Origin of the sequence: Bradyrhizobium sp. CCBAU 53351 (genome assembly GCF_015291745.1) — a bacterium.
Lineage (GTDB): Bacteria > Pseudomonadota > Alphaproteobacteria > Rhizobiales > Xanthobacteraceae > Bradyrhizobium.
Genome location: NZ_CP030059.1, coordinates 5601355 through 5715495, shown reverse-complemented (window position 1 = coordinate 5715495; position 114141 = coordinate 5601355). Strand labels below are relative to the sequence as shown.

Sequence of the window (114141 nt, the reverse complement as noted above, 5' to 3'; positions counted from 1 at the left end):
ATCCGGGGGATGGAGTAGGAGGCCTAGACGTCGCCCTTGAAGGCGCGAAAGACAAGATCGACTACGTGCAGGTTCGGCACGAAGAGATGGCAGCCTTCATGGCCTCGGCCCACGCAAAGTTTACCGGGCAGGTTGGCCTCTGCTACGCGACCTCGGGACCCGGCGCAATTCACCTTCTCAACGGTCTATACGACGCCAAGATGGACCACGTTCCCGTGGTTGCGCTCTTTGGGCAGCAGGCGAGAAGCGCAATCGGGGCGAGCTATCAGCAGGAAGTCGATCTGCAGGTGCTGTTTCAGGACGTCGCCGAGTACGTCGCGCAGGCGAGCGTGCCCGAGCAGGTGCGTCATCTAATCGACCGGGCCGTACGCATTGCGCACAACAAGCGCGCCGTTACCTGCGTGATCCTACCGAAAGACGTTCAGGAACTGGATTACCAGGATCCGCCTCTCGCGCATGGCGCGACCCACACGGGTGTCGGATATGCGGAGCCTGCAAGGCGACCGGACGAGGATCTGGTGCGCGCCGCCGCCGAGGTCCTGAACAGCGGCAAGAAAGTCGCGATGCTGGTTGGCGCAGGCGCCTTGAACGCGACCGATGAAGTCATTGCGATGGCCGAACGCCTGCAGGCCGGGGTGGCCAAAGCCCTCCTTGGAAAGGCGGCCGTCCCGGACGAACTCCCCTTTGTAACCGGTTCGATCGGACTGCTCGGCACCAAGCCGAGCTGGGACCTCATGAAAAATTGCGATACCTTCCTGATGGTCGGTTCGGCGTTTCCCTACAGCGAGTTTCTGCCGAAGCCCGGCGCGGCGCGCGGCGTTCAGATCGATATCGACGGCGCCAGGTTGAGCCTGCGTTACCCCATGGAAGTCAACATCGTCGGGGACAGCTCTTTGGCGTTGCAGGCGCTGCTGCCGCATCTTCAGCAGAAGCAAAGGTCATCTTGGCGAGGTGACATCGAGCAAGGCGTGCAGGAATGGTGGCAGACGCTTGAAAAGCGCGCCATGGATTCGGCGGAGCCGCTCAATCCGCAACGCGTATTCTGGGAGCTCTCGCCCCGTCTCCCTGAGAACGCGATCATCACCGCGGATTCAGGCTCAGTGGCCAATTGGTATGCGCGCGATCTGAAGATGCGCCGGGGCATGAAAGCTTCGCTCTCCGGAGGTCTGGCTTCCCTGGGTGCCGGAACACCTTACGCCTTGGCAGGGAAGATGGCCTATCCGGACAGGACAGTCATCGCCTGCATGGGCGACGGTGCGATGCAGATGAACGGGCTGAACGTCCTCATCACAATCTCGAAATATTGGCGGGCCTGGTCAAATCCACGCCTGATCGTGCTCGTCCTCAACAACCGCGATCTCAATCAAGTCACGTGGGAGGAGCGGATTCAGCTCGGTGCGGGAAAGACGCTTTCTACCCAGAGCATCCCAGACTTTCCCTACCACCGCTACGCCGAGCTGATCGGCCTCAAGGGCATCTTTGTCGACAATCCGGACCGAGTCGGCGCTGCTTGGGATGAGGCATTATCGGCGGATTGTCCCGTGGTCCTTGAGGCGTACACCGATCCCAACGTTCCACCGCTGCCGCCCCACATCACGCTCAAGGACGCTAAGAATTTCGTCAGTATGCTTCCTTCGGAGCCGGAGCTCGGCAGCGTTCTGAAGAACAGCGCCAAGGTGCTGTTGACGAGCGTAATGCCCGGGAAGGAATGATGGTCGAGATCTCTGTCGAGGCAGTCAAGGCTCGTGCCTTCGAGATTCCAACCGATCGACCGGAGGCCGACGGGACGATGAGTTGGAATTCCACAACTTTGGTTCTGGTCGAAGTCGCGGCCGGCGCCAAGTCCGGGATTGGTTACACGTATTCTGACCACAGCATAGTTGCGCTCATCATGAGCAAGCTCGCCTCGATCGTCTGCGGGATGAATGCCCTCGCGCCCGAAACCGCCTGGATGGCGATGCAGCGCGCGGTTCGCAATCTGGGACGCGAAGGCCTCGCTGCGAATGCTATCTCGGCGGTCGATACGGCTCTCTATGACTTGAAGGCGCGGATCTGGGGTGTGCCCCTGGCTCAGCTGCTCGGAAGCTACCGAAGAAATGTCCCGATCTATGGAAGCGGAGGTTTCACGACTTACTCGGACACCGAATTGGCCGAACAGCTCGGCAAGTGGGTTGCCGACGCTGGGTGCACGAATGTCAAGATGAAAGTGGGCTCGGAGCCGGACCTCGATCCGCATCGCGTGCAAGTGGCAAGCCGCGCGATAGGCGAACGCGCCAATCTCTTCGTCGATGCAAACGGTGCTTACTCGGTGAAACAAGCGCTAGAGCTTGCGGATCTCTTCGAGCCTCACCGTGTCAAATGGTTTGAGGAGCCGGTGTCGTCGGACGACCTCGCGGGCTTGCATGCGGTTCGCGCCCGTGCCCCGGCAGGCATGGAGGTTGCTGCGGGTGAGTACGCTTACACCACAGACTATGTGCGGACGATGCTGGAAGCGTCGGCAGTCGACGTTCAGCAGGCCGATATCACCCGGTGCGGCGGCGTAACCGGGTTTCTGCAAATCGCCTCGCTTTGCGAGGCGCACCATATCGATCTGTCGGGCCATTGCGCGCCGGCTCTGCATCTCCACGCCGCCTGCGCTGTGTCGCGCCTACGGCATCTGGAATGGTTTCACGATCACGTTCGCATCGAACATATGCTTTTCGACGGCGCGCCGAAGCCACGTAATGGTGCGATCCAGCCCGACCTGTCGGTAGCGGGCAACGGCTTGATCTTCAAGGAAACGGATGCTGAGCGCTATGCGATCTAACCAGGTAAGAAAAGAGAAGGCGCGCGAGAGCTTCCAAGCTCCGGCCGTCGAAGCGATGCGGGCAAGACCGCTGCGGTTGTCGGTACCTCGCTCGCTCTCCCGCTCCGCGCAGCGCGAGGCCGAGACCGTTTCGGCAGCCCGGCGTCTGAATCGAGTCGCGGGCATGTTGGCCGCGTCCGTCCTTGCCGACAGCGCTCTCGAGCACTACCGTGGGTCATTCAAGAATAAGGCGATGTTCACCCCGCTGGTCGTTGCCGGGTTGACCTTGGCAATGAGCCTGCACGGCACGGCGGACCGGCGCCCGGTTGCACACAGAGCACGAGACGCGTCGTATCTTTCGGCGGCCGTCACCGGCCTGATTGGAACAGGCTTTCACATCTACAATGTGACGAAAAAAGTCGGCGGCCTGAGCTGGCAGAACGTATTCTACGGTGCTCCCCTCGGCGCGCCGATGGCTATTCTGCTCTCCGGGTTGTTGGGCTTTTGCTCGGAACGTGTACGCGCCAACGGGCGCCGGCGGTCTCGTCGGATCTTCAAGCTTCCCGCGGCTGAGACGGTCGCGACAGTATCAGCGCTGGGCCTCCTTGGAACCTCGGGAGAGGCGGGGTTGCTCCATTTTCGCGGAGCGTTTCACAACCCCTTCATGGCCGCTCCCGTGACCCTCCCGCCGATCGGCGCTGGCTTACTCGCCGGCGCGGTATTGAACGGTGGAAGGCGGATGCGCGGCCTTGCGCGATGGTGGATGCGGCTGCTTGCGTTGATGGGTTTTGCCGGCGTTGGCTTTCACGCCTATGGCGTCTCGCGAAACATGGGCGGCTGGCGCAATTGGAGCCAAAACATCCTCAACGGACCGCCTCTGCCGGCACCCCCAAGCTTCGCTGGGCTCGCAATGGCGGGGCTTGCTGCGCTCGAGTTGATCAGAGAGGCACGAGATGCTTGATCGGAAGGCCGAGCTTCACAATGCCTACCCCGGCTATGACGTGCTTGCGAAATGGCGGAGCCCATCCTGGAATGAGAAGACGCGGGAGGTGATCGCGGCTCGCTTGCAGGTGCCGGACAAGCCGCAATTCCTGACCCTGGTTGAGTTCGAAGTGCTCACCGCAATCGCCGATCGCATCGTGCCGCAACCTGCGTCGAGGTCGCCTGTTCCTGTGGCTGGCCTGCTCGATCAGAAGCTGCGAGCCGGCATCAAGGATGGCTATCGTACCGCGGGCCTGCCGGGCGACGGCGAAGCTTGGCGAAGGGGCCTCGCAGCCCTGAATGCGGAGGCGAGGGTCCTCCACAAGCGTTCCTTCGCAGCAATCGCTGACGCAGATCAAGACGATCTGCTAAGGCGCTGCGAGGCGGGCGAATTGAACGCGCCGGAATGGGCCGGTATGCCGCCGCAGACGTTCTTTAAGCAGCGACTCCTGCGCGACGTCGTCCTCGCCTACTATTCCCATCCGATCGCGTGGAGCGAGGTGGGGTGGGGCGGACCCGCCAGTCCGCGCGGTTACGTGCGCCTCGATTTCAATGATCGCGATCCCTGGGAGGCGGCCGAGGCCAAGCCGGGCCGGGAGGCTAACGCTCTAAGGATCAATCGCAATGTCCGGTGATCCCCGGCATAGTCCCCGCGCCCGCGAGGGCCGCGCACCGGACGTGTTCCGGCCCGGCGGTTGGGTCAGCATGAAGCAATACGCCGATCACGAAATGGTCGACTTCGTGATCGTCGGAACCGGGGCGGGCGGCGCGACGCTCGCCTGCAAACTAGCCGAATACGGCTTCTCTGTGATTGCCCTGGATGCCGGCCCTTACTTCCGGCCGCTTGAGGATTTCGCCTCCGACGAGTCCGAGCAAACCAAGCTTTACTGGACGGACGATCGTATCGTCGATGGCGACAATCCCCTGCAGCTCGGAAGCAACAACAGCGGCAAGGCCGTCGGAGGCTCGACGGTGCATTTCGCAATGGTATCGCTCCGGTTCCGGCCAGAATGGTTCAAAGCCAGGACCAAGCTTGGTTATGGTGCGGACTGGCCCCTCGATTGGCGCGAGATGTGGGCTTACTACACGGAGGTCGAGCAAGCCCTCAAGATCTCCGGCCCTGTCAACTACCCCTGGGGACCGCCGCGTCCGCGCTATCCTTATCGCGCCCATCCGCTCAATGCTGCTGCCCGCGCGCTCGCGCGCGGCTGCGAAGCCCTTGGTATTGGCTGGACCGAGACGCCGCTGGCAACCCTCTCTGCTCCGCGCGGCCTCGCACATCCTTGCGTCTATCGCGGCTTCTGCGTGACCGGTTGCTCGACGAATGCCAAGCAAAGCGCGCTCGTGACATGGATTCCGCGCGCTCTGTCCGCCGGCGCCGAGATCCGGGATCTCGCCATGGTCGGCCGGATCGAGACCGACGCGAATGGTCTCGCCGTCGGCGTTCACTATCACCGCCAGAACGAGTGGCGCTTTCAGAAGGCACGCAACGTGGTGGTGGCCGGCTACGCGATCGAAACACCGAGGCTCCTGCTGAATTCGGCGACCGACAAGTTTCCGGATGGCCTGGCAAACAGGTCCGGACTTGTCGGCAAGAATCTCATGGCACAGGCAAACCAGGCGGTGTGGGGCGAGATGGACGAGGAGGTCCGCTCGTACAAGGGACCTCCGTCCCTCGCCATCACCGAGCACTGGAATTACGAGGATGAGGGCAAGGATTTCTTTGGTGGCTACGCTTACATGAGCCAGGGCCCCCTTCCGCAGCTATGGGCCAACACGCAAGCGACGGCGCATGGTCTGTGGGGGACGCGACTGGTCGAGGCGATGAAGCGTTATAACCACGTCCTGGGCTTGAAGATCGTTGGGGAGATGCTGCCTCAGGAAAGCAACCGCGTCACGTTGGCCGACGAAGTCGATCAATACGGGCTGAGAATTCCGCGCGTGACCTACTCCTGGTGCGACAACGACAAGCGCCTGATCGATCACTCCGTCGCCTTCATGAGCCGGGCTCTGGGCGCGATCGGCGCCAAAGACTTATGGGTGCAGGAGGACGACACCTGTCATCTCAACGGTACGGCCCGGATGGGCGATCGGCCGGACAACAGCGTCGTCAATGCGGACTGCCGCAGCTGGGACATCCCTAATCTCTGGATTTGCGACGGCTCCGTGTTTCCGACCGTGGGCGGCGCGAATCCGTCCCTGACAATTCAGGCGATTGCTTGCCGCACGGCGGATCGAATTCGGGCTCTGTCCCGAGTGGGAGAGATCAGATTGAATTAGGAGGATACCGATGAGGCACAAGCTCCTCAACGACAGCGCGCAGCGAACCTTTGCAGTCATCCTCGACAGCGGCGACGAGGCGATGGAAAGCCTCAAGTCCTTTGCAGCGGCGCAGCGGATCTCCGCAGCCCAAATCACCGGCATCGGAGCCTTCAGCGGGCTTGTGCTGAAATACTTCGATTGGGAGAAAAAGACATACCTCGAGAATCGCGTAGACGAACAGGTGGAGGTCGCTTCGCTCGTCGGCGATATCGCGGTTTCGCCGTCGGGCGAACCTTCCGTGCACGTCCATCTCGTTGTCGGGCGGCGCGACGGCACCGCTCTCGCCGGCCACCTTGGATCGGCTCGGGTGCGCCCCACTCTCGAGGTGATCGTAACCGAAAATCCCGCCCATCTTCAGAAGGCGCACGATCCCGTGACGGGGCTGGCGTTGATCAAGCTGGAGCGATGACAATGCAGAGCATCGGTCGCACAATGTGGGCCATCCCGGAAGGCTATATCCCAAGCGACAGCGTCAGCGACGCGCACGATCTTGTGTCGCATGAGGCGGCGTGCTTCCTGAACACGGGCGATCGCGACGCAGACGTCCGGATTACGTTGTTCTTCGAGAACAGGGCTCCGGTCGGCCCCTACCGGGTGAAGGTGCCGGCCAAGCGCACTCTGCATCTCCGCTTCAATGATCTGACCGACCCCGCTCCGGTTCCGCGCGACACGAGTTACGCTTCAATTATCGAGGCGAGCGAGCCGGTGATCGTTCAGCATACCAGGCTCGACTCGCGCCAGCCAGCAATGGCGCTGCTGTCGACCATTGCCTACCCCGCCGTACCGGAGTGAGGAGATGTCCTAATGAATGGCGAAGCGAGCTTGCATGAGGGGCCGGTCCGTCCCCGTCCGGTTGTCGTGGTCACAGGAGCATCCGCTGGGGTTGGCCGGGCCATCGCCCATCGTTTCGGCCGCGCCGGTTACTCCATCGGTCTGATCGCCCGAGATGCGGAAGCCCTCGAGGATGTGCGGCGCGAGATCGAGGACGTCGGAGGACGGGCGGTTGTGATGCCTCTGGATGTGGCGGATGCCGGCGCCGTCTTTGCGGCCGCGGACCGCATCGCATCGACGCTGGGTCCGATCGACATCTGGATCAACGACGCGATGGTGACGGTGTTCTCTCCGGTTTGGCGCATGACGCCCGATGAATTCCGCCGTGTCACCGAGGTCACCTATCTCGGCTTCGTGCACGGAACGATGGCGGCCCTGCGCCACATGCGGCCCGCGAACAGGGGGACGATCATCCAGATCGGATCGGCGTTGGCCTACCGCGGCATTCCGCTCCAGTCGGCCTATTGTGGGGCCAAGCACGCCATTCGCGGTTTCACGGATTCGCTGCGAAGCGAGCTGAGGCACGAGCAGAGCAGGCTCAATTTGATGATGCTCCAGCTGCCGGCGGTCAACACGCCGCAATTCGATTGGGCGAGGGCGCATATGCCGCGGACGCCGAGGCCGGTGGCCCCCGTGGTCGAGCCCGAGGTCATCGCGAATAAAGTGTACGATGCAGCTCAAAGGCCGGCGAGGGAGCATTGGATCGGTTTCAGCACCCTAAAGGTTATTCTTGGCAATATGATCTTGCCGGGGCTGCTGGATCGCTATCTCGCACGAACCTGTATCAGTGGCCAACAGACGGATCGCCCGATCGATCCAAGTCGGCAGGACAACCTCGAGCAACCCGTACGCGGCCTTCATCGCACCAGGGGGAGCTTCGCTTCAGAGGCGGTCGATAGCGCCTTTGCCGGACCGGCAAGCATGCTGCGGCTTGCTCCGGTCATGGCGCTGTTAGGAACAGCTGCGTTGGCCGTGGCGGCAGGACGCGGCTCTCGAAGCCCGAGAACCGGATATCGTCGACGTCAACGCAACGCTCGACATGGGTGAGAGCTTCCTCGTGCCGACGAAGTTCATCGAGGATTATGGCCTGATCGGAGACGGTCAGACGGCTGCCCTCGTCCATCGCGACGGTTCGATCGAGTGGCTGTGTTGGCCGCGCTTCGATTCGGACGCCTGCCTTGCGGCTTTGCTCGGCACGGACGCGCATGGTTGTTGGAAGCTCGAGCCGGTTGAAGCCGGCACTTCACCGCGTCGCCGCTATCGCACGGATACGCTCATCCTCGAGACCGAGTTTGAACTGTCGACAGGTCGTGTCCGTCTGATCGATTTTATGCCGATTGAGAACAATGCCTCCACCTTGATGCGGATCGTTCAGGGCCTTGCGGGAAAGATCAAGTTGCGCAGCGAGCTGGATCTACGATTCGACTATGGATCCTTGAGACCTGCAGTTGAGATCGATCGACAACAGGCCGTCGCCTTCGTGGGACCGGATCTTGTCGTTCTGCATGCACCGGCACAGCTCTCTCAGCAGGGCTCCTGCATCGTATCGGAAGTGGAGGTGAGTGAAGGGGAGGAGATCGCATTTTGTCTCCGATACGGCAGCGCAACGGGTGCGCCGCCTCCGCCGCTTGCCGCCGCGGCAGCTCTGCGCAAGACGGAGGAATATTGGCTCAATTGGATTGCGAAGTTCTCGATCCAAACGCGGTGGCCCGAGGCCGTGAGGCGCTCCCTTCTGACACTCAAGGCGATGATCTTTCGCGCGACAGGCGGCATGATTGCCGCTCCGACCACGTCGCTCCCCGAGGCCCCGGCCGAGAATCTGAATTGGGACTACCGCTATTGCTGGCTGCGCGATGCGGCGTTCTCGGCGACGGCCCTGCTTGACGCCGGCTATCTCGATGAAGCTAAGGCGTTCCGCGATTGGCTTCTCCGCGCTGCGGGTGGCGAACCTGACAAGATCAGGATCATGTACCGGGTCGACGGCTCGCGTCGCTTGGAGGAATGGACCGCATCCTGGCTGCCGGGGTTCAGAGGCGCGAAGCCGGTGCGAATTGGAAACGCCGCCGCGGCGCAGCGACAGGTCGACATCTACGGCGAACTCCTGGATTGCGTGGCTGCCGCCGCGAAAGCGGGAGTAGCGCCGACCGAACGTGAAGCCGATCTGCTCGCTTCCGTAATCGCTCACGTCGAGCGGGTCTGGAATGAGCCGGGCCAGGGCGTGTGGGAAGTGAGAGGGGAGCCACAGCACTACACCTATTCTAAGGTCTCTGCCTGGGCCGCGGTGGATCGGTTCGTTCGCCGCCGTGATCTTCACCAGACGGCGGACGGCTCGTTCCTTGAGCGGATGACCGGACTGCGGAGCCGAATGCATGGTGAAATATGTGAGAAGGGATTTGCCCCCGGACGGGGGACGTTTGTGGAATACTACGGGTCTGATGGACTGGATCCGAGCTTGCTGAAGCTCCCTTTGGTGGGATTTTTGCCTGTCACGGACGAGCGCGTCGCAAGGACGATCGCCGCGATAGAACGCGAACTGGTCCACGAGGGTTACGTCCATCGTCGGTCGTCAAGCGCAATCCGTCAGGGTGCATTCCTTGCGTGCAGCGGATGGCTTACCGAATGCCAGCTCATGCAGGGAAGACGCGCAGAAGCTGAAAGGACCTTCGAGCATCTCTTGCGAGCCCGCAGTGACTTGGGACTTTTGGCCGAGGAGTTCAACGTCCGGGATCGACGGCTTGCTGGCAATTTTCCCCAGGGATTGAGCCATCTGGCGTTGGTCCGCGCCGCTCTTCGATTCGAGGACAAGGCCTCGAACCGGGGTGATGGACATGGAAAATAGTCGTACATGTTAAAGAGGAACCGCGGCGGTCCGACCGCGTAGTCTCCCCAGAGCCGGGAGCGGTTCCAGTCGGTCCCCGGGATTGCCGAGAAACACCACCAATGCTGGATGGTCAGGCGAAGAGCCCTCTTCCTCTGCGGTCGATTGCCCTTAAAGGCCTCGGGCCGACCGTGGCTGCATCGAACAAGCTGTTGCGTTGCATTCCAAACTCGGAGCTGACTGCGCTTCGCTCGATTGGGACAGACATCGAGCTGAAGCCCCGTCAGGTCCTTCATCATTGGCGGTTGCCGATGGAGCACGTCTATTTCCTCGCAAATGGGCTCGTGTCAGTCTCCGCCAAAGTCGAGTCCAGTCGCTTTGTCGAGGCGTGGTTGGTCGGCTCCGAGGGCATGATCGGGGCCCCTTCCGTGCTGGCGCCGGGCGATCCCACGCCGCCGCACCGCCGCGTCGTTCAGGTGGGCGGGACGGCGCTGCGAATTCCCGTGGCCGCTTTCCACGCAGCCCTTACCGACCTTGTGGTTCTTCGCGGCATGATCCTTCGTTACATCAACCTTGTCTTGTTTCAGACGGCGCAAGTGGGGGCCTGCAATTCGCTCCATTCGGTGAAGCAGCGACTTGCCCGCTGGCTTCTCGTTGCGGCAAACGCGATGGACTCCAGCGAATTGCCGATCACGCATGCCGTCTTAGCTCAATTGCTCGGGATTCGTCGTGCCAGTGTCAGTGAGTGCCTCGAAACATTCGAACAGGCTGGGATCATCCGCAACACACGGGCCGCCATAACTCTGGTCGACCGGGCTCAGCTGGAGCAGCTGGCGTGTTCGTGTTCTGGATTGATACAGCGCGAGTATGATCGGCAGATCGGCCGTTGCCTGAAAGAGTAAAGACCATATTGCTGGTTGGGCCTGACGAACCGCCACGGCAAGGGAGCTGGCTTGATGCCCATTCCTGCCAGCTGACGGCAACCACGACTTCCAAGAGAGAAAAAAGAAGTCTCAAATGGAAGAGCCGGCTTTCCTACCAACCACCGGCCTCAGTGTCGCTTTGCATGTACCGTCTGCGGGTCTCGAACTTGTCAGACGCCTTTCATCAGAACGGTGCGACCCCCTGCAGAACAACAGGAGGCCGCCCATTTTGAGAGAGCCTAGGAGCCCGTGCTACCATTCATAACGGGGCCGAACAACTCCCACGACTTACCATTGAACTTCATGAGTTGAAGTTGCTGAAGGGGGGCGAAATCGGACGCGCTGGTGCTGATTGTTATTCCGGGCAAAAGCAGGCCGGGATCGAAACTCTTGAGATTTGCTGCTTGCTTCATGACGTTCTTACGGGTGAGATCGTCTCCGCACGCCTTGAGCACGTGAACGAGCGTCCGCGACACCGCATATCCAACCGCCGCTCCGGCGTCCGTCTTGTCAGCTTCTGGCATGTACTTGTCGAGAAACGCAGCCCATGCCTTCGAGTCGGGTTGGTTCAACCATTTCGGATCGGTCTCGTCTTTCATGTAGGCCGCCGAAATCAGACCCTTGGCATTCTCCAGACCAGCTGGCTTGAGAACAGAGCCGACGGAGGCGCTCACATTGTTCAGAATAAATAAGGGGTCCCATTTTAGCTGGCGCACCTCTTTGATCGACTGCGCGGCGAATTTGGGTGTTGCGATCACAAAAAGCGTATCTGCACCGCTGGCTTTCAGATTGACGATATGTGACGAAATCGTCGGCTCAGACACCTCGTAGCTGTCCTTCGCAATGATCATGCCTGACTTATTTCCCAAACCGTCGCTTAGCCCCTTCAAGTAGTCCTTGCCGTAGTCATCGTTCTGATAGAGAACGGCGATCTTCGCGCCAGGCTTTTGCTGCATGATGTATCGAGCCTAGATGCGGGCCTCAGTCTGATAGCTCGGCTGCCAACCCATGGTCCAAGGGAAATGCTCAGGATCTGCCCATTTTGTTGCTCCCGTTGCTACGAAGAGTTGCGGATTTTGGTTCATGTAGTGTTGGATTGCGCTGTTCGTCGGCGTACCAAGTGAATTGAAGATCAGCAGTACGCCGTCGCTTTCAACCAGCTTGCGCGCCTGCTCAACCGTCTTTGGTGGGCTGTAGGAGTCGTCGTACGAGATAAAGTCGATTTTTCTGCCATTGATGCCACCCTCGTCGTTCACCTTGCGGAAATAGGCAGCTTCGACACGCCCGATAATTCCATAGGCAGAGGCTGGTCCGCTTTAGGGCATGATGTTGCCTATTTTAATCTCCGCGTCAGTCGCGCCCGTGTCGTAGTTCTTATCAGCCGCCTCGGCGAATCCCATCGAGGCGGCGAGGGAAATGAGCGCAACAAGTGCGCTGAAGCGCTTGGCGGTAGTAATCATCTGTTACACTCCTTTGGATGACCCCTGCATTTTGATGACGCAAGATCGCTAGGCCGCCCGGCAGTCCGACCCGCATGTCGCGAAAGCCAGCTGATTCTGGGCGGCCGCCGAGGCGGATGCTCCCCTACTGTTCGCGGAGATGCTGCTGCGGCGCCCAGTTGCATTGAACGAATTGAAATGGAGGTCGTTTGCTTCTCCAAAGGGAGATGTCGTTATGGTCCCGCACTGGCTCCACGCTCTCGCGCTCGGTTGTTTGGTCCTCGGATTTGCATGCACGATTTTCATCGCGATCGACACAATGCGCCATCCGCAGCGGATGTGGATCATGAATCTTGTCTGGCCGGTCAACGGTCTGTTCGGTACCGTACTGACCTTGTGGCTGTACTACAGGTTTGGGCGCCTCGCGGCACGCGATGCGACCAGGGGCAGCCCATCAAACGGAAAAAAGGCGACCCCGTTTCCAGTCATGGTCGCGAAAGGTGCCATGCACTGTGGAGCCGGATGTGCTCTGGGCGACATTATCGCTGAAAGTCTCGCGCTCGCGTTTCCAGTCATCGCGATTTTGGCTGGTTGGAAAACCCTGTTCTCAGAAAAAATGCTAGCGGTCTGGATCGTAGACTATCTCTTCGCTTTCTTGCTAGGCGTCGCCTTCCAATATTTCACCATCAAACCAATGCGCGACTTGTCGCCGATGGCGGGGATTGCTCAAGCAGTGAAGGCAGACACGTTGTCCCTGACCGCTTGGCAAGTCGGCATGTACGGCTTCATGGCGATTGCGCAGTTCATGATCTTCAGGAATGTCTTCAGTGTAAGGCTGGAGCCGTCAATGCGAGAGTTCTGGTTCATGATGCAGATCGCGATGATCGCGGGATTTCTCACGAGTTATCCTGTGAATTGGTACCTGATAGAAGCCGGCGTCAAGGAGCGAATGTAGGATTGGTGAACTCCGCGCACGTGTTACGGAGCGCAACCGAACTCTTCGCCGAAAGTTCGCCAACCGCTTTCTTGTGGTCTGCCGCAGCATATTCTCGCGATTACATTGGGGCTCCGAAAAATCAGGGCCTTTTTCGATGGCACTAGCTTTCATACGGTCCTTTTAGGCGGGGGTGTGCCAGGTGCTCATCGCTGATGGAAGGTGCAGCGGATACACGGCCTTGGGCTGCTCAGCACTGCCATGCTCGCTGCTATTTTCTTTCGAACGTTCCCGAAGGGCTGCGGAGTGCGCTCGGTATGCGTGAGGTCGAAGATCAGCCGCATATTTTCGGATTGTGGAGCGCCATTGCGGGCTTTCGGGCGTGGCGTCGATGAGGGGAGCGGCGTTTCTTGCTGGAGCATCGCCAGGCGGTGTAGCGAAGAACGCCGTTGGAGCGGGCGCATTGCCGGGGATGGTAGTCAACACGATGCTACATGAATCTGTCCAAGGCGATCCGAAAAGTTACGGGAGTGCCAGTTTGTCGTCCGACTTTTGGGGCCGCCCTAGCGTTCTCCAACACTGCTGGCGCGAGTCGGTGAGGGCATTGACAACATTACGGAAGCGCGGCCGGCCCGACGCACGTCCGCTGGCGTTGAGCGCCGGGCACCTTGTCGCGAGATCGGCGAGTTACCACCGATGATGCGCGCGGATTACACCGTGATGATGATGGCGATGAAATCTTGGAGCCCAGCCGTAGCTGTGACGCCATGGGTGTACGCGCCGGACCGTATATCCCCACGGCCTCGGAGCGGACCAGCCGTAGCTATAACGCCAAGGGCGCGGTCCCCAGGCGTATGGTCGCAGGCCCCAGCCGTATCCGCCCCAGTAAGGCGTATAGGTGTATGCTGGATAGTATCCGCCATATCCGTATGGGTGGTACGCATACCTGTAGCCGTAGTACGGCGGCTCATAATAGTAGGGGCCAGCAATGGCGGAGCTGATTACCGCTCCAGCAAGTAATCCCGCGCCGATCCCCCAGCCGCCACGCCAGCGCACCTGCGAGACATTGTCCTGCACCGCCGACGTGTGCTCCGGCGAGCGTGCCGCTGCCGAGAGCGCTGTCAATGGTGCGGCCTGCGTACCGCAGAGTGGAGAGATCGCGATCAAAACCGGTGAGAGAAAGGGCGAGTGTGAGTCTCCGCATCTGTGGCTCCTGTGATTTCAGAGTGCGGTCTCAACTTCAGCCTTCGATCTTGGTTTCTAGAGTCAAGGGCCGCGGACACTATGTCGCGCCGATCGCCCATGGCAGATTGGGGAGTGTACGACACCGTACCAACTACAATACCGCTCGCACGGTTTGAAGGTGTTCTTGATCAGGTGACCTGCTTACTCTCACGCTCCAAGAAGGCCTCGACATAGATCATGCGGACGGCAACAAGCAAAACGGCCATCAAAGGCGTGGCCACGATCAATCCGATCAGACCAAAAAGCGTCCCCAGAACCGTCTGGGAAAGTATCGTGAGTACCGGCGGAAGAGAGATCGTCCTCTTCTGAATCCAAGGTGCGATGACATTTCCCTCGATGAGCTGGATCGACAAGAACAATAGAGCGACCCATGCCGCTAAGGTAGGAGACCGAGCCAGAGCGACGAGGATCGCCGGTACGGCGCCAGCGAGCGCTCCGATGTAAGGCACGAAGTTCAGCAACCCAGCGAGCAGAGCCAATGAAAGCGCCAGTGGCGAGCCGATAAGGAAAAGACCCAAGCCAAGAAGAAGTCCCACGATCGCCATGTCGATTAATTGCCCGAGAAACCAAAGCCTGAGCGTAGAACCAAGCTCCCGAGCAACTTCCCGGCCGCGAGGCCGCCAAGTGACAGGAAGCAGACGCAACGCGCCTTCAAGGTACAATTGCGGCGATGCAGCCAGGAATATTGCCGTCGCCCCCACAACGACAAGAGTGCCGCCAATACCTAGAACCGAGCCGATGACACCCGGGACGTAGCCAGTCAGGCCGGCTCGCAGAGACTTTCCAGCTATTTGTAGCTGTTGAGCAAAGACCGAGCCCCATGAGCTATCTTCTAGCTCCCTCCATACTCTCTCCAACTGGGTTCTCAGTTGCTGGCCGATTTCGTCGGCTTGAGCGAATATAACGCTACCGCGCCACCAGAGCAGTGCACTGAGAAAGAGACAAGTGATGATAATGACGCAAAGCAGAGAAGTGTAATGATCCAGACGAAATGCGCGCTGCACCGCGTTGCTTGCTCCGCGCAAAACGCAAGCAATGACTACGGCGCTGAACATGAGCAAGAGAATGTCACGGAGCAACCAGATTGACGCGGCGAGAAAGAGGCCGATCGCGCTTACTCGGAGGGTGCGCTCAATATGTCGGACGTGAGCTGTCAATTTGCCTTGCATTGCTCTCCTTCACCGCATTGGTCACGGTCCAAACTCGACTTCTCTCTTGGTGCACAGGCGAGTAGTCGAAATATCCAGGAAAGCCGGCGCCACCCTCAGACTGAGCTGGCTACCGGTCTGGGCGTCGCTAGGCTTCATCATACTACTCCGTGGCTCCCTCACTTGTTCTTGCCGTGACGCAAAACTTGGAGCCCCAGGCCCGGCCGGGGGCCCAACTGAGCGTTGAAATGGCTGATTGGGTCATAAGGAGAACGCATGAGGCGTGTTCTAATCTCAGGCGTTGGGGTCGCAGGGCCGACCCTTGCCTATTGGCTGAGGGAGGCGGGCTTTGAACCAACACTCCTTGAGCGGGCACCTGCTCTGCGCAGCGGGGGCTATGTCATCGACTTCTGGGGGCTGGGCTTCACCATTGCCGAGCGGATGGGATTACTTGCGGAAATCAATCGCGACGGCTACCACGTCCAAGAGTTGAGGATCGTGGATGAAGCCGGCCATCGGCTGGCGGGCTTCCGTGCCGCCGTCTTCGCCGAATTGACAGGCGGACGATACATCACCCTTCAGCGCAGTCGCCTCTCGCATCTGCTGTATGAGCGGATCGACGGCGACGTTGAAGCCATTTTTGGAGACGAGATCACGCTCGTTGAAGAGAAGCTCGATTGCGTCGAGGTCCAGCTGAAGCATGGTGGCAAGCGCAGGTTCGATCTTCTCATTGGCGCCGACGGACTGCATTCGGCAGTGCGCAAGCTCGTCTTTGGACCAGAGAGGAAGTTCGAGCGCTATTTGGGCTATGTGGTGGCGGCCTTTGAGACTCGCGGTTATCGACCGCGCGACGAAGACGTCTATTTGATTCACGGCCAACCGGGACGGATGATCGGTCGCTTTACGCTGCGCGACGATCGAACCCTGTTTCTCCTCGTGTTCGCCGCCGATCGCACCACGTTGCCGGAAGCGCCAGAGGCGCAGAAGATGATCCTGGGAAGAATCTATGGCGAAGATGGCTGGGAGTGCGATCGGATGCTTGCCGAACTCGAGCGCGCCGGCGAGCTCTACTTCGACGCCGTCAGTCAGATACGGATGCCGAATTGGTCACGAGGGCGGGTGGCTCTCATCGGTGATGCAGCCTTCTGCGTATCGCTGCTGGCAGGCCAGGGGTCGGCGTTGGCGATGATTTCAGCCTATGTGTTGGCCGGCGAACTCGCTGCCGCCCGTGACCGATATACCGAGGCGTTTGCTCATTACGAGACCCTGATGCGGGGCTATATCGAACGAAAGCAGCGTAGCGCCCAACGCTTTGCCGGAGCGCTGGCGCCGCGAACGCCCTGGGGGATGATCTTTCGCAACCTCGTGGTCCGGAGTTTCTCCGTACCCGGGTTGGCAAGATTGGCAATCGGAAGAGACATTGCCGACAAGCTGGAACTCCCCAGCTATCGCTGGCCCGAGCACCAGATGCGCGCCCAACACAGAGATCCAACTAACAGCATTTAGAACTACAGCGGCCGCGCTGCGACCGAATTAGCCCGATTGGTCGTGAGGAACCGCTGTTCGGAGCCAGCAGTTGATGACGTTGTATCGTGAGCAATAGGAACGAGAACCCGCGAGCGTGTTCTTGGTCTGGCTGCCAAGACCCGACTGGGCTCTGAACTGATCTGACCTATTCCCTGAACTCAATCTTTCGAAGAAACACGGTACTATAGCGCACCGATCTTCTTTTTACGACAAGCAGCCAGCGTGCACGTTACTGGTTCGCAAGCACTTGGCGACGGGGCGGGGAAGGGAAGACGAGCATGAAGGTCGTGATCGGAATTGTCACGATCGCAGCTGCAGCCGTCTTGATCCTGATCGGACGCGCAAACCGCGCGGGTGGACAGCCGAAGTTTCGAAGCAGCGGTGGTCCTTTATCCGCCGGTCATCCTGTAGTTTCTCGGTCTTGGCCGAGGCGGCTTTGATCTCGAGTTTGCTCGCCGGATAGGCCGCCGATCGCTTGCCGCGCGGTGGCCGGGAGTCTTCTGCTGTTTTCGTACCTGACAATCGTGTTGCCATTGTTTGGTATGCGCTCTCTTGTGTGGAGCGAAGTGCTCCACGATCAAGTTCGGCGGATTCTCGGGAAGCTAACCAAGGTCCTAACTACCAGGAACGATCCCCTCCTCGGCCGGTTGCTCAGCGGCGGACATCGGCATTGCAGAGCGGCATCGATATGTCCGCCTCATCCAATTGGAACGAGCGAACAACCGAGAGGAGGATTTGCACTATGAAAGGTATGAAGAGCAGGTTTTTGGTCACGACAGCGATAGTGCTCGCCAGCATAGGCCTTGCCTCTGCGCAGGGGGTGAGCGGAGGTGGGGCGGGGAGCGGAACGGTTGAAAATGGAATGTCGGATGGCCATTCCGGTGGGACGGGCAGCGGCGCTTCCGGCCGGGAGGGCGTTTCCCACCATGAAGGAATGACACAAGGCCGAGGATCAGAATCTCGCGAGACTGGGCGGGCCGAAGCCCCCTCCAAAGGAAGCAGCGAGGCCAGTCGGGCGCTGAGCCAGCAGTCCGGCTCGCATGAGCAGGGCCACGCCGAAGGCTCGCGGGAGAGCAGCAAAGGGCAGACGGCGGACCGCGACAATACGCGCCACTCAGGGGACTTGAGCAAGGAGCATGAAGACAGCAAGGAGGAGCGGGATAGGAGTAAGGACCGTGCCCAGGCGCACGGCCAAAAGGAGAAGGATCAAGCAGCCGGTCAGACCAAGTCCGATCGTGACAGTCAGCAGCGGGCGGACGACCGTACGCAGGAGAAGGGCAAGAGTGACGCTAAGGCTGATAACAAGACAAACAACCAGCAGAGCGGATCCGGCCAAACTGCACAGGAGCAGAATTCGAGCTCGGGCAGCCAGAACGCGGCACAGGGCGGCAGCGACGCGCAGGGTCAGGCCCAACGGGCCACCGCGAGCACTCAGACCCAGAGTGGCAAGCAGGTGACGGCGGAGCAGCGCACGACGCTGCAACACTCGGTCCTGCAGACCAGCAAGGCTCCGCGCGTCAATGCGAACTCGATCAATTTCCAAGTTCGCACCGGCATCGCAGTTCCGTCCAGCGTGACGATCGCCTCGGTCTCGACCTATCCGGCGCTGATCGATGTTTTCCCCGCATATCGCGACGATAGCTTCTTCGTCGTGGAGGACGAGGTCGTGATTGTTGACCGTGATCGTCGTATCGTCGATGTGGTGCCGGTCGGTCCTAATGCCCGCTTCGCCGGCGGTGCCAGCCATGGTGGAGGCGCGAGCAGCGGCAGCAGCACCGCAACCGCCGTTGACCTCCCGCCCGATGACATCCGCGTCATCCAGCGCGTGTTGATCGACCGCGGCATTCTGCATGGCGAAGCCGACGGCATTTGGGGTCCCGAGACGCGCGAGGCAGTCACCGTCTATCAGCGACAGCATGGAATTGCTGTGACGGGCAACATCGATATGCGTACGGTATCGTCGCTTGGCGTCTCCAGCCGGCTGAGCCAGCAGGCCAGCCAAACCATCCAGTCACAATCCACGTCGGCCGGTACCCAGAGCTCGGCTGCGACGCAGACCCCGACCGGCAATCAGGCCGCCACTGCTCAGACCCAGACAGGTCAACCGTCGAACCAGCAAAATGCCGGCAACGCTCAGAAGACGCAGCCGTCGAACGAGCAGAACGCGGTCGGGCAGGCACCGAGCCAGAATCCCGGCCAGGCGCAGAACCAACCGTCTTTGACGACAGGACAAAGCTCGCCCGGTCAGTCGAATACGACTGGTCAGGCTAATCAGCGGCCGCGGAGCGGAAGCTCGTCGACAGCTAATCAGCCGAGCGCGAACCAAACTGCGCCGGCGAGCAGCTCGACAGACTCGGGTTCGAACAAGAAGTAGGCGGAAAGTACGCGCGGGGCCCCGCTTCGGCTAGGCCCCGCCTGCGTCCGGTAGACTTCCGGATGAGGTGCGCCATGGAATAGGGGAAAGCCGGCATTTCATTTTAAGAATCCGGTCACGAGCTTTCCTCGATCGCCTAGTACCGGAGGCTGAACAGCCGAGATCTTGCGGAACCTCATGCTTTTGAAGTGGAACTGGCCGGTCTCGAAATGGCTGCAGCGGACCCCGCGGCGCGGCGAAGCTCCTCAAGGCTCTTCTTTGAGAGTTCTCAACCTTCTGCTCGCCTCTCCTGGTCAGCTTGAGGTGCACGCGTCGAGTATCCTCGGGATCTGCGACACGGCTGACGCTTCTTCCGCAAGCTCTCGGTGGCCAAGAGCCTCAGAGTGCACGTCGTGCACACGCTGGCACTAGTCAATCTGCCCACCGCGGCGACGCACCCGTGCTAGGCACAAGGGGAAAAGCGCACGCGCGAGATCGGGTTTCGGTGAAGGCAGACACGCTCTCGCTCAACACTTGGCAGGTCGGCATGTACCGACGATCGCGCAGTTTGCGACTTTCCGGCCCATCTTCGGCGTCAAGCTTGGACCGTCAATGCCGAAATTCTGGTTCATGATGCAGATCGCGATGATTGCCAGGTTCTTCACAAGCTATCCGGTGTAACGGGTGACTCGTTGAATCCGGCATGAAGGAGTGAAGAATGAGCGGTGGCGTACAAAGGATGAGTGCTGCAAGGCAAACGTTCCCGAACCTAGACACGGCTTTGGACGTTTCAAAGATCTCAAAGGACCTGTCTCGTATTCTGGCCGTTTCCGACAATCAATTTTCTCTATGAACGGAGTCTCTGATGGCGCCTTCGGTAAGCTACGTCGGGTTGCCGCGCCTCGTCGCGCTGGGGCGCCGCAAAGGGTTTGTCACGGACAAGGACCTGAAAGCGGTTCTGCCTGTTGGGGAGATGACCGAGGAGCAAGTGGCAAGCGTCGTATCGCGCCTGGAGGAGCTCGGGTTACCCGTCGAGCTCGATCCTCCATTTGAACCTGCCCGATCATTGCACGAGCCAATGCCGCCCGATCTTGACAATGCAACGGCATTGGCAAACATGCCTGCTCAAGGTGGTCCTGCGCCGGCCCACCATTCACTTGCCGGAAGTCCAATCGTCCCCGATCTCGCGACTGATTGGCAAGCCAACATTGCCGTAATACTGGCTGGAGCTGTCAGCTGTGGCGCCTTCATGGTCGCGGCTGCAGCCTGGAATTGGTAACGCGAGCGGTGGTTGAGGTCATCCGGCCGCGCGATCTATTGCCGATAGATCTCGGAGCAATGATGACCCGGGCCTGAATTCTATGATGAGGGGGATGCTCGGGCATCTTGCTCGGGGGGAACAGGGCCTTTGGCGGGTTGCTCGCATTCTATAAACCTTAAAGCGACGACAATCGTCTCGACATTATTCGCCCATTTTCACGGATGACCATGTTGATCTCGCTGGCGGATGTTCTGTCTCGGAGTTCGGGATGCTCGCCTAGCCCAAAGCGGCATTCTTCTCGCGCGTTTACCTATTACCGACGAAATGAACTGTTTTCCCGAGTTCCGTACGGGGGCTCGCGCCTCGGTAACGTCGATCAGGTTCTTTCTCGCCAGGCACGCGTCGCACGCTCTGGTTAGACGGATTCGAGGACCGCAAGTCATCTCGGACTATCCGCGACGCTTGTCGGTCTGCGGTCGTCCTCACAAGCCGCCGCAGCAGAAGAGTGTGCGTGATGCTTGTTGCGAGCGCCGTAAGACCGGCAACGACGAGCATCGCAGTTGCCACGCGATCGGCAATGCCAAACATCCAGGGGGATGTGATTGAGCCTGCTGCGAACACAGCGACGATGTACAACTCCCACGTCTCGAAAGCGATGAGGGTCGCAATCGAGGAGACAGCAATAATCGCGCCAAAAACAACCGCGGTCTGGGTAGGCAGATTTGGCACTACGGCCCCAAAGCCGAGAACCCAGGGAGACATAAAGAGTCCCGCGCCTATCAGCAGCGTAGCGATGTCGCAATACGTCCCGAGTCATCTCATTTGGTCCTCCGTCGCTCGGTCCAGGGATTACGATCAGCCAGCTGAGGCGCGGTGTTCTGACGCAGCTCCGGCTGGAGGCCACTGGATCTTGTACAATCTCGCAGTCTCGATCAGGCCAGTTCGAGGCGACTTGAGCGAGCTCCAAGTCTCATCCGTCCCGGATCATTTTGATCAACTCGCAATGCGGCGCGATCGATGAACGCACGGGCAGGACTTTGTACGATAATGTACGCACCCTGTGATTGCTCAGCCACCGAAGCGATCGCGAGCAGGTTTCAGCCGGCGCTCAGCCGCAGGCTGCGTAGCTGGGCGAGAGAGAAGCACGCCGAAAACTGGATGGCAAAAAGGTTATCGGGCAGTTCACGCCGTCTTCTGGGTCCTCCGAACAGGAGCACCCTGGCGTGATCCGCCGACGGTGTTTGGCCGATACACCACTTGCTACAATCGCTTCGTCAAGTGGCGGCGGGGCCGGTGTTTGGGGCCGCATCTAGAAGCGCTTTCCACTGCGCGTGATGCCGCCATTGTCCGCGTGCATCAGCACGGAGCCTGCATCACAAGGAACCAACGTCAATCGATGGGAAGGTCCCGCGGCGGCTTGACGAGCAAAATCCATGCGGTGGTCGATGACAATGGTCTGCCGGTACGGCTGGCGCTGAGCCCCGGTGAAGCCCATGACGTTCGACTCGCCGAAAAAAATTGCTGTTTCTTCTGAAACCCGGGTCAATGCTGCTTGCCGACCTATGACGCCGACTGGATCAGGGAGCTTGCCATGAAGAAGGGCGCATGGGCGAACATGCCGCCGAAAAGCAATCGCCGCGATCCGATCTGCTTCAGCCCCTATGTCTATCGTGCCCGCAACCACGTCGAGACGTTCTTCAACAGGATCAAACACTGTCGTCGTGTGGCGACGCGCTACGATAGGCTCGCCGCCAACTACCTCGCATTCGTTCAATTCGCGTCAATCAGGCTTTGGCTGCGCCTCAATGAATCTGCGCCCTAGTAGCTCCAGCTCGCAATTTGTCCGCCAATTTTGCCGAGCGCTAATTGGCAGTGCCGAAGCTCATTGCTGGAGAGGAGTTGTGGCGACCCGTTCGGACTGAGGCCCGCGGCTGCCGGGCGACATCATCGTTCGGATCGGGCGGAATCGTAACCTCAAAAAGGCTTCATCGTCATATTCTCAGGTGAGGAGCTTGTCCAATGTGATCGGGAAGCGCCGCACGCGTGTACCGGTTGCGTGATAGACCGCATTCGCGATTGCCGCGGAGACGCCGACGACCCCGATCTCGCCGAGGCCCCGAGCTTGTTGATACGCTCGTCTTGCTCCTCCACGCAGATCACGTCGATGTCGTGGATGTCGGCATTCACCGGGATATGGTACTCGGCAATATTGGCGTTCATGATCCGCCCGAAGCGGTGATCCATCACGGTTTCTTCGTGCAGGGCCATTCCTATACCCCAGACCACGCCGCCCATGATTTGGCTACGGCCGGTCTTGGTGTTGAGGATGCGACCGGCGGCGACAGCGTTCACCACCCGCGTGACACGGACGACGCCGAGCTCCTCGTCGACCTTGACCTCGGCGAAGACGGCGGAATGGGTGTTGCGCGCGTGGGCCTTGTCCTCCGGGAAATGGTTGAGCTTTTCCTTCTCGATCCGCTCCAGCGAGCCGGATCGCATTGCGTCGGCGATCGAGACCGTGCGGCCTTCGTCAACGCTATGGGCGATCATGCCCCCACCGAGGACCATATCGGCGGAGTGCAGGCCGGCGAGCGGAGAGCCCGGCATTGCGCCGGCAAGATGCGCGAGCTCCTGGCGAATGTCCTCGGCCGCTGCCAGCACGGCGTGCGCGCTCGATGCAGCCATCCAGGAGCCGCCCTCGACGGGAGCTTGCGGCAGGCTGGAGTCGGCGAGCTTGACCGTGATGTTGTCCATGGGCAGCCCCAGCGAATCGGCAGCCACCTGCGCCACGATGGTGTAGGTGCCGGTGCCGATATCCGAAGCCGCGCAGGATACTCGACCTCGACGTAGGAGTGGCTGATGATCTTCCCATTACGGCTGTAGAGCGCGACGCGACCACGCCGGATCTCCGCGACCATGCGAAAACCATCGAACTTATCCTCGAAGATCCAGTCGGGGTCGTCGAATGGTGAATCGGTCAGCGTGGCCAGCATGGGCCGCAGGCGACGAGGCAGGGTCGATTTTCGGGCCATGGCAGGGGCTCTCTACAGGGCCGGCAAAAGCCGAAACGAGGAGGATGGAAGGCGAACCCGCGCGCTGTCGCCGCCCACACCGGTCCCCCGGCTCGGACCACGCCCAGCACCCCTGATTTGAATGGGGGCCCGTTTCCGCCGACGAGAGCACCTGCCGCTTGAGGCCGGCTCGGAAGCGATCGACAAGGACGCAGGGCGTCCGGAGCCCGTCAGCTCGACGACCGCGGACGGCCCGAGCTCGATCAGGGTCGCGAGCGGCATCCGTTCGAGGTCCAATCCGGCGGTGGTGACGTTCTCGCCGAAGTCGCCCGGGCCGACGTCGAAACCAGCTTCGAGCAGAGACGGGAACAGTTCGGATGGGATCAGGTGAACCTGCCGGAGATTGGGCAAGCGGGGCCGGGGCGTGCCAAATAGCGGTGCCGGACGAACGGGCCGGCGTGGGCGTCGCCTTCGACGCCGTGGCCTTCCACCAGGATTATGCGCTCTTGAGTTGGTTTGCTGAAGTGGTGCCCGTGGTCGGCAGCGACCGCCGCCACCCTTCCCTGCAGCGAGAAAATTTGCTTCTGCTGCATCAGGCGGCGCGGGGGAGCGAGCGCCGCTTCTGGCGAAGGTAACGCGTGATTTCCGCAAGCGTCATCACGTTCAGGACGCGGTCGGCAGGGACACCGCCCTTGCGGGCCATCAGGACGCCCCAGTGCATGTGGTCGAGTTCGGGGATCGAGTGCGCGTCCGGATTGATGCTCATCATGCAACCGAAATCGAGGGCCTCCTTGTGCCAGCGCCAGTCGAGAGGCTGGGATGACTGCCCGCTTTTTGAAGCTTGGTGATGATGTCGGCTATCGCGTCGCCGACCCCCGGGATCTCCGTAAGCCGGTCTTCGGCGATGAGCACTAGGGCCGCCAGGCTGTCGGCGGCCCGAGAGTAGGCTTTCGCCCGGTAGGGATTGCCGCCACGCAAGGCGGTGCGCTGCGCGTACTCTCGCAGAAGACTTGCCACACAGCGCGCGTCGAGCGAAGGCATTCAGCCAGCCTCCCGGTCCGAACTTCGCGGCGCCGCCGGAGTAAGGCGACCGCCGGGGCGGTCGCTTGACTGGCCATCGAGAGAGCTCTCCAGCTTCCGGGCCGCGCGAAAATCCTCGAGGTGCTGCGTGTTCGGGCTGTAAGCCGCCTCCTTCTTGAGGAGATTGTAGATCCGGCCAGCCACCAGTTGCAGATGCTTCATCTTGCCCCGCGGCATGGATCTCGCTTTGCAGAGAGCTCGGACGGCATAGGCGCGAAAGTAGTCAAATGCGTCTGACATGTGTGTAAAACGCAGACGACCACCGTTAGTTCTTCGCCTTCGAAGGTGAAGGGCTGGGTCGGCTGCGTTCGAAGTACTCAGGCATCCGAAGCGACGCCGGACTGGCGCTAGGCTAGAAAGCGGTAATGGAAGTTGGCCCCCCGGTCGTCGGACCACCCCTTCGATGAGTGGAAGCGTACCAAGGCACCGGCTCTGCAGCCGGGGCCCCAATATGCCGATCGTTCCACGAATTCGAGCGTCCTATTTCTATCCGCCAACGTCAGGCGGGAACCCGTGAAGTCGGTTGCGACAAGCATCTGTTCGACGCGTTCCATCACGATCTAAGCCCCTATGTCTCGCCTAGATAATTTGACGGCTTTGGGGCTTCGGTGCGTTAGAATAGGTAAATCCGCGTTCTCCCATGGCGGACCCAAGAGAGCGGGCCGCGCCGCATCCGCGGCTGGCGAGACCATTTTCACGTTTTCGCAGTGCCCGGCTCGGCCATCTTGCGATGCTGCTTGGCCAGCATCTCGTTCGGCGTGACGTTGGCGACCGTGGTCTGGATCTTGTTCTTCAGCCCGGTCACGATGTCGGCCTCCCCACGCAGCATGGCGTCGAAGCCGGCCTTGGCGACGTCGTAGGCGCCGTCTTTCTTCTCGGTGCCGACCTTGGTGTCCATCATGCCGGCGCGGCGGAAGAACTCGGTGTCGGTTGCGCCCGGCATCAGGCAGGTGACGGTGACGCCGCTGTCGCGCAATTCCTCGCGTAGCGCGAACGAGAACGAGTCCAGGAACGCCTTGCTGCCGTTATAGGCCGCCTGGAAGCTGCCCGGCGTGAAGCCGGCGATCGAGCCCGTGATCAGGATGCGGCCGGCATTCCGGCGGAGCATCTCGTTCCCCGCGCGATGGAGCAGATAGAGCGTGCCGGTGATGTTGGTGTCGATTAAGTGCTTCACCCGGGTGAAGTCCTGATCGAGGAACGCCTTGCCGGCCGATTCCGGCATTGGCGAGCAGCGCGTCGATCGGACGGTCGCCGATCGCGGCGCAGAGCTTGTCGACCCCTTCGGTGGTGGACAGATCGGCCTCGACCGGCTCCACGTTGACGCCGAGCCGGCGCAGATCAACGGCCACGCGTTCGACCTGCGGCTCATCCGCGGCGATGACGAGATTGAATCCTGCCTGGGCGCAGCATCGTGCAAGTTCCAGGCCGATGCCCGTGGAGGCCCCGGTGACGACGGCGAGTTTATTAGTGGGCATGGCAGATGTCCTTGAGGTGACATGATAACGCCCAATCACTCCCTGGCCATCTCGTTCCTATCCGGGTGCGCTCGCGAAGAAACGCACGTCGCTTAGCAACCATCGTTGATTTCTCGACTTAAGTGCCCACTGGTTCAGCCGAAAGGACGAAAGATGAAGGCGCTGGTTTGGCACGGCAAGGAGGACATTCGCTGCGACACCGTCACCGACCCTGAGATCCAGGACCCACGCGACGCAATCATCAAAGTCACGAGCTGCGCCATCTGCGGCTCCGACCTGCATCTGTTTCACAACTTCATTCCGGGCATGCTGCCGGGCGACATCATGGGCCACGAGACCATGGGCGAAGTGGTCGAGGTCGGGTCCGGCATCGACGGCAAGCTGAAGAGGGGCGACCGCATCGTCGTGCCCTTCACGATCATCTGCGGCGAATGCGAGCAGTGCAAGCGCGGCAATTTTTCCGTATGTGAGACCACCAACCGCAAGCGCCATCTCGCCGACAAGGTATTCGGGCACGCCACCGCCGGCCTGTTCGGCTACACGCATTTGACCGGCGGCTATCCCGGCGGCCAGGCCGAATATCTGCGCGTGCCCTATGCCGACGCCACCCACATCAAGGTGCCCGCAGGCATCCCCGACGAGCAACTCTTGTTCCTCAGCGACATCTTCCCGACCGGCTGGCAGGCTGCCGCGCAATGCGACATCGAGCCGACCGACACGGTCGCGATCTGGGGCTGCGGCCCGGTTGGCCAGATGGCGATCCGCAGCGCCATCCTGCTCGGCGCCAATCAGGTGATCGCGATCGACTGCCTGCCCGAACGCCTCAGCATGGCGGAAGCCGGCGGCGCCACCACGATCAACTTCGAGACCGAGAGCGTGCTGGAGCGGCTGCAGGAGCTGACCGACGGCAAGGGCCCGGAGAAATGCATCGATTGCGTCGGCATGGAATCGCATGTGATGGCCTCGCTGCCCGACACCCTGCTCGACCGGGCCAAGCAGATGGTGATGGCGGAGAGCGACCGGCCCCACGTGCTGCGCGAGATGATCTATGTCTGCCGTCCCGGCGGCATCATCTCGGTGCCGGGCGTCTACAGCGGAATGTCCGACATGCTGCCAATAGGCGCTTTCATGAACAAGGGCCTGACGATGCGCACCGGGCAGACCCACGTCAACCGCTGGACCGACGATCTGCTTCGCCGCATCGAGGACGGCGAGATCGATCCGTCCTTCGTCATCACCCACACCGTCCCGCTCGAACAGGGACCGGAGATGTATCAGGTGTTTCGCGACAAGCGCGATTCCTGCGTCAAGGTCGTGCTGAAACCCTAAGGGAGCAAGCCTATGTTTCATTTCTCCAACATCGTACGCACCAAGGGCGATCCGAAGATCGTCGAAGGCGGCGCGAGCCTCAAGCAGCCGGTGGACCAGCTCGCCCGGGCGCTCGGCTGGTTCAGCATCGGCCTCGGAGTCGTCGAATTGTTCGCGCCGCGGCGCGTCACGGAAACGCTGGGCATGGAAGGCCATGAGACGCTGGTGCGGTCCTTCGGCATCCGCGAGATCATGGCCGGAATCATGACGCTGTCGGTCGAGAAGAATGCCGGCCTGTGGGCCCGCGTCGGCGGCGACGGCCTCGATGCCGCGGCGCTGCTGTCGGGGCTGACGCCGGACAATCCCAAGAAGGGCAATATCGCACTGGCGCTGCTGATGGTCGGCGGCATCGCCATGCTCGACTACCGGACCGCGCAGGGGACCAAGCCGCGGCGCCCGGCGCGCGATGCACGCCGCAAGCTCTATCCGAACCGCAGCGGTTTCCCCAAGGGCATCGAGAGCGTCCGGACCGGGGCGAGGCAGATCGCGGCTCACGCCGGGCAGAACGAGGTCAAGCAAGGTGATGAGCGTCGAGCCCCCTGACAAAGCAAAGTGGTGGGAATCCGCCGTCATCTACGAGATCGCACTGATCTCCTTCCAGGACTCCAACGGCGACGGCAAGGGCGACCTCGCCGGACTGATGTCGCGCATCGACTATCTAAAATGGCTCGGCGTCGACGCGGTCTGGCTGACGCCGATCTACAAGAGCCCGTTCCGCGACCTCGGCTACGACATTTCCGATTATTGCTCGGTCGATCCTACTTTCGGCAGCCTGGAGGAGTTCGACCAGCTGCTCAAGGCGCTGCACGGCGCAAACATCCGCCTCATCCTCGACCTCGTCCCAAATCACACCGCCAATGATCATTCCTGGTTCGTCGAGAGTTCGAGCTCGCGCCATAGCGCCAAGGCCGCTTGGTACATCTGGGCCGATGCGGCCGAGAATGGCGGGCCGCCCAACAACTGGCTCAGTCGTTTCGGCGGCAGCGGCTGGGAATGGTGCGAGGCGCGGCGGCAATATTATTATCACTCCTTCCTGGTCGAGCAGCCCGACCTGAACTGGCGCAACCCGCAACTGCGCGATGCGATCGCCGACGTTATGCGGTTCTGGCTCGACCGCGGCGTGGACGGCTTTCGCGTCGATGCCAGCGCGGTCCTGATCAAGGACGCGCTCATGCGCGACAATCCGCCGAACCCGCAGGCCGAGGGCAAGCCGCCGCCGCAGCGTCAGACACCCGTCTTCACCGACGACCGGCCGGAGACGATGGATTGCATCGAGTTCATCCGCGAGGTGACCGACACCTATCCGGGGCGCATGCTCTGCGGCGAGGTCCAGGGCAAGACCGACCGCATCGGCCATTTCTACGGCAACGGCAAGCCGCGCCTGCATCTGCCACTCAATTTCGCGCTGCTCGATACGCCCTGGAACGCGCTATCGCTGCAAGCAGCGATCGATGCTTACTTCAACGCGATCCCGGACCATGGCTGGCCGGTCTGGGTGATCGGCGGCCACGACAAGCAGCGGATCGCGAGCAAGATCGGCGAGGCGCAGATGCGCGTGCTGGCGATGCTGCTGATGACACTACGGGGCACGCCGTTCTTTTTCATGGGCGACGAGATCGGCCGCAAGCGCGTTCCGATTCCGTCCGACTGCGTGCGCGACCCCTTCGAGAAGCTCGTGCCCGGATTCGGCCTGTGCCGCGATCCCGAGCGCGCGCCGATGCGCTGGGACGACAATCCCGACGGCGGCTTCACCAATGGCGAGCCGTGGCTGCCGTTGGAGAGTCCGGATGGCGCCGCCAAAGTCGCCGCGTAGCAACGCGACGAGCGTTCGATGCTGGCGCTGTTTCGCGCGCTGACGGTGCTGCGGCGCGAGCACGCGTGCCTGCGCCGGGGCGGTTACGAACCGCTGCGTTCGCAGAACGACGTGCTCGCCTTTGGACGGACCGACGGTGCCGACGGATTCCTGATCGCGCTTAACATCGCTGCCGAACCGCGGAAATACCACTGGCAAGGAAGGGGCCGTCTGATGATGTCGACGCACCTGGACCGACCGCTCGAGCCATTGCCGGATGCATCCATCCTGCTCCGCGGCAATGAAGGCGTGATCATCGCGATTGAAGCGCGGTAACGGCAGGAACCATCCGCGCATCAGCGCGTCTGATCAACGCCTCCGTCACCCCCCTGCCGGAGGCGGACTGCTAAACCGCACCGCCCCGGCGCTCGCCCCCTTCAGGCGCCGGGGTTGGCGGCGCAAGTTTGGAGGCAGGCCATGACCAGGCCGAAGGGCCTTCGGCAGCGCATCGTCGGCAAGACCAGGCAGGCCGTCGGCGAGATCATCGGCGACCAGGATCTCCACGATGACGGCAAGGCGGAAGCCGAGCGTGGCCGCGACGAACAGGACAAGCCGAGCGAACTCAATCCCCTGAAGAAGCTCAAGCAGCTGACGTGAACGCGGAGCCGCGACCGTTGCGGTTCATGGAGCAGCAGCGACGTTTGCGCTGGCTCGCCGCCGCCGAGCTCGGCCTGATCAGCAGCACGTTCTCGACCCTGGTCAGCCAGCTGTTCGCCGCCCGCATCGGCCGCGATGCCGCGGTCGACTGGATGACGGTCGCCGCCATCCCGCTGCGCGACGGGGCGCTCAGCGCGGAGCCGTCATGGAGCGCGATCCTTGCCGGCATCGCCTTCCACCAATGGGCGGATTTTTCTTGGGCGCTGGTGTTCTTTGGCGTGCTCGGGCGGTGGACCGCGGACCTACGGCCGCTCACGATCCTGCTGCTGGCGCTGCCGTGGGCGGCGTTCACCTCAGCGACGGATGGTTCGGGCTGGTGCCGCTGTTTCCGTTCTGGCAGCCGCTGTTCACGCTGCAGCAGCCCTACTGGATCGGACTGCTGGTCCATGGTTGCTCGGCTTTGATGTACCCGCTGTTCGCCCGGCTGCGCTGGCAGCGCGGCCAGGTGCCGGCGCGCGACATTCGCTTCACCAATGCCTGGACCATGGGCGCGCTCGCCATGGTCGCGCTGCTCGGCGCAACCGCGTTGTTCGGCAGCCACGGCTACGAAGTCCCGTGGATGGGCCGCGACAGGGACGCGGACCAGAGCTACATCAGGCACATGACGGCGCATCACGCCCAAGGCATCGAGCTGGCGCGGATCGCCGCCGAACAGGCTCAGGACCCCTGCGCAAGCTCGCGATGCTGATGGTCGCGAGCCAGGCCGGCGAGAGCAGGATCTTCGAGAATTGGTGGCTGAGCTGGTTCGACACGGAGATGCCCGATTGCAGCACGGAAGAACGCGCCGCAATGCCCGGCTACTTCTTGCGCAGCGTTTTGGCGAGTTCGAGGGCCGAAGGCGTCCCGGACGACGTTTGCAACATGCATAGCCGCCACGGGGGTATCAGCGAAAGCTTCGACGCCGGCGCCGATCCGGACATGATCCGTGACGCTGCGACACACAGCGATCTATCGATCACGCAAGGGTACAATCGCGGCAGCGAGCTCGAGCGGTCATCTGGCGTGCTAAGAGCGCGAGCTCGTCATCGCAAGAAAACGCCGATCTGAGTTCGAGCAGCTGCAAGAAAGCGGCCGAGCCGCGCGCGGTCGTCCCGCCAGCGCGCCGCATGATCCTGGAGTCCGCTAAAGGCTGTTATCGGACTCTAGCTGCCATCCCACTCGAGATTTTTAACATTCCCATTTTGCAAAGTGAAACTTCTTTGTGGAAGGCACAAAGAAGAGCACCCCTCGCTCACCCGACCGCACGTGAATGCTTTGAACGGTGCCGCTGGTCAAGTTGATATTGAAGGCCGGCTTTTGTCCCAGGCGTCTAGAGGTCACTAAGGAGCCCCATCTGAGGGCGAGTAGCAGGACGGTCATAGCGAGTCCGAAAAGGCCGAGGCGTTGCCAGCCCAACGTGGTGAAACCGACCCTTCTCGCCGCCGCCGGCGCGCAACTCGCTAGGACCGGAAAGCCGAGCATAAACACAAAAAGCGAATCGCTGTACAAACCAATTGCACACAAGCTCGTGGTGACGATGAGAGCCCCGATCAAGTGCGCCGTTGCGAGCCATGGATAGCGCCGCTCAAGCGCAGCGAAATCAAATATCTCGACAATTGAGCAATCAGCTTCTGTCGGGCTTCATCGTAGTTCGATCTTTTCTTGTTCAAATCCCAAGTAACCAAAAATACCGCCATACACGCGCTCCTTGCGGGGGTCAAATCTGATGCAACGACCCCCTGATGCAGCGCCTTTAGAGCTGATTTCGATCAGCGAGGCGGCCCGGATCATCGGGATCAACAAGTCCACTTTGAGCCCGATAGGCGACCTGGAGGCGCAGGCCGGAGAAACCTAGTCACGTGAATCTAAAGTTCGCCACATAAAGTCTGCTGGGCTTTGTGGCAGAAGCGTTTGACGGAAGCCAAGATCTGGTCTGCGGACTTGGTCCATTTGAAGGGCTTCGGGTTATTGTTGTGCAGTTCGATGAAGGTACGGATGTCGGCCTCGAGTTGCCTGACGGAGGTGTGAACACCTCGCTGGATTTGCTTTCTGGTGAGCTCAGCGAACCAGCGCTCGATCTGATTGATCCATGACGCGGAAGTCGGCGCGAAGTGGACATGATAGTGCGGCCGGCGAGCGAGCCACGCTTTGATCTTGGGTGTCTTGTGGGTGGCGTAGTTGTCCATGACGATATGGACAGCGAGCAAGAGGGGATGTCTTGGGCCACGCTTGCGACTCAAAGACAGCCGAATTTCCCGGGCGGGCAGCGAACGCTCATTGCGAATCTCGCTATGGCAGGTCACGTCGCCGAGGCCCGTCGTGCGTGCGATGCGCTTCGGAAAGTCGATCCCACTTTTCACATCGCCGACGTTGCAAAACGGACTCCATTTCGTCGGCTCGAACATATTGAAAAGTTGGGCCAGGCGTATCGAACGGCTGGCGTGCCAGAATGACCGCTTCTGGCCCGTGGCTGACGATGGCTCAGTGCTCGGCGAGGTCCGCTTCCTGCTGGTGACCCGCACAGGGCCATTCAAGCTGGCCAAGGCAGCCTTTGACCCAAGGCAGACGTGCTGTGCGAGAGCCGCAGAAGACCTATACCCCCCAGGATGTTTCCAATCTGATACCTGCGCGGAAGAACGATAATTTCGTCACGCTCAAAGACCAAGTCCGGACCTTCGAGCCACGATTGAAGTTCCTCGTTGATGTCCTTGCCGTTGATTTCGCAAGGTAGCGTTCCATAGAAGCCGCCCCGCATCTCTTCGACCTTGAACACCGTGTCGTTGCAATAGGCGAACCCGCGCAATTCAGGCCTTGTCTCTGCATCGATCCGAGGCCGCTCGGGCTTCGCTTGATCTCGCACGAAAGTTGCCCGTCGGCTCTCAGCCGGTTCACTGATCGATCTATCCGCGCTGAGTAAACATCGCCCGCAACATTGCGCTTAAAAAATATGACACCTCCTGGTTGGTGTCGGGGCAAACCTTGAGCAACACTCGCGCCGTCTAGGTCCTGCACATGGTCCGAAACCGTTTCCTTTCGAACAGCACGGGGTCCTTGGGATCTACCACAATACTCCACAATGCCCTGCGCATCTCCCAGCTCGGAAACCAATAGACAGGCTTGTCGGCCGGCCAAAATCGACGCGCCAAGTCGCGCGCCGAGTCAGGAAGCTTGATCCACGATGCGCCAAGACAACCGGAAGCCATCACCCGATAGCCTGGCTTCCAGTGCGGAGAGTCCCACATGTTCTTTGGGTTGATGCCGAGGAGTCCGTAGGTGATAAAATTCTTCGGCAACCGCACCGGCCCTGTTCGCTCAGCTGTTTGTACTGCCCATCGTAACCGAATATCTCGACGTCCATCCGGCGATGTCGGCGCGGACGTTCTTCGTCGACAGGTCCGTAAACATCATCGAGGAAGGCATCGACGTCGCCCTCCGCATCGGAGATCTGGCCGACTCCGGCTTCGTTGCGACCAAGGTGGGCTCCGTTCGTCGGGTGGTCTGCGGTGCACCGTCGTACTTCCAAATGCACGGCATACCTACGTCGCCGGGCGATCTGAAGGCACATCGGATCGTCGAATCGACGAGTGCATGGGCTTCGCCGGAATGGCGCTTCCAATACCAACGAAGCGGCGATTACGACCGCGACATCGGGATGGGCTCTGACCCGTGTGCTGCACTACCAGGTCGGCCAGGCTCTGGTCGATGGAGCCCTGCAGATCGTGCTCGGAGAGTTCGAAGAGGCTCCGCTTCCGATCTACGTCATCTATCCGGAGGGGCGCCACGCACCAGCGAAGGTACGTGCCCTCACCGACATCGCCGTTGCGCGCCTACGGGCGAACAGACTGCTGAACTGAACCATCCACATCCGCCAGCAGGCCCGCCGTTTTGTCGAAGTCGCAAGCGTCGTGCCGCTCTCGCAGGAATTCGCCCGGTTCACCGCCGGCGCGGTTGACGATGCGGCCGCGCGCCACCGCGGGACGTTCGGCGATGGACCGGTACCAGCGCAGCAGGTGTGGGTATTCCTCTATCTGGAGGAATTCATGCGCGTTGTAGACGCCGTAGAGACTGCCGGGATGCCACGGCCAGACCGCGATGTCCGCGATCGTGTAGCGGTCGCCGGCCAGGAATTCATGCTTCGCGAGATGCGTGTCCAGAACGTGCAACTGACGCTTCACTTCCATGGCGTAGCGGTCGATCGCATATTCGATCTTGAGCGGCGCATAGGCGTAGAAGTGTCCCAGGCCGCCCCCGACGAACGGCGCCGTTCCCATCTGCCACATCAGCCAGTTGAAGGTTTCGGTCCGCGAGCGGCGTTCGGTCGGCAGGAACGCGCCGAACCGCTCCGCCAGGTGGACGAGGATCGATCCACTCTCGAACACGCGGACGGGGGGATCCGTCGAGCGGTCGACGAGCGCGGGAATCTTCGAATTCGGGTTGACCTCTACGAAGCCGCTTCCGAACTGATCGCCCTTGAAGATGTCGATCAGCCAGGCGTCGTATTCGGCGTCCGAATGCCCGGCCGCCAGCAGTTCCTCGAGCATGATTGTGACCTTCTGGCCGTTGGGCGTCCCCTGCGAATAGAGCTGCAGTGGATGCCTGCCGACCGGCAGATCCCTCCCGAAAGTGGCGCCCGATACGGGCCGGTTCGAACTTCCGAACACACCGCCGTAGACCTTCTGCTGGGTCCATACCTTGGGCGGGACATAACCGGATGGCTGGTTGTGGAGAGGATCGTTCATGGGTCACTCCGCGTCGGAATAGGGACATCGAGAAGGTGAATGCACGTCGGCGAATCCTGGAGCCTCGGCACCGGAAAACTTCTCTTTCAACGTCTGAACCGTATGACAGACAGCGTGTCTGATAGCGCACAGGAGCTCGATCACGACAGCAATCCCTCCGCCTTCAAGGATGCGCGTACGCTGGGCCTTTGCTCCATGCGGGCCATGAAGTTCCGGATCGATGCGTAGCCGGTCGCGTCGAGGTTCACGCGGCCCGGCCAGCAGAGCACGTTGTAGAGGTAGCCGTCGGCGACGCAGAACTTCCCGCCGAGGACGTAGTCACGCGTCGACAGATGCCGGTCCACGTATTGGAACTTTCCGATCAGGTTCTTCTCGGCGAACCTCGCCTTCGAGTCCGCATCCAGGACCGGCGAGAACATGACCGCAAAGTTCTTGTGCAGGTCGGTCGCGACGAAGTTCAGCCATTCCAGGGCTTCGTAACGCTGGCGGGTGCCGAAGGGCGGCAGGAGCCCGGCGTCCGGATCCCTGTCGGCGATCCACTGCAGGATGACCGCGCCTTCCGTGATGACGTCGCCGTCGTCGAGCTTCAGCGCCGGCACGAAGCCCTTCGGCGTCACCTGAAGATAGTCGCCTTCGGACGTCGTCTTCGTCCTGAAGTCGACCGCGACCAGGTCGAACCGCTGCCCGGCTTCGCGCAACGCGATTTGCGAGGCGAGCCCGCAGGAGCCGGCGGAATAGTACAGTTTCATGCGAACCTCCGTTGAAGAGAAGAGAAAGGACGCCACGGCAGGGCGCCCCGCGGATCGACTTCGGCTACGATCCCGTGGCTTCGTCGAACGCTTCCAGCGCGCGCGTCGAATAGACGAGGGCTGCGCCCGCGTTCATGGCGACGGCGACGCCGAGCGCCTCGGCAAGCTGCTCGCGCGTGGCGCCCGCCTTTAGGGCCTCGTTGCTGTGGATCGAGATGCAGCCGTCGCAGCGCGTGGTCACCGCGACCGCGAGCGAGATGAGCTGGCGTGTCTTCTCATCCAGATGCGCGGTCTTGCGGCCGGCGCCGGAGGCGGTCAGGTAGCCCTTTAGGGTGTCGGGCGAAAGCTGCTGCAGCTTGCCGACGTTGGTCATCAGATGATCACGATTCGCATTCCAGTCCATTCGAAACTCCTTGGTGGGCCGCATGGAGGCGGCGGGTCGACGCGGGTAGATAGTTGGCGGGCCCTATGCGGCCGGCCTGGCGACTGCTTCGAACTCCGCCAGCGTGGGGTAGTCGGAGTACCCTTCCGCGCCCTGGCTGTAGAAGGTTTCCCTCTGGGCGTCGTTCAGCGGCGCGCCGAGGCGCAGGCGCTCAACCAGATCCGGATTGGCGAGGAAAGCCCGACCGAAGCTGATCGCGTCGGCTGCGCCGCCGTCGAGATCGGCTTGGGCGCGATCGATGTCGTAGTCGCTGTTGAGGATCAGCGGCCCCTTGAAGTGCGGCCGCATCATCGGCGACTGATGGGGCACGTCGCTCGAGACGAACGTTCCGTCGGGGTTGGCCTCCTTCAATTCCAGGAACGCGATGCCGATGGCGCTCAACGTCTTCGCCGCCGCGACGAACAGGGGAGTCGGATCGCTATCGTCGACGCCCCAGACCTCGCCGTTGGGGGACAGACGGACCGAGGTACGGTCGGCCCCGATCGCGCCGGCGACCGCACGGGTCACCTCGTCCAGCAGGCGCACGCGGTTCTCGATGCTGCCGCCGTATTCGTCGGTACGCAGATTGGCGCTATTGCGCAGGAACTGGTCGATCAGCATCCCGTTCGCGGCGTGGATCTGCACCCCGTCGAACCCGGCCGCCATCGCGTTGTGCGCGGCGCGCGCGAAGTCGGCGACGATGCCGGCGATCTCCTTCATCGTCAGCGCGCGGGCCTGCACCGAGGGCTTCGGTCCGTCATAGGTCCACGCGTCGACCGGCGAGACGGTCTCGCTGGACGACACCGGCTGCTCGCCAATGACGGACGGATGTCCGGCGCGGCCGGTGTGACCGAGCTGCGCGACGATCAGTCCGCCCGCGTTGTGCACTGCGCGGGTGACGGGCTTCCAGGCATCCACCTGCTGCCGGGACCACAGGCCCGGCGTGTAGGTGAAGCCGTTGCCCTGGCGCGAGACGCCGGTCGCCTCGCTGATGATGAGTCCGGCGGAGGCGCGCTGCGCGTAGTAGCCGGCCATCATCTCGGTTGCGACGTGGTCGCGGGTGGCGCGGCTGCGGGTCAGCGGAGCCATGACGATGCGGTTGGGGGCGGTCAGGGCGCCGAGCCGGATGGGGTCAAAAAGGGACGACATGAACTCTCCTTCGTCAGGTGTCTCGGTTCGATAATGGCGGCCGACCAGAAGATAAATGGGCCGCTATTCCGAACATTGCGGAGCAAAACGATTTTATCATTCGTCGATGCTCGGAAGTCCGTCAGCTTCACCGTTCGCCGCGTGACGAGATCACAGGCCCCCGGGGGGCCAGCCCCGCATGTGATCGATGAAGCGCTCGCTCAGTCCACCGGACCGCAGGTATTGCGCCGTCACCGGCAACTCGGGGCTCTCGTACTGCGCGTCCTCGAATACCCGGCGCGGAAAGTCGCGTCGGAGGATGCTGGCCCTACCGACCAGCACGAAGTCGCATCCCTCGTCCAGAAGCTCAGCGGCACGTTGAGCTCCCATGATCTTGCCGGCGACACCCAAGCGCACGCCTTTTCGCGGCAGGTCCGCGAACACGCCGAGCATGGTTTTTCCCCGGAAGGTCCCATCGCGGACCACCTGCGCGGAATCCCAGAGGGCCAGATCCAGATAGTGGATCATCGCGCGACCGAGAATGCCCGCGGTGACCTCGCGCAGCTCCTCGAGACGCAGCCCGTAGCGTTCGATCGACAGCCGCCAGCCGATCTGGAAATCGGGACCGCACGCCCGGTATACCTTCGATCACCTCGATGGTAAGGCGGGCTCGGTTCTCCGGACTCCCAGCGGATTGGCGCGATGACCGGCGTGACGAAGTTGCACCGCGGACAGCCACCGCCTTCGCGGATCGCCGTCGTCATCTCCGTCAGGCCCGGCAGATGGACGTCATGATGGATGCCCAACTGCCGGGCAAACGCGATACCGCCCGCTTAGACGGTGGTCGCGCAGGTCTGGATTAATCCGTATCCACCCGACGAAAGCTGGCGGATCCACTCCAGGTCGAATTCCGACGCGACACCGTCCGTCTCGCTCTGCTGGTTGGTGAGGGGCGCCAGCATGATGCGGTTCCTCATCGCCGGGCCGTGTAGAAGTTCGAGCGGTTCGAACAGGTCGTCAACGGACACGCGGGATCCCGCGAAGTGATGGCTCTCGCTGTCTTGTCTAGAAGACCTTCGTCGCTAGATAAATGGGCCCGCTATTCTGAACATTGCGGACGAAAGGGATTTCATGGGCATCCGAACGGAGAGCGTGAGCGCCATGTCGGCGTTCGTGCAGGCCGCCGAACTGCGGAGCTTCAAGCTGGCGGGCCAGCAGTTGGCGCTGTCCTCTTCCGCGATCGGAAAGACGATCGCGAAGCTCGAGGATCAACTGGGGGCGCGGCTCTTCCATCGTTCGACCCGGGCGATCGCGCTGACCCGGGAAGGCGAGATCTTTCTAGAGCGCTGCCGGCGCGTGCTCGGCGAACTCGAGGCGGCAGAGGCTGAACTGGCGCAGACGACGGCAAGTCCGCAGGGACGGCTCCGCGTGGGCGTTCCCTTCGCCGGCGACCTGCTGACGCCGCTGTTCGGGGAGTTCGTGTCGAAATATCCGGAGATCGAACTCGACCTCGACTACGACGACCGTCTCGTCGACGTAATCGACGACGGCTTCGACGCCGTCATCCGATCCGGCGAGGTGAGCGACAGCCGCCTGATGCACGTGAAGCTCGGAGACTTCTCGTCGCGGATGGTCGCCTCGCCCGGCTATCTCGACCGAGCGGGAGTGCCCCGAAGGGCTTGCGATCTCGCGAAACACCGGCTGCTGCACCACCGCTTCTACGAGACCGGAAAGCTCGCCGATTGGGGGCCCGCGATTCCCGAAGGCACGGTCCTGCCGGTGGCGATCGCGGCCACCTCGCTGGAGCCGCTAATCCGACTGGCGGAGGCGGGTCATGGAATCGCTTCCGTGCCTTATTTCGCCGTCGCCGACCGCATCCGGTCCGGCACGCTCCGCGAGGTGCTGTCTGGAGCCAAGAGAAACAACCGGGCGCTCCGCCTGCTGTGGCCACGCAGCAATTTCCCGCTGCCGAAGGTGTCCGTGTTCGTGAAGTTCATGATGGAATCGCTAAAAATTACGTTGCGGGAAGGTTGAAGGAACATCACCCCCGGCATCGCCAAGTCCGTCGGTAAGGCCTACAACACGACCAAGCGGCACGAATTCGAAGTGACCGTATCGGTCGTCGCGGAGCAGCGGGTCGGACCACGGCTTTGACAAGGCTTCGACCGCGGAACTCCGGAGACGGCTGGAGCCGCTCGTCCGGAAGACGCAGCCCTACGCTAAGCGGATCGCCCATAAGGGCGTCTGGGTCGAACCGAAGCTGCGCGCGGAGATCGAGTACCGCGCGAAGTCGGCGGAGGGGAAGGTCCGGCACCGGTTCTTCAAGGGGTCTGAACAGCCTATTGATGGCCTCACTAATATCGGCTTCCACGCACCATGCGGACATAGCACTGATTGCGGTCTAGAGCCACCCTTGCGCAAATATCTGGTTTTGTACAAAATCGGCCAATCTTCGCCTCCGGAGGTCTCTGAATGTTGAGGCGCAACTTCGTAAAGGCCGTCGCTTGCAGTCCTTTAGTTTGGCCGGCCATCTTAAGCGCGGAGCAAACGCGAAACACACCTTGGCGTATCGCCCATGTCTATCCGGGGAAATACGACAACCCCTCGGATTTAGCTTTGTATGACGTCTTTCGCGGAGAACTGCGGAAGCTGGGCTATGCGGAAGGAAAAAACCTGATCATAGATCAGCGAAGCGCCGAGGCAATACTGGAGCGCTTACCGTCGTTTTATGAAGAGCTAATTGCACTTCGTCCCGACGTCATTGTCGCAATCACTACACCGGCAATAGCCGCGGCACAGAAGGCGACATCCTCTATTCCCATTGTCATGGCACCAGCTACTGATCCCATTGGATCCGGCTTCATCAAAAGCTACGCGCGCCCGGGCGGCAACATAACTGGCATGGCTAACATGAACGGAGACGCGCTGGGGAAGGCCATCGAGTTGCTCCACGATATCGTGCCGTCCGCGAAGCGAATTGCTGTTCTGTTGTCCAACAATCCAACTCACCCACAACAGTACGACCTTGCCGAAACCGCGATAAGGGGCTTGAACCTCACTGCGGTTCGAGTGGTGGCACCAACACCGGCCGATTTAGAGCAGGCGTTTGAGGTAATGAAAAGAGAAAACAGCGATGCTCTGTTTGTGCTTGCCGATGTAACGCGCCCAAGCATCGTCACCTTAGCAGCAAAGTCACGAACTCCGACCATCTATCAGACCGCTGTCTACGCTCCTATGGGGGGGTAGCCAGCTACAGTCCAGCCTTAGACCCAATCTATCAGAAGGTGGCTCAATATTGCGACAGGATATTCAAGGGAGCAAAGCCCGCGGAACTACCGGTCGAACAGCCCGTGATTTTTGAACTTTCGCTCAACCTTAAGACAGCAACTTTCTTCGGAATAAAATTTCCGGATCACCTCATCGCCCGAGCCGACAAAATTATCGAGTGACTTCGGCTTCTGGCCCAGCGCGTGGGTTGGCACACCAAAGGGTCATGTCGGGTGCGAGGGGTAGAGCAGAAGCCGTCCGAGTCATGGCCGACCGCAGCTTTTGACCGATTCCGTTGAAAAAGGCGGGCAGTATTTCCTTGTAATGGCTCGGTCGCGATGTGGCCGAACTGCTCTACCGATCGCTATGCGAGCCTCGGGGTGGACATCGGGATCAGCTTGGCCATCTTTCTTAGGTTCTGGGCGGTGGCCGCCAGGATGAACTCGTCATGCGCACCGTTTGGACCTCGTAAGCGTAGACGGTCGAGTTTGAGGATGCGCTTGAGGTGCGCGAACAGCATCTCGATCTTCTTGCGGAGCCGACGCGAGGTGCGGCCCTCCCATGATCTTGCGATCTGGCGCGCCATGTCGCGAGCGCCCTCGTAGATCGAGCGTGGCACCCTCCGTGATGGCTGCTTGGGGCAGCATCGGGACTTCAATGCGCAGCGATCACAATCGTGCTTGCTGGCAAGGTAAAGCATGGTGGCGCCATCATTCACCAGCGTTCCGGTCGTGGTAAGAACTTTGCCGCCGGGGCAACGATAAACGTCCCCGGCGTGGTCATAGGTGAAGTCGTCGCGCGAGAAGATCCCGTCTGTGCGAGCCGACTTGTCGAAGACTGTAACGTGCGGCTCGATGCCATGCTCATAGACCAGCCAGGCGAGCATCTCGGCCGAGCCATAGCCGCTGTCGCCGAGGAGCCGGCTCGGATAGAGATCAAACCGCTCCAGCGAGCGCTCAATCATGCGCTTGGCAGCCAATACCTCCGCCTGCCGGATTGCCGTCGTCGCCTCAACATCGACGATGATCGCGTTCTCGATGTCGATCAGGTAGTTCGTCGAGTAGGCAAAGAAGGCTTGGCCGCCGTGCGCTCCCGTCCAGCGCGCCGCTGGGTCGGAGGGCGACACGAACTTCGGGGTCACTTCGGTGGCTGCTCCGAACGCGGCATCATCGAGGACAGCCAGATACTCGTCGATCGCTCGGCCGGCAGCCTCCGGTGGAAGTCCCTTGTCGCCTTCGATCCCCTTCTGCCGATTGGCATCGGCCTTGATCAGGCTCGCATCGACGGCGAATCCTTCACCACCGACCAGCCGCTCCTCGATACAGCGACGCAAAACGCTCTCGAACACGCACCGGAAGAGGTCGCTCTGTCGGAAGCGGCCATGCCTGTTCTTGGAGAACGTCGAGTGATCAGGTACTGCGCCATCTAGACCAAGCCGGCAGAACCATCGGTAGGCCAAGTTAAGGTGGACCTCATCGCACAGGCGCCGCTCCGATCGAATGCCGAAGCAGTAACCGATCAGCAGCATCCGGATCATCAGCTCGGGATCGATCGAAGGTCGACCGATACTACTGTAGAAAGGCGCCAGGTCCTGTCTGACCTCTTCAAGGTCGACAAATCTATCGATCGACCGGAGCAAGTGGTCGGCCGGGATATGCCTTTCCAGCGAGAACTCATAGAACAACGCGGCCTGCTCGACTTGCCGATGTCCCATCATGATCTTCAGTCCTGCCAATTAGACTGACTGAATCATTGATCCCTCTGCGTCGCAACCGCCGCCTTTTTCAACAGAATCGGCCCATTGCAGAAGTTCAGAAGGCTGCAACTTCGGTCTGCTATTTAGCATAAAGCAGACCTCTTTCTACCGTCCGACCGATAAGCTTTCATACGCTTATCAGTCGCCCCGCTGGAGGACGTTACGGACGACGGCCTTAACATGCCGATAATCTTGTTGCCTTGCAGGAATTGGCAAGCAAATCGCGTTTTCAAGTTCATCCAGCCAGAAACCCTCCGTCCACCGCCACAACAGTTCCGGTCGCATATTGCGACGCCGGCATGCAGAGGAACGCGACGGCCCCGGCAATGTCCTCCGGCTGACCCCAGCGCTTGAACGCGGTACGGTCGGCGATGCGCTGATAATGCGCAAGGTCGGTGCGGCCGGCGGCATTGATCGCTGTTTCGATATAGCCGGGTGCAACAGCGTTGACGCGAATGCCGTCTTCGGCCCACTTCAAAGCCAGTGCCTTGGTCAGCATCACCACACCGCCCTTGCTAGCGCAATAGGCCGGTATCCGCGGCAAGGCCAGGGTCGCGTTCATCGAGGCGATGTTGACGATCGAGCCTCTGAATTCCGACAGTAGCGGCTGGAATGCCATGCAGGTCCGGAACGTGCCGGCGAGGTTGACGTTGATCACCTTCATGAAGGTCTCGATCTCGAATTCCTTGTCCCGTGCCAGAATGCCGGCACAATTGACCAGGGCGTCGACGCGCTCCTGCTTCTTGGCAAACGCCGTGACAGCCGCATCATCCGTGACATCAAGCGTCGCCAGGGTCAGGCCGCCGCGCGGCTTGAGCAGCGTGCGGGCGAGGTCAGCCTCGTTGGCGCCGGTCGCCGTGACTGTCGCGCCGAGATCGCAGAACTGGTTGCTGATCGCCGCGCCAATGTCGCCGGCGCCGCCGATCACGACGGCATGGAATCCGGGGGCGAGAGAAAAATTCGAACTCATGGGCAGGGTCTCACTTCAGGGGTTTCGGAGGCGGAGCTGTCGATTCGCGGACCACGAGCGAGAAGTCGATCTCGCGGTGCATGATGGTCTGCTCGCCGGCGAGGCTGCGCACCAGATATTCGCCGGCGCGCTGCCAGGTTTCTCCGGTCGGAACATGGATCGTGGTCAGGCTCGGCCGCAGATGCCTGCTCCAGTCGAGGTCGTCGAAGCCGACCACTGACAGGTCGCGCGGCACGGAGAACCCGTCGCGCTCCGCCTCGAGCAGCACGCCATAGGCGATGACGTCGTTGCCGCACACCACGGCCGTCGGACGGTCCTTCAGGTTCAGGAGATGGCGTGCCGCCTCGCGTGCGTCGTCCAGCGTATAGGGCACCTCGACATGCCATTGCGGCGGAAGCTCGATGCCGTTCTCGGCGAGCGCGCGGCGAAAGCCCGCGACGCGGGCGCTGGCGCGGTCGTTGTTGCGCTGGAGCGCCGAGACGATGCCGATACGGCGATGGCCGAGCTCGATGACATGCGCGGCGGCGCGATGGGCGGCGGCTTCGTTGTCGGTGCCGACGCAGGGGTAGGGCCGGTCAGGCTGGTAGATGCCGACATTGATGAAGGGCACGGCGTTGTCGGCGAGCAGTTTTCGCAGGCCGTCGTGATGGCAGTCGCCGCGCAGCACAAGGCCGTCGACGCCGCGGCTGATCAGATTGCGCGCCTGCTGCAATTCGACGTCGAGATCGTAGCCGCTGGTGGTGAGAAACAGCATGTATCCGACCGAGGACAGGTATTGCTGCAGCGAGGCGATGCCGCGCGCGAACATCGTGTTGTCGATGGTCGGCACGATCGCGCCAAGGGTGCGCGAGCGGCGCGACGACAAGATGCGTGCCGGCGCGTGCGGGATGTAGCCGAGCGCGTCGATGGCCTGCTCGATGCGCGCGCGCAGGGAGGGGCTCACCGCATCGGGATTGTTGAGGGCACGCGAGACCGATGCCGTTGACACGCCGGCACGCGCCGCGACGGCGCGGATACCCTGTTTCACCGACTTGGCGTTGGTCAGTCTCATGATGTAACGTTACATCTCGCGTGACAAGCTGCGTGGTAGCGGGAATGAAGCAAATCTGCCGCAGATTGTGCCGTTTGTCCATGGCTTGACACGGTCGATGCTAGGTCTATTTTGTAACCGTTTTCAGATAGTGATCAAACGTACTCAAAATGGTCCGCCAGCTTAAGGCGGCCAGCCGGGAGGAGAGTTCAATGAAGGCCAGGATGCTCGCGACGCATGTCGCGTTGCCCGTTCTCGCGATTGCCGCGATCAGCGCACAGGCGAACGCGGCCGATTTCGACTGGACGAAGTTCAAGGGCAAGACGATCACCTTTCTCGCCAACAACAATCCGGTCTCGCAGGCGCTGCTGACCTACAAGGCCGATTTCGAGAAGTTGACCGGCATGACCCTGAAGGTCGACGCCTATCAGGAGCAGCAGATGCGCCAGCGTCTGGTCACGGTCATGAATGCGAACAGCGACGAGGTCGACGTCTTCATGACGCTGCCCTCGCGCGAGGGCGAGCAGTTCGCCGCCGCCGGCTGGTACGGCGATCTCACCGCGATGGCCAAGAACGAGGTCGCCAAGGACTACGATCCAGCCGGGCTGAGCCAGGCGCTGCTCAAGGCCGCGACCTTCGGCGGCAAGTTGACCAGCATGCCGATGAACATCGAGGGCCCGATCTTCTACTACCGCACCGACATCTTCAAGAAGTGCGGTCTCGAAGCGCCCAAGACCATCAAGGACGTCGAAACCGCCGCCGAGAAGATCAAGACCTGCGACAGCGCGGTGACGCCGTTCGTCTCGCGCGGCCTCAAGCCCGCGGTAGCCTATACGTTCAGCAACATGCTGCACAATATCGGAGGCACGTACATCGCCAATGGCAAGTCGAACCTCTGCTCGGCCAAGGGCAGGGAAGCGCTCGACACCTACAGCCGACTGCTGCGCGACTTCGGCCCGCCCGGCGTCGTCAATTACAGCTTCCAGCAAATCTCCGCACTCTACCGCAGCGGCCGCGCCGCGATGGCGTTTGAGTCCTCGAACGAACTGCGCACGGTGATGGACGGCGGCGCGCGCCTGAAGGATACCGGCCTGCTGCCGTTCCCGGCCGGCGAAGCCGGCCAGGTGCCGACCACGATCGGCTGGGGCATGGCGGTGTCCTCGCACAGCAAGCAGCCGGAGGCGGCCTGGTACTTCGTGCAATGGGCGACCAGCCCCGAAGTGCAGAAGAAGATGGCGCTCCAGGGCATCGCCCCGCCGCGCCCGTCGGTCGCCAAGGATCCTGAATATCGCAAGTGGATCGACGAGGAGCCGGTTCGCAAGGAATGGCAGGCCACGCTCGACGTGCTCGCCACCAAGGGGTCCTCCGAGGTCGGCTATCCCATCGTCGCCAATCCGGAATCGCGTGAGTTCATTGGCCAGGCGGTGCAGGACCTCATCCTGAAGCAGAAGCCGATCGAGCAGGCCTGCGCCGATGCCGACAAGGCGCTCGATGCATTGATTGCCCAGAAGTAACGGCCTCACGTCGGCAGGCTTGCGGCCTGCCGGCTCTTCACTCCCAGGGACAAGGACGCATGTCGGACACGGCTGCGACACTCACGCAGGACCGGCAGAAGCTGGAGATGGCGGCGCTTTCGGCGCCGGCCGTACTGTTCACGGTCGCGATGATCGCGTTTCCGGTCGTCTATACGATCTGGCTCGGCTTCCAGACGTTCACCTCGACCGGCAAGCAGTCGTTCGCAGGCCTCGCCAATTATTCCAAGCTGATCTCCGACGTCGAGTTCTGGCACGGGCTGTGGATCACCATCGCGCTGTTCATGCTGTCGCTCGCGCTCCAGCTCGTGTTCGGCGTCTGGCTCGCGCTGGTGCTGTTCCATGCCAAGCGTCTGGCGGGCATCGTGCGCTCGCTGTTCATCTCACCCTTCATGATGCCGCCTGTCGTGGCCGGGATGATGTGGCTGGTGATCCTCGACCCCTCGCTGGGCGCGGCCAACTACGTCCTGCAATCGTTCGGCCTGCCGCCGTCGGACTGGCTGGCCTCGCCGACATGGGTGATTCCGACCGTGGCGCTGATCGACAGCTGGCAGTGGACGCCCTACGTCGCATTGATCGTGCTGGGCGGCCTGCAGTCGCTGCCGCCGAGCGTCTACGAGGCCGCGCAGATCGACGGCGCATCGGCGTTCAAGACCTTCCAGCGCATCACCTTGCCCTTGCTGCTGCCGACCATCGTCACTGCGGCGATCCTGCGCAGCGTCGATCTCCTGCGCTTCTTCGACATCATCTACATCACCACCCAGGGCGGCCCGGGCAATGCCTCGAACACGCTCAACATCTACGGCTTCCGGGTCGGTTTCGAGTTCTTCAATATCGGCTATGCGAGCGCGCTGATGCTGACGCTGACCGCGATCGTGTTCGGCGCCGTGCTCGCCTTCAATCGCCTGCGCGGCGCGGTGGCGTGGTGATCTCATGAGCGATGCCGCCAACACCGATCGCTGGATCCGCTGGCTCAACACGCTGCAGCTCGTGCTCGCCGGCGTGCTCATCATGGCGCCGACGGTGTGGATGGTACTGTCGTCGTTCAAGCCGTCCTTCGAGGTCACGGCCTATCCTCCCACGCTGATCTTCTCGCCGACGCTCGAGAATTACGTCGAGCTGACCAGGACCACGCCGTTCCTGAGCTACGCGCTCAACAGCCTCATCGTCACCGTCGGCTCGACCGCGCTCGGGCTGCTGTTCGGAATTCCTGCCGCCTTCGCCGTTTCCTGGACGCGGATCACGTGGCCGGCGATCCTGACGCTCGCCGCGCGCATGGCGCCGGGCACGCTGTTCCTGCTGCCGTGGTACGTCATGTTCCGGCAGATCGGCATGATCGGCTCCTACACCGCGCTGATCCTCAGCCACGCGGTCATCACGCTGCCGATCGTGATCTGGGTGCTGTTGCCGTCGTTCGACGCCATTCCGCGCAGTGTCTTCGAAGCCGCGCAGGTCGATGGGTGCAGCGTCATGCGCATCCTCTGGCGCATCGCGATGCCCCTGGTGGCGTCCGGGATCGCGGTCTCGGCGATCCTCGCCTTCGTGTTTTCGTGGAACTACTTCCTGTTTGCGCTGGTGCTCTCCAATGGCGACACCAAGACGCTGATCGCGGCGGCCTTCAACTTCATCGGCGAAGGCTCGACGCAATGGGGCGCCCTCATGGCCGCGGCGACGCTGATCGCATTGCCGCCGCTGGTGCTGGCGGCCCTGGTTCAGCGCTGGCTGGTGTCCGGACTGACGCTCGGCGCGGTGAAAGGCTGAATCCGATGACCATAACCCCCCGTCCGAATTCGATCATGCAGGCCGCCGTCTTCCACGGCAACGACCGCATCACCATCGAGCGCGTGGCGATTCCCGAGATCGGCACCGGCGAGGTGCTGGTGCGCGTCTCGCGCACCGCTCTGTGCGGTTCGGATTTCAAGCTCTGGCACAAGGGCGCCGAGTTTACCGCCGGCCACGAAATCTTCGGTGTCGTCGAGCAGCCCGGTCACAGGCTGCACAGCCGCCGCTGCGCTGTCTACATCCCCCTGCATTGCGACCGTTGCGCGGCGTGCAAACGCGGCGACACCCAGATGTGCCTGGAAGTCTCCAGCTTGATCGGCTGGAACAGGCCGGGCGGTTATGCCGAATATGTGCCGGTGCCAGAAAACTGCTTGCTGCCGGTGCCCGATGATATCGAGGACAGTCTCGCGCCGCTGCTGCTCGACACCATCGGCACCTCGGGCCACGCTGTACGCTTCGTCAGTCGCGTCGTGCCGCCACGCGAAACCGGCCCGGTGCTCGTGATGGGGGCAGGGCCCGTCGGTCTCGGCGTCGTGCTGGCGCTCCGTGCGCTCGGCTACGACGACGTCCATGTCGCCGATCCCAATGCGGCGCGGCTCAAGATCGCGCAATCCTTTGGCGCGAAGGCCCACCCCGTCGGCGATATCTCCACGCGTTTCGCGCTCATTGTGGAATGCTCCGGCGCGCACGTGGCGCGCAACCTCGGCATCGAACTGGTGCTGCCGCGCGGCGCCCTGGTGCTGGTCGGCGAGAACGCCGCGCCCTGGACCATCGAGGAAGGCAAGGTCTTCCGCCGCAAGGACTTCTATATGATCCGGACGTTCTACTTCCCGGTCTCGGATTTCGAGCCGAATGTCGAGCTACTGCGCAAGTACAAGGACGAATACCGCGTCCTCGTCGACGGCGAGTTCGGCCTGTCGGCTCTGCCTGAGAATTTCGACCGCTTCGCCAAGGGCGAGTTGATCAAGCCCGTGCTGGCGCTGGACTGAGCGATCATGGCCTCGATCTCGATCCGCAATCTCACCAAGCGCTATGGCAATTTCACCGTGATCCCCGATCTCAATCTGGAGATCGCGGACCATGAATTCGTTGTCTTCGTCGGTCCGTCCGGCTGCGGCAAGTCGACCTTGCTGCGGATCATCGCCGGCCTCGAGCCGATCTCGTCGGGAGACCTCTACATAGGCGACAAGCGCGTCAACGGCGTGCAGGCCGCGCAGCGCGATATTGCGATGGTGTTCCAGGACTACGCGCTCTATCCGCACATGAAGGTCTACGACAATATGTCGTTTGCGCTGGAGTTGCGTGGAGTGCCGAAGGCGGAGATCGACGCCCGCGTGAAGCGCGCCGCGGCGCTGTTGCACATCGAGCCTTATCTCGACCGCAAGCCGAAGGAACTGTCCGGCGGCCAGCGCCAGCGTGTCGCCATGGGCCGTGCCATCGTGCGCAACCCTAAGGCTTTCCTGTTCGACGAGCCGCTGTCCAACCTCGACGCCAAGCTGCGCGGGCAGGTTCGCGCCGAGGTCAAGGCGCTGTCGCAGGAGTTGAAGACCACCATGGTCTTCGTCACCCACGACCAGATCGAAGCCATGACCATGGCTGATCGCATCGTTGTACTCCAGAGCGGAACGATCCAACAGTACGACACGCCGGAGACGGTTTACGAGCGGCCGGCCAACCAGTTCGTCGCCGGCTTCATCGGCTCGCCCGCGATGAATTTTTTTCCGGTCGAGTGGCGCGGGGAGGGAGCGATCCTCTCGCAAGGCGCGACGGCGGTGCCGCTGGATGGCGGGACCGCGAGCCGACTCCGCCAGGCCGGCAGCGCCGTGCTCGGCGTCCGCCCCGAGCATTTCGCCGTCGCCGCCGATGCGGCCGATGGCATCGCCATCAACATCAGGCTGGTCGAGCCGCTCGGCTCGGACACGCTGATTCATTTCGATCTCGCCGGCGGCTCCGCCATCGCGCGGGTCGATCCGGCTCTGCGGCCGAAGGTCGGCGATCGCATCACGCTACGCCCGCAGCCAGGCAAGACGCATCTGTTCGATGCCGCCAATGGACAGGTCCTGCGGTGAGCGCGTCAGCCGACATTGCAGCTCTCTCGGCGCTGGCGCATGTCGCTTCCGGTGCGAAGGCCGTGCACGTGATCTGCCTCGGGTTGTCCGCGCTCGACCAGGTCTGGCGCGTCGATCGCCCGTTCGCTGGCGGGAGCGAGAAGATCAAGGCCACCGAATACGGTACGCTCGGCGGTGGCATGGCGGCCAACGCGAGCATCGCGGTGGCGAAGCTCGGCGCGTCCGTCGCATTCTGGGGCCGGGCAGGGGACGACGCCGCCGGTCACGAGATGACATCGGCTTTCACCGCCGAAGGCGTCGACGTCGAGAATTTCCGGCTGTTTCCTGGCGGCCGTTCGTCGGTCTCCGGAATCATCGTCGACAGCTCCGGTGAACGGCAGATCGTCAACTTTCGCGGCCTTTTTCCGGAAGCCGCGGGCTGGCTCCCGCTCGAGGCCGTGGCGCAGGCGTCCTCCGTGCTGGCCGACCCGCGCTGGGTCGAGGGCGCCGCGACGCTGTTCAGGGAAGCGCGCGCACGCGGCATTCCGACCGTGCTCGACGGCGACATGGCCGACGCCGAGGTGTTCGAGCGGCTGCTGCCGCTGACCGACCATGCGATCTTTTCCGAGCCCGCACTGACGGCTTTTGCCGGCTCCGCTGACGACAAATCCCTGGCAGGGCTTGCGCGCTTCGGCTGCCGCGTCGTCGCCGTCACGCGCGGCGAGGGCGGCGTGAGCTGGTACGAGGACGCACAGCTACACCAGCAGGCCGCCTACGCGGTCGACGTCGTCGACACCACAGGCGCGGGCGACGTCTTTCACGGCGCTTATGCGCTCGCGATCGGCGCCGGTCTCGATGGGCGCGCTGCCATGGCGTTTTCGGCGGCCACCGCCGCCATGAAATGCCGTCACGCCGGCGGCCGCAACGGAATCCCTACCATCAACGAGTGTCTTGTATTCATGAGGAAGATGCCATGAGAACGATTGGAAAAAACCGCGGCCTGGCACGGCTTGCCGATGCGGATGGCCATTTTCGCATGGTCGCGCTGGACCAGCGGCCGCCATTGTTCGATGCCATCGCCAAAGCGAAAGGTATCACGCGGGAGCAGGTCGAATATTCCGATGTGACGGCGGCGAAGCGCCTCCTGGTCGAGAATCTCGCGCCGCATTGCAGCTCGATGCTGTTCGATCCGAACTTTGCGGTCCCCGCCGCAATCGATCTGCTGCCGCCACGGTGCGGCCTGATCATGACACTGGAAGAGCACCGCGTCGAGGAGACCGCGGGTGGCCGCAAGTCGCGTGCGATCAGCAACTGGAGCGTGGACAAGATCCGCGCCATGGGCGGCGACGCCGTCAAGGTGCTGGCCTGGTACCGGCCGGACGCCGATGCTGCGGTGAACGAGCACCAGAAGAAGTTCGTCCGCGAGATCGGCGAAGACTGTGCCCGCCACGATATTCCCTACGTGCTCGAGCTGCTGGTCTATCCGTTTCTTGGCAGCGCCAACCACACCGCCGACTACGTGGAATCGCCCGGCAAGCTGCCGGGCCTCGTCATCGACAGCGTGCGCGAGTTTGCGAAGCCCGAATATGGCGTCGACCTCCTCAAGCTGGAGAGCCCGCTCGCGGCCAACGGCCTGCCGGCCCGCGACGGCAGCGCTGACGCGAAAGCCGCGCAGAAGGAGTTCGATGCGATCGGCGATATCTGCCGCGAGCGCAGCATCCCCTGGGTGCTGCTGTCCGGCGGCGCCGCGCCGGAAAAGTTCGAGCGCGTGCTTGAGTACTCCTATGCCGCCGGCGCGAGCGGCTTTCTCGCGGGCCGCACCATCTGGCTCGATGCCGTGCTGAAGAACTTCCCGGACCGCGCGGCGGTGGCAGCCAGCCTGCGCAAGGACGGCCTCAACGTGCTCGACCGGCTCAGCGAACTGACCACGGCCAAGGGCACGGCCTGGAAGGCGCGTTATCCTGTCTTCACCGACATCAAGCAGGAAGGTGACTTCGCGCGCGCTTACTGAGATGGTGTTAGTTCCGCATCGTCTCGCAGGATCTGCAACATGACTGACAGCTTCACCATCCGCTCGATCGAGGCGTTCTGCTATCGCTATCCGCTGGCCACGCCGGTGGTGACGTCGTTCGGCAAGATGCTCAACCGTCCTGCGGTCTTCGTTCGCGTGATCGACGAAGACGGGGTCGAGGGATGGGGCGAAGCCTGGTCCAATTTTCCAGCCCCGGGCGCGGAGCACCGCGCCCGGCTGGTCACCGAAGTGCTGGCGCCCGGCCTGGTCGGACGCAAATTCGAGGGGCCCGCCCAGGCTTTCGAAACCCTGACCAAGGGCACCAAGGTGCTGGCGCTCCAGTGCGGCGAGCCCGGTCCGTTCGCGCAGGCGATCTCCGGCATTGATCTCGCGCTGTGGGATCTCGCGGCGCGACGCAAGCGCCTGCCGTTGTGGCGGCTGCTCGGCGGCCAATCCGGCAAGATCAAGGTCTATGCCAGCGGCATCAATCCCGGCGGTGCCGCGCAGACGGCGGAAGCCGCGCTCAAGCGCGGCCATCGCGCGCTGAAGCTGAAGGTCGGGTTTGGCGCCGAGACTGATCTGGCCAACCTCACCGCGCTGCGCGGCATCGTCGGCGCGGGCATGCTGGCCACCGACGCCAATCAGGGCTGGTCGGTGGATCAAGCCCTGGAGATGCTGCCGCGCCTCGCCGCGTTCGATCTGCGCTGGCTGGAGGAGCCGATCCGCGCCGACCGGCCGCGCGAGGAATGGCGCAGGTTGCGGGCAGCCGCGAAGATGGCGATTGCCGCCGGCGAAAACATCTCCAGCGTGGAAGATTTCAAAGAGGTCCTGGCCGAAGACGTGCTCGGCGTAGTCCAGCCCGATATCGCCAAATGGGGCGGGCTTACCGTTTGCGTAGAACTCGCCCGCCAAATCCTGGGGGTAGGCAAGACGTTCTGTCCGCACTATCTCGGCGGAGGCATCGGCCTGCTTGCGTCTGCACATCTGCTCGCGGCTGTCGGCGGTGATGGCTGGCTGGAGGTCGATGCCAATGATAATCCGTTGCGCGATTTGTTTTGCGGCCCGGTTGCCGATGTGAGGGAGGGCGGGATTGAATTGAACCAAAATCCCGGGCTTGGAATACTGCCTGATCTCTCCGCTATCGAGCGCTATCGCAGCATCTAGGCTAGAAGATGAGTCTCCCGAGTTTTCGGCGGCCAAATCGTCATGCGGCCTGCCGAATTCTTTCTTGCTGCTCGCCCAGAGTGTTTGGTTCCAACCGGAATTGGGGTACGGCTCTTCGACTAACTCCGCGGCCAAGCCAATTGATCAGGGCTTCCTGTTCCGTGAGCGACTTACCGAGTGCGGAAAACACGACGGTACTGATAGCTTGTTGCTGGCTGCGCAGGTGGTCTTCAACCAGCTTGTGTCGAGTGACATAACCTGCGTTCACACCAGGGATAGAATGGTTCATGAGGAGCTTGGCATCGAACTCCGAAACGCCAGCAGCGGTGGCAATCGTCCGAAATGTTTGACGAAGGTCATTGCCCCACTTTGACAAGATATCTCGATCCTCCTTTGTTTCAGCTAGGTGTCCGGAGCCGCTCTCAGCTGGAAACAGCCATTCCCGTGCTTGAGACGAATACATTTGCCTGCCGAAACGAAGCACCCGAATGAGACACAGGATCATTTCACGTGACAGCGGGATGTCGAACGCTCGCTTGCTGCCTCCCTTGGGCTTAGGGATGTGGAGCGTTCGCCGTCGAAAATTGATGTGTTTCGGCTTAGCCTGCTGCAAGGCGGTGGGCCTAGACCCACACAACAAGGTGAAAAGATGGAATTCGCGTCGGATTGGATTATCTAGACTCGCCAGCTCTATGAACCATCCTTTCAAGTCGCTGACGCCCATGCCGGTATTCCTTCGCTCCTCCTGGTTCCAATCGACAGCATCCGCCGGATTGTCACGCGGTAGCGATCGATTGGTCTTCCGAGCATGATTGTAAATGGCCCGCAGCGTTCGCATGCTGCCATTCGCCATGTAGGGACCGTTCTGCTTGGTAAGCTGATCATGCTTTTCAGCGACGCGACTGGGATCGTTCGCGAGATCGAGGAGAGGGATTTCGAGCCATTCACTAAAGAGGCGCTCGACGTGATCGCGATAGCCGCTTATCGTTTTGTCGCTCCGGCCTTTTCGGACCAAGTGGGCTTCCAGATAGCGCTGCCAAGCCTGCTTCAGGGTAGGGGCCGCTACGGAACTGTTCCCATCGGACCCGGCCTGCCCCGGCTTTTCATCTAGCCTCTTCCTTGGGTGGTGTCCCTTGCTGATCTGAGCAAGATATTCCTTGGCAATCGCGCGGGCCGCTCGCGTCGTCAACTCGCTGGCGTCTCCAATCGACACTCTGATGGACGAGGCCCGCTTTCCTCGTTGTCTAAGATCTCCTTGAACGGTGAACGTCCTTTTCCGCTTCCCCACGACGACGAAGAAGCCTTTCAACTCGGTATCGCGAGCCAGATACCAACCGTCTTCAGGAATCGGTAGCTGAGCGATGGCCTTGTCGCTGAGAGCAATGCGAATGTCAGTCATGGGAGCGGGCGTGAACTGCAAAAACGGTTTTCAAACGGTTTTGGCGAGCCGAGGTATCTGTAGGTCTGGGTTCGCTGGACTGCGAAGCTATGCGACAACTCCCTATAAATAAAAGGCCTTCTTGGATGCTGTCGAAGCCTGGCGAAGATTCAGAAACCGTAGAGAGGTGCCGGTTTTGAACTCTTAATCAGCGGGTCCCAGGTTCGAGCCCTGGTGCGCCCACCATATCAAGGCCTTAGCGAGAAAGACCGTTTGAGTAGCTGATTTCTCAACGATCTTCTCAGGTCAAATAATCAACCTGCCTCGATAGCGCGAGCGGCAGCATCGCCCACGCTCTAGAAGTTCGCCCCCTGAGTGAGGTGTCGGCCGACTTCAGCCGAATGAGCAGGAATGATGCTGCAAGGGATTCAACACCACGATAGGAATCGTGGGTTTGACTCCATTCTCTCCGCCATTTCCATGATTTTCCACGCTAGTCTTCGATGCCGTAGCAGCGGTGTGACGGCAGTGGGAAGCGTCCACACGCCTCCGGCGTCGCTGGTATCGCAGGCTCATCCCGCCGGGTTGGACGATGACGAGGAGCATTGCAGCATATGCTTCTTCGGCTCCCTGCTGTCGACGACGCCATTGCCGAATCGGGCCGGAGCCGCAATCGTTGTCCGCACCGGAACGCGTCCCCGCATGAAGGACATCGTCGGCGTTGTAACCAAGCGTGTGATCGCGGGACGCCGCCATCGATAGCTACGAGGATTGACGGCCGGAGCCCGCCTCTTGGGATGGGGCAAGCTGTTGTCCTACAGTCCGTCTTGCAACCCAGCCCAGAGTCGAGCCTTGGATGATGATGCTGAACAGAACGACCGCATAGGTTGAGGCGAGTATCGCGGTCCTGGCTGGACTATCCGGCAACGACAACGCAAGGGCAACCGAGATCCCGCCACGCACACCTGCCCAGGTCAGGAAAGGCGCGTTTCGCAAGGAGAGCAACCGGGTCCATCCGAACAAGAACGGTTGGACGCCGACTGAGGCAAACCGGGCGAAAAGGACGATCGGCACAGTTGCTGCCGCGAGGCCAAAGCTGCGGAGATCAAAGCGGAGGATGAGTGTCTCGAGCCCGATGAGGGAAAGAGAACCGAATTGAGAATTTCGTCAATGAGCGTCCAAAGCGCGAAGAGATAGCCTTGAGTCCGCTCACTCATTGCATACCGCGGTCCTCGGTCTCCGATAAGAAGACCCGCCGTAACCATAGAAAGCGGTCCGCTGACGTGCAAATGAAGAGCGACAGCGTAAGTACCGGTCACGAGGGCCAGCGAGATCAGAACCTCGATAGCGTAGTCGTCAATGAGTCGCATCGCGCGATACGCGATATAACCGGTCATCAACCCCAGTACGATCCCGCCACCAGCCTCGCGAATCAGCAGCCCTGCGACGTCAGCAGTCGAAACTTGCGCCCCGTCGCCCGAACTCGCGAAGCGAAGCAGGATGGTGAACAGGACAATCCCCACGCCGTCATTGAACAACGCTTCGCCTTCAGTCTCGATCTGTAGTTCTTTAGGTACGTTGGTGTTGCGGAGTGTGCTGAGGACAGCCACCGGATCGGTCGCGCTGATCAATGCGCCGAAGACGAACGCCCAGCCGAGCGAGACCGGTAAGTTCATGAGACCGCAGATAAGCCAGAACATCATGCCGACGAGAGCAGTCGAGATCAACGTGCCAAAAACCGCCAGAAGAAAGACCGGAACCGCGCGGCTCTTGAGCGTTTCAAGATCCACGTGCAGGGCACCGGCGAACAGAAGAAACGCAAGCATTCCGTTCACGACGACTTCGGCAAAGTCGATCTGTCGCAGTCCATCGGCAAGCTGGTCAAGCAGTTGAACTGAGGGAATCGCTGCATCCAAGGTTATCAAAAGCAGCGAGGTCAGGACGCTCATCACTAGAAGTCCTACGCTGCGAGACAGCGGCAGGAACTTGTGGTTGAGCCAGCCGAAGATGGCTGACAGCGTGAGCAGAACGGCGGCAATATCCATTAGCGAAAGCACGGCAAGTTCCATTTGTTCTGGCGAAAGTGCCAACGCATCTCGCTCGCGGACACTGTGCGCGTCAGCTTCTATTCATGCATCTGCGGCGAATGATCGCGACGACGGCTATCCGTCTCTGCATTCACTTCGTGTTCATCGGCCGGACCTAGAAAGCGAACCGGGGCATACGACAAGGAAGAATCATGAAGAAAATCGCCTATGGGTTGGCCGCTGCTGCTTTGCTCGCGGGGACTCAGTTCCTGGTCCCTGCAAATGCGATGACGGCGCCTCCGGTCGGCGCAGCGGCAGCATCCGAGACGATGCGGGTCGGCTACCACTATCATCATCATCGGAGGGTTTGCACGGTGCGGACCATAGTCAAGCGCGGCTATCACGGTCGGCGTATCGTGAAGCACGTGCGTGTCTGCCGATAGCCGCCAGCGACGAGAGGCCGCCCCCTACGGCGGCCCTCTCAGATTTACAGCACTGACCTCTGCGTCCTAAATCGAAAACTTAGCCTACATCGGAATCTGACGATTGAGATCCCTGTAAAAGCGCCGAGCTGCGATCTCGAGCGCCGCGCCACCGAAGAGCAACATGCCGAGCAAGGTGAGCGCCAAGGCCACATCCATGATCAGACGATCTCCGGCTTGGTCCGGTCCTCATAACTCGAGCCGGTCAAGCAATCGCATACGCTGAGAGCAACAGGCACGTGAGGTACACGCATGTGAGGGCGATGCCCGCGATTCTGGCCATGCGGGCATCCAAGCGCGAAGTCGTTCGCGCCGCGAGCTTCGGCAGCCCCTCGTAGCTTGCGAAGAGCCGGCGACCAGCGCGTCCTCGGAAAAGTACATTTCTCATCTGTGCCTCCAAGCGAGCTTGCCGTTCCGGGAATACGGATCGCAGCGCGGGGGAGCGACGCATGTTCCGGCCGCGGATTCGGCCTGTTATCCATCCACTCCGAGAACGATAGTCTGCACCGCCCAATGGTGAAGTCGGGAGGATCAACTCGATCTGTCGGGAAAATCCTGACTTGGTTCGGCCGACCCCTCCGCCGAGATCGGTTCAAACCTGATCGGCACTCTTCGCGGGATGGCCCAACCACCCGAGTGCAACACCGTACCGGACGATGTCTGCGCGCGTGTAAAGCCCGAGCTTTTCCACGGCCCTGGCCTTGTAGGTTTCAACGGTCTTGATGCTGATGCTGAGCTGATTGGCGATTTCCTTGTTACTGAAGCCTTGCGCGATCAGTCTGAGAACCTCGCTCTCGCGCGGCGTCAATTCGCTGGTTGCTGCAGTGCTCGAAGAGGCATGCGCCCCTAGCGTGGATGGAAGCGCTTTCTCTGCTATTGCGGGATCCAGATACAGTCCGCCTCCCGCTATCGCGCGAACTGCGCGCTCGAGTTCGTCGGCCGCGGAGCGCTTCAGCAGATATCCGCGGACGCCCGCCTGTAGCATAGGCTGGACGTAGGCGTGATCCTCGTGAACGGTCAAAGCCAGCAGACGAACCTGCGGCAGCTGAGCCGCCAACCTACGAGCGACTTCCAGGCCGCTGACTCCCGGAAGCGAGATATCCAGGATAGCGATGTCAGGTGTGGTTTGTTGAATGACGTCGAGTGCAGCCTGTCCGTCAGTCGCTTCGCCGACAATCTCGATGTCCTCCACGCCCTGAAGCAGTGCTTTCATCCCGGCCAGAACGAGCGGATGATCGTCAGTTAACGTGATCCGGATCGGGCACATAGCCCATCTCCTCTGTTGGCACCGGAATTCTCATGAAAAGGGAGGTGCCGTGGCCGGGTTCAGATTCGATCGCCAGAGATCCGCCCAACAGTGTCAGGCGCTCCTCGATCACCGAAAGGCCCAGCTTTGAGTGACGGCTGTCGCCTTGCGAAAACCCTTGAAGGTCGAAGCCGTTCCCGTCGTCTTCGACGACGATCCTCAGCTCCGCCGTACGCCGGTCAATGACCACACTGATGTTTCGAGCGCGTGCGTGTTTGACCACGTTGTTGATGGCTTCCTGGACGGCGCGGTAGACAGCGATTTCGACGTCTTGGCCCAAACGGTCCCTTCTGCCCAAGGGTTGATAATCAACGCTCAGCCCGAAGCGGCGCTGGATCTCCGCACAAAATGCTTCGAGCGCCTTGTAAAGCCCCAGATCGTCCAGAGCGGTCGGCCGCAGATCTGAGGCGACTTGATGGATGTCGCGTCCAATCCCTCTTGCCAGCCCTTGCAGCCAGTTGAGCTTCTCCAATCCAAGTTTGCGTTTTTGGCTCGCGCCGAGAAACGGTTCCAGACCCTTGAGGCCGAGGAGGAGACCGGTCACCGTTTGCCCGATCTGATCATGCAGCTCTCGCGCAATTCGACGTCGCTCGTTTTCTTCCGCATCCGAAAGACGTCGGAGCAACTGCTGCCGTTCCAGCTCGGCTCGTTTGGTCTCATCAATATCCAAAATGACGCCGTAAACAACGTCCAGGTTCCGGTCATCCAGACGAGATAGGCGGCCGCTGGCCCGCAACCATCTGCTGTTAGGGGAGGCAGTACGGAAATCAGCAATTGCGACGTTGCCCGAACGGCAACTGAGCAGCGATGACTCAAACTGCTGTTGATCGGCGGGATCAATGCTGCTCAGCATCCTGTCGATCGGGAGGCTCATGTCGCCGTCGGAGCGCGAACCCTCGATCTGGAGCATTTCCCGAGCGCGGGGCGATACCAGCGCTTCTCTGGTGGCAAAGTCCCAGCTGAAGACGCCGAGGTCGGCCGCATCGATCGTCAATCTGCGTCGCTCCTCGCTGGCACTGAGCGCCAGTGCCGCCTGAGCCTCCTGTTCGCGCCGACGCAAGGAAATGTCGCGAATTGTGTACCAAGCCAGAGTGAGCGCCAGAACGAAGCTCAGGATTCCTCCGCCGGCAAGAAAGAGCGCCGAGCGCTGAACCGGCCCGTTGAGCTCTTGCGTCGGTATTCCAAAGTGGACGGACCATCCGCTGGTGCCTGGAATGACTTTATAGATCGAATCCACTTGGTCGCCGGCAGAGGTGGTCTTGACATAGCTTCCTTCGGGCGCAGAGGCGATCGCCTGACGTACGGTGTCGCTGGCGGATTGTCCGAGCTCGGACTGCTCGCCGAAGGTCCGGGCGACGATGTTGCCCTTGGCATCAACGACGAAGCCCACCCAACCTGCCGGGGCGCCTGCGCTCTTCAAGATCTGGCTGATTGCATCGGGGACGAGGGCCACCGTGAGCACGAACTTCAACTGTCCATCGCGCTCGACCGGAGCCCTCACGGCGACCACACGCTTGCCGGTGACAGGACCTCGTGGCCCGATGCCGCCGATGGCCGGCTTCCTTGTCCTGAGGATTTGTTCGAAATTTTCGCGGTCGGCAGTGGCGCGCATCCCGTCTCCGAGCGGCCGGCTGACGTCCAGCACTTGATTTCCATTGGGATCGACCAGCTGAATGGTCTGCCAAAGGAGTCGTGCTTCGTTAACGCGCGTGGCTTCCCGATAGAACGCATCGAGGTCCGGCGTGTCGAGCGTCGCGGAAGCCGCGAGGGTTTCGGCGATCTCGAGCTGGAGACTGATCTCCGAAGCAAGCCGGTTTACGACGTTATCAAGAGTCTCCACGGCGGCGGTCTGAGACCCTCTGCGTTGCTGCTGGGCATTCAGGAAAACGACCCATCCTGCAAAAAGCGCCAGAGGCATCGCAGCGGCAATAAACACGAGGATCAGAGGACGGCGCGCCGCACGCCGGGCGCTCGAGGCCGGTGTTTCCAGGCCGCTAGGCTTCAAATGAGACGGCGAAACGGCCACGTTTCGGCTCTTCCTCAGTGTTTTCGCTCAAGTCAGGTTTTTCCCGACAGTACCAATGGTCACCCCGACTCCCAGGATGGAGCGTTCCGTCGCATGCTACAGGTAATCATTGTTGCGGTCTAGAATTGAGCTTGACATGGAACATTCGTCCTCGCTGCCGCTGTCGATCAATAGCGACCTCAACGTGAAGCAGCCTTGCAGCGACGCAGCTTTGCGCGATCCTGGTCGCAACGAACTCGTATCACGGTTGTCGACGTCGTCGCGGTGTCGCTTGCTCGATAGCTGCGAGACGGTGCCTCTTAACAGGGGGCAAGTTCTCTACGATCGTGGCACGCCGCTGCGTTACGGCTACTTCATCGAGTCGGGTGGATGTTCCGTTACAACCCGGGCTGGCGACTGCTTGCCTGTGGAGATCCATACCCTCGGCATGAAGGATTTTGTCGGCGTACCCCTCGTCCTCGGCATGCACGTCTCGCCGCACCGATGCAGCGTGCGACTGCCGGGGCAAGCGCTGCGTATCAGGTCCGAGCAACTGATCTCGCTGATCAAGCGGGACGTCGAGCTCGAAAAGCTGCTTCTGGGTTATGTGCAGGCGATCTTGATCCACAGTTCGCAATTGTCGGCCTGCAATTCCAGGCACACGCTGCATCAACGACTCGCACGCTGGCTGCTGGTCGCCAGCGACAGGCTCGGGTCTCGCGAGGTGCCTTTCACGCACAGCTACATCGCGAATGCTCTCGCAGTCAGGCGCGCCGGAGTTACGGTTGCTCTCGGATATCTGGCGCGCGAAGGCGTGATCAGATGCCGGAGGGCAGGGATCGTTGTCGCGGACGAGACCAAGCTGAAGGCAATGTCCTGCGATTGTCAGGGGATCATTCTATCGGCGCACAACCGTTCCGCCGCGGTACCGGCTCTCCGCACGGCATATTCGTGAGCTCGTGTCGCCGATCGAGTCGCGGCGGCGAATGAGACCTGATGTATTTGGAGCAACGGGCGGTCGTAGAGGCTGATATGTCATCGCAGGAAATCAAAATCAGATCCGACGCCGAGGTCATGATAGCGGCCTTGGAGGAGGCTCAAAGGCTTCTTGCAGCTTACGAGAACCCCTGCTGCAATCGTACCAGGGACGACATCATAGCGATGGTCGAATACATCATATGCAACCCATCCGTGACACGCGCAATGCTGCGTCAGAAGATGCGGAGTCGCCTTAGGTTGGTCGGACAATTGTGCGGGAGCGTACCGCGCGTCAGGCCAGACGAAACTTCCGACCAGGGGACGAGTTGACGATGATCCAACAACACAAGGAGAAATCGTCGTGAAGAAACCACTCTGCATTATTGCATCCGCGATGTTGCTTGCCGCCCCTGCCTCGGCACAGGCGCCCCAGAATGGCGGGACAGCCACAGCGCCAAATATCCACGCAACGACTTCCCCGACCGCATCGATACACAAGGAGGGCGAATGGCGTGCATCAAAGCTGGTTGGCGTGAACGTTTACAACAATAGCAACGAGAAGATCGGCGACATCAACGATCTGATCCTCGACTCCAGCGGTCGGGTTGCAAATGTCGTGATCGGGGTGGGAGGCTTCCTGGGAATGGGCGAGCACAACGTTGCCGTTGCCTTTGATCAACTGAAATTCGCCAAGGAGCCGATGAAGACGGCGTCCAACGACGGCGCCGGAAAGACTGGCAGTGCCTCGACGAGCACGACGGGAAGCACATCGACGTCGGCTAAGCGAAGCGACAACTGGTATCCGGACCATATCGTACTGAATGCCAACAAGGATCAGCTGAAGAAAATGCCTGAATTCAAGTACTGAGGCGTTTTCGATCGACTTCATCGCCGATCATCGAGGCGGTGTCATCGAAGATGACGCCGCCTTTGGGCTGTCTTCCCGTTCGATAGAGTCCTGGCTTGCCGCAGGTAAAAGCAGTCTTGAACTTGCAGTTTGAATCGATCAGCTTGCGCGGCGCTGGCTGAGGTCGATGATGTCTGATCAAGAGTTGCCGGAAGAGGTAAAGGAGCTGGTGCGCCGCTACATACATTCCGTGGCGCAGCTAGAGGCTCTTCTATTTCTCCATAAGCGGACCGGTGAGCGTTGGCTGCTGGAAGCTCTCGCTGCGCGCCTTTACGCTGGCAGGGCGGAGGTGGCCGATGCTTTGGCGTCCCTCAAGCGAGACGGCTTTCTGGAGTGCGACGCAGGAATGTACTCCTTCGCGCCCCAAGCCGAACTGCGGCCAGTGGTTGATAGTCTGGCGAAAGCTTATTCGCGGCACTTGATCCCAATCACTCACATCATTCACAGCAAGCCGCGCCGCATCCAGGAATTCTCCGACGCCTTCAGGATTCGAAAGGACTAGTGATGGCCGCGGTGATTTACAGCCTCTGCGCAATCACGAGCGGCTTCTGTGCTTGGCTGCTCGCTCGAGCGTATTTCGGTAGCAGGTCGAAACTGCTCCTATGGAGCGCAATCTGCTTTGCGGGACTGACCCTGGAAAATGCCGCTCTCTGGATGGATAAGATCATATTTCCTCAAATCGATCTTTCTGCCCTGCGTCTATCGATCGGGCTCCTTGCGATGACGGTCCTGCTCATCGGCATGGTGTGGGAGGCGGAGTGATGGATCATCTGAATCCCGTCCTGTCGGGAGCGACGGCGTTCGCGTCGTTTCTGGCGAGCGTGCATTTCCTGAAGTTTTGGCGTAAGTCGGGGGACGCCCTTTTTCTGTTCTTCGCCGCGGCTTTTGCGATCGACGCCGTTGCGAGATTTGTCCTGGCGGTGGTGCAAGTGACGAATGCGAGCGAGCCGGTGTTCTTCATTCCGCGGCTGATCACGTTCGGCCTGATCGCGTTCTCCATCGCCGGAAAGAACGCCCTTCCGAAGAAGCGGAAATGAGGCTCGCATCCCTATTGCTGGTCTCCTGCTCCAATGGGCGGCCGACGTCAGGCCTATCGCTGCTCGCAATCCGCGGCCGTCGAGCGAATTGGTACAGTTGCGTACCATGAAACGTCGATCCGCCCTGTCGCTGCTTGCTCGACGGCGGCCGTGAAAGGATATTGAACAGGGGGAGTCCATGATCAGCACATCGAGTCGAACGACACTGAACGTGTTTCCGCAGGCGTACTGCTCGTCTTGCGAGCAAAGGACGCCGCATCGGCATGAACGACTGGCTATCCGGGGAGCACAAGTGGCACGTGCGGTTTGCCTCAGCTGCAACGCTGAGCGCGGTGGCATTGAGCCGGCCAAGCAGCTCGTTAATCCGAGCTGAGGGCCATCCGGGCCTGGCGGCTGTTTGCGCGGCGCTGCTTGTCGAAGATGCCTGCTCAAATGCGCCCCGCGAGCTGCGATCGCTCCGGTTCCTGGATAATTCTCCAGGGATGGCCGGGTAAAGCCGAGTGATGCCGATATCCTATAAGCAGTTCTTCCGCTATGGCGTTTTCGGCTTGGCGGTAGCCGCAATCGTTGCGTTCGGGATTTCTCCGTTTACCGGTGGAATCGTACAGCAATGGTCGCGGAGCGATGTCGAGGCCAGATCCAAGTTGGTCTTCAACGCCATTGGGCCGCTGCTTGGCCGAGATGTCGAGGACCGAGCTTGGGACCGCCTCGCAGACCTCTTCAAGAGGGTCGCGCTCGACAAGAAGATTCTCGCGGTTGGATTTTGCGATCCGGAAGGGTCGTTGATCGCGCCGACGCCAGAGATGCCGGCCAACTTTTCGTGCGAGAAGTCGGCGAAGTCCGAAAGCGAAAGTTTCACCAGCATAACCAGCGGGGGGCGGCGGATTCTCGTCGCTGCTTTCCCGGTTCAAAGCGGCCGTGGCCGCTCCTATCTCGTCATCCTGACCGACCTCAGCTTCGCCGCGGCGAGATCAAGCCAAGTGCTGTCATATCTTCTGGCCGCGCTTGCAAGCGTCGTTCTGGTCCTCACAGTGGGCACGATCATTTTCGCCGTCCTGATCATGAGAGGATGGATGGACGCCTTGCGACGCGCGGTCGACGACGTGCGCCGAGGTGCCCAGGGAGAGTCGCTTGAGTTGAGCGGCGGGTCTATCGATCGCGAGATTCACAAGTTGTTGCGCAGCGCCGACCAGGTCGCGCTTACGAGCCAGATCGAGTGGACGCCAAAATCGCTTCAAGAGGTGCTGCACGGCGTTCTGCCGGGGGCCGAAGTTCTCGTCGTGTCCAATCGGGAGCCCTACATCCACAACGCGTCGGAAGCGGGAAGGGTGGTGCAGCGGCCGGCGAGCGGATTGGTCTCGGCCCTGGAGCCAATCATGCGTGCCTGCGGCGGCACGTGGATCGCTCACGGCAGCGGCAGCGCCGATCGGGAAGCGGTCGACGAGAATGATAGAATCCGGGTGCCCGAGGCTGCTCCGGCCTACACGCTCCGGCGCATCTGGATCTCCGAGGAGGAGCAGGACGGCTACTATTACGGATTTGCCAATGAAGGGCTCTGGCCGTTGTGCCACATCGTTTTCGTGCGGCCGACATTCAGGTTGACCGATTGGCAGATGTATCGGCAGATCAACCAGCGCTTTGCCGACGCCGTCGTCACCGAGGCGCGTACCGAGGATCCCGTCGTGCTGGTCCAGGATTATCACTTCGCGCTTGCTCCGAGAATGATCCGTGAGCGATTGCCGAAGGCGACGATCATCACCTTCTGGCACATCCCCTGGCCGAATGCAGAGACCTTCGGCATATGCCCTTGGAAGGCGGAGATCATCGAAGGCATGCTCGGCAGCACGATTATCGGATTCCATACCCAGTTCCACTGCAACAATTTCATCGAGGGCGTCGATCGTTTCGTAGAAAGCAGGATCGATCGCGAAGTGCAGACGGTCAGCTTAGGGGGACATGAAACAAGGGTACGCGCCTATCCGATCTCCATCGAATGGCCGCCGAAGGAGCTGGAAAAGCTGCCGCCTCCGGCGCATTGCCGATCCGATGTGGTCGCCCAATTCGGACTCGCGGACGGAACGCGGCTGATCGTCGGTGTCGAACGTTTCGATTACACCAAGGGCATTCTCGATCGCATGCGCGCCGTCGACGCGCTACTTTCACGAAATCCAACCTGGAGAGATCGGCTGCTATTCGTTCAGGTCGCAGCCCCGACACGCAGCAAGCTCAGCTCGTATTCGAAGCTCCAAGCCGAAGCCGAGGCGCTCGCCGCCGAAATAAATGGGAGGCACTCCGGTCGCCAGCCCGTAATTCACCTGATCGCGCGGCATTACGAGCCAGCGGAGGTCTTCCGCTTGTTCAGGGCAGCCGATGCCTGCGTCGTCAGCAGCCTGCATGATGGAATGAACCTGGTGGCGAAGGAGTTCGTCAGCTCGCGGGAGGACAATGCCGGTGTCCTGATCTTGTCGAGCTTCACCGGTGCGTCGCGAGAACTATCCGAAGCGCTCATCGTCAATCCTTATGACACGGAAGAAATGGCATCAGCGATTGAGATTGCGCTGACGATGCCAATTCAGGAACAGGCCGAGCGCATGAAGCTCATGCGGCAGCAAGTGAAGGAGCATAACGTCTACCGTTGGGCGGGCGCGATGCTGGTCGACGCTGCCCGAAGTCGTACCCGGGAGCGGGTTCTTGGGCTGGCCGCCAAGGCTCGTCTCAGTCCCAAGCCGATCTGATCGGCTCTGAAAATCCCGATTTTTCAAGAACACAGTACTGTATCGTACCGATCCTCCCTTCCACCACGCGCTGCTTGCGCGCACGCTGGTGATCCACAGGTCACTTGCTGGTCGGACGAGGAGCTAACATGAATACGTTGATCGGAGCTGCCATGATCGCAGCTGCAGGCGTCCTGATCTTCATTGGGCTGCCGAACCGCGCCGGCGAACATCCGAAGTTCCTACGTTTCGATGCCGCACTTGTCCTGTATCCTCCGGTGGTCCTGTCGTTTCTCGGTCTCGGCGCAGCAGCCCTCATTTCGGGACTGCTCGCCGGATGAGCTCCCGAGCATCAGCTGGATCGGAGCAGACGCCCGTCTCCGAGCCATGCTCGAGCGGGGAGTGGCGTTGCACGACGTGTGCACCGGAGATCAAAGAGAATCTGGCGACAACTCGTGTGAGGGGCTTTGGTCCTGAGCTCGGCGCACGGCAGGCATTGCGCGACCGCCGCTAGAGACTTGAACGCGGCCGTTCAAGTCTCCCGGCAAGGGAGATCGGTGGAGTCGATCGTTCCAGCGATCATGCTGAGCAACAGCGGCAGCCGCGCCTCCAGACGCGACAGCTCTGCTCCATCACCCGTGGGCTGCTCCGATATCGACTGTCTGCCGGATGGCTCGACTCCCGGCTATTGCGCGGTCCAGCCGCCATCGACGGCGATCGTTGTTCCCGTAATCTGGTCTGCTGCCGGCGAGCACAGGAAGGCCACCGTGCCTCCAAGTTGCTCCGGCGAGGCAAAGTCGAGTGACGGTTGTTTCTCGGACAGCAGTTCTTCGACGGCTTGCGTTTGACTGATGCCGCGTTGCGTGGCCATGTCGCTGATCTGCTTCTCGACCAGAGGCGTGCGCACCCAGCCGGGGCAGACCGCATTGCAGGTGACGCCGCTTCCTGCCGTCTCCAGGCCGACGACTTTGGTCAGGCCGACCAGTCCGTGCTTGGCTGCGACATAGGCGGCCTTGTGTGTTGAAGCGACAAGTCCGTGGGTGGAGGCAATGTTGATAATCCGTCCCCAGCCCTGCTTTTTCATCTGAGGCACCGCTGCCGCAATGCCGTGGAACGCGGCCGACAGGTTGATGTCGAGGATTGCATCCCACTTGGCAGCCGGGAACTCATCGACCGGGGCAGTGAACTGGATGCCGGCATTGCTCACCAGGATGTCGAGACGACCGAATTTCTCGATCGTCGCGGAAATGAGTCTGCGCACGGCGTCCGCTTTCGACATGTCGGCACCGTCGTAGACGGCGCGCACGCCGTGGTCTTTCTCGATTCTGTCGCGGATCGCCTCGATCTCGCCTGGCTCGCCGAACCCGTTCAAGACAAGGTCGGCGCCGAGCCGCGCGAGTTCTCGCGCAATTCCGAGCCCTATGCCGCTGGTCGAGCCGGTGACGATTGCCACCTTGCCCATCAACATCGGAAGTTCTTTCGACGCCTGGTCGAGATTCGTGCGTGGGTTCATGGTCGTACTCCTGGGGTGCGGGTTGAACGGATGGTCAGTGGGCGCCGCCGGTATCGAGCTGGCCGGGCTTTTTCAGCAACATGGAGGCCGCGAGTGCCACGATCAGCGCGGCGCCGAGCAGGAAGAACATGTCGCTGAAGGCGAGGATGAACGCCTGCTTCTGCACGATCCTGCCTATCGCGACATAGGCCCGGTGCGCAGCATCGCTGCGGTCGATCACGCCGTGGCTGATGAAATACTGCGTCAGCTTCTCGACCCTCGCCTGCGTCGCCTGTTCCAGCATCGAGACAGACTGCATCAGCACGTTGGAGTGATAGTGTTCGCGCTTGGTCAGCAACGTCTGCAACAGTGCGATGCCGACGGCGCCGCCGAGGTTGCGCATCATGTTGAACAAGCCGGAGGCCGAGCCGGCGTTCTCGGCCTCGATGCCTGCCGTAGCGACGGCCGACAGCGGTGCGAACACGAAGGCCTGACCGACCGCACGAACGACATTGGGCCAGAACAACTGGTCGGTGGCGTAATCATTGGTCATGTGGACGTTCATGAAATTGGAGGCGGCGAACAGCGCGAAGCCGATGCCGATGATGATCCGGGCATCGAAACGCCGCATCAGTTGCGGCACCAGCGGGATGAACAGCAATTGCGGCAGTCCGGTCCACGCCAGCACCATGCCGATCTGTTCGGCATTGTAGCCCTGGATACGCGACAGATAGACCGGCAGGATGAACACCGAGCCGTACAACGCGATACCGAGCAGGAAGTTGGCAAGGATGCCGAAGCCGAAATTGCGGCGAGCCAGCAGCCGCAGATTTAGCAACGGCTTCCTTGCCGTCAGTTCGATCCACAGGAAGGCGGACAGCGCGACCGCGGCGATAACCGACATTTTGACGATGAAGGGTGAACCGAACCAGTCGTCCTTGTTGCCTTGCTCCAGAACCGTCTGCAGCGCGGACAGGCCGATTGCCATCGTAACGATGCCCGGCCAGTCGCCTTTGCCAAGCAGCGACAGATTCATCGAGGCGGGCTCGAGTGAGAACCACAGCATCGCAATCATTACGGTGCCGGGTACCAGGTTGACGTAGAAAATATACTCCCAGCCCCAGTTCTCGGTGAGATAGCCGCCGATCGTTGGCCCGATTGCGGGAGCGAACGTCGCGGAGATCGCAAACAGCGCGAGTCCGATCGGCTGCTTCGCCTTCGGCAACAGCGTGATGATGAGCGTGAATGCCATCGGGATCAGCACGCCGCCGGTAAAGCCCTGCACCGCGCGTAATACGATCATCTGCGGCAGGTTTTGGGCCAATGCGCAGGCCGCCGAGAACAGCAGGAACAGGATCGCGTTGGTGAGAAGATACACCCGGATCGAGAACACCTGGGCCAGCCAGCCGGAGAGCGGGATTACCACGATCTCGGCGATCAGATACGAGGTCGAAATCCAGCCGCCGTCGTCGGTTCCGGCGCCGATCGCGCCCTGGATGTCGGCGAGTGAGGCATTGACGATCTGGATGTTGAGCACCGCCATGAAGGCGCCGAGTGTCGCGCCGCCCACCGCGATCCAGGTCTTTGCGGTTACGGCGGGATCCGCCGGCGCCGCCGTTGTCCGGCCTTCACCGGCGGCGTTTGCATCGGCAGCGGTTTGCAGCGTGCTCATGACACTCTCCAGGACCCGGATTCATTCAGCCGTGGCGTTCGTGCCGCGCGAGGCGAGGCGCTTTTTCGCTTCACGCGCGGCAACGGCCGCCGACTTGGTGTTGATCGTCGGTTCAGCCGACATGCCCGGACGCAGCAGGCCTTTCAGATCGTGATCGTCGAGCACGATCTTGACCGGCACGCGCTGCACGATCTTGGTGAAGTTGCCGGTGGCGTTGTCGGGCGGCAGCAACGCGAATTCGAGGCCGCTGGCCGGCGAGAGGCTGTCGACACGGCCTCGCAGCCTGATGTCGTGGAAACCGTCGATGGTCAGTTCGACCGGCTGACCGTTTCGCACATGGGTGAGCTGGGTCTCCTTGAAATTGGCGATGACGTACACGGCATCGAGCGGAACCACCGCCATCAACTGCGTGCCGGCTTGCACGAACTGGCCCACACGTAACGAGCGCGCACCGACCGTACCCTCTACGGGCGCGGTGATCTGCGTATAGGACAGGTTGAGCGCCGCCTGTTGCTCGACGGCGCGGGCGCGGTCGAGCTGGGCCGCCGCCTTGGCGCGTTCGGTGGCGAGCACCTCGATCCGCTTGTTGGCGGCGATCAATGCCGATCTTTCGCCGGCCAACTGGGCGGACTTTTCGCGCAGCGCCGCGTCGGTCTGCTGCGCGCGTTGAATGGTGCCGGAACCGGACTTCATCAGGCCGTCGTAGCGGGCCTGTTCTTCCCGCGCGAACTTCAGCCCGGCCTCGCTGGCTTCGACCAGGGCAGCCTGTTGCTGGATGACCGGCTCCTGCAATTCGATCTGCGCATTGAGGTTGCGCACCGCGGCCTTTGCCGCGGCGACATCGGCGTGAGCCTGATCGAGTGCGGCCCTGAAGTCGCGATCGTCGATTCGCGCCAGCAACTGCCCGGCCTTGACCGGCTCGTTGTCGGCAACGAGGACTTCGCCGATGTAGCCCGAAACCTTCGGCGCGACGATCGTGGAGTCGGCTTTGACATAGGCATCGTCGGTTGTTTCCAGATAGCGGCCGGTGGTGAAGTAGTAGTGGCCGAACGAGGTGGCCGCAGCGACGCCAAGCGCCGCCGCCAGCACCAGGGCCGCACGCTTAATCGCCTGCCGTGAGGGACGAAGGCTGGTTTTGGCTTTTTGCTCATCGGCATAGGCAAGTGTGGACACGGCGTTCTCCCAAATCTGCAGGATGCGTTGAAGCTCAGTCGCGGCGATGGACGTCGTGGGTGACCATGCCTAGTTCAGGGGGCGGCCGGTCGAGGCGTCGTGGCTCTGCCAGCGTGCGGCGGATGTCATCCAACCCGCTCTGCCAATGCGTGCGCATCGCGCTCAACCCGAACTTGTAGTCCCTGGAGTGGCCTTCGTAGATCTTGGACTGGTAGATCAGGTGGATGATGTTGTAGGAGCGATGGCGAGCCAGGTCGGCAATGGCGCGGATTTCCGGATCGTCCTTTGCGCTTGCCGGCAATTTCTCCATCGTCCGCTGCAGCGCCTGACGCATTGTCTGCATCCGCGTCATGTGGTCGGTGATGGCGCGCGTGCGGCTGGAATATTGAATGTCCTTTTGGCGGCTCGACACTTCCATCATGTCATGGGGAACACGGCCCCTGGCCGACCAGAGATCGATCTGGAACGTCAGCGTGTCGCGCGGCTCGCCGGACAGCACGCGGGAGAGGGGCGTGTTGGACACGACGCCGCCGTCCCAATAGTGCTCGCCGTCGATTTCGACGGCGGGGAATCCGGGCGGCAGGGCGCCGGAAGCCATGAAATGCTTGGCTCCGAGCCGGCGCTCGGCGGTGTCGAAATAGGCCAAGTTGCCGGTGCGGACGTTGACCGCGCCGACGCTGACTCGCATTTCGCCCGAGTTCAGGCGGTCAAAGTCGACCAGTCGCTCCAGCGTCTGCTGCAACGGCGCCGTGTCGTAAAAGCTTGTCGCTGCATCGCCCGGGAACGGGGACCAGAGTGGCGGCGGGAAACGCGGCTTGAAGAAGCCGGGCTGGCCCTGCACCAGGGCCCGGGTCGCCGCCAGCGCGTTGCGCACCGAGCTGATGTCGAACGCAAACGGCAGTGCATTGGCGAGCCCTTCGCCGGCGGGCCACTCGATCGAAAAGGCGCAGATGGTCTCCCAGAATTCACGCAGCCGCTGTACCCGCTCGCCTTCAGGCGAGCCCGCGATGATCGCGGCGTTGAGCGCGCCGATCGAAATGCCGGCCAGCCAGTTCGGCCGGATGCCGGCCTCGTGCAGGCCCTCATAGACTCCCGCCTGATAGGCGCCGAGCGCACCGCCGCCTTGCAGCACGAGGGCGACGACATCGTAGGGCAGCGCGTTGCCTTGCTGTTGTGGCGTTGGGTTGGTCCGTTCGCGAATCACGTTCAGCATTGCCAGAACTCCTTGCATGATGGTCGATCCGATCAGCCGGCATTCGCTTCGATCAGAACCCTTGGTCCACGCACGGCAGCGCCAGGGGCGAGGTAGTCGTGGATCACGTTGCCGAGCCCAAGCGTCAGGTCGGCAACGATGTGCTTGGCGGACAACACCTGGAGAACCGGCAGCTCGGCGACGGGAGCCAGCGCATGCGAATAGAGATCCAGCGCGGCTGGCCCGGTCCACGCGCCCTTCACGTTGATGTCTTCGAGGTGGTAGCGCACCAGTTCGCAGATGCGCGCCGTGCCGTCGACGTGAGGGATGATCTTGAGCAGGAAGTTGGGGCCTGCGAGTTTTCGGGCTTCGAGCGCTGTGTCGAGCGTGCGGTGCTTGTAGCCCATGGTGCCGGTGGCAACCCGGACCGAACCGTAGTTCAAGGTCCCGACCAACGTATCGGTCTCGACGGCGAGTTCCGGCTGCGCAAGCTTCTTCGGAAAGCCCCAGAGTTCGCGCCCGCCGGCAATCGGCGGATGATCGTTGAGAAACATCTGGTGCGTGAAGCTGCCGGTCTCGCCCCGGAAAGATACCGGAATCACTTGACCGCTTTCGGTGTAGTCGCCGAAGCCGGTGGAGTCGGGCATGCGGATGAATTCGTAATTCACCACCGGCTCGGTCAATTCGAGCGGTTCCGGCACGATCCGGCGCAACGCCTCGGGATCGGTTCGGTACTGAATGATGAAATACTCGCGATTGACGAAGCGATACGGGCCAGGCGGAAAGGCCGGGTTCGTCAGCGGCATCGCAAACGCGCTCGCGCGCAGGGTCTCGTGTTTCATCGAGGTCGAGCTCCAGGAGGGGTGTGGTTGCGCGGGCCGCGCTTCGGCGCGGGAAACGCGGCCCGTATCGGATGAAGCGCTGACCGGGCGTGCCTGCCGGCACTAACCCGACAAGCGATCAGTAGTCCCAGAACGCAGGCACCCAACGAAAGGCGTCGCCGGCCACGGCCACATGGCCGACGGATGGGAACGGCATATGCGTGGCCACCAGCAACCCGCCGGTTTCCGCCAGCTCGCGCAAAAGGCTGGTGCGTGCGCGGGCCGCTTCCTCGGGGTAGTGTTCGAAGCCGTTGTGCCAGTCGGGGTGTTCGAACCCGACGGCAAACACGAGGTCGCCGGCGAACGTCAGCCGGTCGCCGCCGGACGCCAGGCGGACGATGCTGTGCCCGGGCGTGTGACCGCCGGTGCGGTGAATGACCACGCCCGGCGCCACTTCGTGCTCATCCTCGAAGAGCCGAAGCTGGCTACGGTACTCTTTCGCGAACCGTTTGGCCGTCGCCCGAAGCGCATCCGGGAAGCCGTCCGGCATCGAGACGCGGGAGAAATCGGGCGATTCCCAGAACTTGACCTCGGCGGCCGCCACGTGGATCTGCAGGTCCGGGCGCAGTTGCTCCTTCACGCCTTCGACGAGCAGCCCGCCAACGTGGTCCATGTGCATGTGGGTAAGCACCACGTCGGTCACGGAGGCGAGATCGATGCCGGCGGCCTCCAGCCGATGGATCAATTGTCCGGCCCGAGGAAGGGGAAACTCCGCACCCATCCCGGCGTCGATCAGGATCGTCCGGCCGCCGCTGCGCACCACGACCACGTTGAGCGCCCAATCGAAGGCGTCCGGTGGCAGGAAATTGTCTTTCAGCCAGGCCGCGCGGATGGCGGGTGCTGCGTTGTGAGCCAACATCGCGCCCGGCAGCGTCAGCACGCCGTCGCTGACCACCATCACGTCGATCTCGCCGATCCGCAGTGCGTAACGCGACGGGACCAATTCATCGGGCACCTTGTTGCCGGTGTACGAGGGGTCGTGCAGGTTCATATTTCTCTCCTGTTACATGGTTGCTGCTGGTGGTCTTGTTCGGGCAGGCCGCGCCGCCGGCGCGGAGCGCGGCCCGCTTCGCGTGAGCTTCTAGAAGAAGCCGCTGACATCGCCGACACGCTCCGGATCGGCCGAGGCAAGAGCGGCAGCGCGCTCGGCCTTCGGCGGATATATCCAGACGGTGTTGATCTCCTGCTTGGTCTTCTTGGCGGTGTCGCCGACCATCGTCACCTCGCGCTCCCAGCCGCGGGTGAACACCGCGTCGGCTTCGCCGAGGTCGAGGCAGGTGACGTATTTCTCCTGGTGGTAGCGCTTGGTCGGAACGCCGAGCAGCTCGGCAGCGGCGTTATGGCCGGCAAAGGCGCCCATTCGCGTGGCGTGCTGGCACGACATCAATGCGTAATTGCCCTCATCATCGCAGGCGGCGCGGGCGGCGTCGCCGGTGGCGAACACGCCGGGTACCGACGGCACGCGCAAATCACGGTCGACGAGGAGCCGGCCGGAATTGTCGCGCTCGGCGGGGACCTGTGCGGTCAACGGAGCCGCGCGAATGCCGCCGGCCCAAATCACGGTCTCGGCCTCAATGTGTTCGCCTGACGTCAACGTGACGCCCGATTGGTCGAGCGAGGCGACGCCGGCGCCGAGCCTGGTCTCCACGCCGCGCTTGTGCAGGGCGTCCTCGATAACGGGGCGGGGACCTTCGCCCATGGCGGAAGCGATCGCGCTGTTGCGGTCGACGATGATGACGCGCGGCTTGGCGTTCTTGCCGAAGATCGCGCGAAGCCGCGCCGGCAATTCCGTCGCCGCCTCGATTCCGGTGAATCCGCCGCCGGCAACGACGACGGTGTCGCGCCCGTTTACCGCCGGCCGATCGGCCAGGCTGTGCAGGTGCCGGTCGAGGGTCATCGCATCATTGAGATTGTCGACGCTGAAGCCATGTTCGGCGAGGCCCGGAATGTCCGGACGGAACAGCCGGCTGCCGGTGGCCACGACAAGCCGATCATAGGAAAGGCTCCTCTTCGCACCTTTGGCGCCGACGATTTCCACGGTGCGAGACTTGGTGTCGATCGTCTCCGCGCTGCCTTGCACATAGACAACGTCGACAGCCTTGAGGACATCCGTAAGGGGCGCCGTCAGGGTCTCGGGCTTCGGTTCATAGAGTCGCGGGCGAACCACGAGCGTGGGCTCGGGTGCGACCAGCGCGATCTCGAGCTCTTCGGGTGAGACGCCCTGGATGTCGCGCAGGCGGGCGGCGGAAAGTGCGGCGTACATGCCGGCGAAGCCGGCGCCGATGATGACTAATCGCATGTGTCTACTCCTCTGGTTTGACTTCTCGGACTCGCGCGTCACCGTTGCCGCTCCCGCATCCGGAATGGCTTGTCGCGATCGGCGATGACGCGAAGGCGTGAAATGGATTGGTCGAGCGCCTAAGGCGCGGTGCAGCCCGGCGTTGTCATGGAAGGACGCTCGCACGCTGCGTGACAGCCACGGGAAACCGCTGGCCGGCGAAATTGAAAGGCGATCGACTCGCTGGGCCTCAAGGGCCAGTCATCGTGGAAGATGGAGACCCCGGCTCTGCTCATGATCGACGTTGTCGACGGGATCGGAATTTCGACTTCCTCCCCCGTTGCCGAGGTAAAGCGGACGCTGAGTGACAGTCCGTACACCAGCGCGGTTGCGATGACCCGGCGTCGCGGCACAATTGCAAGGAGGGCGACACAGTGCTTCCAGGCCATTGCTTGTCTCCGTCCGTTGTCGATGTTCATGCCGCAAATCTACGGGATCGGAGCTGCGGCCGCGCCAGCGCGATTGACGCGGTTGCAGAGAGATTGCTGTTAACGCATGCGACGGCGCCATTGGCTCGGCGTCTCGCCGGTCAGCTTCTTGAACGCCGCCGTAAATGCGGTCTGCGATGCGTAACCGAGTTCTGCGGCCACCACCTCGATCGACGTATCGGTATCGCGCAACATGTTCATGGCTCGCTCGAGCCGCTGCTGGCGCAGCCAGGCGTGCGGCGAGAGCCCGGTGCTTTCCTTGAAGGCGCGGCAGAAATGGAAGCGCGACAGGCCGGCGTCCGATGCCAGCGCAGCGAGCGAAACGTCGGCATCGCTGCCCGAGCGCAGGCGTTCGATCGCGCGGCGCAGAGCATGTGGGGACAGCCCACCCATAATCGGTTCGAACGTGACCAACTCGCCAGTATGCGCAGCCAACAGACGTGTGGTCAGGAGATCTGTCAGCTGGTGTCTGAACAGGGCATCCAGGGTCGCGTTGCCCTCCAGCACATCCGCGGCACTCATCAGCAATCCGGATGTGATGGAATCGGGATGTCCCGTCCGTTCCAGAAGATCGCCGGGAGCGGAAGCGCCGGCCTCGCGAGCCACGCGTTCGAGCGTCATGTGTGGAAGGTAGAGCTGGATGACATCGACAACACCGGGAATATCCCATCTGGCGCTTGAACCAGCCGGAATGATCGTCACAACTCCCGAACGCGCCGTCCCGGTCACAGCCGATCTCCCGGTGCGCCGCTCCAGACGCTGAACGCCGGTGGGGTAGGTCATGATGACGTGGTCACGCATAGGCTCGACCACGTCGTGCAGGGCCCCATGCTTCCAATGGGCGATGGCTCCATTGGAGGGGTCTGACGCCACCTGCAGCGGTGCAGTCTTCAAGACGCGCGCCATCTCCGCTTCGGCAGCGCGCTGCTGGGTGTCCGGTGGAGCCTCGCGGCCGGGTGCGGCCAGCAGGGCCTCCAGGGGATCGTTGTCGACCGGTCTCTTCATCGAGCCGTTCTCGCGTTTGGAATGCTACTCGTCATCCGCAAGCAGTCGCCGCTACTGCACGCCTCGTCGCCAATCGCTCGGGGTTTTGCCGGTCAAGCGCCTGAAGGCGGCCGCGAATGCGGTCTGCGAGGCATAGCCAAGCTCGGCCGCGACCGACACGATCGATGTGTCGGTGTCGCGCAGCATGTTCATGGCCTGCTCAAGGCGGTATTGCCGCAGCCAGGCATGAGGGGAGAGCCCGGTACTTTCCTTGAACGCGCGGCAGAAGTGCGAGCGCGACAGGCCGGCGTCCGAAGCGAGAGCCGCAAGCGAGACGTCGGAATCGCTGTCGGAGCGCAAGCGTTCGATGGCGCGAAGCAGGACCTTTGGCGAAAGCCCGCCCGTGGCCGGCTCGAAGGTGGTTGGCGAGGCGGTGTGCACAGCCAGCAGACGCGTGGCGAGGAGGTCTATGAGTTGATGTCTGAACAGCGTGTCGAGTGCGCTGTTGCCCTCCAGCCCATCGGCCGCGCTCAACAGCAATCGGGATGTAACGGGATCGGGATGCCCCGTTCGTTCGAGGAGATCGACCGCTGCGGCAGTGTTGGTTTCACGGGCAACCCGCTCGAGCGTCGCGGTCGGAAGATAGAGCTGAACCACATCCACGGGTTTTGGGATATCCCACCGGGAGCTCGATCCTTCCGGAATGACGATCACAGCCCCGGGACGGAACGTTCCCTTCGCGACCGATCTTCCCGATCGGCGCTCCACGTGCTGCACCGTGCCATTGTAAGCCATGATGACGTGGTCGCTCATGGGCTCGACGACGTCGTGCAATGGGTCATGTTTCCAATGGGCGATCGCAGCACCGGAGGGATCCAATGCCATGCGGACCGGTTCGGTGTTGAGGACGCGCGCCATTTCCACATCAGCGGCATGCCGGTCGGCGTTTGGCGACTTGTCCCGATGTGCTGTGGTTGCATCGGACAGGCTTGTGGAGGGATCGATCGGCTTGCTCATGGCGATGCGCTTGCTTGAGGGAATTGCACTCGCGCCGGAGTGGCCTGCCTGCGTGAAGCCTCTGCTTCCTTCCGCGGTATCGTGCCGCTAGGCGCCGCGAGTTTGTCGGGGTGCGTTCTAGGCGCGTAGAACTACGTGGTCTTTCCCAAAGCAACCGCGTCTTGTCTGATTCTGCTCAAAGCGCGCTGGCGGCCATTTTTGATCGGCTGCCGTGGTCTGATTGACGAGGGGCGAGCATCGCAACCAGGCGCGGTGGGCATTGAAATCACTTCGAAAAATCGCTTTGTAACCATGATGGTAGCCAGTCCTCACAATTGCGTTTACCGCCGCCGTGACCCTAGACCTCCGCACCCGGATACCGGATACTGCGCGCCGGAACGGAGTGTCGGCGGTGCGTCGAACGGCCCGATCGACCTCCACGAATGGTCCAAACACATGATGCATGCGAGCACCTTCGGACAGAGGGTCAGGCAGCAGTTGCACCTGAGGGATGCACCGCCCTCGCTGATCACGCGTTCACTGCGCGGCATCGAACTCGCGGTCACCGAAACCCAGGTTGATAACCCGATACCGGGTCGTTCCGGCTCCGTGGCCGATGAGGCCTATTTTGTCAGTCTGAAGCTTCACGATTACCCGGACTGCGAGCTCTGGGAAAACGGCAAGTCCGTCGGGAAGGCGGATGTCAGGGCCGGTACGACATATCTGTACGATCTCAGGCGCGATCCGGGTTTCATCATCGACAAACCATTTCATTCCCTCCACTTCTATCTTCCGCGTTCAGCGCTCGACCGCATCGCCAGGGAATCCGGCACACCGCCTGTTGGCGACCTCGCCTGCCAGTTCGGCTTCGGCCATGACGACGAGATCATGCGTCATATCGGGACATTGCTGCTGCAAGGGCTCAGCCGACCGGCCGAGGTCAACCAGCTTTTCATCGATCAAATGATGCTGGCGTTCACCGCGCACATTGCCCAGGCCTATGGCGGGTTGCAGAGCACGACCGGGCCCGCTCGCGGCGGCCTTGCCCCGTGGCAAGTGAAGCGTGCCTGCGAAAAGCTCGACTCCGACCTCGGCGGGACACTTTCACTGCAACAGATCGCGGCCGAGTTTGGCCTCTCGGTCGGTCATTTTTCGCGCGCGTTTCGAATCTCGACCGGCCTGCCGCCGCACCAATGGCTGCTGCGCCAGCGCGTGGAGGCGGCCAAGCAGTTGATGACCATCGTACGGGACCTGCCATTGTCGGAAGTTGCGGTATCGGCCGGCTTTGCCAATCAAAGCCATTTTACAAAGGTGTTTTCGGCGCAGGTCGGCACCAGCCCCGCGGCATGGCGCCGCGAGGCGCAGGGCACCAGGGAGAGCGGAAGCTGATCCTTCGATCAGCGGCGCCTGGCTCGTGAGATCGTGTAGGCGGCGCGGCGGGCCGCAAAGATCTCGTCGGGCGGATGCCCGATGCCTTCGGCGAGGACTGCCGGATCGAAGACGTATGCATCGCGCTTTTCGATTGCAGTGATCACGATTGTTCCGAGGCGCACCGTCTCCCGGCGGTCCTCGTCCGGCCATCGGATCGTGACATCCAATATGGGGTCTCCGAGGCGGCCGAGCACCGCCATCAGGCTGAACCGGATACCGCGTGCCGCGATCCGGCTTTCCAAATCGTCGTGCAGGAACTCTTCAGGCTCCGTCCTGGCCGCGCCTTCGGTCGGTGCAGCACCTTGGCTGCCGACCGGGACGACCTTGAATTTGATGAATTGAGTCTCGCCATACCGATTTGTCGCGGGAAAGGCGTGGACGGCCCAGTAGGTGGTATCGGCAACGCTTGCGGGAAGCGGATGGGCAGCCACATAGCTTGCCTGATGCGAAGTCTCAGGATAGGCGGCGGAGAACGCCTCGACTTTTTCCGGATCGGGTCGTTGGCCGGACCCGGGAACGCGCGCCTTCAGATACGCCAACATCTGCGCCGGGGTCCTCGCATAGTGAACGGGCGCGCTCTGTGTGAGAATGTCGGAACGATGCTCCGTATCTCCTAGCCTGAAGCTGAACCCGCGCAGCACGAAATTATCAGTGTTCGGCAAGCGGGGATTGCCGCCGTCCAGCGAGAAGCGCGCCAGCACGCGTGATGCGGCCGTGAAACTCTGCGACTTCGTAACTTCTTCCGCTCTGTCTGACGGGATAAAGGTGCCGCGGACACAGCGGCCTCTGGCGAAGCTGGCGCGTGTCTTTGGCGAGACACCGGCCGACGCTTTCAGCGTGTCGACGATCGTCGCGGGCGTGGCAGCGCCGGTTGGGACCCGGATCATGACGATACCTCCGGCGTCTTGCTAAAGCGGCCAGGCGCGGCAGGCATTCGGGCTTTGAAACACAAGCGGCTGGGCGGGCTTTGGCCTCCAGCCCATGCAAAAGATCGGAACGCTGTCTTTGGTCATGATCGAGACCATGGAATCTCGTGTGTGAACCGGTTGCGCCGCAATCCTTGCTCCTTCATCTCCGGTCGAAGCCAAGCGCACCGTCGCTGAAAGGGCGCACATGAAGGTGGTGGAGAGGACTTTCGGCCGCGATGCAAGGGTCGCAGATTGGTTGACGAGATTCTTCCAGATCATCACGTGTCCTTCCATCTACCGTTGACGTCGATACGGTCATGGTAGGGGGGTGGCGCGGCGCCGCCCCAGAGCGATTGATCCAATTGCAGAGCGATTGCTGGCAGTTGTGCGGTGTCGCGATTGGCCTGCGGCCGAACAGGCGAATGTCATGGCACTGCGATCGACCTAGCCGTGCTATTGCCAGGTCAAGGGCGGCCGGAAACGCTTGCGGCTTGCTGCAGACCATATGCTTCCCAAACAGCCTTCGCTGCGGCGCTTGGTAAGCTGACCGATGGACCCCCAGCCGATTGGCGCCCGCGCGTTCGGTAAGAGCAATCGCTCTATGGGTACGACAATCGCTCTGGCGCAGCTCCGGATTCGATTCGCTAGACCATCACAGTGCCCACTCCAAAAAGAGGAGACGAGCGATGGGCTGGATGATCGACAGCGTTGGACGATTGATTGCGCGGCTTCAGAAGCAGGCCAACCGCGGTGAGCCGTTGCCGCCGAACGATTCGACGGCCTTGCGCGACACTCTTCGACCAGGTGACGTTTTGCTGGTCGAGGGCAAGGGTCGCATTTCCAGCGGCATCAAGTATCTCACTCAATCGGCCTGGTCACACTCGGCGCTATACGTCGGGCCGATAGCGGGTTCCGCAACGGACGGTGAGCCTCATGTCCTGATCGAAGCCAACATAGACGAAGGTGTCGTGTCGGCGCCGCTGTCGAAATATCTGCATTGCCAAACCCGCATCTGCCGGCCGGTGGGCCTGAGCGGAGCGGACTGCGAGAAGGTCTGCCGCTACGCTTCCGAACGCATTGGCCTCGGCTACGATTTCAAGAACGTCATCGACCTGATGCGGCATCTGTTCCCATGGCCAATGGCGCAGCGTTGTCGCCGCCGAACGATCGCGCTTGGCTCGGGCGATGCGAGCCGCATCATCTATTCTTCGCTGATTGCGCAAGCCTTCGAAGCCGTGCGTTATCCGATCCTCCCCACCATCACGCACATCGATAGCCAGACTGCGCGGCGGGAAATCGCCGAGCCTCGTCACTCATCACTCTACGCGCCGCGCGACTTCGATATTTCGCCTTACTTCATGGTGGTGAAGCCCACGCTCGCGCGCGGCTTCAAGTATAAGGACATGCATTGGACCGCCCGGGGTCGCACTCCACAGCGCACACTCGCTCCAGAGATGGAGAGGCGCGATCGCGCAAGTGGCATGCGCCCACATTTCCCTCTTGACTTATGACATGCGGAATATCCGGGCGGAAAACGCGGAATTCCACGATCCGAGGCGGGAGGCTTTCTTCCTTCCGCTCCATTCGGGACTACGACGTCAAATCGCGTGGCCTTCGTTTCTTGGGCCGGCCGGAACGATAGAGACCCCGCACCTCCTGCTGTTGAAACAGCTCGCCGCAGACGTCACGCAACCATTGGTTTGCCGGGTCGTGATGGAAGCGGGCGTGCCAATATTGCTTCACCGTAAAGCCGGCGATCGCCAGCGGGCAATCGAGCACGCGCAGTCCGTAATAATGAGCCAACGTCTCGCCAATGTGTCTTGGAAGGGTGGCGATCAGGTCAGTTGTCCCGACGATTGCGGGCAACCCCAGAAAGCCCGGGAGTTCGAGCGCAACGTCAAGGACCATGCGCTGCTCCCGTAGCGCGTCCCCGAGCAAGAGATGTCCAGTGCCGGAGCGAATGAGGACGTGGGCCTCACGCCTGAAATCCCTTGCGGTGATGCGGTCGCGGATCCGGGCATGGTTTGCGTTCGCCAGGCAGACCCAATCCTGCGGAAACAGCACCTGTTGGAAGTGCCCGGCATCGAGGTCCGAGATGTAGCCGAGCGCCAGATCGGCCTCGCCAGACTGCAGCATCCGCGGAGTATCGCCGCCGATCTGCGCCGCCTCGATGCGGATGCCCGGCGCAACTCGGCGGACGTAGCCGAGAATGGCGGGCAGCAGCGTGATGTGGCTCGCATCCGTCATGCAGATGACGAAGCGGCGCTTTGCAGTCGCCGGATCGAACTCCGGGCGAAGCTCCGCCAGGCGACGCAGCATCTCCAGGGCCTGTCTGGCCGTGCCGATCAGGGCCTCGGCGCGCGGAGTCGGTAGCATTCCCTCCGCTGACCTGATGAAGAGCGGATCGTCCAGTTCCTTTCGCAGGCGCGCCAGCCCAATCGAAATGGTCGGTTGGCTTTGACCGAGCTTCTCGGCTGCTTTGGTGACACTGCCCGTGGAGAACAATGCGTCAAAGAGCCGGAGCAGGCGCGGCTCCAGCAGGCTCGTCTTGGAGGGGTCCCGGTGCTTCATTGCGATCTAAAATAATGGTTATAAGGATCATAGAATATCCAAATACCGGGCCGCCTGCTAGCACGCTTCCAACGCCAAAACGGGCGAGGGAGAAGCGTTCGGATGAGGATCTGCTTTATCGGAGCGGGAGCCCTCGGTTCGACCATCGGCGGCACGTTGGCGCGCGGTGGAGCCGAGGTCTGGCTGATTGATCCGTTCCAGGCTCATGTCGACGCGATCAATGCCGGTGGTTTGCGGATTCTCGAAGGTGACGCCGAGAGCGTCGTGAAGGTCTCCGCCTGCGCCTCCGCGACGGAGGTCGGCAGCGTCGCGGACCTCGTCATTGTCCTCGTCAAATCCTACCATACGCGCGATGCGATCCGAGCGGCGACGCCGATCATCGGACCGCAGACGGTCGTGATGTCGCTTCAAAACGGTCTCGGTCACGAGGACATCCTTGCGGAGGAAGTTGGTCGTGACCGGGTCATGGCCGGCAAGACCTACGTTGGTGGCGTGCTGCTTGGCCCAGGCCATGTTCGCTCCGGGGTCATCGGCAAGGAAACCATCATCGGCGAACTTGATGGCCGCCTGACGGACCGCGCGCGGCGAATTTCAGAGACGTTCAATCGTGCGGGCATTCTCACGCAGCTCAGCGACAACATCCTGGGCACGATGTGGGACAAGTTGTTCATCAACGTCGCCGGAGGAGGAATTACCACCGTTACCGGGCTGACCTATGGCGGTCTCTATTCACTGGCGATCCTGGAAGATTGCGCGCTGGCCGCAATCTCGGAGGGCATCGCGGTCGCACAGGCTGCCGGTGTGAAGATCTCAATCGCCGATCCGCGCCGCGCCTGGACGATGGCGTCCGCTGGACTGCCGCCCGAGTTCAAGACGTCGATGCTGCAGAGCCTGCAGTCCGGCAACCCGACCGAAGTTGATTACATTCACGGCTCCGTCGTGCGTTGGGGCGCCAAGCACAACGTGCCGACCCCCGTCAACGCGACCCTCGTCGCGTTGGTCAAAGGGCTCGAATACGCCCGCAGCAATTATCCGGGAAAGGCCTGAGACGATGTCGTTGCCGCGCGCCTATGTCGAGCACGTCGCGATCCGCGTGCCGGACGTTGATCGTCACGTCGACTTCTTCCGTGAGGTGCTCGGTCTTGCCGTTCGCGACGAGCAACTCGCCGGCGGTGCGTGCCCACGTCAGGTATGGGTGCTCGGAAGCGTGCAACTCATCGAGGATCCGCATTTTGCCGGACCGGAGGGTCGTCTCGCCCATCTCGGCATCATGGTCGACGATTACGAAGGCGTGCTCGCCCGTGCCGCCGCCTGGGGCGCCAAGGCGTTGCCGGCCGGGCCGAACTGGCTCGCGTTGCCGGGCGGGTTGAACGTCGAGATCTTGCAAGCGAGCGCTGGTGCCGTGGAAGCCGCTTTGGCGATCAATCCCCGTGCCTAGAGGAAGACGCGACATGACCGATGTGCGCTACTGGGACGATGCCAAGGTCGGTGACGAGTGCGTCACCCCCGCGGTGACGGTCACCGAAGCGATGGTGAACGCCTATGCCGAACTAACGGGTGATTTCACGCCTGTGCACGTCGACGAGGACTACGCCAAGACCACGCCCTTCGGCACGCGCGTCGCGCACGGGCTGTTTGGTCTGTCGCTCGCCGACGGTTTGAAGACCCGTGCCGATTATCGCTTCCTTCCGGGAATGTCGCTGGGCTGGACGTGGGATTTCAAGCTGCCGATCAAGCTCGGCGACACCGTGCATGTGAAGTTCCGCATCGGTGCAATGCGCGCCACGAAGCGGGAAGGGTGGGGCATCGTGGTGCTGCCGTCGGAGTTGATCAACCAGCGCGGCGAAGTGGTGCAGCTCGGTGAGCATCGGCTGATGATTCCGATGCGCCCGAAGACCCGCGCTGCAGGAGAGCCAGCATGACCGCGCAAGATCTGCCGCTCCAAGATCTGCCACTCAAAGGCATTCGCGTCATCGACTACAGCCATTTCCTCGCAGGCCCGTCCATGGGCCGTTGTCTTGCCGCGATGGGCGCTGACGTCATCAAGGTGGAGCGTCCGAAGCAAGGCGATGCAGGCCGCGCCCACGGCTATTTTAAGGGCGGCCAATCCGGCTACTTCCTGCAGCAGAACATGGGCAAGCAGGGCCTTTGCATCGATCTGCGCGACAAGCGCGGCCTCGACATGATGATGAAGCTGGTAGACACGGCCGATGTCTTCATCGAGAACTATCGCCCCGGTGCGCTCGAACGCCTCGGGCTCGGCTACAAAACGCTGTCGGCGCGGAATCCCAGGCTGGTCTATTGCTCGGTCTCCGCCTATGGCCACACCGGTCCCTATGCCGACCGTCCGGGTTTCGGCCTGATCGCAGAGGCGATGTCGGGCGCGCTGGCGCAATTAGGAGCCCCCGGCGAAGCGCCACCGCTGCTACGGATGCCGTTGGCAGACATGTACACCGGCATTCATGGCGTTGCGGCCATCAATGCAGCGCTGGTCGGCCGCGTGTCGTCCGGGCGCGGCCAGCATATCGATCTGGCGCTGTACGACTGCATGGTCTCGATGCACGACTATGCGGTTCAGCGCTACTTCCTCTCCGGCGGTACGGACCTGCCGAAGCAGACCGGCAGCGGACAACCGGACTCGACTGTCTACGGCGTTTTCCCAGCCAAAGACGGCAATCTTGTCATCGCCGCCCAGGTCGATGATGCGTGGCGACGATTGGCGAGCCTGATCGGGGGGGACACGTTGGCCTCCGACGAGCGCTTTGCCAAGCCTGCCGCGCGCAACGCCCATTATGCCGAAGCGATGGATATCGTGCGCAACTGGACGCTGTCGCAGCCTTCTCGCGATGCCTGTCTCGCCGCACTCGAGGAGGCGGGTGTTCCGTCCGCTCCCGTGCAGACTATCGAGGAGGTCGTGAAGGATCCGCAGATCCACGCGCGCGGCATGCTGGTCGAGCAGGAGCATCCGGTGCTCGGCAAGGTCACCCTGCCGAACCTGCCGTTCCGATTCTCCGATTGCGACACCACGGTGCGCACTCCAGCACCTCTGCTTGGCCAGGATAACCGCCGCATTGCCGCCTCGCTGGGACTGTCGGCCGAAGCCGTCGATGCGATGGTGCGCGATGGCGTGCTCTACAACGAAGCCGCAGTGCGGGAGTGAGCCATGAGCGATCGTTATGCGGTGATCGGCAATCCGATCGGCTTCAGCAAATCACCTCTCATCCATGGCGCGTTCGCCAAGATGACGGGCCAGGACCTCGTCTATGAGGCGATCGAGGGCCCCCTCAATGGCTTCAGCGAACGGGTCGATCAATTCCGCGCCGAGGGTGCCAAGGGGCTGAACATCACCGCCCCGTTCAAGCTCGATGCCTTCGCCTACGCAAACGAGCATTCCGAGAGCGCCACACGCGCAGGCGCCGCAAACTGCATGAAGTTCGAAGGCGATCGGATCATTGCCGAGAACTTCGATGGTGTCGGCCTTGTGCGCGACATCACCGTCAATCTCGATGTGAAGATGAAGGGCCGCCGCGTCCTGATGCTCGGCGCCGGCGGGGCGGCACGTGGTGCGCTGCTGCCGTTCCTGCGCGAAGAGCCGTCCGAGCTGGTTCTGGTCAATCGAACGCTGGCGAAAGCAGTGGCATTGGCCGAGGAGTTTGCCGGCTGTGGTCCCCTGATGGTCAGCGGCTACACCGAGCTGGCCGATCTCGCCGAGGGGTATGACGTCGTGGTCAACGCGACATCGGCCAGCCTGCGGGGTCAAATGCCGCCGCTTCCACGCAATGTCTTGCGCGGCGCGGAACTGGCATATGAACTTGCCTACGGCAAAGGATTGACTCCCTTTCTGCAGGCGGCTCGCGCGGAAGGCGTCGCCAAGCTCGCCGACGGCGTCGGCATGCTGGTCGAGCAGGCAGCGGAAGCGTTTTCCTGGTGGCGCGGCGTTCGACCGGGCACGGCTCAGGTGATCGCCGAATTGACTGTCCCATTGAGCTGACGGGCGATGCCGAACATGTATCCGAAGTCCAACTTTCTCGTCGGCCTGATCGGCAGCGGCATCGCGGCGTCGCGCACGCCGCCCATGCATGAAGCGGCCGCTGATGCCGCTGGAATCCGGTATCTCTACAAGACGATCGACCTGACCGAGCTGAAGCTCGGCATCGAAGCCTTGCCCGAATTGCTCACGGCCGCAAAGCGCATGGGCTACGATGGTTTGAACGTAACCCATCCCTGCAAGCAGGCGATTCTCCCGCTGCTGGACGCGCTCTCGCCGGATGCAGAGGCGCTCGGCGCGGTGAATACCGTGGTCATCCGGAATAGTCGGATGACCGGCCACAACACGGACTGGTTCGGGTTTGCCGAGAATTTTCGCCGCAACATGCAAGGTGCGCCGCTCGGCCGTGTCGTCCAGTTCGGCGCGGGCGGTGCGGGCGCGGCCGTGGCCTTCGCGCTGATGAAGCTCGGCGTGCAGGAGCTGACCATCATCGACGTCGACTTTGCCAAGGCGCAGGGCGTGGTCGAGGGCTTGTCCCCCCGATTTGCAGAAGGGCGCTTGAGGGCCGGCCAGGATGTTGCAGCCGCCGTGGCCGCCGCTGACGGAATTGTCAACGCGACGCCGATCGGCATGGACAAGTATCCGGGCACACCGCTGCCGACGGCCCTGCTGCGTCCCGATCTGTGGGTCGCCGAGATCGTCTATTTCCCGCTGGAAACATCCTTGCTGCGTGCGGCGCGTGCCTTCGGCTGCCGCACCGTCGATGGCGGTGGCATGGCGATCTTCCAGGGCACCGAAGCATTTCGCCTGTTCACCGGCATCTCACCCGATCCAGACGTCTTCTTCGCGACTTTCGCGTCCCTGGGAGGGTGACACCCGGCCGATGGGTGAGCGGCACGTACAACGCCCGAGAGGAAACGTAAGGATGGGCTACACGCTCGATTTCTCGGTGGTTTGGCATGCAATGCCCGCACTGCTGTGGGGTTGCGTGGGTACGTTGAGCCTGGCGTTCGCCGGAATGACGCTGGCGATGCTAATCGGCGTCGGAGGCGTCGCGGCACGCGATTCGAAGGCGGCGTGGTTGCGTGGTCTCATGATCGGCTTCGTCGAGGTCGTGCGCAATACACCTTTCCTGGTGCAGATCTTCTTCCTGTTCTTCGCCCTGCCGCTCATTGGACTGAAGCTCAATCCGACAGCGACCGCCATTATCGCGCTCGGCATCAATGGCGGCGCCTACGCCATCGAGATCATCCGCGGCGGGGTACAGTCCATTCACAAGGGGCAGGTGGAGGCCGGTTACGCGCTCGGATTGCACAAAGGGCAGGTGTTCCGTTTCATCGTGCTCAAGCCCGCGCTTCGCGCGATCTACCCCTCGCTGACGGGCCAGTTCATCATGCTGACACTGACATCGTCGATCTGTTCGGCTGTGTCCGCCTACGAACTGACGTCGGTTGCACAGCGCATCGAGAGCGACACCTTCCGCAGCTTCGAGGTCTATTTCTCCGTCACCTTCCTCTATCTCGCGATCTCCTGGCTGCTGATGCTGGGCTTTGCGGTCGTCTCTCACCGCTTCTTCTCATATCCGACACGCTGAGGGAGCCAGCATGACACCGCATTTTGGTCTTCCCGAGTTCGGCTTCCTGCTGCGTGGGTTGCAATGGACGGTGCTGCTCACGCTGGTCGCGTTTGCGGGCGGCTGTACGGCGGGGCTCGCCGTCGCGTTGCTGCGCACCTGTGGCCACAGGGGCGTGGAATGGGGCACCCGCATCTACATCGGGATATTCCAGGGCACCCCGCTGCTGCTGCAGCTTTTCGTCGTGTATTACGGATTGGCGCTGACCGGGCTGAAGCTCGATGCGTTCGTCGCGGTGGCAATCGGTTTCACCGTGAATGCCTCGGCCTTCCTTGGCGAGATCTGGCGCGGCGCGATACAGGCCGTGCCGCGCGGCCAGACCGAAGCGGCGATGGCGCTGGGACTGCACTATTCGTCCCGCATGCGCGACATCGTGCTACCGCAGGCGATCCGCATCTCGCTGCCGGCGACCATCGGCTATCTCGTGCAGCTCATCAAGGGCACCTCGCTCGCCGCCATCGTCGGCTTCATCGAGCTCGCCCGCGCCGGTCAAATCGTGTCGAACCAGACCTTCCAGCCGTTGCTGGTCTTCGGCGTGGTCGGCGCGATGTACTTCGTCCTCTGCTGGCCACTCTCGTGGTGGGGCGGTCGGATGGAGGCCAGGCTCGCCCTGACCAGTCAAAGATAATAGCGGCGCACTTACTCTACAAATAGCCATCACCAGGAGGAGATACTCATGTTGTTTTCATCCAATCGTCGCCAGCTCAAGCTCGCGCTATTGGCATTGGCGGCTCTCGCCATCGCCGGCAAATCGCAGGCGGGGACACTGCAAGACGTGAAGAAGAAGGGCGTCGTCGTCATCGGCATTCAGGGGGATAATCCGCCCTGGGGCTATGTCGACAGCTCGGGAAAGCAGGATGGCATCGATGCCGACATGGGGCGCGCCTTCGCTGAATATCTCGGCGTCAAGGCCGAGTTCGTCCCGCTGGCGGTGGCCAATCGCATTCCGGCTCTGACCACAGGCCGCGTCGACATTCTGTTCGCAACCATGGCCATGCTGCCCGAGCGCGCGAAGGCGGTGCAATATTCCAAGCCGTATGTCGCCAATGAGATCACGCTCGTCGCCGCCCAGGCGACGCCGATCACCGGCAATGGCGACATGGGCAAGTACGTCATTGGCGTTCCGAGGTCCTCCACGCAGGACACCCAGGTGACCAACAACGCGCCGTCCGGAACCGAAATCCGCAGATTCGACGATGACGCGGCCACCATCCAGGCGCTGCTCTCCGGCCAGGTCCAGGCCGTCGGTGCGAACCTGTTCTATCCGCAGCGTCTGAACGCCGCAAAGCCCGAACTTGGTTTCGAACCCAAGCTGCACTTCACCGCTCTGTACAACGGCGCCTGCACGCGCCTGGGCGAGAAGGAGTGGAATGAGACGGCCAACAAGTTCATCGACGAGATCAAGTCGAACGGAAAACTGGCCGCCTTCTACGCCAAATGGATGAAGGTCCCGGTCCCGGTCTTTCCGGACTCCGTCCCCGGCGTTCCCTTCACCGTCCAATAGCCATTGCGAGCGGCCGACGCGCGATCCGCGTTGGCCGCCGCCCGAGAGCGGAGGCCGGCATGCAAGACCAGAACCTGATCGAAATGAAGGGCGTGCAGAAGTGGTACGGCGGGTACCAGGCTTTACGCGACGTTGATCTCACCGTGCGCAAGGGCCAAAAGATCGTGCTCTGTGGTCCGTCCGGCTCGGGAAAGTCGACGCTGATCCGCTGCATCAACCGCCTCGAGCCGATCCAGCAGGGCAGCATCGTGGTGAACGGTCATCGGCTGGACGACAGCATCAGGGCCATCGATGTCGTACGCCAGGACGTCGGCATGGTCTTTCAGAGCTTCAATCTTTTCCCGCATATGACGGTCTTGCAGAACTGCACGCTCGCGCCCATTCGCGCGCGCCGCATCAGCAAGACGGAGGCCGAAGCAACCGCGCGAAAATACCTCGAGCGCGTCCGTATCGGTGACCAGGCCGAGAAATATCCGGCTCAGCTTTCCGGCGGCCAGCAACAGCGTGTCGCGATTGCGCGTGCGCTCTGCATGCAACCGAAAGTAATGTTGTTTGACGAGCCGACCTCGGCTCTCGATCCCGAAATGGTCAAGGAGGTGCTCGACACGATGATCGGCCTCGCCAACGACGGCATGACCATGATTTGCGTCACCCACGAGATGGGCTTTGCCCGCCAGGTTGCCGACCGTGTGATCTTCATGGCTGAAGGTCAGATCATCGAAGAAGACGCGCCTGACGCTTTCTTCCACAATCCACAGCATGCCCGCACCAGGCAGTTTCTTGGCGAAATCCTCGCCCATCACTGAACGGAGTTGTTGTATGAGTCGTCTCGTCTACGTCCTGAACGGGCCAAATCTCAATCTGCTCGGCAAGCGTCAGCCCCACATCTATGGTCACGAGACGCTTGCGGACGTGGAGCGGGATTGCCGGGCGCTGGCCAGGGAGCTTGGCCTGGAAATTCGCTTTCATCAATCCAACAGGGAATACGAGCTGATCGACTGGATTCACGAGGCGCGCGAGACGGCTGCCGGCATCGTGATGAATCCTGCGGCTTTCACCCATACGTCGGTCGCCATCCTGGATGCCCTGAACACGTTCGAGGGGACCGTGATCGAGGTGCACATTTCCAACGTGCACAAGCGCGAGGAATTCCGCCATCATTCGTTCGTCTCCAAACGGGCTGATGGGGTCATCGCAGGCTTCGGCACCCAGGGTTATCTGCTCGGCTTGCGTCGTGTGGCCAGGCTGCTTGACGAGAACAAGGAATAGCATCGGCGCCGGCGGCACGAGAGTTGGCGGTTTCGCTGAAAGTCGACAGCTTTTGTGCGCCCACCATTCTCAAAGCATCTCACACCCAGCCGCCATCGACGATGTAGTGCTGGGCAGTGCAGGCGGAAGCTTCGTCCGAGGCGAGGAAGACGGTGACCTTCGCGACCTCGTCCGGCACCAGCCGGCGCTTCAGGCACTGCCGCTGCTGCAGCTCGATCTCGCCCGCCGGTGTCATCCATTTCTCGAGCTGCCGCTCGGTCATGATCCAGCCCGGCGCGATCGCGTTGACGCGGATATTGTAGGGGCCGTAATCGCGGGCCAGCGAGCGCGTCAATCCGATCACGCCTGATTTGCTGGCGGTGTAGGCGGCCATGCCGCCCTGGCCTGCAATCCACGATACCGAGCCGAAATTGACGATGGCGCCGCCATTGGCGGCCTTCATGTCCGGCAGCACGGCTTGCGACGCGAAGAACTGGTGCTTCAGGTTCACCGCGATGCGGTCGTCCCAATATTCGGGCGTCATCTCCTCGGTCTTGTGCCGTTCATCATGCGCGGCGTTGTTGATCAGGATGTTGATCGCGCCGTGCGCCTTGCGTGCCTCCACGACGCCGGCGCGCAGCGCGGGGATGTCGGTGAGGTCGACATGTTGGAAATGCGCCGACAGTCCCTGATCGGACAGCTCGCGCGCCAGGTGCTGGCCCTCGTCGATCTTGATGTCGAAGAACACGACCTTGGATTTCTGCTCCGCGAAGCGCCGCACGATCGCAGCGCCAATGCCCGCCGCACCTCCGGTGACGAGCACGACCTTGCCGGCGAGGTCGGAATAGATGGCGGCCAAGGGCACCTCCCAGTCATTTGCGGGTGGCGCGGTGGGCCGTCCCGACTCTTGACCAGACCTTAGCCAGTCCGCCCGTGAGGTGCATAGGTCAGAATTTTAGTTGCGTACCTCAAAAATTGAAGGCAGGATTGCAGTCAAAGAATAAGATCGGCTGGGAGGATGTGATGAGACTGCTCGGGAAGCTGGGACTCGCCGCTGCCGCATGCCTGCTTGGCGCCCAAATCGCTGCAGCCGATACGACCGTCAAATGGCTCCACATCGAAGCCAACCCCGTCCAGGTGAAGCTCTGGGAGGAAGTTGCGCGCGCCTATGAAGCGTCGCATCCCGGCGTGAAGGTCGAGATGCAGTTCCTCGAGAACGAGGCCTACAAGGCCAAGCTGCCGACCATCCTGCAATCCAAGGACCGGCCGAACATCATCTACAGCTGGGCCGGCGGTGTGCTGAAGACGCAGATCGAGGCCGGCGTGCTCGATGACATCACCGACCAAGTGAAGGGCTATAGCGACAGCCTCACCTCGGCTGCACTCGCTGCGTTCACGAGCAATGGCCGCGTTTATGGCCTGCCCACCGCGTTGTCGCAGGTCGGCTTCCTCTGCAACAAGGAGCTGATGGCCAAGGCCAAGGTCGATCCCGCCGCCATCAAGAGCTGGGACGATCTGCTCGCCGCGGTGAAGACACTCAAGGCGGCCGGCGTCACGCCGATCGTGGTCGGCGGCGCGGACAAATGGCCGCTGCATTTCTACTGGACCCATCTTGCGGTGCGCATCGGCGGCAAGCCGGCATTCGATGCGGCGTTGAAGGGCGAGAACGGCGGCTTCGCCGGCGAGACCTTCCAGAAATCGGGCGAGCTGTTCAAGCAGCTGGTCGATCTCCAGCCGTTCCAGAACGGCTTCCTCGGCTTCAAGAACCCACAGGCCGTCGGCTATTTCGGCGACGGCAAGGCGGCGATGACCCTGGCGATTTCCACCGTCTATCATCTGCAGCGCGCGCTCGCCGCCGACAAGACGGGTCTGTCCGAAGACAAGATCTGCTGGTTCGATTTTCCGGTCGTATCGGGCGGCAAGGGTGCGCCGACGGATACGCTTGGCGGCATCACCGGCTGGCTGATCACCAAGGGCTCGCCGAAGGAGGCGGTCGATTTCCTGAAATACTTCGTCTCGAAGGACGTGCAGACGCGGCTTGCGGCGGGCAACTTCATCATCCCGGTGGTGCAGGGCGCGGACGCCGGCCTCAACAATTCCTTCATGAAGCTGATCGCGGCCAATCTCGCGAAGTCGAACTACCACCAGAACTTCTATGACCAGAGTCTCGGCCCCTCGGTCGGCCGCGTCGTCAACGACGTCACCGCGGAGATCGCCGGTGGCAGCATGAGCCCGCAGGACGCCGCGAAAGCGATCGAAGCGGCATGGAAGCAGGGTAACTGACGGTGGAACGACGCATCGCAAGCGTGCCGGCGATGGGCGTTGCGAAGCCGTCGTTCTCGCCGCTTGCGGTCCGCGGCCCGAGCTGGGACGGCCGCTTCACGGTCCTCATCCTGTTCCTGCCGCCGGCGCTGCTGCTGTTCACGCTGTTCGTGGTCTTGCCGATCGGCGAGGCCGCCTGGTACTCGGCGTTCAACTGGAACGGGTTCGGCAAACCCACCAACTGGATCGGCCTGGACAATTACCGTTTCGTGCTGGAGACGCGCGCCTTCTGGCTCGCGCTGCGCAACAATGGGCTGATCATCGCGGTCTCGCTCGCGATCCAGCTGCCGCTCGCGCTGACGCTGGCCCTGATGCTCGCGGAACGCTTTCGCGGAGCCGTGGCGCTGCGCATGCTGTTCTTCATGCCCTATATCCTCGCCGAGATCGCGACCGGGCTGATCTTCTCCTTCGTCTATGACGGCGACTACGGCCTCGTCGCCTCGATCTGGCGCAGCTTCGGCGCCGAGCCGCCGCATCTGCTCGCCTCGACCGACACCGCGATGCTGGCGGTGCTGATCGTGATCGTGTGGAAATATTTCGGCTTCCACATGATGTTGTTCATCGCGGCACTCCAAGGCCTCGACAAGAGCCTGGTCGAGGCGGCCCGGATCGACGGCGCAACGCGAACGCAGGCGCTGCGCCATGTCGTCATCCCCCTGCTTTATCCGACGATCCGGCTCTCCGTGTTCTTCGCGATCGTCGGCTCATTGCAGCTGTTCGATCTCGTGATGCCGCTGACGCGCGGAGGACCGGCGGATTCCTCCAACACGATGGTCAGCTTCCTCTACAACAACGGCATTTCGCGGATGCGGGTCGGCTACGGCAGCGCCATCGGCGTCATCCTGTTCGTGATTTGCGTGACCTTTGCCTTCACCTACAAGCGATGGTTCATGCGCGATGAGTAGGGCCGAGACCACCCGCGCGCCGTTCGATCCGGCCGTGCTGTTCAAGGCGGCGTTCCTCGCCGTTGTTGCCGTCTTCGTGCTGGTGCCGTTGCTCGCGACCCTGCTCGGCGGCTTCAAATCGCTCGGCGAGTTGCGCGTCAATCCGTTCGGCTGGCCGACGCACTGGGAATGGCAGAACTATGCCGACATCCTGTTCTCGGCCCGCTACTGGCAGCTGCTGCGCAACTCGCTGATCATCTCGACCCTCACCGTGACCTTGACCTTGATCGTCGCCTCGATGGCGGCGTTCACCTTCGCCCACGTGAGATTCTTCGGCAGCTCGATGCTGCTGAGCTATTTGACGCTGGGCCTGCTGTTTCCGGCCGCAACGGCCGTGCTGCCGCTGTTCATCAAGGTACGCGATCTCGGATTGCTCGATACCTATTTCGGCGTCGCGCTGCCGCAGGTCGCCTTCAGCCTTGCCATGAGCGTGCTGCTGCTGCGGCGCTTCTTCAGGGATATTCCCTATGAGCTGCTCGAGGCCGCGCTGGTCGACGGCTGCAGCTACATCAAATTCTTCCGCTACGTGACATTGCCGTTGTCGCGGCCGATCCTGGCGACCGTCGGCACCATCACCTTCGTCAACAGCTGGAACGCCTATCTGCTGCCACTGGTGATGCTCAACACCGACGCGCTCTACCCCTGGCCGCTCGGCATCATGATTTACCAGGGCGAGTATTCGTCCGAATGGCACCTGATCCTGGCCTTCATCACGCTCACCATCCTGCCGACGATCATTCTGTTCCTGCTGGCACAGAAGCACATCGTCGCCGGCCTCACGGCAGGCGCCGTCAAGGGATGAGCGGGGACTTCACGGAGAGCACAATGAGAAAAGTCGGCGTCGGAATCATCGGCTGCGGTGTGATCAGCACCGCCTACCTCAAGGCAGCGCAGCGCTTCCCGGTCATGGAGGTGAGGGCGCTCGCCGACATGCGCAGCGACGTGGCGGAGCGGCAGGGCGCGGCCTTCGGGCTGCCGGCGATGCGGGTCGATCAGCTGCTCAAGCGCGACGACGTCGAGATCGTCGTCAATCTCACCGTGCCGCTGGCCCACACCGATGTCAGCTTGGCTGTGCTGAACGCCGGCAAGCACGTTCATTCCGAGAAGCCGCTTGGTATCAACGTCGCGGAGGCCCGCAAGGTGATGGATCTTGCCGCGCAGAAAAGCCTTCGCGTCGGCTGCGCGCCCGACACGTTCCTCGGCGGCGGGCACCAGACTGCGCGCAAGCTGATCGACGACGGCGCGATCGGCACCCCGGTCGCCGGCAGCGCCTTCTTCGGATGTCCCGGCCATGAGCGCTGGCATCCGGCGCCCGGCTTCTACTACTTGCGCGGCGGCGGGCCGATGTTCGACATGGGCCCGTATTACATCACCGATCTCGTGCAGCTCCTGGGGCCGGTCGCGAGCGTGATGGGCTCGACCGCGCGCCCGCGATCGGAGCGTCTGGTCACGAGCCAGCCGATGAACGGCACCTTGATCCCGGTCGAGGTGTCGACCCACGTCGCGGGCACGCTCGAATTCGAAAGCGGGGCGGTGGTCTCGATCACCATGAGCTTCGACGTGCCGAAGCACCGGCACGCGCCGATCGACATCTATGGCGACAAGGGCAGCATGCTGGTGCCGGACCCGAACCGCTTCGGCGGCGAGGTGCAGGTTGCGAAGACCGGCGGCGAATTCGAGACGGTGCCGCTGACGCACGGCCATGTCGAGGGCGAGTTCCGCTCCATCGGCGTCGCCGACATGGCCTCCGCGATCCTGAACAACCGCCCGCATCGCGCCAGCGGCGCGCTGGCTTTCCACGTGCTGGAGGTGATGGAGGCGTTCCAGACCTCCGCCGACGAAGGGCGGCGTGTCAAGATCGAGAGCCGCGTCGAGCGGCCGGCGATGCTGCCGGCCGGACGTGAAACCGGACAGATCGACTGAGGAAATGACCATGCGCAAGGCATTGATTGTGTGGGGCGGTTGGCCAGGACACGATCCCGATTTGTGCGCCTCGATGATCCGCGGCTGGCTGAAGGCGGAGGGTTTCGAGGTCCGGATCGAGACCACGACAGAGGCATTCGGCGATCCCGCGATCCATGATCTGTCGCTCATCATCCCGATCTACACGATGTCGAAGATCGAGAAGGCGGACGCGCTCAATCTCTGTGCGGCGGTGCGTGGCGGCGTCGGGCTTGCCGGTCACCATGGCGGCATGTGCGATGCGTTCCGCGATTCCGTGGACTACCAGTTCCTGTGCGGCGGACAGTGGGTGGCGCATCCCGGCAACATCATCGACTACAAGGTCGACTTGACGAAGCCGGACGACCCCATCATGAAGGGCCTGAAGAGTTTCGAGCATCGTTCCGAGCAATATTACATGCATGTTGACCCCGCCAACGAGGTCCTGGCGACGACCACCTTCACCGGCGAGCACGCGCCCTGGATCGACGGCGTGGTGATGCCGGTGGTCTGGAAGAAGCGTTACGGTGCGGGCAGGGTGTTCTATTCCTCGCTCGGCCACCGTGCTTACGAGCTCGACGTGCCCGAGATCCGGACGTTGATGACGCGCGGCATGCTGTGGGCGGCGCGCGAATGACGGCTAGCGCGATGCAGCCAGCCGTTCGCGCCACGCTGGAGGACGTCGCGCGTGCGGCGGGCGTTTCGCTTGCGACCGTCGATCGCGTCGTCAACCGGCGCGAGGGCGTCCGCGCCAAGACCGTTGCGCGTGTCGAGGCCGCCGTCGCCAAGCTCGGCTACCGCGCGGACGTAGCGGCCGCCCGGCTGGCGCGCGGGCAGAGTTTTCGCTTCGCCTTCGTGCTGCCGACCGGCAGCAACAGCTTCATGACTAATCTGACCGAGCAGGTCCAGCGCACAGCGGAGTGGCTCGCCGGCCAACGCGGCTTCATCGATATCCTTCATGTCGACGTGTTCGATCCGGATGTGCTGGCAGGCGCGCTCGAAGACCTGTCGCCGGCCTATCAGGGCGTCGCCGTCATCGCGCTGGACCATCCCAGGGTGCGCGCCGCCATCGACGAGCTCACCGCGCGCGGGGTCGCCGTGGTCACGCTGGTGTCGGACGCGCCGAGTTCGCGCCGCCTGCATTATGTCGGTATCGACAACCCGGCTGCGGGGCGGACTGCTGCAACGCTGATGGGACGTTTCTTGGCCGGGCGCGAGGGCACGGTCGCCGTGATCGCGGGATCGTTGTCGCTGCGCGATCATACCGAGCGGCAGTTCGGCTTCCACCAGATCCTGTCCAGCGAATATCCAAGCCTGGTCGCGCTCCCGGTCATCGAAGGCCGCGACGACAGCGAGCGGACGCGGGAGCTCACTGCCGCGCTGCTCGCGCACCATGCCGACCTTCGCGGCATCTACTGCTGTGGCGCCGGAAACCGCGGCATCGCCGACGCGCTCGAGGCCTCCGGCCGCGCACGCGAGGTGGTCTGGATCACTCACGAGCTCACTCAGCACACGCGGCGATTCCTGGTCCGCGGCACGCTCGATGCCATCATCAACCAGGATCCTGGGCACGAGGCACGGTCTGCGGCGCGCATCCTGCTCGCGCACTGTTCGGGCGAGCCCATCAGCCCCGACCAGGAACGCATCCGCATCGACATTTTCCTGAGGGACAATCTGCCGTAACGTCGCGCATCGCGGGCACTCCGGTACGCTGACTGTTGAATGTTACCGCGGCGGCGGTGGAGGGGAAAAACCTTCTCCGCCAGATGGACATGCGACAGCGGGAAGTCGCTGCCATGATACCGCGTAGGACGGGCTTGAAGCGGGGCCCTTGCTGAAAGTTCCCGCTTTTGATCCGGCTCAAGATTTTGACCCGGCTGGTTCATTAGAATGCGGTTCCCAGGGGGTGCCACGTTGCATTCCGCCTCGGCAGCTTCGCCTCTGGGATGATAACGTCAACCGAGCCGCGTGAAACGCGGGAATGAGTTCATGCCCACATACTATTTCGATATGAAGGATGGGGTCCCTGTTCGCGACAGGTCCGGATTGGAGCTTGTGAGCGATGGCGCCGCCATCGTGCACAGCAAGAGCCTGGCCGACAAGGTGCGCAGGAATAAGCCCAAAGGCCACCCCGACCTCCGGATCGTCGTCATCGATGAGAGCGGTCGGGAAGTCCACCGTGAGCAGATCTATCCGGACGCGACCTGACTTTTATCTCAGGTGTTGTGGAACTGCGATTGCCAGCCGTTTGGCGATGTTCGCCGAGATCAGATAGGCCATGGCAATGGCGATGATCGTCGCCATTAGTCCTGTGGAAAGCCCGGTAAAGCCGAATGCGCCTCCCCACGGGCCAAGCGCAAGCGCCACGCCGGCAAGCAGGGCGCCGAGAGATGTCGCGATCAGGATGTTGTGCGGGCGGTTCGCGCGCCACGGCAGTTTGCGAGACCGGATCACGAAGATCACCAGGATCTGGGTCGTGATCGATTCCAGGAACCATCCGGTTTGAAACATCGGCGCATCCGCATCGAACAGCTTGAGGAGAACGGCGAAGGTGATCGCGTCGAACAGGGACGACACCATTCCCATGATGATGGTGAAGCGGAGGATGCTTGCCATGTCCCAGGATTCGGGCCCGGCAACGTCTTCAGGGTCGACGTCATCGAAGGGGATGCCGATTTCGGAGAGATCGTAGATCAGATTGTTCAAGAGGATCTGCAGCGGCAGCAACGGCAGGAAGGGAAGGATGATCGAGGCGAGCGCCATCGACAGCATGTTGCCGAAATTCGAGCTCGTTCCCATCCGGACATATTTCAGGATGTTGGCAAACGTCCTGCGCCCTTCGCGCACGCCGGCCGCGAGCACGGAAAGGTCGGGCGCCAGCAAGATCATGTCGGCGGCCGCGCGGGCGACCTCGGTCGCGCCCGTGACGGATATGCCGACATGGGCGGCGTGAAGCGCGGGGGCGTCATTGACGCCGTCCCCCATGAAACCGACGACGTGATTGCGGTGCCGGAGCGCGGCGATGATCCGCCGTTTCTGATCGGGGTCGATCCGGGCAAAAAGGTCGATGTCATCGACCCGGGCAACCAGCGCGGCATCGGTGAGCTCGGAGATCTCGGCGCCGGTCATGATCCGGTCCGCTCTGAGGCCAACCGATCGCGCGACGTGCGCGACCACGGCGCCATGGTCACCCGAAATGATCTTGATGGTCACGCCGAGCAAGCTGAGCGCATCGATTGCCGTGGCTGCATCCTGCTTCGGCGGGTCGGCGAAGGCACAAAAGCCGATCAGGGTCAGATGGGTCTCGTCGCCGACGGCAATGGTCTGCTGGCCGGCCGGAATGGATTTGATGGCGACGGCAAGGAGCCGGAAGCCGTCGCCGGCATAACGCGCCTGGATGTCGGCCATCTTCTGTTGCCAGGCGGCGTCGAGCGGATGAGCCAGACCATCGATTTCCACGGCAACGCAGCGCGACAGGATGGATTCCGGCGCCCCTTTGGCGATCAGCGTCTGTTCGCCGTTGCGTCCGACCAGAACGGACAGGCAGCGCCGCTCGAAGTCGAACGGGACTTCCGAAAGCCGAACCCAGCCGTCGCGATCATCGCGGCTCGCGGACAGGATCGCGTCATCGAGCGGGCTTCTCACGCCGGCCTGGAACGTGCTGTTCAGGCGGGCGAGGCTCAGAACGCGGTCGCTGGATCGCCCCTGCGGCTCGATATGCGCCGCCAGGGTGATCCTGGCTTCCGTGAGCGTGCCGGTCTTGTCGACACAAAGCGTGTCCATCGCCCCCAGATCGTGGATCGCGGACAACCGCTTGACGATGACCTTTCGCTTCGCCATGCGCAGCGCGCCGCGGGCGAGGGTCACCGTCATCACCATCGGCAGCAGTTCGGGCGTCAAGCCGACGGCGAGCGCGACGGCGAAGAGGAAGGACTCCATTGCGTTACGTTGCGCGACGAGATGAGCCATCAGCACGAAGAGAGTGAGGAAGAGTGTCAGCCGAAGGATCAGAAGTCCGAGCCTGCGGACCCCTTGCTCGAGAGCCGTGGGTGGTGCGTTGGCGGCCATTGCCGAGGCGATCGCGCCAAAGCGCGTCCGGCCTCCCGTCGTCACGACCAACATCTTGCCGCTTCCGCCGACGGTACTGGTTCCCGCGAACAGGGCGTTCGTGGCGTCCGCCGGCAATGAAGCAGAGCAGGCGCCGTCCGTCTTGAACGCCGGGAACGGCTCGCCTGTCATCAGGGCTTCATTGACCTGCAGATCCTGCGCCTCGAGAACGATGCCGTCGGCCGGTATCAAATCGCCGATACGGAGCTTCACGACATCCCCCGGGACGAGAGCCGTCACCGAAATCGTGGCATCCTTGCCGTCCCTGACAACGTCAGCCTGGATGGCCACCGATTCCCGCAACGTCTCGGCCGTGAGCTCGGCGCGATGCTCCTGGACGATATCGAGCGTGATGGACAGGGACAGCACGGTTGCGATGATGGCAAAGCTGCCGATATCGCCGCTCAGCCCGGATACGAGCGCCGCCGCCAGCAGCATGGCAACCAGCGGATTCCAGAGACGCTGGCCGAGCTTGCGCAGGGCCGACCGGCCTTGGGAGGCGTCGACGCGGTTTGCGCCGACGATCGCCAGCCGTCGGTCGGCTTCGATGCGTGACAGGCCGTCCGGGCCGGAGCCGAGCGCGCGATAGAGCTCGTCCTTCGGCATTTGCCAGAACGTTGCAGCCAAGGGCTTGGCCGGGCTAAATCGTTCGATCATGGATGGGCTCGGCGGTCGCTGACATTTGGGCGAAACCAGGGTACGGGGCTGCTCGATTTCCGGATTGATGCAACGCAATCCAGCCCCCGGCCGGCATGCTCACGCCGTCACGAGGCAGACACCAAGAGCAACGATCATCGCGAGCGGGCTGGCCGCATCAATGCTTGCGGCTGTTTCCCGACGGCGGAAATATCTGATTGGCGGGCGGTTGCCCGCCGGTCGGAACGGCGATGGCAATGAAGCCGCGGCCCATCGAGCCGTGACAAGCATTACAGCCGTCGGTCAGCACGCGCATGGAAGCGGCGAACTTGCGATCGTCGCCCGCCGCGATCGCGTCGGCGATCGACAGCAGCGGCTCCTTCATCGTGGTCACGTTGCTGACGGGCACCGCCGGGTAGAAAATGGCTGCTTCGGCCAAGCTATTCGTCAGCTGCCGCAACTCATACGCGGCCAGGTCCCAGTTCTTCGCCTTGCCTGCATACCACAGCTTGAGATGCTCAAGCTGCGCCATGCTCATGACCTCGACGAGGCGAGGCGCTTCTTGTTTCGCGCTCGCGGAGGGCGGAAAGTCGGATTGAGCAATCGCGGATGTGATCGCGCCAACTGAAATCGCGAGAACCGCGCACCAATTCTTCAGCGTCATCCGACCATTCCCTGCTGACTTGAACGTCTTGAATATCAGCGCGGCGGGCAGCGCTCTTGCGCTGAATCAATCCTTCCGCGCTGCCCGGGGTATCGCGCCCTGGGTTTGTCGCGAAAGGGCGCCAGTGCCCACGGCGTCATGACCGGGCTTGTCCCGGGCGTCCACGCCTTGCCACGCAGCACAAAGAACGTGGGTGCCCGGGCCCTCGCCGCGCCGAAGCGGCTTCGGCCGCGCAGGCGGGACAAGCCCGGGCATGACAACTTCTGCTGAATGTTCAAATGCGATTTCCCATTGTCGTGAATGGCATCGCAGTTTGCGCCTCGACAAAGTGGCCGCGACTGCAGCCGCTTACCGTTCTCGAGTGCCGACACTGGGATTTCGTGCGCGGACGATGGGAAGCAATTCGTGATCGGAACCAGCCTTTGTAAATGGGTCATCAGTTACTTCGCGGTCGCGATCGCATGGCTGCTGCTTGCAGAAGCGCTGATCGTCATCGGATTCGGTTTTCCGAACCACGACATCGGCGGCCCGGATACGCTCGTCGTCGTTCACATGGTCAGCATCGGCTGGTTGAGCACCGTCCTGTGTGGCGCGCTGTTCCAATTCGTGCCGGTGCTGGTCGCAAGGCCGCTCTATGCGGAGCGCTGGACGCTGCCGGCTCTCGCGCTGTTGACGCTGGGGCTGACGGTCCTGCTCGCAGGCTTTCTGGCTCTGGGCGGGCGCTTCAACGGGCCGCCCTGGCTGCTCCCCGTTGGCGCGGGCCTGCTGATCGCAGGTTTCGCTCTGGTCGTTGCCAATCTCGGCATGACGCTGTGGTCGGCCCGACCCTTGCCCGGACCGGCGCGGTTCGTCGCGGGTGGGCTTGCCTGCATCTGTGTCACGGCGACATTCGGCGGCCTGTTCTCGCTGGTGCTGTCCGGAACCGCCATCGGCGCGCAATGGCCGGACCTGCTGGTGTCCGGCGTTCCGATCCACGCGATTGCGGGGCTTGGCGGATGGCTAACATTCACGGCCATGGGCGTCAGCTATCGCCTGCTTGCGATGTTCATGCTCGCGCCCGACGGCGATGCGCGGCTCGGCCGGCTGGCCTGGCTTGCCGGCATCGCCGCGCTGGCTGTCGGACTTGTCGGCGGCGTGCTTGCGCTCTGGCGCATGACCGGGCTGAATTTGGCGCTTCTGCTTGCAGGAGCGGCGGCGCTGCTGTCGCTGGCCGCCTACGGTCGCGACGTGCTCAGCCTGTACAGGACCCGCAAACGTCGTGCGCTCGAGCTCAACACGGGCATGAGCCTTGTTGCGCTGGCGAGTCTCGCCGCCGCCGCAATGCTGGGCGCCACGCTTCTTGCGACCGGCGCCTTCTCATCCCATGTCGGAGCGCTGGTCTTTCTCGTCGCGTTCGGCTGGCTCACCGGCCTCGTGCTCGCCAATCTCTACAAGATCGTGCCGTTCCTGACCTGGCTCGAGACCTACGGCCCGGTGATGGGCAGAGTGCCGACGCCGCGCGTCCAGGATCTCGTTGCCGAGCGCCGCGCGTTGAAATGGTTTGTGCTGTTCTTTGCCGGAAGCTGGGCGGCGACGTTGATGCTCCTGTTCGACACGGCACTCGGCTTCCGCATCGCCGTCGCGGTGGTGATGCTTGCGACGCTCGGCCTGAGCGAGGAGTTCATCAGGGCCCGGCGGCTTGCGGACGTGGCGGAGCCGCTGCGCCTGCCGACGGGAGCCGCCATGCCTCATCTTCTGGTCTCACGGAACTGAAAGGAGATTGCCATGACCGCATTCGTCGACGTCGATGTCCGGCCGATCTTGCGCGCAGGCGGCGAGCCATTCTCGATCATCATGGCCGCGCTCGAACGGCTCGAACCCGGAGAGGGGCTGCGGCTCTATGCTCCCTTCAAGCCGGTTCCTCTGTTCGACGTCATGGCGAGCAAGGGCTTTGCTCATCGCGAGGCCGAGCTGGAAGGCGGCGAATGGGAGATCCGCTTCATGCCGGACGATGGCTCGGTCGGAATCGCTGAACCGGCCTCCGCTGCCGCGAGCGACGACGATTGGCCGGAGCCGGCGGTTCATCTCGACAACCGCGACCTCGATCCGCCGGAGCCGATGGTGCGCATTCTGGCTGCCCTGGAGCAACTCGCGCCGGGCCAGACGCTCCACGCCCTGCTCAGTCGCGAACCGGTCTTCCTGTTTCGGGAGCTGGAGAAGCGCGGCCATCAATGGCGCGGCGGCTTCACGCCGCAAAAGGATTTCTATCAACTGACGGTGAGGGTGCAGGCATGACCTTCAATGATGAGGATCTCGTCGCCAGGATAAAGCAGGCGCTGAAGGTCGTGATCGATCCGGAGCTCGGGCACAACATCGTCGACCTCGGCTTCATCTATGATGTCCAGGTCGACGACGGCGCCGCGCACATCACCATGACGGCGACGACACGCGGCTGTCCCGCCGCGTCCTTTCTCAAGGACGGGGTCGCGAGCAGCGCACGCCTCGTTCCGGGTGTGGACTCGGTCGATGTCACCATGACGTTCGAGCCGCCCTGGCAACCCTCGATGATCTCGCCGGGCGTCAGGTCGTCGCTCGGCTTTGCCGAGGTGAATTGAGCTGGCGAGGCGACTGCGCCGGCTACTCGCCTTTGGAGCCGGGGCCGGACCAGATCTTTGCGGGTGCGCGCAGCTTCGCGAGGTCGAGCAGGTTGATCGCCCGTGCGGCGATCTGGTCGATCACCTCGTCCAGCGACTGTGGTTTTAGATAGAAGGCCGGCATCGGCGGGGCAATGATCGCGCCGATCTCGGTCGCCTGCAGCATGCTGCGCAAATGGCCGAGATGCAGCGGGCTCTCGCGGACCAGCAACACCAGCCGGCGCCGTTCCTTGAGCTGCACGTCGGCCGCGCGGGTCAGGAGGTTGTCGAGCTGCCCCCAGGCGATCGCCGAGAGCGTACGGATCGAGCACGGCGCCACGATCATGCCCGCGATTGGATAAGAGCCGCTGGCGATCGCGGCGCCGATGTCCGAATGAGAATGGTCGCGGAAGGCGAGCGCGCGCAGCCGCGCCAGCGCATCGCTGCCCACTTCTTCGTTCAAGGTTCGCTCGGCCGCGGGCGAGACCACGAGATGCACCGCATAATCCGGATTGTCGGCCAGCAATTCGACGATGCGCATGCCGATCGCGGCGCCCGAGGCGCCGCTGATGCCGACGATGATGCCTTGCCGCACGCTCATGAGAGGGCCGGGGCGCGCGCCGTGGTGGACAGGCCGAGTGTAGCCCACATCGCATCGACGCGCGCGACCACGGTAGGATCCATGGCCAGCGGAACGCCCCATTCGCGATCCGTCTCCGGTGGGATCTTGGTGGTGGCGTCGATGCCGAGCTTGCCGCCGAGCCCCGATTTCGGCGAGGCAAAGTCGAGATAGTCGATCGGCGTGTCGGTGAGGGTCACGAGGTCGCGCGAGGCATCGCTGCGCGTCGAGACGGCCCACATTACGGCCTGCCAATCGCGGACGTCGATATCGTCGTCGACCACGATCAGGAGCTTTGTGTAGCTGAACTGCGGCAGCATCGACCACAGGCCCAGCATCAGCCGCCGCGCTTGTCCGGGATAGCGCTTCTTGATCGCCGCGACCGCGATCCGGTAGGAGCAGGCCTCCGGCGGCAGCCAGCAATCGGTCACCTCAGGGAATTGCTGACGGATCAGCGGAACGAACAGGCGATTGAGCGCCTCGCCGATCCGTGACGGCTCGTCCGGCGGCCGGCCCGTGAAGGTCGAGAGGTAGACGGGCTGCCGACGGGTGGTGATCGCCGTCACGCGCATCACAGGGAATTCCTCGACGGAATTATAGTACCCGGTGTGATCGCCATACGGACCCTCGGGCGCGGTTTCGGTCGCGGAGACGAAGCCCTCGATGACGATCTCGGCTTCGGCCGGGATCGCGAGCGGGACGGTGAGGCATGGCGCGAGGTCGGGCCGCTCGCCACGCAAGATGCCGGCGAAGCGCAGCTCCGACATCGTCTCGGGAAGCGGCAGCACCGCCGCCAGGATGGTGGCGGGATCGGCTCCGATGACGATCGCGACCGGCATGTCGCGCCCGATCGCCTTCCATTGCTGGTGATGCCGGGCGCCGCCGCGATGCGCGAGCCAGCGGATGATGGCGCGGTCGCGGCCGAGCACCTGCATGCGGTAGACGCCGACATTCTCCTCCTGGTCGGCCGTCGCGGATTCCGGCGGCACGGTGATCACGAGCGGCCAGGTGATCAGCGGCGCCGGCTCGCCGGGCCAGCAGATCTGGACCGGCAATCGCGCGAGATCGATGTCGGGCCCCATCGTGACGCAATCCTGCACCGGCGCGCCTGCGCGCGTGCGCGGACGCGTCGCCAGCGCGGCGCGGGCGAGCGGAAGCTTGTCGAAGACATCCCTGATGCTGTTCGGCGGCCGCGGGGTGCGGAGCTCGGCCATCAGCGCGCCAAGCTCTTCGAGACGGTCGGGCGCGATTCCCATGCCCCATGCGATCCGCTCGACCGTCCCGAACAGATTGGTGAGGAGCGGCATCTCCGAGGGGCGGCCATCGGCCCTGACCGGCTGCTCGAACAATAATGCCGGTCCGTGTGCCCCAAGCACACGCCGGTGGATTTCCGTGATCTCGTGGACGACGGAGACCTTCTCGCGAATGCGTCGCAACTGCCCCCGGCTTTCGATGAAGCGCAGGAAGTCGGACAAGTCGCGAAAGCGCGGCACATCACGTTGCAACTGGACAAGCTCCCAAAAAATCACAGCTAGCCGTGTTGTTTTCGGTCTTCATTGTTCCCGCTCAAATACAGCGGCGTGCAATCCGTCCAGATGTGGGGCCATGAATGATCCGTCCGCCGCATCGCCCGGCCAATTGCCGACGATTCCGCCGCTCGTCGCAATTGCCATGCGCCCGCTACCTCTGCTGCCGTTGCAGCTCGTTCTCGGCGGCGTCCTGCAGCGGATCCACCGGCGCAATCCTGCAATGTTCGACCGGCTCGGCGATCACGCGCGCGCGCGGTTCGGGATCAAGCCGATCGATCTGCCCTTTGCCTTCGTGGTCGAGGCGAGGCCGCCGCGCCTGTCCGTCGTGCGCGAGCTGCCGAAAGGCCTGAACGCGCGGATCTCCGCCTCGCTCGCCAATCTCCTGGCCTTGCTCGAAGGCAAGGTCGATGGCGATGCCCTGATGTTCTCGCGCGAGCTCGTCGTCGAGGGCGATGTCGAGGCGGTGCTGGCGTTGCGCAATGCGATCGACGACGCCCAGCTCGATCTCGCTACGGAAGTGTCCTCGTTGTTTGGTCCGCTGGGCGCGCCGGCGAGGCGCGCTTTCGCGACCGCCCGTGGCCGCGTGATCGGCTCATCCGGCCAAGGCGAGACATCGAGATGATGGAACTGATCTGTCCCGCCGGAACGCCGGCCGCGCTGAAGAGCGCCATCGATGCCGGCGCCGACGCGATCTATTGCGGCTTCGCCGACGAGACGAATGCGCGCAACTTTCCGGGATTGAATTTCAGCCGCGACGAGATGCGCAAGAGCATCGCGCTGGCGCATGGTCGCGGCGCGCGGGTCCTGGTGGCCATCAACACCTTCCCGCGCGCTTCCGCCGTCGACATCTGGCATCGCGCGGTGGACGATGCGGTGAGCGCCGGAGCCGACGCGCTGATCCTCGCCGACATCGGCTTGATGGATTACACCGCGCGTCGCCATCCGAACCAGCGTCTGCACGTCTCGGTTCAGGCCGCCGCCGCGAACCCGGATGCCATCGCCTTCTACGCCGAAAATTTCGGGGCGCGGCGCGTCGTGCTGCCGCGTGTCCTGAGCGTGCCCGAGATTGCCGAGATCACCCGCGAGTCTGCCTGCGAGACCGAGGTCTTCGTGTTCGGCGGGCTCTGCGTGATGGCGGAGGGGCGCTGCTCGCTGTCGTCCTATGCGACCGGAAAGTCGCCGAACATGCAGGGCGTCTGCTCGCCGCCGAGCCATGTGACCTACGAACAGACTGCGGACGGGACGAAGTCGAGCTTGGGCGGCTTCACCATCAACCGGTTCGCCGTGAGCGAGCCCGCGGGCTATCCGACGCTGTGCAAGGGCCGCTTCTCGACCGCGCAGGGCGCCGGTTACATCTTTGAGGATCCCGTCAGCCTGGACGCCACGACCTTGCTTCGGGGTTTGCGCGATGCCGGCGTCACCGCGCTCAAGATCGAGGGCCGTCAGCGCGGCCGCGCCTATGTCGAAAGCGTGGTGCGCCATTTCCGTCACGCGCTCGCGGCGCTGGAAAGCGGGAGCGAGGCCGACATCGCAAGCCTGAAGCCGTTCACCGAAGGGCAGGCCTCCACGCTCGGCGCCTATCGCAAGACCTGGCGCTAATCGTTTCGACTATGTGAGGTCCGGAAGATGCAACTCAGCCTCGGTCCAGTTCTGTACAATTGGGCGCCTGAACGCTGGCGCGACTTCTATTTCCGTATCGCCGACGAAGCGCCTGTCGATGTCGTCTCAGTCGGCGAGATCGTCTGCTCGAAGCGATCGCCGTTCTTTGCAGACCACATCCCGGCCGTGGTCGAACGGCTGCAAAGCGCTGGCAAAGAGGTGCTGCTCGGCTCGCTGATCCTGGTCTCGCTGCGGCGCGAGCGCCGCCAGACCGAAGAGCTCGCTTCGGCCGAAGGCGCACTGGTCGAGGTGAATGATCTGACCTGTCTCAGGGCGCTGGCGGGCCGGGCGCACGCCATCGGGCCCTTCGTCAACATCTACAACGAAGCCAGCGCGGCCTTTCACGCCGCGCACGGGGCCAGGCGCATCTGCCTGCCGCCGGAATTGCCGCTGGCTTCGATCGCGGCGATCGCGAAGGCCGTCCCTGATGTCACGACGGAGGTGTTCGCGTTCGGCAGGGTGCCGCTCGCCATCTCCGCGCGCTGCTATCACGCGCGCCTCCACAAGCTCGCCAAGGACAATTGTCGCTTCGTCTGCGAGAAGGATCCGGATGGTCTGCTGCTGAACACGCTGGAGCAGCAGGATTTCCTCACCGTCAACGGCGTGCAGACCCTGTCTCACAGCTGCGCCAATCTGCTGGGCGAGGCCGGCCTCCTGCGCGAGAGCAACGTTCGCTCGTTGCGCCTGTCGCCGCAGGATTGCGACATGGTCGAGATCGCCAGGACCTTTCGCGACGTGCTCGACGGCCGCGACGATGTCGATGGCGGCAATCGCCGCCTTGCGGCGGCCTATCCCGGTGTGCCGTTCTCGAATGGGTTCCTGTGGGCCGAGCCAGGACACCTCTATCGTCAAGCCCGATCAGGCGGTGCTCAGGGCTCGGCGGCGTAAGAGGACAGAGCGATGCCGGTGCATCAGAAGCTCGTGGCCATTGCGGCCAGACGTCGGTGCGCTCTGTCCCGCGCAGCCTCGATCGGCTGCTGCGGTCCGGTGGTTGGCCCGATCGCCACGAAACGGACATTGTCGATGCCGATGAAGCGCAGGATGTCCCGCAAATAGGGCGTTGCCATGTCGATGCGGCCGCGATTCATGCCGGTGGCGAAGTCGCTGCCGCTGGCGAGAATCACCAGCGTCGGCCGGTCCTTCAGCAACGGGAGATAGCCCTGCGATGGGTCGAAGCGAAAGGTCAGCCCGGGCTGGACTACGATGTCGAACCATTGCTTGAGCTTGTAGGGGATGCCGAAATTCCACATCGGCGTCGAGATCAGCACGCGATCGGCGAGCGCGAAGCGGGTCGCCATTCGCTCGGCCTCGGCAAAGCTGTCACGCTCCGCGTCGTTGAAGGCCTGTCCGTTCATCCGTGCATATTTGGCCTCGACGATGGGACCTGCGAATTCCGGCATCCGCTCCCGCCAGAGGTCGACGACATCGATGTCCCAGTCCGGCCGGGCCTGACGGAAGCCGTCAAGGAAGACGCGCGCGCCGGCGCTCGAGATGGAGTCGGCGCGGGGCGAGCAGGACAGATGCAGGAGCTTGGCCACGGATCATCCCAACGCCCGGATGACGGCATCCGCCCGGGTGACGATGGCGACGTTCTGCATGGCGAAGTTGATCGAGGCGGCGTGCCAGTCCGCATTCATGGTCGAGCAGCAATCCTCCGGCACGATCATGAAGTAGCCTTTGTCGGCCCCGGTGCGGGCGGTGTGCTCCACCGACATGTTGGTCCAGGCGCCGGTGTTGATGATCATGTCGCGCCCGGTGGCCTTCAGGATCGTCTCCAGCCGCGTGCCCTCCCACGCGCTCATGCGCATCTTCTCGACGACGAAGTCGCCGGGCCGCGGCTCGAGACCGGAGACGGGCGCAGCACCCCAGCTTCCGCGCACCATCGCCTTGCTGTCGACCAGCCCTTCGAACAGCGGCGCATTCAGCGTCACGCCGGGCGCGCCTGGCTCGACGACGAACCAGACATGGATGATGGCGACACCTCGCGCGCGAGCCGTCTCCGCAAGGCGGCGGACATTCTCGACGACATGCTGCTGCTTGGCGTGGCCGGGCGCGCCTGATTCGGCGAAGGCGCCTCCGTCCATGATGACGTCGTTCTGCAGGTCCTGGATGATCATGGCGCAGCGCTGGGGATCGAGCCGCATCTCGCCGTCGGCGAGGATGGGCGCCTGCGGCGCGGCGCTTGCGGTCGCGCCGCCGCCGCTTCGCCGCCCGCTCATATAGGGCTCGTGCCGCGGGCCGACCTTGGTCGGGATCGCATAGACCGAATGGGTCGAGGTCAGGTACAGCGTGCGGAAATCCGGCCCGCCCCAGGCGAGGTTGGCGACCAGCTCGGCCACGCGCACCTTGCCGAGCAGCTCGCCGCGCGGCGAATAGACCCAGACGCCTCCGGGCGCGGTGACCCAGACATTGCCATGCTGGTCGCACTTCATGCCGTCCGGCAGGCCCGGCTCCAGCTCGGACTTGATGCCGCTTGCGAACACCCGGACATTCGAGAGCGAGCCGTCGGCACTGACGTCGAAGACGCGGATCAGCGCCTGCACGGTGTCGTTGACATAGAGCAGCTTCTCGTCGGGCGAGAAGCACAGCCCGTTCGGCTGGTCGAACAGGTTTCGCTCGACGACGAGCTTCGGCTCGCTGCCGGGGACGACGCGATAGACGCCCTGGAAGCCGAGCTGGCGCGGCCGCTCGACACCATAGACCGGCATCCGGCCGTACCAGGGGTCCGAGAAATAGATCGCGCCGGACGAGTGCACGCAGACGTCGTTCGGGCTGTTCAGCTCCTGCCCCCCAAAATGCGACGCCAGCACTTCGCGCCGCCCGTCCGGCCGTTCGCGGATCAGCGATGATGTCGCGTGCTCGCAGACGATGAGGTTGAGCTCGGCATCGTAGGTCATGCCGTTGCATTTGTTCGAGGGGCGCTTGACCTCGGCGACGCCGCGCCGCGCATCCCAGCGCCGGCGCACGTCGCCGGGCATGTCCGAAAATAGCAAATAGTGATCGACCGGATGCCAGATCGGCCCTTCCGTGAAGTCGAAACCCGTGCCGACCTGCGCGACCGGGGCATAGGGGTCGATCAGCGCCTCGAATTCGCTTCGCAAGGTGACGTGGGTCATCGGTCGATCCTCGAGTCGCGTTACGCCGGGAACCAGTTGCGTGCCGGCAGCGATTGCACGATCGGGCCGGGGACCTGGTCGTGCAGGCGTCCGACGACGTTGCCGCCTTCGATCTTGGCGGGACGGTCGTGCACCGGCAGCAGATAGCGCGAATTGCTCAGCAGCTTCTTGATCGAGGCCTTCTCCGCACGCTTGCTGGTGCCGTGATTGCCCGTCGTGCGCGGCTCCCAATCGTGGATCTCGTTGAACGGCGTCACGATCTGGTCATTGAAGTCGTAGATCACGTCGCCGCAGATGGTGGCGATGCCATCGGCGGTCTCGACGATGACGTTCATCGAGCCCTCCGTATGCGCGTTGGCGGCGTCGCAATAGACGCCGGGCATCAGCTCGATCGGGCCGGTGATCTCGAGGTCGAGGAAGCGCAGCGCGCTCTTGGTGTGCAGCCGATCGATCAAATGCTTGATGTCGGGCGCCGGATATTGCGGATGCATCAGGCCGGACACCGAATATTCGAGCTCCTTGCGGTTGAGCACCACGGTCGTGTTCATCGGAAACAGATCGTCCTTGCCGGCATGGTCGATGTGCAGATGGGTATGGCAGACGAAGCGGACGTCGCCCATGCGCACGCCGTGGCGCGCGAGCTGGTTCTCGATCATGTTCTCGTGGTACTGCAGCCCGCGCATGCCCAGCGTCTCCATGATCTGGTTGGAGCGGTAGCCGGTGTCGACCACGACGGGATATTTCCCGCCAAGGATCAAAAAGCCGAGGGTGAGGACGCGGCGGGTGCGGCCGCAGTCGCGGCCGAGCACCAGAAAGCTCGATTCCAGCTCGATATCGCCGTAGTCCAGGATCTTGATCTCCAGCGCCATTCGTTGCCCTCCCTGATCTGTTTCTTGTCTGTCAAAGCCGGTAGACGCGCGTTGCGGTCGTCCTGAAGATGGCGTCCTGCTGCTCGGCGCTGAACGGCGCGGCGGCGGCGCGAAAAGCCTCAACGAGATCGCGATAGCTGGTCCACAATTTCTCGATCGGAAAGTTGGAGCCGAACAGGCAGCGCTCGGCGCCGAAGATCGCGACGGTGTCTGCGAGCACGGCGGCGATGTGCGCGGGATCATTGCGATGGATGAAGGTGCCGAGCCCGGAAAGCTTGGAGACCACGTTGGGACAGGCCGCGAGCCGGGCCATGCCGGCACGCCAGGCCGCGCGTCCCGCGGGCGAGAGGTCTTCGAGCATCCCGGCGTGCTGGAGGATGAAGGTCACCCCGGGGCAGGCTTCGGCGAGCGCCGCGGCGTCCGGCATCTGCGGCGTGAAGACCTGAAGGTCGAAACTCCAGCCATAGTCGGCGAGGCGCTCGACGTTGCGTTGGATCATCGGATCGGCACAGAGGTCCGCGCGGGCTGCAAAGCGGTAGAGCGGGTTCTCGTGCCAGTGCAGCTGCATGCGCACGCCGCGCACCAGCGAGTAGCGATTCAGGCGGTCGAGCTGCGGGCGAACGTCCTCCACGGCAAAATTGGCATAGGCGACGATCGCGTGCGGCCAGCCGTGTTCGTCCGCGGTCTGTTGCACCCAGGCGGCCTCGTCCTCAAAGCGGTCGTTGGCCCAGTTGGTCTGGACATAGACCGATCGGGTGACGCCGGTGCCTTTGAGGTCGTCGAGATATTCGGCAATCGGATAATCGCGCCGGATCGGCTCGTAAGGTCCGAAGATGCGCGGTTGCATCGGGCCGATCAGCCAGGGCAGGTCGGCCTGCCGCCAGATGTGATGATGGCCGTCGACAATATCGGTCACGCGGCTCTCCTTCGTCCCAGCGCCAGAATATGCGCGACGATCGACGCGCTCGAACCGCCCTCTTCGAGGTCATCGACGAAGCGCTCGATGGCGATCAGCGCCTCGGTCTGCGGGCGGAAGCCGGGGCTTGTCGCCAGGGGCGTCAGCCAGCTCAGGCGCCAGGCCCGCCGCGACAGCTTTGCGACCGCATCGCGCAGCGCATCGGGTTCGCCGCGCTCCAGCCCGTCCGAGACGATCACGACAGCGGCGCCGCGGGCATAGCCGCCGAAGCGGGGCACCGCGAGGAAAGCCTGGAGCGCGTCGCCAATGCGGGTGCCGCCGTCCCAGTCGCTGACCAGATGCGCGGCGGCGTTCATCGCCTGCTCGCGACGCTTCAGCCGCAACGGGCGGGTGACGCGCGTCAGCCGCGTGCCGAAGGTGAACACCTCGACATTGGGCGACGCCTGCACCAGCGCATGCGCCAGCTTCATGTTCTCCTCGGTGCGGCTTTTCATCGAGCCGGAGACGTCGATCAGCAGCAGCATCTTGCGTGGGCGCTGCCGCCGCTTCATGTGACCGAGCCGCAAGATCTCGCCGTCGCTGCGGACAGAGTCGCGTAAAGTACGGCGCAGATCGGCAAACGGCCCGCGCCGCGCGCGCATGCGGCGATGGCCGCGCCGCCGGGGCAGGCGTCGTGGCGCCTCCCGCGCCAGGCGGCGCAGGGCGTCTGTGCCAGCGGCCGGGCCAAAGCGGCGCTCGACCAGCGCCTCGGTACGGGTTGCAGTCAGGCCGGACTCGCTGGCATCATCGGACAGCAGCGGCTCCTCGTCGCCGCGGCCCTCTTCCTGAAGCCGGACCGTCTCGTCGTCCTCCCCCTCGTCGTCGCGCGCAATGGCCTCGCTGCCGCGGAAATGCAGATCGAACAGCCGGTCGAAGGTCGCGCGGCGCTCGGGTGGCGGAGCCAGCGTCGCCAGGGCGGCTTGCCTGACGTGCTCGATGGTGCGCGGGCCGAGCAGCTCGACGGCGGCCAGGAACGTCGTGGTCTGCTCCGGCGCCACGGCAAAGCCGTTCGCCCGCAGCAGCGGGACAAAGGCGACGAAGATGCGGGCGGCGCGCGGCAGCTGCGGTTCGGTGCTCATGCGGTCGCCTCCGCCAGCATGGCATCGAGCCGCGGCGAAATGAAATGCAGATCCTCCTCGTCCTTCAGCGCCACGCCGATCGACCGCTTGAACGCATCGGGCCAACGAGCGCCGCCCTTGTTGAGGAGCGTCGCGGCCTCCGCCCAGTCGACCGCCTCGGCGATGCCGGGCGCCTTGCTGAGGGGCTCGCGCCGCAGCTTCTCCACGGCTGCGACGACGGCGCGGGCGGTGGCCTCGGCGACGCTGGAGGCGCGCATCATGATGATCCGCGCCTCGCGCTCCGCGGTCGGATAGTCGATCCAGTGATAGACGCAGCGGCGGCGCAGCGCTTCGTGCAGATCGCGCGTCCGGTTCGACGTCAGCACGACCACCGGGCGTTCGGCCGCGCGCACCGTGCCGCGCTCCGGAATGGAGATTTGGAAGTCGGAGAGGAATTCGAGCAGGAAGGCCTCGAACTCCTGGTCGGCCCGGTCGATCTCGTCGATCAGGAGCACGGTGGAATCGGGCGCGCGCAGCGCGGCCAGCATGGGACGCTCGATCAGGAAGGTCTCGCCATAGATATCGATGCTCTCGTCGCCGGCCTGGCGGATCGCCAGCATCTGGCGCGGATAGTTCCACTCATAGAGCGCGGCAGAGGCGTCGATGCCCTCGTAGCATTGCAGGCGGATCAGGCGGCGGCCGAGCACTGCGGCGATCGCCTTGGCGGCTTCCGTCTTGCCGACGCCCGGCGCGCCTTCCAGCAGCAGCGGCTTGCCGAGGGCGAGGCCTAGATAGGCTGATGTCGCAAGGCCCTCGTCGGCGAGGTAATAGGCCGCTCGCAGCGCTTTCTCCAGCGCCTCCGGGCTGTCGATGCCGACGATGTTGCTGCGAACCGCCACGGCCGATCCTCTAGCGTCTCGCCTGCGGCCGCGCGCCGCCCTGGCTCTTGATCGCGCGCAACACCTTTTCGGGCGTGATCGGGAGGTCGTCGATGCGGACGCCGACGGCGTTGAAGATCGCGTTCGCAACGGCCGGCAGCACCGGGTTGGCGCACATCTCACCGGGCCCCTTGGCCCCGAAGGGACCATCGGGCGCCGGACGCTCGAGCACGGCGATGTCATGCGGGCAGATGTCGCCGGGGCCGGGCATCAGATATTCGACGAAGTCGCGCGGCCCATGCACGGGATCGGGATAATAGGGCTCCGGGGTCTCGTAGAGCGCGTGGCTGACGCCCATCCAGGCGCCGCCGAC

At 62.5% G+C, this 114141-nt stretch carries 104 protein-coding genes and 11 pseudogenes (2 of these 115 cut by a window edge); 67 read left to right on the top strand and 48 right to left on the bottom strand.

Annotation, left to right across the window (positions count from 1 at the left end; all coding sequences use genetic code 11):
• From XH83_RS27165 to XH83_RS27120, 10 genes are all read left to right on the top strand, one after another.
• On the top strand, positions 1–1712 hold the 3' portion of the coding sequence (locus XH83_RS27165; protein WP_194403732.1) for a thiamine pyrophosphate-requiring protein. It extends 64 nt beyond the left edge of the window; 1712 of the gene's 1776 nt are visible here — the last part of the coding sequence; the start codon falls outside the window, past its left edge; its stop codon occupies positions 1710–1712.
• Positions 1709–2806 carry an enolase C-terminal domain-like protein gene (locus tag XH83_RS27160; protein WP_194403731.1) on the top strand — a complete coding sequence of 366 codons (1098 nt, stop codon included), beginning with the start codon at positions 1709–1711 and terminating at the stop codon, positions 2804–2806. Before XH83_RS27165 ends, XH83_RS27160 begins: the two co-directional genes overlap by 4 nt.
• Positions 2784–3746, top strand: coding sequence for a hypothetical protein (locus XH83_RS27155; protein ID WP_246776334.1), 963 nt, complete (start codon positions 2784–2786; stop codon positions 3744–3746). The genes XH83_RS27160 and XH83_RS27155 overlap by 23 nt, the downstream gene beginning before the upstream one ends.
• Positions 3739–4401 carry a gluconate 2-dehydrogenase subunit 3 family protein gene (locus tag XH83_RS27150; RefSeq protein WP_194403730.1) on the top strand — a complete coding sequence of 221 codons (663 nt, stop codon included), beginning with the start codon at positions 3739–3741 and terminating at the stop codon, positions 4399–4401. The genes XH83_RS27155 and XH83_RS27150 overlap by 8 nt, the downstream gene beginning before the upstream one ends.
• Complete coding sequence (locus XH83_RS27145) at positions 4391–6046, top strand: GMC family oxidoreductase (RefSeq protein ID WP_194403729.1); 1656 nt, start codon at positions 4391–4393, stop codon at positions 6044–6046. Before XH83_RS27150 ends, XH83_RS27145 begins: the two co-directional genes overlap by 11 nt.
• A gap of 10 nt (positions 6047–6056) precedes the next feature.
• A complete protein-coding gene (locus XH83_RS27140; RefSeq protein ID WP_194403728.1) occupies positions 6057–6497 on the top strand; it encodes a PPC domain-containing DNA-binding protein in 441 nt (146 codons plus the stop codon).
• A gap of 2 nt (positions 6498–6499) precedes the next feature.
• Positions 6500–6880, top strand: coding sequence for a sensory rhodopsin transducer (locus tag XH83_RS27135; protein WP_371746159.1), 381 nt, complete (start codon positions 6500–6502; stop codon positions 6878–6880).
• Between the two features lie 12 nt (positions 6881–6892).
• Positions 6893–7966 (top strand): SDR family oxidoreductase, encoded by a 1074-nt coding sequence (locus tag XH83_RS27130; protein WP_194403726.1) that lies wholly within the window; start codon positions 6893–6895, stop codon positions 7964–7966.
• Positions 7959–9758 carry a glycoside hydrolase family 15 protein gene (locus XH83_RS27125; RefSeq protein WP_194403725.1) on the top strand — a complete coding sequence of 600 codons (1800 nt, stop codon included), beginning with the start codon at positions 7959–7961 and terminating at the stop codon, positions 9756–9758. Before XH83_RS27130 ends, XH83_RS27125 begins: the two co-directional genes overlap by 8 nt.
• Before the next feature lie 101 nt (positions 9759–9859).
• Entirely contained in the window at positions 9860–10639 is a 780-nt protein-coding gene (locus XH83_RS27120) for a Crp/Fnr family transcriptional regulator (protein WP_194403724.1), read from the top strand.
• Positions 10640–10899: 260 nt separating this feature from the next.
• On the opposite strand, the pseudogene XH83_RS27115 reads toward XH83_RS27120, so the two are convergent.
• Positions 10900–12120: pseudogene (locus XH83_RS27115) on the bottom strand (ABC transporter substrate-binding protein).
• A gap of 214 nt (positions 12121–12334) precedes the next feature.
• Here XH83_RS27115 and XH83_RS27110 point away from each other — a divergent pair.
• Complete coding sequence (locus tag XH83_RS27110; RefSeq protein WP_194403723.1) at positions 12335–13054, top strand: DUF4396 domain-containing protein; 720 nt, start codon at positions 12335–12337, stop codon at positions 13052–13054.
• Positions 13055–14406: 1352 nt separating this feature from the next.
• Here XH83_RS27110 and XH83_RS27105 read toward each other — a convergent pair.
• Positions 14407–15447 carry an AI-2E family transporter gene (locus tag XH83_RS27105; RefSeq protein WP_194403722.1) on the bottom strand — a complete coding sequence of 347 codons (1041 nt, stop codon included), beginning with the start codon at positions 15445–15447 and terminating at the stop codon, positions 14407–14409.
• A 255-nt stretch (positions 15448–15702) separates the two neighbouring features.
• Between XH83_RS27105 and XH83_RS27100 the strand changes: the two genes are divergently transcribed.
• The 3 genes from XH83_RS27100 to XH83_RS27090 all read left to right on the top strand — a co-directional run bounded on the left by XH83_RS27100 (position 15703) and on the right by XH83_RS27090 (position 20585).
• A complete protein-coding gene (locus XH83_RS27100) occupies positions 15703–16932 on the top strand; it encodes an FAD-binding domain (protein ID WP_194403721.1) in 1230 nt (409 codons plus the stop codon).
• Positions 16933–17815: 883 nt separating this feature from the next.
• Complete coding sequence (locus XH83_RS27095; protein WP_246776332.1) at positions 17816–19327, top strand: peptidoglycan-binding protein; 1512 nt, start codon at positions 17816–17818, stop codon at positions 19325–19327.
• An 844-nt stretch (positions 19328–20171) separates the two neighbouring features.
• A complete protein-coding gene (locus XH83_RS27090; protein ID WP_194403720.1) occupies positions 20172–20585 on the top strand; it encodes an RNA polymerase sigma factor region1.1 domain-containing protein in 414 nt (137 codons plus the stop codon).
• Positions 20586–20873: 288 nt separating this feature from the next.
• On the opposite strand, the gene XH83_RS40425 is transcribed toward XH83_RS27090, so the two are convergent.
• Positions 20874–21329: a hypothetical protein gene (locus XH83_RS40425; RefSeq protein ID WP_371746158.1), complete on the bottom strand. Its 456-nt coding sequence runs from the start codon at positions 21327–21329 to the stop codon at positions 20874–20876.
• Between the two features lie 427 nt (positions 21330–21756).
• Here XH83_RS40425 and XH83_RS27085 point away from each other — a divergent pair.
• A pseudogene (locus XH83_RS27085) lies at positions 21757–22389 on the top strand (IS5 family transposase); the annotation flags it as partial.
• 177 nt (positions 22390–22566) lie between these two features.
• Here XH83_RS27085 and XH83_RS27080 read toward each other — a convergent pair.
• The 7 genes and pseudogenes from XH83_RS27080 to XH83_RS27055 form a co-directional block, all read right to left on the bottom strand.
• Positions 22567–23402, bottom strand: a pseudogene (locus tag XH83_RS27080) (xanthine dehydrogenase family protein molybdopterin-binding subunit); the annotation flags it as partial.
• 2 nt (positions 23403–23404) lie between these two features.
• Positions 23405–23599, bottom strand: a pseudogene (locus XH83_RS39785) (DNA ligase); the annotation flags it as partial.
• A gap of 362 nt (positions 23600–23961) precedes the next feature.
• The gene (locus tag XH83_RS40420; protein WP_371746157.1) at positions 23962–24171 is read right to left on the bottom strand and encodes a hypothetical protein; all 210 of its coding nucleotides are present in this window, start codon (positions 24169–24171) and stop codon (positions 23962–23964) included.
• Entirely contained in the window at positions 24171–24347 is a 177-nt protein-coding gene (locus tag XH83_RS27070; protein ID WP_371746156.1) for a hypothetical protein, read from the bottom strand. The genes XH83_RS40420 and XH83_RS27070 overlap by 1 nt, the downstream gene beginning before the upstream one ends.
• Positions 24344–24619, bottom strand: a complete 276-nt coding sequence (locus XH83_RS27065; RefSeq protein WP_194403719.1) for a helix-hairpin-helix domain-containing protein — start codon at positions 24617–24619, stop codon at positions 24344–24346. Before XH83_RS27065 ends, XH83_RS27070 begins: the two co-directional genes overlap by 4 nt.
• The gene (locus XH83_RS27060) at positions 24620–24820 is read right to left on the bottom strand and encodes a hypothetical protein (RefSeq protein ID WP_246776331.1); all 201 of its coding nucleotides are present in this window, start codon (positions 24818–24820) and stop codon (positions 24620–24622) included.
• 532 nt (positions 24821–25352) lie between these two features.
• Positions 25353–26133, bottom strand: a pseudogene (locus XH83_RS27055) (SDR family NAD(P)-dependent oxidoreductase).
• 153 nt (positions 26134–26286) lie between these two features.
• Here XH83_RS27055 and XH83_RS27050 point away from each other — a divergent pair.
• The 5 genes and pseudogenes from XH83_RS27050 to XH83_RS27030 all read left to right on the top strand — a co-directional run.
• Positions 26287–27462 carry a zinc-dependent alcohol dehydrogenase gene (locus tag XH83_RS27050; protein ID WP_194403717.1) on the top strand — a complete coding sequence of 392 codons (1176 nt, stop codon included), beginning with the start codon at positions 26287–26289 and terminating at the stop codon, positions 27460–27462.
• Positions 27463–27474: 12 nt separating this feature from the next.
• Positions 27475–28044: a hypothetical protein gene (locus XH83_RS27045; protein ID WP_194403716.1), complete on the top strand. Its 570-nt coding sequence runs from the start codon at positions 27475–27477 to the stop codon at positions 28042–28044.
• A pseudogene (locus XH83_RS27040) lies at positions 28025–29629 on the top strand (alpha-amylase family glycosyl hydrolase). The gene XH83_RS27045 and the pseudogene XH83_RS27040 overlap by 20 nt, the downstream one beginning before the upstream one ends.
• A 141-nt stretch (positions 29630–29770) precedes the next feature.
• Positions 29771–29950 carry a CsbD family protein gene (locus tag XH83_RS27035; protein ID WP_194403715.1) on the top strand — a complete coding sequence of 60 codons (180 nt, stop codon included), beginning with the start codon at positions 29771–29773 and terminating at the stop codon, positions 29948–29950.
• 26 nt (positions 29951–29976) lie between these two features.
• Positions 29977–30844 (top strand): annotated as a pseudogene (locus XH83_RS27030) (DUF305 domain-containing protein); the annotation flags it as partial.
• 1010 nt (positions 30845–31854) lie between these two features.
• On the opposite strand, the pseudogene XH83_RS27025 reads toward XH83_RS27030, so the two are convergent.
• Positions 31855–32193: pseudogene (locus XH83_RS27025) on the bottom strand (transposase); the annotation flags it as partial.
• 1082 nt (positions 32194–33275) lie between these two features.
• Here XH83_RS27025 and XH83_RS27020 point away from each other — a divergent pair.
• A pseudogene (locus tag XH83_RS27020) lies at positions 33276–33843 on the top strand (LysR substrate-binding domain-containing protein); the annotation flags it as partial.
• On the opposite strand, the gene yghU reads toward XH83_RS27020, so the two are convergent.
• From yghU to XH83_RS39620, 6 genes are all read right to left on the bottom strand, one after another.
• Positions 33817–34728, bottom strand: coding sequence for a glutathione-dependent disulfide-bond oxidoreductase (yghU, locus tag XH83_RS27015; RefSeq protein WP_194403714.1), 912 nt, complete (start codon positions 34726–34728; stop codon positions 33817–33819). The pseudogene XH83_RS27020 and the gene yghU sit on opposite strands and share 27 nt — an antisense overlap.
• A gap of 140 nt (positions 34729–34868) precedes the next feature.
• On the bottom strand, positions 34869–35477 hold the full coding sequence (gene gstA / locus XH83_RS27010; protein ID WP_194403713.1) for a glutathione transferase GstA: 609 nt from the start codon (positions 35475–35477) through the stop codon (positions 34869–34871).
• 64 nt (positions 35478–35541) lie between these two features.
• Positions 35542–35880, bottom strand: coding sequence for a carboxymuconolactone decarboxylase family protein (locus XH83_RS27005; protein WP_194403712.1), 339 nt, complete (start codon positions 35878–35880; stop codon positions 35542–35544).
• A gap of 63 nt (positions 35881–35943) precedes the next feature.
• On the bottom strand, positions 35944–37047 hold the full coding sequence (locus XH83_RS27000; RefSeq protein ID WP_194403711.1) for an alkene reductase: 1104 nt from the start codon (positions 37045–37047) through the stop codon (positions 35944–35946).
• A gap of 150 nt (positions 37048–37197) precedes the next feature.
• Positions 37198–37554 (bottom strand): hypothetical protein, encoded by a 357-nt coding sequence (locus XH83_RS39625; RefSeq protein WP_210346986.1) that lies wholly within the window; start codon positions 37552–37554, stop codon positions 37198–37200.
• A 305-nt stretch (positions 37555–37859) separates the two neighbouring features.
• Positions 37860–38054, bottom strand: a complete 195-nt coding sequence (locus tag XH83_RS39620; RefSeq protein WP_210346985.1) for a hypothetical protein — start codon at positions 38052–38054, stop codon at positions 37860–37862.
• 103 nt (positions 38055–38157) lie between these two features.
• Between XH83_RS39620 and XH83_RS26990 the strand changes: the two genes are divergently transcribed.
• From XH83_RS26990 to XH83_RS40415, 4 genes and pseudogenes are all read left to right on the top strand, one after another.
• Complete coding sequence (locus XH83_RS26990) at positions 38158–39060, top strand: LysR family transcriptional regulator (protein WP_194403710.1); 903 nt, start codon at positions 38158–38160, stop codon at positions 39058–39060.
• Between the two features lie 106 nt (positions 39061–39166).
• Positions 39167–39370, top strand: a pseudogene (locus XH83_RS39780) (DNA ligase); the annotation flags it as partial.
• Between the two features lie 128 nt (positions 39371–39498).
• A complete protein-coding gene (locus XH83_RS26980; protein WP_194403709.1) occupies positions 39499–40272 on the top strand; it encodes an ABC transporter substrate-binding protein in 774 nt (257 codons plus the stop codon).
• A gap of 38 nt (positions 40273–40310) precedes the next feature.
• The gene (locus XH83_RS40415) at positions 40311–40475 is read left to right on the top strand and encodes an ABC transporter substrate binding protein (protein WP_371746155.1); all 165 of its coding nucleotides are present in this window, start codon (positions 40311–40313) and stop codon (positions 40473–40475) included.
• 182 nt (positions 40476–40657) lie between these two features.
• Here XH83_RS40415 and XH83_RS26970 read toward each other — a convergent pair whose 3' ends face one another.
• From XH83_RS26970 to XH83_RS26960, 3 genes are all read right to left on the bottom strand, one after another.
• Positions 40658–42010 (bottom strand): transposase, encoded by a 1353-nt coding sequence (locus XH83_RS26970; protein WP_194403708.1) that lies wholly within the window; start codon positions 42008–42010, stop codon positions 40658–40660.
• 274 nt (positions 42011–42284) lie between these two features.
• Complete coding sequence (locus XH83_RS26965; protein ID WP_194403707.1) at positions 42285–43019, bottom strand: SDR family NAD(P)-dependent oxidoreductase; 735 nt, start codon at positions 43017–43019, stop codon at positions 42285–42287.
• A 10-nt stretch (positions 43020–43029) separates the two neighbouring features.
• On the bottom strand, positions 43030–44070 hold the full coding sequence (locus tag XH83_RS26960) for a LacI family DNA-binding transcriptional regulator (protein ID WP_194403706.1): 1041 nt from the start codon (positions 44068–44070) through the stop codon (positions 43030–43032).
• Positions 44071–44261: 191 nt separating this feature from the next.
• On the opposite strand from XH83_RS26960, the gene XH83_RS26955 reads away from it, so the two are divergent.
• From XH83_RS26955 to XH83_RS26920, 8 genes are read left to right on the top strand one after another with little or no spacing between them, the layout of a single operon-like run.
• Positions 44262–45563: an ABC transporter substrate-binding protein gene (locus tag XH83_RS26955; protein WP_194403705.1), complete on the top strand. Its 1302-nt coding sequence runs from the start codon at positions 44262–44264 to the stop codon at positions 45561–45563.
• 59 nt (positions 45564–45622) lie between these two features.
• On the top strand, positions 45623–46510 hold the full coding sequence (locus XH83_RS26950; RefSeq protein ID WP_194403704.1) for a carbohydrate ABC transporter permease: 888 nt from the start codon (positions 45623–45625) through the stop codon (positions 46508–46510).
• Between the two features lie 4 nt (positions 46511–46514).
• A complete protein-coding gene (locus tag XH83_RS26945) occupies positions 46515–47342 on the top strand; it encodes a carbohydrate ABC transporter permease (RefSeq protein ID WP_194403703.1) in 828 nt (275 codons plus the stop codon).
• 5 nt (positions 47343–47347) lie between these two features.
• Positions 47348–48352 carry a zinc-binding dehydrogenase gene (locus XH83_RS26940; protein WP_194403702.1) on the top strand — a complete coding sequence of 335 codons (1005 nt, stop codon included), beginning with the start codon at positions 47348–47350 and terminating at the stop codon, positions 48350–48352.
• A 6-nt stretch (positions 48353–48358) separates the two neighbouring features.
• Entirely contained in the window at positions 48359–49432 is a 1074-nt protein-coding gene (locus tag XH83_RS26935) for an ABC transporter ATP-binding protein (protein WP_194403701.1), read from the top strand.
• Positions 49429–50388 (top strand): sugar kinase, encoded by a 960-nt coding sequence (locus XH83_RS26930; RefSeq protein WP_194403700.1) that lies wholly within the window; start codon positions 49429–49431, stop codon positions 50386–50388. Before XH83_RS26935 ends, XH83_RS26930 begins: the two co-directional genes overlap by 4 nt.
• Complete coding sequence (locus tag XH83_RS26925) at positions 50385–51422, top strand: tagatose 1,6-diphosphate aldolase (RefSeq protein ID WP_194403699.1); 1038 nt, start codon at positions 50385–50387, stop codon at positions 51420–51422. The genes XH83_RS26930 and XH83_RS26925 overlap by 4 nt, the downstream gene beginning before the upstream one ends.
• 39 nt (positions 51423–51461) lie before the next feature.
• Complete coding sequence (locus XH83_RS26920) at positions 51462–52586, top strand: mandelate racemase/muconate lactonizing enzyme family protein (RefSeq protein WP_194403698.1); 1125 nt, start codon at positions 51462–51464, stop codon at positions 52584–52586.
• A gap of 40 nt (positions 52587–52626) precedes the next feature.
• Here the strand turns inward: XH83_RS26920 and XH83_RS26915 are convergent, their stop codons facing one another.
• Positions 52627–53985 carry an integrase family protein gene (locus XH83_RS26915; protein WP_194403697.1) on the bottom strand — a complete coding sequence of 453 codons (1359 nt, stop codon included), beginning with the start codon at positions 53983–53985 and terminating at the stop codon, positions 52627–52629.
• Positions 53986–54726: 741 nt separating this feature from the next.
• A pseudogene (locus XH83_RS26910) lies at positions 54727–56021 on the bottom strand (cation:proton antiporter).
• Between the two features lie 182 nt (positions 56022–56203).
• Between XH83_RS26910 and XH83_RS26905 the strand changes: the two are divergent.
• Positions 56204–56434: a hypothetical protein gene (locus tag XH83_RS26905; protein WP_194408508.1), complete on the top strand. Its 231-nt coding sequence runs from the start codon at positions 56204–56206 to the stop codon at positions 56432–56434.
• Positions 56435–57065: 631 nt separating this feature from the next.
• On the opposite strand, the gene XH83_RS26900 is transcribed toward XH83_RS26905, so the two are convergent.
• Together XH83_RS26900 and XH83_RS26895 are read right to left on the bottom strand one after the other, a co-directional pair.
• Positions 57066–57740, bottom strand: coding sequence for a response regulator transcription factor (locus tag XH83_RS26900; protein WP_194403696.1), 675 nt, complete (start codon positions 57738–57740; stop codon positions 57066–57068).
• Positions 57712–59805 carry an ATP-binding protein gene (locus tag XH83_RS26895; RefSeq protein WP_194403695.1) on the bottom strand — a complete coding sequence of 698 codons (2094 nt, stop codon included), beginning with the start codon at positions 59803–59805 and terminating at the stop codon, positions 57712–57714. The genes XH83_RS26900 and XH83_RS26895 overlap by 29 nt, the downstream gene beginning before the upstream one ends.
• Before the next feature lie 136 nt (positions 59806–59941).
• On the opposite strand from XH83_RS26895, the gene XH83_RS26890 reads away from it, so the two are divergent.
• The 7 genes from XH83_RS26890 (at position 59942) to XH83_RS26860 (ending at position 65761) form a co-directional block, all read left to right on the top strand.
• Positions 59942–60739 (top strand): Crp/Fnr family transcriptional regulator, encoded by a 798-nt coding sequence (locus tag XH83_RS26890; protein ID WP_194403694.1) that lies wholly within the window; start codon positions 59942–59944, stop codon positions 60737–60739.
• Positions 60740–61123: 384 nt separating this feature from the next.
• Positions 61124–61630: a PRC-barrel domain-containing protein gene (locus tag XH83_RS26885; RefSeq protein ID WP_246776330.1), complete on the top strand. Its 507-nt coding sequence runs from the start codon at positions 61124–61126 to the stop codon at positions 61628–61630.
• A 166-nt stretch (positions 61631–61796) separates the two neighbouring features.
• Positions 61797–62171 carry a hypothetical protein gene (locus XH83_RS26880; protein ID WP_194403693.1) on the top strand — a complete coding sequence of 125 codons (375 nt, stop codon included), beginning with the start codon at positions 61797–61799 and terminating at the stop codon, positions 62169–62171.
• Positions 62172–62173: 2 nt separating this feature from the next.
• Complete coding sequence (locus tag XH83_RS26875) at positions 62174–62431, top strand: DUF5985 family protein (RefSeq protein WP_194403692.1); 258 nt, start codon at positions 62174–62176, stop codon at positions 62429–62431.
• Complete coding sequence (locus XH83_RS26870) at positions 62431–62706, top strand: DUF5985 family protein (protein ID WP_194403691.1); 276 nt, start codon at positions 62431–62433, stop codon at positions 62704–62706. The genes XH83_RS26875 and XH83_RS26870 overlap by 1 nt, the downstream gene beginning before the upstream one ends.
• A 503-nt stretch (positions 62707–63209) precedes the next feature.
• Positions 63210–65441, top strand: a complete 2232-nt coding sequence (locus XH83_RS26865; RefSeq protein WP_194403690.1) for a trehalose-6-phosphate synthase — start codon at positions 63210–63212, stop codon at positions 65439–65441.
• Between the two features lie 128 nt (positions 65442–65569).
• The gene (locus tag XH83_RS26860) at positions 65570–65761 is read left to right on the top strand and encodes a hypothetical protein (protein ID WP_194403689.1); all 192 of its coding nucleotides are present in this window, start codon (positions 65570–65572) and stop codon (positions 65759–65761) included.
• A 344-nt stretch (positions 65762–66105) separates the two neighbouring features.
• Here the strand turns inward: XH83_RS26860 and XH83_RS26855 are convergent, their stop codons facing one another.
• The 9 genes from XH83_RS26855 to XH83_RS26815 all read right to left on the bottom strand — a co-directional run bounded on the left by XH83_RS26855 (position 66106) and on the right by XH83_RS26815 (position 76597).
• Positions 66106–66888: a 3-hydroxybutyrate dehydrogenase gene (locus XH83_RS26855; protein ID WP_194408414.1), complete on the bottom strand. Its 783-nt coding sequence runs from the start codon at positions 66886–66888 to the stop codon at positions 66106–66108.
• Positions 66889–66967: 79 nt separating this feature from the next.
• Positions 66968–68584 carry an MDR family MFS transporter gene (locus XH83_RS26850; RefSeq protein WP_194403688.1) on the bottom strand — a complete coding sequence of 539 codons (1617 nt, stop codon included), beginning with the start codon at positions 68582–68584 and terminating at the stop codon, positions 66968–66970.
• Between the two features lie 21 nt (positions 68585–68605).
• A complete protein-coding gene (locus XH83_RS26845; RefSeq protein WP_194403687.1) occupies positions 68606–69757 on the bottom strand; it encodes an HlyD family secretion protein in 1152 nt (383 codons plus the stop codon).
• 34 nt (positions 69758–69791) lie between these two features.
• Complete coding sequence (locus XH83_RS26840) at positions 69792–70970, bottom strand: patatin-like phospholipase family protein (protein ID WP_194403686.1); 1179 nt, start codon at positions 70968–70970, stop codon at positions 69792–69794.
• Between the two features lie 32 nt (positions 70971–71002).
• Positions 71003–71791, bottom strand: coding sequence for an acetoacetate decarboxylase (locus XH83_RS26835; RefSeq protein ID WP_194403685.1), 789 nt, complete (start codon positions 71789–71791; stop codon positions 71003–71005).
• Positions 71792–71909: 118 nt separating this feature from the next.
• Positions 71910–72821, bottom strand: a complete 912-nt coding sequence (locus tag XH83_RS26830; RefSeq protein ID WP_194403684.1) for an MBL fold metallo-hydrolase — start codon at positions 72819–72821, stop codon at positions 71910–71912.
• A 90-nt stretch (positions 72822–72911) separates the two neighbouring features.
• Entirely contained in the window at positions 72912–74129 is a 1218-nt protein-coding gene (locus tag XH83_RS26825) for an NAD(P)/FAD-dependent oxidoreductase (RefSeq protein ID WP_194403683.1), read from the bottom strand.
• Between the two features lie 527 nt (positions 74130–74656).
• A complete protein-coding gene (locus XH83_RS26820; protein WP_194403682.1) occupies positions 74657–75601 on the bottom strand; it encodes an AraC family transcriptional regulator in 945 nt (314 codons plus the stop codon).
• Positions 75602–75652: 51 nt separating this feature from the next.
• On the bottom strand, positions 75653–76597 hold the full coding sequence (locus XH83_RS26815) for an AraC family transcriptional regulator (protein ID WP_194403681.1): 945 nt from the start codon (positions 76595–76597) through the stop codon (positions 75653–75655).
• A gap of 435 nt (positions 76598–77032) precedes the next feature.
• Here XH83_RS26815 and XH83_RS26810 point away from each other — a divergent pair, with 435 nt between their 5' ends.
• The gene (locus XH83_RS26810; protein ID WP_194408413.1) at positions 77033–77965 is read left to right on the top strand and encodes an AraC family transcriptional regulator; all 933 of its coding nucleotides are present in this window, start codon (positions 77033–77035) and stop codon (positions 77963–77965) included.
• A gap of 8 nt (positions 77966–77973) precedes the next feature.
• Here the strand turns inward: XH83_RS26810 and XH83_RS26805 are convergent, their stop codons facing one another.
• Both XH83_RS26805 and XH83_RS26800 read right to left on the bottom strand, forming a co-directional pair.
• The gene (locus XH83_RS26805) at positions 77974–78894 is read right to left on the bottom strand and encodes a catalase (protein ID WP_194403680.1); all 921 of its coding nucleotides are present in this window, start codon (positions 78892–78894) and stop codon (positions 77974–77976) included.
• A 21-nt stretch (positions 78895–78915) separates the two neighbouring features.
• Positions 78916–79194 carry a hypothetical protein gene (locus XH83_RS26800; RefSeq protein WP_194403679.1) on the bottom strand — a complete coding sequence of 93 codons (279 nt, stop codon included), beginning with the start codon at positions 79192–79194 and terminating at the stop codon, positions 78916–78918.
• Between the two features lie 407 nt (positions 79195–79601).
• Between XH83_RS26800 and XH83_RS26795 the strand changes: the two genes are divergently transcribed.
• Positions 79602–80426 carry a YiiX/YebB-like N1pC/P60 family cysteine hydrolase gene (locus XH83_RS26795; protein ID WP_194403678.1) on the top strand — a complete coding sequence of 275 codons (825 nt, stop codon included), beginning with the start codon at positions 79602–79604 and terminating at the stop codon, positions 80424–80426.
• Positions 80427–80505: 79 nt separating this feature from the next.
• Here XH83_RS26795 and XH83_RS26790 read toward each other — a convergent pair whose 3' ends face one another.
• Entirely contained in the window at positions 80506–81486 is a 981-nt protein-coding gene (locus XH83_RS26790; RefSeq protein ID WP_194403677.1) for a LysR family transcriptional regulator, read from the bottom strand.
• Positions 81487–81588: 102 nt separating this feature from the next.
• Here XH83_RS26790 and XH83_RS26785 point away from each other — a divergent pair, with 102 nt between their 5' ends.
• Genes XH83_RS26785 through aroQ form a run of 11 tightly spaced genes read left to right on the top strand, consistent with a single transcriptional unit; the run spans position 81589 to position 89880 of the window.
• Positions 81589–82533, top strand: a complete 945-nt coding sequence (locus XH83_RS26785) for a ketopantoate reductase family protein (RefSeq protein WP_194403676.1) — start codon at positions 81589–81591, stop codon at positions 82531–82533.
• A gap of 4 nt (positions 82534–82537) precedes the next feature.
• Entirely contained in the window at positions 82538–82924 is a 387-nt protein-coding gene (locus XH83_RS26780; RefSeq protein ID WP_194403675.1) for a VOC family protein, read from the top strand.
• A gap of 13 nt (positions 82925–82937) precedes the next feature.
• Complete coding sequence (locus XH83_RS26775; RefSeq protein WP_194403674.1) at positions 82938–83408, top strand: MaoC/PaaZ C-terminal domain-containing protein; 471 nt, start codon at positions 82938–82940, stop codon at positions 83406–83408.
• Entirely contained in the window at positions 83405–84646 is a 1242-nt protein-coding gene (locus XH83_RS26770) for a CaiB/BaiF CoA-transferase family protein (protein ID WP_194403673.1), read from the top strand. Before XH83_RS26775 ends, XH83_RS26770 begins: the two co-directional genes overlap by 4 nt.
• Before the next feature lie 3 nt (positions 84647–84649).
• Positions 84650–85477 carry a shikimate dehydrogenase gene (gene aroE / locus XH83_RS26765; RefSeq protein WP_194403672.1) on the top strand — a complete coding sequence of 276 codons (828 nt, stop codon included), beginning with the start codon at positions 84650–84652 and terminating at the stop codon, positions 85475–85477.
• 15 nt (positions 85478–85492) lie between these two features.
• The gene (locus XH83_RS26760) at positions 85493–86347 is read left to right on the top strand and encodes a shikimate dehydrogenase (RefSeq protein WP_194403671.1); all 855 of its coding nucleotides are present in this window, start codon (positions 85493–85495) and stop codon (positions 86345–86347) included.
• 52 nt (positions 86348–86399) lie between these two features.
• On the top strand, positions 86400–87068 hold the full coding sequence (locus tag XH83_RS26755) for an amino acid ABC transporter permease (protein WP_194403670.1): 669 nt from the start codon (positions 86400–86402) through the stop codon (positions 87066–87068).
• A gap of 10 nt (positions 87069–87078) precedes the next feature.
• Positions 87079–87735: an amino acid ABC transporter permease gene (locus XH83_RS26750; RefSeq protein WP_194403669.1), complete on the top strand. Its 657-nt coding sequence runs from the start codon at positions 87079–87081 to the stop codon at positions 87733–87735.
• Between the two features lie 48 nt (positions 87736–87783).
• A complete protein-coding gene (locus XH83_RS26745; RefSeq protein ID WP_194403668.1) occupies positions 87784–88611 on the top strand; it encodes a transporter substrate-binding domain-containing protein in 828 nt (275 codons plus the stop codon).
• Between the two features lie 59 nt (positions 88612–88670).
• Positions 88671–89417: an amino acid ABC transporter ATP-binding protein gene (locus XH83_RS26740; protein WP_194403667.1), complete on the top strand. Its 747-nt coding sequence runs from the start codon at positions 88671–88673 to the stop codon at positions 89415–89417.
• 13 nt (positions 89418–89430) lie between these two features.
• Positions 89431–89880 (top strand): type II 3-dehydroquinate dehydratase, encoded by a 450-nt coding sequence (gene aroQ / locus XH83_RS26735; protein ID WP_194403666.1) that lies wholly within the window; start codon positions 89431–89433, stop codon positions 89878–89880.
• Between the two features lie 79 nt (positions 89881–89959).
• Here the strand turns inward: aroQ and XH83_RS26730 are convergent, their stop codons facing one another.
• Positions 89960–90718 (bottom strand): SDR family NAD(P)-dependent oxidoreductase, encoded by a 759-nt coding sequence (locus tag XH83_RS26730; protein ID WP_194403665.1) that lies wholly within the window; start codon positions 90716–90718, stop codon positions 89960–89962.
• A 164-nt stretch (positions 90719–90882) separates the two neighbouring features.
• Between XH83_RS26730 and XH83_RS26725 the strand changes: the two genes are divergently transcribed.
• From XH83_RS26725 to XH83_RS26695, 7 genes are all read left to right on the top strand, one after another.
• A complete protein-coding gene (locus tag XH83_RS26725) occupies positions 90883–92142 on the top strand; it encodes an extracellular solute-binding protein (protein WP_194403664.1) in 1260 nt (419 codons plus the stop codon).
• Between the two features lie 2 nt (positions 92143–92144).
• On the top strand, positions 92145–93086 hold the full coding sequence (locus XH83_RS26720; protein ID WP_194403663.1) for a carbohydrate ABC transporter permease: 942 nt from the start codon (positions 92145–92147) through the stop codon (positions 93084–93086).
• Positions 93079–93927: a carbohydrate ABC transporter permease gene (locus tag XH83_RS26715; RefSeq protein ID WP_194403662.1), complete on the top strand. Its 849-nt coding sequence runs from the start codon at positions 93079–93081 to the stop codon at positions 93925–93927. The genes XH83_RS26720 and XH83_RS26715 overlap by 8 nt, the downstream gene beginning before the upstream one ends.
• Before the next feature lie 23 nt (positions 93928–93950).
• Positions 93951–95048, top strand: a complete 1098-nt coding sequence (locus XH83_RS26710) for a Gfo/Idh/MocA family protein (RefSeq protein ID WP_194403661.1) — start codon at positions 93951–93953, stop codon at positions 95046–95048.
• Positions 95049–95058: 10 nt separating this feature from the next.
• On the top strand, positions 95059–95703 hold the full coding sequence (locus XH83_RS26705) for a ThuA domain-containing protein (RefSeq protein ID WP_194403660.1): 645 nt from the start codon (positions 95059–95061) through the stop codon (positions 95701–95703).
• Positions 95700–96749, top strand: coding sequence for a LacI family DNA-binding transcriptional regulator (locus XH83_RS26700; protein WP_194403659.1), 1050 nt, complete (start codon positions 95700–95702; stop codon positions 96747–96749). Before XH83_RS26705 ends, XH83_RS26700 begins: the two co-directional genes overlap by 4 nt.
• Before the next feature lie 306 nt (positions 96750–97055).
• On the top strand, positions 97056–97274 hold the full coding sequence (locus XH83_RS26695) for a hypothetical protein (protein WP_194403658.1): 219 nt from the start codon (positions 97056–97058) through the stop codon (positions 97272–97274).
• 3 nt (positions 97275–97277) lie between these two features.
• Here XH83_RS26695 and mgtA read toward each other — a convergent pair whose 3' ends face one another.
• Together mgtA and XH83_RS26685 are read right to left on the bottom strand one after the other, a co-directional pair.
• Positions 97278–99830 carry a magnesium-translocating P-type ATPase gene (gene mgtA / locus XH83_RS26690; RefSeq protein WP_194403657.1) on the bottom strand — a complete coding sequence of 851 codons (2553 nt, stop codon included), beginning with the start codon at positions 99828–99830 and terminating at the stop codon, positions 97278–97280.
• 157 nt (positions 99831–99987) lie between these two features.
• Positions 99988–100473, bottom strand: coding sequence for a hypothetical protein (locus XH83_RS26685; RefSeq protein ID WP_194403656.1), 486 nt, complete (start codon positions 100471–100473; stop codon positions 99988–99990).
• A gap of 405 nt (positions 100474–100878) precedes the next feature.
• Here XH83_RS26685 and XH83_RS26680 point away from each other — a divergent pair, with 405 nt between their 5' ends.
• The 3 genes from XH83_RS26680 to XH83_RS26670 are packed head-to-tail and all read left to right on the top strand — an operon-like array spanning position 100879 to position 103067.
• A complete protein-coding gene (locus XH83_RS26680) occupies positions 100879–102225 on the top strand; it encodes a hypothetical protein (RefSeq protein WP_194403655.1) in 1347 nt (448 codons plus the stop codon).
• Between the two features lie 12 nt (positions 102226–102237).
• A complete protein-coding gene (locus XH83_RS26675; protein WP_194403654.1) occupies positions 102238–102747 on the top strand; it encodes a DUF2249 domain-containing protein in 510 nt (169 codons plus the stop codon).
• Positions 102744–103067, top strand: a complete 324-nt coding sequence (locus tag XH83_RS26670) for a metal-sulfur cluster assembly factor (RefSeq protein ID WP_194403653.1) — start codon at positions 102744–102746, stop codon at positions 103065–103067. The genes XH83_RS26675 and XH83_RS26670 overlap by 4 nt, the downstream gene beginning before the upstream one ends.
• A gap of 22 nt (positions 103068–103089) precedes the next feature.
• On the opposite strand, the gene XH83_RS26665 is transcribed toward XH83_RS26670, so the two are convergent.
• Together XH83_RS26665 and XH83_RS26660 are read right to left on the bottom strand one after the other, a co-directional pair.
• On the bottom strand, positions 103090–103686 hold the full coding sequence (locus XH83_RS26665; protein ID WP_194403652.1) for a UbiX family flavin prenyltransferase: 597 nt from the start codon (positions 103684–103686) through the stop codon (positions 103090–103092).
• Positions 103683–105209, bottom strand: a complete 1527-nt coding sequence (locus XH83_RS26660; RefSeq protein ID WP_194403651.1) for a UbiD family decarboxylase — start codon at positions 105207–105209, stop codon at positions 103683–103685. Before XH83_RS26660 ends, XH83_RS26665 begins: the two co-directional genes overlap by 4 nt.
• A 100-nt stretch (positions 105210–105309) precedes the next feature.
• Here XH83_RS26660 and XH83_RS26655 point away from each other — a divergent pair, with 100 nt between their 5' ends.
• From XH83_RS26655 to XH83_RS26645, 3 genes are read left to right on the top strand one after another with little or no spacing between them, the layout of a single operon-like run.
• Complete coding sequence (locus XH83_RS26655) at positions 105310–105855, top strand: SCP2 domain-containing protein (protein ID WP_194403650.1); 546 nt, start codon at positions 105310–105312, stop codon at positions 105853–105855.
• On the top strand, positions 105855–106832 hold the full coding sequence (locus XH83_RS26650) for a peptidase U32 family protein (protein WP_194408412.1): 978 nt from the start codon (positions 105855–105857) through the stop codon (positions 106830–106832). Before XH83_RS26655 ends, XH83_RS26650 begins: the two co-directional genes overlap by 1 nt.
• A gap of 27 nt (positions 106833–106859) precedes the next feature.
• Entirely contained in the window at positions 106860–107780 is a 921-nt protein-coding gene (locus XH83_RS26645; RefSeq protein WP_194403649.1) for a U32 family peptidase, read from the top strand.
• Positions 107781–107803: 23 nt separating this feature from the next.
• On the opposite strand, the gene XH83_RS26640 is transcribed toward XH83_RS26645, so the two are convergent.
• The 7 genes in view from XH83_RS26640 to XH83_RS26610 are tightly spaced (at most 31 nt apart) and all read right to left on the bottom strand, a layout consistent with a single transcriptional unit that may run on beyond the window.
• Positions 107804–108430, bottom strand: a complete 627-nt coding sequence (locus tag XH83_RS26640; protein WP_194403648.1) for an FMN-dependent NADH-azoreductase — start codon at positions 108428–108430, stop codon at positions 107804–107806.
• 3 nt (positions 108431–108433) lie between these two features.
• Positions 108434–110008 (bottom strand): isochorismatase family protein, encoded by a 1575-nt coding sequence (locus tag XH83_RS26635; RefSeq protein ID WP_194403647.1) that lies wholly within the window; start codon positions 110006–110008, stop codon positions 108434–108436.
• A gap of 20 nt (positions 110009–110028) precedes the next feature.
• Complete coding sequence (locus XH83_RS26630; RefSeq protein WP_018318076.1) at positions 110029–110877, bottom strand: N-acyl homoserine lactonase family protein; 849 nt, start codon at positions 110875–110877, stop codon at positions 110029–110031.
• Positions 110878–110908: 31 nt separating this feature from the next.
• On the bottom strand, positions 110909–111793 hold the full coding sequence (locus XH83_RS26625; protein ID WP_194403646.1) for an amidohydrolase: 885 nt from the start codon (positions 111791–111793) through the stop codon (positions 110909–110911).
• Positions 111790–112911 (bottom strand): VWA domain-containing protein, encoded by a 1122-nt coding sequence (locus XH83_RS26620; RefSeq protein ID WP_194403645.1) that lies wholly within the window; start codon positions 112909–112911, stop codon positions 111790–111792. Before XH83_RS26620 ends, XH83_RS26625 begins: the two co-directional genes overlap by 4 nt.
• Entirely contained in the window at positions 112908–113789 is an 882-nt protein-coding gene (locus XH83_RS26615) for a MoxR family ATPase (protein WP_194403644.1), read from the bottom strand. Before XH83_RS26615 ends, XH83_RS26620 begins: the two co-directional genes overlap by 4 nt.
• Positions 113790–113799: 10 nt before the next feature.
• Positions 113800–114141: the final stretch of a xanthine dehydrogenase family protein molybdopterin-binding subunit gene (locus XH83_RS26610; RefSeq protein ID WP_011086158.1), read on the bottom strand. 681 nt of this gene lie beyond the right edge of the window; only the last 342 of its 1023 coding nucleotides appear in the window; the start codon falls outside the window, past its right edge; the stop codon is at positions 113800–113802.

Coding starts and splice junctions, on each gene's coding strand:
- XH83_RS27160 (WP_194403731.1), top strand. CDS start 1,709: ATGATGGTCGAGATCTCTGTCGAGGCAGTCAAGGCTCGTGCCTTCGAG.
- XH83_RS27155 (WP_246776334.1), top strand. CDS start 2,784: ATGCTGAGCGCTATGCGATCTAACCAGGTAAGAAAAGAGAAGGCGCGC.
- XH83_RS27150 (WP_194403730.1), top strand. CDS start 3,739: ATGCTTGATCGGAAGGCCGAGCTTCACAATGCCTACCCCGGCTATGAC.
- XH83_RS27145 (WP_194403729.1), top strand. CDS start 4,391: ATGTCCGGTGATCCCCGGCATAGTCCCCGCGCCCGCGAGGGCCGCGCA.
- XH83_RS27140 (WP_194403728.1), top strand. CDS start 6,057: ATGAGGCACAAGCTCCTCAACGACAGCGCGCAGCGAACCTTTGCAGTC.
- XH83_RS27135 (WP_371746159.1), top strand. CDS start 6,500: ATGCAGAGCATCGGTCGCACAATGTGGGCCATCCCGGAAGGCTATATC.
- XH83_RS27130 (WP_194403726.1), top strand. CDS start 6,893: ATGAATGGCGAAGCGAGCTTGCATGAGGGGCCGGTCCGTCCCCGTCCG.
- XH83_RS27125 (WP_194403725.1), top strand. CDS start 7,959: ATGGGTGAGAGCTTCCTCGTGCCGACGAAGTTCATCGAGGATTATGGC.
- XH83_RS27120 (WP_194403724.1), top strand. CDS start 9,860: ATGCTGGATGGTCAGGCGAAGAGCCCTCTTCCTCTGCGGTCGATTGCC.
- XH83_RS27110 (WP_194403723.1), top strand. CDS start 12,335: ATGGTCCCGCACTGGCTCCACGCTCTCGCGCTCGGTTGTTTGGTCCTC.
- XH83_RS27105 (WP_194403722.1), bottom strand. CDS start 15,447: ATGCAAGGCAAATTGACAGCTCACGTCCGACATATTGAGCGCACCCTC.
- XH83_RS27100 (WP_194403721.1), top strand. CDS start 15,703: ATGAGGCGTGTTCTAATCTCAGGCGTTGGGGTCGCAGGGCCGACCCTT.
- XH83_RS27095 (WP_246776332.1), top strand. CDS start 17,816: ATGTCGGATGGCCATTCCGGTGGGACGGGCAGCGGCGCTTCCGGCCGG.
- XH83_RS27090 (WP_194403720.1), top strand. CDS start 20,172: ATGGCGCCTTCGGTAAGCTACGTCGGGTTGCCGCGCCTCGTCGCGCTG.
- XH83_RS40425 (WP_371746158.1), bottom strand. CDS start 21,329: ATGTCTCCCTGGGTTCTCGGCTTTGGGGCCGTAGTGCCAAATCTGCCT.
- XH83_RS40420 (WP_371746157.1), bottom strand. CDS start 24,171: ATGCAGCAGAAGCAAATTTTCTCGCTGCAGGGAAGGGTGGCGGCGGTC.
- XH83_RS27070 (WP_371746156.1), bottom strand. CDS start 24,347: ATGATGAGCATCAATCCGGACGCGCACTCGATCCCCGAACTCGACCAC.
- XH83_RS27065 (WP_194403719.1), bottom strand. CDS start 24,619: ATGCCTTCGCTCGACGCGCGCTGTGTGGCAAGTCTTCTGCGAGAGTAC.
- XH83_RS27060 (WP_246776331.1), bottom strand. CDS start 24,820: ATGAAGCATCTGCAACTGGTGGCTGGCCGGATCTACAATCTCCTCAAG.
- XH83_RS27050 (WP_194403717.1), top strand. CDS start 26,287: ATGAAGGCGCTGGTTTGGCACGGCAAGGAGGACATTCGCTGCGACACC.
- XH83_RS27045 (WP_194403716.1), top strand. CDS start 27,475: ATGTTTCATTTCTCCAACATCGTACGCACCAAGGGCGATCCGAAGATC.
- XH83_RS27035 (WP_194403715.1), top strand. CDS start 29,771: ATGACCAGGCCGAAGGGCCTTCGGCAGCGCATCGTCGGCAAGACCAGG.
- yghU (WP_194403714.1), bottom strand. CDS start 34,728: ATGAACGATCCTCTCCACAACCAGCCATCCGGTTATGTCCCGCCCAAG.
- gstA (WP_194403713.1), bottom strand. CDS start 35,477: ATGAAACTGTACTATTCCGCCGGCTCCTGCGGGCTCGCCTCGCAAATC.
- XH83_RS27005 (WP_194403712.1), bottom strand. CDS start 35,880: ATGGACTGGAATGCGAATCGTGATCATCTGATGACCAACGTCGGCAAG.
- XH83_RS27000 (WP_194403711.1), bottom strand. CDS start 37,047: ATGTCGTCCCTTTTTGACCCCATCCGGCTCGGCGCCCTGACCGCCCCC.
- XH83_RS39625 (WP_210346986.1), bottom strand. CDS start 37,554: ATGATCCACTATCTGGATCTGGCCCTCTGGGATTCCGCGCAGGTGGTC.
- XH83_RS26990 (WP_194403710.1), top strand. CDS start 38,158: ATGGGCATCCGAACGGAGAGCGTGAGCGCCATGTCGGCGTTCGTGCAG.
- XH83_RS26980 (WP_194403709.1), top strand. CDS start 39,499: ATGTTGAGGCGCAACTTCGTAAAGGCCGTCGCTTGCAGTCCTTTAGTT.
- XH83_RS26970 (WP_194403708.1), bottom strand. CDS start 42,010: ATGATGGGACATCGGCAAGTCGAGCAGGCCGCGTTGTTCTATGAGTTC.
- XH83_RS26965 (WP_194403707.1), bottom strand. CDS start 43,019: ATGAGTTCGAATTTTTCTCTCGCCCCCGGATTCCATGCCGTCGTGATC.
- XH83_RS26960 (WP_194403706.1), bottom strand. CDS start 44,070: ATGAGACTGACCAACGCCAAGTCGGTGAAACAGGGTATCCGCGCCGTC.
- XH83_RS26955 (WP_194403705.1), top strand. CDS start 44,262: ATGAAGGCCAGGATGCTCGCGACGCATGTCGCGTTGCCCGTTCTCGCG.
- XH83_RS26950 (WP_194403704.1), top strand. CDS start 45,623: ATGTCGGACACGGCTGCGACACTCACGCAGGACCGGCAGAAGCTGGAG.
- XH83_RS26945 (WP_194403703.1), top strand. CDS start 46,515: ATGAGCGATGCCGCCAACACCGATCGCTGGATCCGCTGGCTCAACACG.
- XH83_RS26940 (WP_194403702.1), top strand. CDS start 47,348: ATGACCATAACCCCCCGTCCGAATTCGATCATGCAGGCCGCCGTCTTC.
- XH83_RS26935 (WP_194403701.1), top strand. CDS start 48,359: ATGGCCTCGATCTCGATCCGCAATCTCACCAAGCGCTATGGCAATTTC.
- XH83_RS26925 (WP_194403699.1), top strand. CDS start 50,385: ATGAGAACGATTGGAAAAAACCGCGGCCTGGCACGGCTTGCCGATGCG.
- XH83_RS26920 (WP_194403698.1), top strand. CDS start 51,462: ATGACTGACAGCTTCACCATCCGCTCGATCGAGGCGTTCTGCTATCGC.
- XH83_RS26915 (WP_194403697.1), bottom strand. CDS start 53,985: ATGACTGACATTCGCATTGCTCTCAGCGACAAGGCCATCGCTCAGCTA.
- XH83_RS26905 (WP_194408508.1), top strand. CDS start 56,204: ATGAAGAAAATCGCCTATGGGTTGGCCGCTGCTGCTTTGCTCGCGGGG.
- XH83_RS26900 (WP_194403696.1), bottom strand. CDS start 57,740: ATGTGCCCGATCCGGATCACGTTAACTGACGATCATCCGCTCGTTCTG.
- XH83_RS26890 (WP_194403694.1), top strand. CDS start 59,942: ATGGAACATTCGTCCTCGCTGCCGCTGTCGATCAATAGCGACCTCAAC.
- XH83_RS26880 (WP_194403693.1), top strand. CDS start 61,797: ATGATGTCTGATCAAGAGTTGCCGGAAGAGGTAAAGGAGCTGGTGCGC.
- XH83_RS26875 (WP_194403692.1), top strand. CDS start 62,174: ATGGCCGCGGTGATTTACAGCCTCTGCGCAATCACGAGCGGCTTCTGT.
- XH83_RS26870 (WP_194403691.1), top strand. CDS start 62,431: ATGGATCATCTGAATCCCGTCCTGTCGGGAGCGACGGCGTTCGCGTCG.
- XH83_RS26865 (WP_194403690.1), top strand. CDS start 63,210: ATGCCGATATCCTATAAGCAGTTCTTCCGCTATGGCGTTTTCGGCTTG.
- XH83_RS26860 (WP_194403689.1), top strand. CDS start 65,570: ATGAATACGTTGATCGGAGCTGCCATGATCGCAGCTGCAGGCGTCCTG.
- XH83_RS26855 (WP_194408414.1), bottom strand. CDS start 66,888: ATGTTGATGGGCAAGGTGGCAATCGTCACCGGCTCGACCAGCGGCATA.
- XH83_RS26850 (WP_194403688.1), bottom strand. CDS start 68,584: ATGAGCACGCTGCAAACCGCTGCCGATGCAAACGCCGCCGGTGAAGGC.
- XH83_RS26840 (WP_194403686.1), bottom strand. CDS start 70,970: ATGCTGAACGTGATTCGCGAACGGACCAACCCAACGCCACAACAGCAA.
- XH83_RS26835 (WP_194403685.1), bottom strand. CDS start 71,791: ATGAAACACGAGACCCTGCGCGCGAGCGCGTTTGCGATGCCGCTGACG.
- XH83_RS26830 (WP_194403684.1), bottom strand. CDS start 72,821: ATGAACCTGCACGACCCCTCGTACACCGGCAACAAGGTGCCCGATGAA.
- XH83_RS26825 (WP_194403683.1), bottom strand. CDS start 74,129: ATGCGATTAGTCATCATCGGCGCCGGCTTCGCCGGCATGTACGCCGCA.
- XH83_RS26820 (WP_194403682.1), bottom strand. CDS start 75,601: ATGAAGAGACCGGTCGACAACGATCCCCTGGAGGCCCTGCTGGCCGCA.
- XH83_RS26815 (WP_194403681.1), bottom strand. CDS start 76,597: ATGAGCAAGCCGATCGATCCCTCCACAAGCCTGTCCGATGCAACCACA.
- XH83_RS26810 (WP_194408413.1), top strand. CDS start 77,033: ATGATGCATGCGAGCACCTTCGGACAGAGGGTCAGGCAGCAGTTGCAC.
- XH83_RS26805 (WP_194403680.1), bottom strand. CDS start 78,894: ATGATCCGGGTCCCAACCGGCGCTGCCACGCCCGCGACGATCGTCGAC.
- XH83_RS26800 (WP_194403679.1), bottom strand. CDS start 79,194: ATGATCTGGAAGAATCTCGTCAACCAATCTGCGACCCTTGCATCGCGG.
- XH83_RS26795 (WP_194403678.1), top strand. CDS start 79,602: ATGGGCTGGATGATCGACAGCGTTGGACGATTGATTGCGCGGCTTCAG.
- XH83_RS26790 (WP_194403677.1), bottom strand. CDS start 81,486: ATGAAGCACCGGGACCCCTCCAAGACGAGCCTGCTGGAGCCGCGCCTG.
- XH83_RS26785 (WP_194403676.1), top strand. CDS start 81,589: ATGAGGATCTGCTTTATCGGAGCGGGAGCCCTCGGTTCGACCATCGGC.
- XH83_RS26780 (WP_194403675.1), top strand. CDS start 82,538: ATGTCGTTGCCGCGCGCCTATGTCGAGCACGTCGCGATCCGCGTGCCG.
- XH83_RS26775 (WP_194403674.1), top strand. CDS start 82,938: ATGACCGATGTGCGCTACTGGGACGATGCCAAGGTCGGTGACGAGTGC.
- XH83_RS26770 (WP_194403673.1), top strand. CDS start 83,405: ATGACCGCGCAAGATCTGCCGCTCCAAGATCTGCCACTCAAAGGCATT.
- aroE (WP_194403672.1), top strand. CDS start 84,650: ATGAGCGATCGTTATGCGGTGATCGGCAATCCGATCGGCTTCAGCAAA.
- XH83_RS26760 (WP_194403671.1), top strand. CDS start 85,493: ATGTATCCGAAGTCCAACTTTCTCGTCGGCCTGATCGGCAGCGGCATC.
- XH83_RS26755 (WP_194403670.1), top strand. CDS start 86,400: ATGGGCTACACGCTCGATTTCTCGGTGGTTTGGCATGCAATGCCCGCA.
- XH83_RS26750 (WP_194403669.1), top strand. CDS start 87,079: ATGACACCGCATTTTGGTCTTCCCGAGTTCGGCTTCCTGCTGCGTGGG.
- XH83_RS26745 (WP_194403668.1), top strand. CDS start 87,784: ATGTTGTTTTCATCCAATCGTCGCCAGCTCAAGCTCGCGCTATTGGCA.
- XH83_RS26740 (WP_194403667.1), top strand. CDS start 88,671: ATGCAAGACCAGAACCTGATCGAAATGAAGGGCGTGCAGAAGTGGTAC.
- aroQ (WP_194403666.1), top strand. CDS start 89,431: ATGAGTCGTCTCGTCTACGTCCTGAACGGGCCAAATCTCAATCTGCTC.
- XH83_RS26725 (WP_194403664.1), top strand. CDS start 90,883: ATGAGACTGCTCGGGAAGCTGGGACTCGCCGCTGCCGCATGCCTGCTT.
- XH83_RS26715 (WP_194403662.1), top strand. CDS start 93,079: ATGAGTAGGGCCGAGACCACCCGCGCGCCGTTCGATCCGGCCGTGCTG.
- XH83_RS26710 (WP_194403661.1), top strand. CDS start 93,951: ATGAGAAAAGTCGGCGTCGGAATCATCGGCTGCGGTGTGATCAGCACC.
- XH83_RS26705 (WP_194403660.1), top strand. CDS start 95,059: ATGCGCAAGGCATTGATTGTGTGGGGCGGTTGGCCAGGACACGATCCC.
- XH83_RS26700 (WP_194403659.1), top strand. CDS start 95,700: ATGACGGCTAGCGCGATGCAGCCAGCCGTTCGCGCCACGCTGGAGGAC.
- XH83_RS26695 (WP_194403658.1), top strand. CDS start 97,056: ATGCCCACATACTATTTCGATATGAAGGATGGGGTCCCTGTTCGCGAC.
- mgtA (WP_194403657.1), bottom strand. CDS start 99,830: ATGATCGAACGATTTAGCCCGGCCAAGCCCTTGGCTGCAACGTTCTGG.
- XH83_RS26685 (WP_194403656.1), bottom strand. CDS start 100,473: ATGACGCTGAAGAATTGGTGCGCGGTTCTCGCGATTTCAGTTGGCGCG.
- XH83_RS26675 (WP_194403654.1), top strand. CDS start 102,238: ATGACCGCATTCGTCGACGTCGATGTCCGGCCGATCTTGCGCGCAGGC.
- XH83_RS26670 (WP_194403653.1), top strand. CDS start 102,744: ATGACCTTCAATGATGAGGATCTCGTCGCCAGGATAAAGCAGGCGCTG.
- XH83_RS26665 (WP_194403652.1), bottom strand. CDS start 103,686: ATGAGCGTGCGGCAAGGCATCATCGTCGGCATCAGCGGCGCCTCGGGC.
- XH83_RS26655 (WP_194403650.1), top strand. CDS start 105,310: ATGAATGATCCGTCCGCCGCATCGCCCGGCCAATTGCCGACGATTCCG.
- XH83_RS26650 (WP_194408412.1), top strand. CDS start 105,855: ATGGAACTGATCTGTCCCGCCGGAACGCCGGCCGCGCTGAAGAGCGCC.
- XH83_RS26645 (WP_194403649.1), top strand. CDS start 106,860: ATGCAACTCAGCCTCGGTCCAGTTCTGTACAATTGGGCGCCTGAACGC.
- XH83_RS26635 (WP_194403647.1), bottom strand. CDS start 110,008: ATGACCCACGTCACCTTGCGAAGCGAATTCGAGGCGCTGATCGACCCC.
- XH83_RS26630 (WP_018318076.1), bottom strand. CDS start 110,877: ATGGCGCTGGAGATCAAGATCCTGGACTACGGCGATATCGAGCTGGAA.
- XH83_RS26620 (WP_194403645.1), bottom strand. CDS start 112,911: ATGAGCACCGAACCGCAGCTGCCGCGCGCCGCCCGCATCTTCGTCGCC.